This window comes from Chryseobacterium sp. AC417, from assembly GCF_979258215.1.
In genome coordinates this window covers 749,524-863,014 of record NZ_OZ409845.1, presented here as the reverse complement: position 1 = coordinate 863,014, position 113,491 = coordinate 749,524, and the positions used below count along the sequence as shown (strand labels likewise).

119 protein-coding genes, 4 tRNA genes and 1 pseudogene (2 of these 124 running past the window's edge) are annotated in these 113,491 nt (G+C 34.7%); 69 read left to right on the top strand and 55 right to left on the bottom strand.

The window, feature by feature from the left end:
- The 3 genes from mutS to ACZZ9T_RS04185 form a co-directional block, all read right to left on the bottom strand.
- A protein-coding gene (mutS, locus tag ACZZ9T_RS04195; protein WP_463442980.1) for a DNA mismatch repair protein MutS crosses the window boundary here: on the bottom strand, positions 1–2,521 show its 5' portion. Its footprint begins 68 nt before the window's first position; the window shows 2,521 of its 2,589 coding nt (coding positions 1–2,521); it begins with the start codon at positions 2,519–2,521; the stop codon falls past the left edge of the window.
- A 139-nt stretch (positions 2,522–2,660) separates the two neighbouring features.
- Complete coding sequence (locus tag ACZZ9T_RS04190) at positions 2,661–3,149, bottom strand: hypothetical protein (RefSeq protein WP_463441044.1); 489 nt, start codon at positions 3,147–3,149, stop codon at positions 2,661–2,663.
- A gap of 27 nt (positions 3,150–3,176) precedes the next feature.
- Positions 3,177–4,061 carry a cupin-like domain-containing protein gene (locus tag ACZZ9T_RS04185; RefSeq protein ID WP_463441043.1) on the bottom strand — a complete coding sequence of 295 codons (885 nt, stop codon included), beginning with the start codon at positions 4,059–4,061 and terminating at the stop codon, positions 3,177–3,179.
- 81 nt (positions 4,062–4,142) lie between these two features.
- On the opposite strand from ACZZ9T_RS04185, the gene ACZZ9T_RS04180 reads away from it, so the two are divergent.
- The 10 genes from ACZZ9T_RS04180 to ACZZ9T_RS04135 all read left to right on the top strand — a co-directional run bounded on the left by ACZZ9T_RS04180 (position 4,143) and on the right by ACZZ9T_RS04135 (position 12,447).
- Positions 4,143–5,024: a bestrophin family protein gene (locus ACZZ9T_RS04180; RefSeq protein ID WP_463441042.1), complete on the top strand. Its 882-nt coding sequence runs from the start codon at positions 4,143–4,145 to the stop codon at positions 5,022–5,024.
- 58 nt (positions 5,025–5,082) lie between these two features.
- Positions 5,083–5,613 carry an RNA methyltransferase gene (locus tag ACZZ9T_RS04175; protein WP_463441041.1) on the top strand — a complete coding sequence of 177 codons (531 nt, stop codon included), beginning with the start codon at positions 5,083–5,085 and terminating at the stop codon, positions 5,611–5,613.
- A gap of 186 nt (positions 5,614–5,799) precedes the next feature.
- Positions 5,800–6,450 (top strand): CBS domain-containing protein, encoded by a 651-nt coding sequence (locus tag ACZZ9T_RS04170; protein ID WP_463430127.1) that lies wholly within the window; start codon positions 5,800–5,802, stop codon positions 6,448–6,450.
- 1 nt (position 6,451) lies between these two features.
- Positions 6,452–7,318 (top strand): NAD kinase, encoded by an 867-nt coding sequence (locus tag ACZZ9T_RS04165; protein ID WP_463441040.1) that lies wholly within the window; start codon positions 6,452–6,454, stop codon positions 7,316–7,318.
- Positions 7,319–7,387: 69 nt separating this feature from the next.
- Positions 7,388–8,458 (top strand): class II fructose-bisphosphate aldolase, encoded by a 1,071-nt coding sequence (fbaA, locus tag ACZZ9T_RS04160; RefSeq protein WP_463430125.1) that lies wholly within the window; start codon positions 7,388–7,390, stop codon positions 8,456–8,458.
- A 77-nt stretch (positions 8,459–8,535) separates the two neighbouring features.
- Positions 8,536–9,390: an acetyl-CoA carboxylase, carboxyltransferase subunit beta gene (gene accD, locus ACZZ9T_RS04155; RefSeq protein WP_463441039.1), complete on the top strand. Its 855-nt coding sequence runs from the start codon at positions 8,536–8,538 to the stop codon at positions 9,388–9,390.
- A 93-nt stretch (positions 9,391–9,483) separates the two neighbouring features.
- Positions 9,484–9,957, top strand: a complete 474-nt coding sequence (locus ACZZ9T_RS04150) for a DUF6973 domain-containing protein (protein WP_463441038.1) — start codon at positions 9,484–9,486, stop codon at positions 9,955–9,957.
- Between the two features lie 87 nt (positions 9,958–10,044).
- Positions 10,045–11,448 carry a nucleoside recognition domain-containing protein gene (locus ACZZ9T_RS04145; RefSeq protein WP_463441037.1) on the top strand — a complete coding sequence of 468 codons (1,404 nt, stop codon included), beginning with the start codon at positions 10,045–10,047 and terminating at the stop codon, positions 11,446–11,448.
- Between the two features lie 138 nt (positions 11,449–11,586).
- Positions 11,587–12,003, top strand: coding sequence for a hypothetical protein (locus tag ACZZ9T_RS04140; RefSeq protein ID WP_463441036.1), 417 nt, complete (start codon positions 11,587–11,589; stop codon positions 12,001–12,003).
- 51 nt (positions 12,004–12,054) lie between these two features.
- Complete coding sequence (locus ACZZ9T_RS04135) at positions 12,055–12,447, top strand: hypothetical protein (protein ID WP_463441035.1); 393 nt, start codon at positions 12,055–12,057, stop codon at positions 12,445–12,447.
- Positions 12,448–12,460: 13 nt separating this feature from the next.
- On the opposite strand, the gene ACZZ9T_RS04130 is transcribed toward ACZZ9T_RS04135, so the two are convergent.
- From ACZZ9T_RS04130 to ACZZ9T_RS04115, 4 genes are all read right to left on the bottom strand, one after another.
- Positions 12,461–13,342 carry a ferric siderophore ABC transporter substrate-binding protein gene (locus ACZZ9T_RS04130; RefSeq protein ID WP_463441034.1) on the bottom strand — a complete coding sequence of 294 codons (882 nt, stop codon included), beginning with the start codon at positions 13,340–13,342 and terminating at the stop codon, positions 12,461–12,463.
- 6 nt (positions 13,343–13,348) lie between these two features.
- The gene (locus ACZZ9T_RS04125) at positions 13,349–13,744 is read right to left on the bottom strand and encodes an ExbD/TolR family protein (protein WP_463430118.1); all 396 of its coding nucleotides are present in this window, start codon (positions 13,742–13,744) and stop codon (positions 13,349–13,351) included.
- A 10-nt stretch (positions 13,745–13,754) separates the two neighbouring features.
- On the bottom strand, positions 13,755–14,459 hold the full coding sequence (locus ACZZ9T_RS04120; protein ID WP_463430117.1) for a MotA/TolQ/ExbB proton channel family protein: 705 nt from the start codon (positions 14,457–14,459) through the stop codon (positions 13,755–13,757).
- A 169-nt stretch (positions 14,460–14,628) separates the two neighbouring features.
- Positions 14,629–15,090, bottom strand: a complete 462-nt coding sequence (locus ACZZ9T_RS04115) for a hypothetical protein (protein WP_463430116.1) — start codon at positions 15,088–15,090, stop codon at positions 14,629–14,631.
- A gap of 167 nt (positions 15,091–15,257) precedes the next feature.
- Between ACZZ9T_RS04115 and ACZZ9T_RS04110 the strand changes: the two genes are divergently transcribed.
- From ACZZ9T_RS04110 to ACZZ9T_RS04100, 3 genes are all read left to right on the top strand, one after another.
- Positions 15,258–17,054 (top strand): DUF885 domain-containing protein, encoded by a 1,797-nt coding sequence (locus ACZZ9T_RS04110; RefSeq protein ID WP_463441033.1) that lies wholly within the window; start codon positions 15,258–15,260, stop codon positions 17,052–17,054.
- 77 nt (positions 17,055–17,131) lie between these two features.
- Entirely contained in the window at positions 17,132–18,034 is a 903-nt protein-coding gene (locus ACZZ9T_RS04105) for a DUF6438 domain-containing protein (RefSeq protein WP_463441032.1), read from the top strand.
- 2 nt (positions 18,035–18,036) lie between these two features.
- Positions 18,037–18,486 carry a DinB family protein gene (locus tag ACZZ9T_RS04100; RefSeq protein WP_463442979.1) on the top strand — a complete coding sequence of 150 codons (450 nt, stop codon included), beginning with the start codon at positions 18,037–18,039 and terminating at the stop codon, positions 18,484–18,486.
- Positions 18,487–18,559: 73 nt separating this feature from the next.
- Here the strand turns inward: ACZZ9T_RS04100 and ACZZ9T_RS04095 are convergent, their stop codons facing one another.
- On the bottom strand, positions 18,560–19,180 hold the full coding sequence (locus tag ACZZ9T_RS04095) for an endonuclease III domain-containing protein (protein ID WP_463441031.1): 621 nt from the start codon (positions 19,178–19,180) through the stop codon (positions 18,560–18,562).
- Between the two features lie 33 nt (positions 19,181–19,213).
- Here ACZZ9T_RS04095 and bcp point away from each other — a divergent pair, with 33 nt between their 5' ends.
- On the top strand, positions 19,214–19,663 hold the full coding sequence (gene bcp / locus ACZZ9T_RS04090; RefSeq protein ID WP_463441030.1) for a thioredoxin-dependent thiol peroxidase: 450 nt from the start codon (positions 19,214–19,216) through the stop codon (positions 19,661–19,663).
- A gap of 35 nt (positions 19,664–19,698) precedes the next feature.
- On the opposite strand, the gene ACZZ9T_RS04085 is transcribed toward bcp, so the two are convergent.
- From ACZZ9T_RS04085 to ACZZ9T_RS04060, 6 genes are read right to left on the bottom strand one after another with little or no spacing between them, the layout of a single operon-like run.
- The gene (locus ACZZ9T_RS04085) at positions 19,699–20,238 is read right to left on the bottom strand and encodes a GNAT family N-acetyltransferase (protein ID WP_463441029.1); all 540 of its coding nucleotides are present in this window, start codon (positions 20,236–20,238) and stop codon (positions 19,699–19,701) included.
- A complete protein-coding gene (locus tag ACZZ9T_RS04080; RefSeq protein WP_463441028.1) occupies positions 20,201–20,665 on the bottom strand; it encodes a hypothetical protein in 465 nt (154 codons plus the stop codon). Before ACZZ9T_RS04080 ends, ACZZ9T_RS04085 begins: the two co-directional genes overlap by 38 nt.
- Complete coding sequence (locus ACZZ9T_RS04075; RefSeq protein ID WP_463441027.1) at positions 20,640–20,870, bottom strand: hypothetical protein; 231 nt, start codon at positions 20,868–20,870, stop codon at positions 20,640–20,642. The genes ACZZ9T_RS04080 and ACZZ9T_RS04075 overlap by 26 nt, the downstream gene beginning before the upstream one ends.
- Before the next feature lie 34 nt (positions 20,871–20,904).
- A complete protein-coding gene (locus ACZZ9T_RS04070) occupies positions 20,905–21,987 on the bottom strand; it encodes a mannose-1-phosphate guanylyltransferase (RefSeq protein ID WP_463441026.1) in 1,083 nt (360 codons plus the stop codon).
- Positions 21,988–21,989: 2 nt separating this feature from the next.
- The gene (locus tag ACZZ9T_RS04065; RefSeq protein WP_463441025.1) at positions 21,990–22,580 is read right to left on the bottom strand and encodes a SprT-like domain-containing protein; all 591 of its coding nucleotides are present in this window, start codon (positions 22,578–22,580) and stop codon (positions 21,990–21,992) included.
- 1 nt (position 22,581) lies between these two features.
- Positions 22,582–23,922 (bottom strand): TolC family protein, encoded by a 1,341-nt coding sequence (locus ACZZ9T_RS04060; protein ID WP_463441024.1) that lies wholly within the window; start codon positions 23,920–23,922, stop codon positions 22,582–22,584.
- Positions 23,923–24,019: 97 nt separating this feature from the next.
- On the opposite strand from ACZZ9T_RS04060, the gene ACZZ9T_RS04055 reads away from it, so the two are divergent.
- The 3 genes from ACZZ9T_RS04055 to ACZZ9T_RS04045 all read left to right on the top strand — a co-directional run bounded on the left by ACZZ9T_RS04055 (position 24,020) and on the right by ACZZ9T_RS04045 (position 25,487).
- Positions 24,020–25,264, top strand: coding sequence for a bifunctional folylpolyglutamate synthase/dihydrofolate synthase (locus ACZZ9T_RS04055; RefSeq protein ID WP_463441023.1), 1,245 nt, complete (start codon positions 24,020–24,022; stop codon positions 25,262–25,264).
- 39 nt (positions 25,265–25,303) lie between these two features.
- Positions 25,304–25,378, top strand: a tRNA-Val gene (locus ACZZ9T_RS04050).
- A gap of 34 nt (positions 25,379–25,412) precedes the next feature.
- Positions 25,413–25,487, top strand: a tRNA-Val gene (locus tag ACZZ9T_RS04045).
- Between the two features lie 41 nt (positions 25,488–25,528).
- Here ACZZ9T_RS04045 and ACZZ9T_RS04040 read toward each other — a convergent pair.
- From ACZZ9T_RS04040 to ACZZ9T_RS04020, 5 genes are all read right to left on the bottom strand, one after another.
- The gene (locus ACZZ9T_RS04040) at positions 25,529–26,428 is read right to left on the bottom strand and encodes a glycosyltransferase family 2 protein (RefSeq protein WP_463441022.1); all 900 of its coding nucleotides are present in this window, start codon (positions 26,426–26,428) and stop codon (positions 25,529–25,531) included.
- Between the two features lie 5 nt (positions 26,429–26,433).
- Complete coding sequence (locus ACZZ9T_RS04035; RefSeq protein ID WP_463442978.1) at positions 26,434–27,396, bottom strand: glycosyltransferase family 9 protein; 963 nt, start codon at positions 27,394–27,396, stop codon at positions 26,434–26,436.
- A gap of 5 nt (positions 27,397–27,401) precedes the next feature.
- Positions 27,402–27,821, bottom strand: a complete 420-nt coding sequence (locus tag ACZZ9T_RS04030; RefSeq protein ID WP_463430103.1) for a SufE family protein — start codon at positions 27,819–27,821, stop codon at positions 27,402–27,404.
- 214 nt (positions 27,822–28,035) lie between these two features.
- Complete coding sequence (locus ACZZ9T_RS04025) at positions 28,036–29,178, bottom strand: glycosyltransferase family 4 protein (RefSeq protein WP_463441021.1); 1,143 nt, start codon at positions 29,176–29,178, stop codon at positions 28,036–28,038.
- On the bottom strand, positions 29,175–29,399 hold the full coding sequence (locus tag ACZZ9T_RS04020) for a uroporphyrinogen decarboxylase (RefSeq protein ID WP_463430101.1): 225 nt from the start codon (positions 29,397–29,399) through the stop codon (positions 29,175–29,177). Before ACZZ9T_RS04020 ends, ACZZ9T_RS04025 begins: the two co-directional genes overlap by 4 nt.
- Before the next feature lie 150 nt (positions 29,400–29,549).
- Between ACZZ9T_RS04020 and ACZZ9T_RS04015 the strand changes: the two genes are divergently transcribed.
- The gene (locus ACZZ9T_RS04015) at positions 29,550–32,078 is read left to right on the top strand and encodes an ATP-dependent Clp protease ATP-binding subunit (RefSeq protein WP_463433740.1); all 2,529 of its coding nucleotides are present in this window, start codon (positions 29,550–29,552) and stop codon (positions 32,076–32,078) included.
- A 333-nt stretch (positions 32,079–32,411) separates the two neighbouring features.
- Here ACZZ9T_RS04015 and ACZZ9T_RS04010 read toward each other — a convergent pair whose 3' ends face one another.
- Together ACZZ9T_RS04010 and ACZZ9T_RS04005 are read right to left on the bottom strand one after the other, a co-directional pair.
- Positions 32,412–32,819 carry a hypothetical protein gene (locus ACZZ9T_RS04010; protein WP_463441020.1) on the bottom strand — a complete coding sequence of 136 codons (408 nt, stop codon included), beginning with the start codon at positions 32,817–32,819 and terminating at the stop codon, positions 32,412–32,414.
- Between the two features lie 60 nt (positions 32,820–32,879).
- Positions 32,880–33,407 carry a hypothetical protein gene (locus ACZZ9T_RS04005; protein WP_463441019.1) on the bottom strand — a complete coding sequence of 176 codons (528 nt, stop codon included), beginning with the start codon at positions 33,405–33,407 and terminating at the stop codon, positions 32,880–32,882.
- Positions 33,408–33,512: 105 nt separating this feature from the next.
- On the opposite strand from ACZZ9T_RS04005, the gene mnmA reads away from it, so the two are divergent.
- Positions 33,513–34,700 (top strand): tRNA 2-thiouridine(34) synthase MnmA, encoded by a 1,188-nt coding sequence (mnmA, locus tag ACZZ9T_RS04000; protein WP_463441018.1) that lies wholly within the window; start codon positions 33,513–33,515, stop codon positions 34,698–34,700.
- Between the two features lie 76 nt (positions 34,701–34,776).
- Here the strand turns inward: mnmA and ACZZ9T_RS03995 are convergent, their stop codons facing one another.
- Positions 34,777–35,187 carry a winged helix-turn-helix transcriptional regulator gene (locus tag ACZZ9T_RS03995; RefSeq protein ID WP_463441017.1) on the bottom strand — a complete coding sequence of 137 codons (411 nt, stop codon included), beginning with the start codon at positions 35,185–35,187 and terminating at the stop codon, positions 34,777–34,779.
- 119 nt (positions 35,188–35,306) lie between these two features.
- Here ACZZ9T_RS03995 and ACZZ9T_RS03990 point away from each other — a divergent pair, with 119 nt between their 5' ends.
- The 4 genes from ACZZ9T_RS03990 to ACZZ9T_RS03975 all read left to right on the top strand — a co-directional run bounded on the left by ACZZ9T_RS03990 (position 35,307) and on the right by ACZZ9T_RS03975 (position 37,195).
- A complete protein-coding gene (locus ACZZ9T_RS03990) occupies positions 35,307–36,062 on the top strand; it encodes an SDR family NAD(P)-dependent oxidoreductase (protein WP_463441016.1) in 756 nt (251 codons plus the stop codon).
- 17 nt (positions 36,063–36,079) lie between these two features.
- The gene (locus tag ACZZ9T_RS03985; RefSeq protein WP_463441015.1) at positions 36,080–36,745 is read left to right on the top strand and encodes an SDR family NAD(P)-dependent oxidoreductase; all 666 of its coding nucleotides are present in this window, start codon (positions 36,080–36,082) and stop codon (positions 36,743–36,745) included.
- Positions 36,735–36,851: an SDR family oxidoreductase gene (locus tag ACZZ9T_RS03980; protein ID WP_463441014.1), complete on the top strand. Its 117-nt coding sequence runs from the start codon at positions 36,735–36,737 to the stop codon at positions 36,849–36,851. Before ACZZ9T_RS03985 ends, ACZZ9T_RS03980 begins: the two co-directional genes overlap by 11 nt.
- A 137-nt stretch (positions 36,852–36,988) precedes the next feature.
- Positions 36,989–37,195, top strand: a complete 207-nt coding sequence (locus ACZZ9T_RS03975) for a hypothetical protein (protein ID WP_463441013.1) — start codon at positions 36,989–36,991, stop codon at positions 37,193–37,195.
- 436 nt (positions 37,196–37,631) lie between these two features.
- On the opposite strand, the gene ACZZ9T_RS03970 is transcribed toward ACZZ9T_RS03975, so the two are convergent.
- Complete coding sequence (locus tag ACZZ9T_RS03970; protein WP_463441012.1) at positions 37,632–38,378, bottom strand: glycine-rich domain-containing protein; 747 nt, start codon at positions 38,376–38,378, stop codon at positions 37,632–37,634.
- A 110-nt stretch (positions 38,379–38,488) separates the two neighbouring features.
- Between ACZZ9T_RS03970 and ACZZ9T_RS03965 the strand changes: the two genes are divergently transcribed.
- Entirely contained in the window at positions 38,489–39,385 is an 897-nt protein-coding gene (locus ACZZ9T_RS03965; RefSeq protein WP_463441011.1) for a hypothetical protein, read from the top strand.
- Positions 39,386–39,470: 85 nt separating this feature from the next.
- Here the strand turns inward: ACZZ9T_RS03965 and ACZZ9T_RS03960 are convergent, their stop codons facing one another.
- The 7 genes from ACZZ9T_RS03960 to ACZZ9T_RS03930 all read right to left on the bottom strand — a co-directional run bounded on the left by ACZZ9T_RS03960 (position 39,471) and on the right by ACZZ9T_RS03930 (position 45,689).
- Entirely contained in the window at positions 39,471–40,214 is a 744-nt protein-coding gene (locus ACZZ9T_RS03960) for a LytR/AlgR family response regulator transcription factor (protein ID WP_463441010.1), read from the bottom strand.
- Between the two features lie 160 nt (positions 40,215–40,374).
- Positions 40,375–40,539, bottom strand: a complete 165-nt coding sequence (locus ACZZ9T_RS03955; protein WP_463441009.1) for a 2TM domain-containing protein — start codon at positions 40,537–40,539, stop codon at positions 40,375–40,377.
- Positions 40,540–40,563: 24 nt separating this feature from the next.
- Complete coding sequence (locus tag ACZZ9T_RS03950; protein WP_463441008.1) at positions 40,564–40,860, bottom strand: 2TM domain-containing protein; 297 nt, start codon at positions 40,858–40,860, stop codon at positions 40,564–40,566.
- Positions 40,861–41,024: 164 nt separating this feature from the next.
- Positions 41,025–41,324 (bottom strand): 2TM domain-containing protein, encoded by a 300-nt coding sequence (locus ACZZ9T_RS03945; RefSeq protein ID WP_463441007.1) that lies wholly within the window; start codon positions 41,322–41,324, stop codon positions 41,025–41,027.
- A complete protein-coding gene (locus tag ACZZ9T_RS03940) occupies positions 41,311–42,636 on the bottom strand; it encodes a 2TM domain-containing protein (protein ID WP_463441006.1) in 1,326 nt (441 codons plus the stop codon). The genes ACZZ9T_RS03945 and ACZZ9T_RS03940 overlap by 14 nt, the downstream gene beginning before the upstream one ends.
- A 131-nt stretch (positions 42,637–42,767) precedes the next feature.
- Positions 42,768–43,418, bottom strand: coding sequence for a hypothetical protein (locus ACZZ9T_RS03935; protein WP_463441005.1), 651 nt, complete (start codon positions 43,416–43,418; stop codon positions 42,768–42,770).
- Between the two features lie 39 nt (positions 43,419–43,457).
- Positions 43,458–45,689, bottom strand: coding sequence for a TonB-dependent receptor (locus ACZZ9T_RS03930; RefSeq protein ID WP_463441004.1), 2,232 nt, complete (start codon positions 45,687–45,689; stop codon positions 43,458–43,460).
- Positions 45,690–45,802: 113 nt separating this feature from the next.
- Here ACZZ9T_RS03930 and ACZZ9T_RS03925 point away from each other — a divergent pair, with 113 nt between their 5' ends.
- Positions 45,803–46,306, top strand: coding sequence for a superoxide dismutase family protein (locus ACZZ9T_RS03925; RefSeq protein ID WP_463441003.1), 504 nt, complete (start codon positions 45,803–45,805; stop codon positions 46,304–46,306).
- Positions 46,307–46,375: 69 nt separating this feature from the next.
- Here the strand turns inward: ACZZ9T_RS03925 and ACZZ9T_RS03920 are convergent, their stop codons facing one another.
- Together ACZZ9T_RS03920 and ACZZ9T_RS03915 are read right to left on the bottom strand one after the other, a co-directional pair.
- Complete coding sequence (locus tag ACZZ9T_RS03920) at positions 46,376–48,262, bottom strand: carboxy terminal-processing peptidase (protein WP_463441002.1); 1,887 nt, start codon at positions 48,260–48,262, stop codon at positions 46,376–46,378.
- A 1-nt stretch (position 48,263) separates the two neighbouring features.
- Positions 48,264–48,449, bottom strand: a complete 186-nt coding sequence (locus ACZZ9T_RS03915; RefSeq protein ID WP_463441001.1) for a hypothetical protein — start codon at positions 48,447–48,449, stop codon at positions 48,264–48,266.
- 203 nt (positions 48,450–48,652) lie between these two features.
- Here ACZZ9T_RS03915 and surE point away from each other — a divergent pair, with 203 nt between their 5' ends.
- A complete protein-coding gene (gene surE, locus ACZZ9T_RS03910) occupies positions 48,653–49,423 on the top strand; it encodes a 5'/3'-nucleotidase SurE (RefSeq protein ID WP_463441000.1) in 771 nt (256 codons plus the stop codon).
- A gap of 78 nt (positions 49,424–49,501) precedes the next feature.
- Here surE and ACZZ9T_RS03905 read toward each other — a convergent pair whose 3' ends face one another.
- The 4 genes from ACZZ9T_RS03905 to ACZZ9T_RS03890 are packed head-to-tail and all read right to left on the bottom strand — an operon-like array spanning position 49,502 to position 52,357.
- On the bottom strand, positions 49,502–49,936 hold the full coding sequence (locus tag ACZZ9T_RS03905) for a hypothetical protein (RefSeq protein ID WP_463440999.1): 435 nt from the start codon (positions 49,934–49,936) through the stop codon (positions 49,502–49,504).
- A gap of 12 nt (positions 49,937–49,948) precedes the next feature.
- Positions 49,949–51,352 (bottom strand): radical SAM protein, encoded by a 1,404-nt coding sequence (locus ACZZ9T_RS03900; RefSeq protein ID WP_463440998.1) that lies wholly within the window; start codon positions 51,350–51,352, stop codon positions 49,949–49,951.
- A gap of 10 nt (positions 51,353–51,362) precedes the next feature.
- Positions 51,363–51,596 (bottom strand): hypothetical protein, encoded by a 234-nt coding sequence (locus ACZZ9T_RS03895; RefSeq protein WP_463440997.1) that lies wholly within the window; start codon positions 51,594–51,596, stop codon positions 51,363–51,365.
- Positions 51,593–52,357, bottom strand: coding sequence for a prolipoprotein diacylglyceryl transferase (locus tag ACZZ9T_RS03890; RefSeq protein WP_463440996.1), 765 nt, complete (start codon positions 52,355–52,357; stop codon positions 51,593–51,595). The genes ACZZ9T_RS03895 and ACZZ9T_RS03890 overlap by 4 nt, the downstream gene beginning before the upstream one ends.
- A 71-nt stretch (positions 52,358–52,428) precedes the next feature.
- Between ACZZ9T_RS03890 and ACZZ9T_RS03885 the strand changes: the two genes are divergently transcribed.
- On the top strand, positions 52,429–53,469 hold the full coding sequence (locus tag ACZZ9T_RS03885) for a GMP reductase (protein WP_463440995.1): 1,041 nt from the start codon (positions 52,429–52,431) through the stop codon (positions 53,467–53,469).
- Between the two features lie 65 nt (positions 53,470–53,534).
- Here the strand turns inward: ACZZ9T_RS03885 and fabG are convergent, their stop codons facing one another.
- The 3 genes from fabG to ACZZ9T_RS03870 all read right to left on the bottom strand — a co-directional run bounded on the left by fabG (position 53,535) and on the right by ACZZ9T_RS03870 (position 56,558).
- The gene (fabG, locus tag ACZZ9T_RS03880) at positions 53,535–54,278 is read right to left on the bottom strand and encodes a 3-oxoacyl-[acyl-carrier-protein] reductase (RefSeq protein ID WP_463440994.1); all 744 of its coding nucleotides are present in this window, start codon (positions 54,276–54,278) and stop codon (positions 53,535–53,537) included.
- Between the two features lie 97 nt (positions 54,279–54,375).
- Positions 54,376–55,053: a 16S rRNA (cytidine(1402)-2'-O)-methyltransferase gene (rsmI, locus tag ACZZ9T_RS03875; RefSeq protein ID WP_463430076.1), complete on the bottom strand. Its 678-nt coding sequence runs from the start codon at positions 55,051–55,053 to the stop codon at positions 54,376–54,378.
- Between the two features lie 2 nt (positions 55,054–55,055).
- A complete protein-coding gene (locus ACZZ9T_RS03870) occupies positions 55,056–56,558 on the bottom strand; it encodes a hypothetical protein (protein ID WP_463440993.1) in 1,503 nt (500 codons plus the stop codon).
- Positions 56,559–56,619: 61 nt separating this feature from the next.
- On the opposite strand from ACZZ9T_RS03870, the gene ACZZ9T_RS03865 reads away from it, so the two are divergent.
- From ACZZ9T_RS03865 to ACZZ9T_RS03840, 6 genes are all read left to right on the top strand, one after another.
- A complete protein-coding gene (locus ACZZ9T_RS03865; protein WP_463430074.1) occupies positions 56,620–57,207 on the top strand; it encodes a thymidine kinase in 588 nt (195 codons plus the stop codon).
- Between the two features lie 81 nt (positions 57,208–57,288).
- A complete protein-coding gene (locus ACZZ9T_RS03860; RefSeq protein ID WP_463440992.1) occupies positions 57,289–59,748 on the top strand; it encodes a bifunctional UDP-N-acetylmuramoyl-tripeptide:D-alanyl-D-alanine ligase/alanine racemase in 2,460 nt (819 codons plus the stop codon).
- 2 nt (positions 59,749–59,750) lie between these two features.
- Complete coding sequence (locus ACZZ9T_RS03855; RefSeq protein WP_463440991.1) at positions 59,751–61,907, top strand: patatin-like phospholipase family protein; 2,157 nt, start codon at positions 59,751–59,753, stop codon at positions 61,905–61,907.
- Positions 61,908–61,911: 4 nt separating this feature from the next.
- On the top strand, positions 61,912–62,319 hold the full coding sequence (gene ybeY / locus ACZZ9T_RS03850; protein ID WP_463440990.1) for an rRNA maturation RNase YbeY: 408 nt from the start codon (positions 61,912–61,914) through the stop codon (positions 62,317–62,319).
- A 183-nt stretch (positions 62,320–62,502) separates the two neighbouring features.
- A complete protein-coding gene (gene mnmG / locus ACZZ9T_RS03845; RefSeq protein ID WP_463440989.1) occupies positions 62,503–64,365 on the top strand; it encodes a tRNA uridine-5-carboxymethylaminomethyl(34) synthesis enzyme MnmG in 1,863 nt (620 codons plus the stop codon).
- 94 nt (positions 64,366–64,459) lie between these two features.
- Positions 64,460–65,281, top strand: a complete 822-nt coding sequence (locus ACZZ9T_RS03840) for a class I SAM-dependent methyltransferase (RefSeq protein WP_463440988.1) — start codon at positions 64,460–64,462, stop codon at positions 65,279–65,281.
- A gap of 400 nt (positions 65,282–65,681) precedes the next feature.
- Here the strand turns inward: ACZZ9T_RS03840 and ACZZ9T_RS03835 are convergent, their stop codons facing one another.
- The gene (locus ACZZ9T_RS03835; protein ID WP_463440987.1) at positions 65,682–66,872 is read right to left on the bottom strand and encodes a phosphoglycerate kinase; all 1,191 of its coding nucleotides are present in this window, start codon (positions 66,870–66,872) and stop codon (positions 65,682–65,684) included.
- A gap of 547 nt (positions 66,873–67,419) precedes the next feature.
- On the opposite strand from ACZZ9T_RS03835, the gene rpiB reads away from it, so the two are divergent.
- From rpiB to tsaB, 9 genes are all read left to right on the top strand, one after another.
- Positions 67,420–67,854, top strand: coding sequence for a ribose 5-phosphate isomerase B (gene rpiB / locus ACZZ9T_RS03830; RefSeq protein WP_463430069.1), 435 nt, complete (start codon positions 67,420–67,422; stop codon positions 67,852–67,854).
- A 283-nt stretch (positions 67,855–68,137) separates the two neighbouring features.
- Positions 68,138–70,288: a ribonuclease R gene (gene rnr, locus ACZZ9T_RS03825; protein ID WP_463440986.1), complete on the top strand. Its 2,151-nt coding sequence runs from the start codon at positions 68,138–68,140 to the stop codon at positions 70,286–70,288.
- A 146-nt stretch (positions 70,289–70,434) separates the two neighbouring features.
- Positions 70,435–71,121: a LysE family translocator gene (locus ACZZ9T_RS03820; protein ID WP_463430066.1), complete on the top strand. Its 687-nt coding sequence runs from the start codon at positions 70,435–70,437 to the stop codon at positions 71,119–71,121.
- Between the two features lie 119 nt (positions 71,122–71,240).
- Positions 71,241–72,173: a S66 peptidase family protein gene (locus ACZZ9T_RS03815; RefSeq protein WP_463440985.1), complete on the top strand. Its 933-nt coding sequence runs from the start codon at positions 71,241–71,243 to the stop codon at positions 72,171–72,173.
- The gene (locus tag ACZZ9T_RS03810; RefSeq protein ID WP_463440984.1) at positions 72,173–72,526 is read left to right on the top strand and encodes a DoxX family protein; all 354 of its coding nucleotides are present in this window, start codon (positions 72,173–72,175) and stop codon (positions 72,524–72,526) included. Before ACZZ9T_RS03815 ends, ACZZ9T_RS03810 begins: the two co-directional genes overlap by 1 nt.
- Positions 72,526–72,897, top strand: a complete 372-nt coding sequence (locus ACZZ9T_RS03805; protein WP_463430063.1) for a YraN family protein — start codon at positions 72,526–72,528, stop codon at positions 72,895–72,897. The genes ACZZ9T_RS03810 and ACZZ9T_RS03805 overlap by 1 nt, the downstream gene beginning before the upstream one ends.
- 18 nt (positions 72,898–72,915) lie before the next feature.
- Positions 72,916–73,665 carry an SDR family NAD(P)-dependent oxidoreductase gene (locus tag ACZZ9T_RS03800; protein WP_463440983.1) on the top strand — a complete coding sequence of 250 codons (750 nt, stop codon included), beginning with the start codon at positions 72,916–72,918 and terminating at the stop codon, positions 73,663–73,665.
- A gap of 10 nt (positions 73,666–73,675) precedes the next feature.
- A complete protein-coding gene (locus ACZZ9T_RS03795) occupies positions 73,676–74,107 on the top strand; it encodes a hypothetical protein (RefSeq protein WP_463440982.1) in 432 nt (143 codons plus the stop codon).
- A gap of 119 nt (positions 74,108–74,226) precedes the next feature.
- The gene (gene tsaB / locus ACZZ9T_RS03790) at positions 74,227–74,907 is read left to right on the top strand and encodes a tRNA (adenosine(37)-N6)-threonylcarbamoyltransferase complex dimerization subunit type 1 TsaB (RefSeq protein WP_463440981.1); all 681 of its coding nucleotides are present in this window, start codon (positions 74,227–74,229) and stop codon (positions 74,905–74,907) included.
- 16 nt (positions 74,908–74,923) lie between these two features.
- Here tsaB and porW read toward each other — a convergent pair whose 3' ends face one another.
- The 4 genes from porW to ACZZ9T_RS03770 all read right to left on the bottom strand — a co-directional run bounded on the left by porW (position 74,924) and on the right by ACZZ9T_RS03770 (position 79,439).
- Positions 74,924–77,530, bottom strand: coding sequence for a type IX secretion system periplasmic lipoprotein PorW/SprE (gene porW, locus ACZZ9T_RS03785; protein WP_463440980.1), 2,607 nt, complete (start codon positions 77,528–77,530; stop codon positions 74,924–74,926).
- 87 nt (positions 77,531–77,617) lie between these two features.
- Positions 77,618–78,172: a Maf family protein gene (locus ACZZ9T_RS03780; protein WP_463440979.1), complete on the bottom strand. Its 555-nt coding sequence runs from the start codon at positions 78,170–78,172 to the stop codon at positions 77,618–77,620.
- Positions 78,173–78,181: 9 nt separating this feature from the next.
- A complete protein-coding gene (locus ACZZ9T_RS03775) occupies positions 78,182–78,700 on the bottom strand; it encodes a KdsC family phosphatase (protein ID WP_463440978.1) in 519 nt (172 codons plus the stop codon).
- The gene (locus ACZZ9T_RS03770) at positions 78,690–79,439 is read right to left on the bottom strand and encodes a Rossmann-like and DUF2520 domain-containing protein (protein ID WP_463440977.1); all 750 of its coding nucleotides are present in this window, start codon (positions 79,437–79,439) and stop codon (positions 78,690–78,692) included. The genes ACZZ9T_RS03775 and ACZZ9T_RS03770 overlap by 11 nt, the downstream gene beginning before the upstream one ends.
- Positions 79,440–79,714: 275 nt before the next feature.
- Here ACZZ9T_RS03770 and ACZZ9T_RS03765 point away from each other — a divergent pair, with 275 nt between their 5' ends.
- From ACZZ9T_RS03765 to lepA, 5 genes are all read left to right on the top strand, one after another.
- Positions 79,715–80,266, top strand: a complete 552-nt coding sequence (locus tag ACZZ9T_RS03765) for an RNA polymerase sigma factor (protein WP_463430052.1) — start codon at positions 79,715–79,717, stop codon at positions 80,264–80,266.
- 17 nt (positions 80,267–80,283) lie between these two features.
- Positions 80,284–80,913: a hypothetical protein gene (locus ACZZ9T_RS03760; protein ID WP_463440976.1), complete on the top strand. Its 630-nt coding sequence runs from the start codon at positions 80,284–80,286 to the stop codon at positions 80,911–80,913.
- Between the two features lie 6 nt (positions 80,914–80,919).
- The gene (locus ACZZ9T_RS03755) at positions 80,920–81,432 is read left to right on the top strand and encodes a hypothetical protein (protein WP_463440975.1); all 513 of its coding nucleotides are present in this window, start codon (positions 80,920–80,922) and stop codon (positions 81,430–81,432) included.
- Between the two features lie 116 nt (positions 81,433–81,548).
- A complete protein-coding gene (locus ACZZ9T_RS03750; protein WP_463440974.1) occupies positions 81,549–82,565 on the top strand; it encodes a hypothetical protein in 1,017 nt (338 codons plus the stop codon).
- 236 nt (positions 82,566–82,801) lie between these two features.
- Entirely contained in the window at positions 82,802–84,598 is a 1,797-nt protein-coding gene (lepA, locus tag ACZZ9T_RS03745; protein ID WP_463430048.1) for a translation elongation factor 4, read from the top strand.
- A 53-nt stretch (positions 84,599–84,651) separates the two neighbouring features.
- On the opposite strand, the gene ACZZ9T_RS03740 is transcribed toward lepA, so the two are convergent.
- Entirely contained in the window at positions 84,652–85,416 is a 765-nt protein-coding gene (locus tag ACZZ9T_RS03740; protein ID WP_463440973.1) for a hypothetical protein, read from the bottom strand.
- A 64-nt stretch (positions 85,417–85,480) separates the two neighbouring features.
- A complete protein-coding gene (locus ACZZ9T_RS03735; protein ID WP_463440972.1) occupies positions 85,481–86,119 on the bottom strand; it encodes a DUF1579 domain-containing protein in 639 nt (212 codons plus the stop codon).
- Positions 86,120–86,242: 123 nt separating this feature from the next.
- Here ACZZ9T_RS03735 and ACZZ9T_RS03730 point away from each other — a divergent pair, with 123 nt between their 5' ends.
- The 7 genes from ACZZ9T_RS03730 (at position 86,243) to ACZZ9T_RS03700 (ending at position 91,508) form a co-directional block, all read left to right on the top strand.
- The gene (locus ACZZ9T_RS03730) at positions 86,243–86,944 is read left to right on the top strand and encodes an NUDIX hydrolase (protein ID WP_463440971.1); all 702 of its coding nucleotides are present in this window, start codon (positions 86,243–86,245) and stop codon (positions 86,942–86,944) included.
- Between the two features lie 321 nt (positions 86,945–87,265).
- Positions 87,266–87,808, top strand: a complete 543-nt coding sequence (locus tag ACZZ9T_RS03725) for an NADAR family protein (protein WP_463440970.1) — start codon at positions 87,266–87,268, stop codon at positions 87,806–87,808.
- Positions 87,809–87,925: 117 nt separating this feature from the next.
- Entirely contained in the window at positions 87,926–88,897 is a 972-nt protein-coding gene (locus ACZZ9T_RS03720) for an SPFH domain-containing protein (protein WP_463440969.1), read from the top strand.
- Between the two features lie 81 nt (positions 88,898–88,978).
- Positions 88,979–89,887: an NAD(+)/NADH kinase gene (locus ACZZ9T_RS03715; RefSeq protein ID WP_463440968.1), complete on the top strand. Its 909-nt coding sequence runs from the start codon at positions 88,979–88,981 to the stop codon at positions 89,885–89,887.
- Positions 89,888–89,898: 11 nt separating this feature from the next.
- The gene (locus ACZZ9T_RS03710) at positions 89,899–90,309 is read left to right on the top strand and encodes an ADP-ribosylation/crystallin J1 (RefSeq protein WP_463440967.1); all 411 of its coding nucleotides are present in this window, start codon (positions 89,899–89,901) and stop codon (positions 90,307–90,309) included.
- Positions 90,309–90,815, top strand: coding sequence for an O-acetyl-ADP-ribose deacetylase (locus ACZZ9T_RS03705; RefSeq protein ID WP_463440966.1), 507 nt, complete (start codon positions 90,309–90,311; stop codon positions 90,813–90,815). Before ACZZ9T_RS03710 ends, ACZZ9T_RS03705 begins: the two co-directional genes overlap by 1 nt.
- Before the next feature lie 6 nt (positions 90,816–90,821).
- Positions 90,822–91,508: an SIR2 family NAD-dependent protein deacylase gene (locus tag ACZZ9T_RS03700; protein ID WP_463440965.1), complete on the top strand. Its 687-nt coding sequence runs from the start codon at positions 90,822–90,824 to the stop codon at positions 91,506–91,508.
- A 34-nt stretch (positions 91,509–91,542) separates the two neighbouring features.
- Here ACZZ9T_RS03700 and ACZZ9T_RS03695 read toward each other — a convergent pair whose 3' ends face one another.
- The 4 genes from ACZZ9T_RS03695 to ACZZ9T_RS03680 all read right to left on the bottom strand — a co-directional run bounded on the left by ACZZ9T_RS03695 (position 91,543) and on the right by ACZZ9T_RS03680 (position 96,969).
- Positions 91,543–92,427 (bottom strand): cupin-like domain-containing protein, encoded by an 885-nt coding sequence (locus ACZZ9T_RS03695; RefSeq protein ID WP_463430034.1) that lies wholly within the window; start codon positions 92,425–92,427, stop codon positions 91,543–91,545.
- Between the two features lie 217 nt (positions 92,428–92,644).
- Entirely contained in the window at positions 92,645–93,844 is a 1,200-nt protein-coding gene (gene lysA, locus ACZZ9T_RS03690; RefSeq protein ID WP_463430033.1) for a diaminopimelate decarboxylase, read from the bottom strand.
- A gap of 257 nt (positions 93,845–94,101) precedes the next feature.
- A complete protein-coding gene (locus ACZZ9T_RS03685; RefSeq protein WP_463440964.1) occupies positions 94,102–95,325 on the bottom strand; it encodes a 3'-5' exonuclease in 1,224 nt (407 codons plus the stop codon).
- 117 nt (positions 95,326–95,442) lie between these two features.
- Positions 95,443–96,969: a helicase HerA-like domain-containing protein gene (locus ACZZ9T_RS03680; RefSeq protein WP_463440963.1), complete on the bottom strand. Its 1,527-nt coding sequence runs from the start codon at positions 96,967–96,969 to the stop codon at positions 95,443–95,445.
- Positions 96,970–97,259: 290 nt separating this feature from the next.
- Between ACZZ9T_RS03680 and ACZZ9T_RS03675 the strand changes: the two genes are divergently transcribed.
- Positions 97,260–98,669, top strand: coding sequence for an MBL fold metallo-hydrolase (locus tag ACZZ9T_RS03675; RefSeq protein WP_463440962.1), 1,410 nt, complete (start codon positions 97,260–97,262; stop codon positions 98,667–98,669).
- Positions 98,670–98,699: 30 nt separating this feature from the next.
- Positions 98,700–98,999 (top strand): thioredoxin family protein, encoded by a 300-nt coding sequence (locus ACZZ9T_RS03670; RefSeq protein ID WP_463430029.1) that lies wholly within the window; start codon positions 98,700–98,702, stop codon positions 98,997–98,999.
- 125 nt (positions 99,000–99,124) lie between these two features.
- Here the strand turns inward: ACZZ9T_RS03670 and ACZZ9T_RS03665 are convergent, their stop codons facing one another.
- Positions 99,125–99,877 carry an amidohydrolase gene (locus tag ACZZ9T_RS03665; protein WP_463440961.1) on the bottom strand — a complete coding sequence of 251 codons (753 nt, stop codon included), beginning with the start codon at positions 99,875–99,877 and terminating at the stop codon, positions 99,125–99,127.
- A gap of 97 nt (positions 99,878–99,974) precedes the next feature.
- Here ACZZ9T_RS03665 and ACZZ9T_RS03660 point away from each other — a divergent pair, with 97 nt between their 5' ends.
- From ACZZ9T_RS03660 to ACZZ9T_RS03640, 5 genes are all read left to right on the top strand, one after another.
- Complete coding sequence (locus tag ACZZ9T_RS03660; protein WP_463440960.1) at positions 99,975–100,415, top strand: DUF6646 family protein; 441 nt, start codon at positions 99,975–99,977, stop codon at positions 100,413–100,415.
- Between the two features lie 105 nt (positions 100,416–100,520).
- Positions 100,521–101,867: an RIP metalloprotease RseP gene (gene rseP / locus ACZZ9T_RS03655; protein WP_463440959.1), complete on the top strand. Its 1,347-nt coding sequence runs from the start codon at positions 100,521–100,523 to the stop codon at positions 101,865–101,867.
- An 80-nt stretch (positions 101,868–101,947) separates the two neighbouring features.
- Positions 101,948–102,021: transfer RNA gene (locus ACZZ9T_RS03650), tRNA-Asn, on the top strand.
- 180 nt (positions 102,022–102,201) lie between these two features.
- A tRNA-Asn gene (locus tag ACZZ9T_RS03645) sits at positions 102,202–102,275 on the top strand.
- Positions 102,276–102,504: 229 nt separating this feature from the next.
- Positions 102,505–105,033 carry a DUF5686 family protein gene (locus ACZZ9T_RS03640; protein ID WP_463440958.1) on the top strand — a complete coding sequence of 843 codons (2,529 nt, stop codon included), beginning with the start codon at positions 102,505–102,507 and terminating at the stop codon, positions 105,031–105,033.
- 411 nt (positions 105,034–105,444) lie between these two features.
- Here ACZZ9T_RS03640 and rpmA read toward each other — a convergent pair whose 3' ends face one another.
- Positions 105,445–105,702: a 50S ribosomal protein L27 gene (gene rpmA / locus ACZZ9T_RS03635; RefSeq protein WP_162087950.1), complete on the bottom strand. Its 258-nt coding sequence runs from the start codon at positions 105,700–105,702 to the stop codon at positions 105,445–105,447.
- Between the two features lie 28 nt (positions 105,703–105,730).
- Positions 105,731–106,108 carry a 50S ribosomal protein L21 gene (gene rplU, locus ACZZ9T_RS03630; RefSeq protein ID WP_463430024.1) on the bottom strand — a complete coding sequence of 126 codons (378 nt, stop codon included), beginning with the start codon at positions 106,106–106,108 and terminating at the stop codon, positions 105,731–105,733.
- A 177-nt stretch (positions 106,109–106,285) separates the two neighbouring features.
- On the opposite strand from rplU, the gene ACZZ9T_RS03625 reads away from it, so the two are divergent.
- A complete protein-coding gene (locus ACZZ9T_RS03625) occupies positions 106,286–106,852 on the top strand; it encodes a hypothetical protein (RefSeq protein WP_463440957.1) in 567 nt (188 codons plus the stop codon).
- A pseudogene (locus ACZZ9T_RS03620) lies at positions 106,830–107,919 on the top strand (acyltransferase family protein). Before ACZZ9T_RS03625 ends, ACZZ9T_RS03620 begins: the two are co-directional and overlap by 23 nt.
- A 29-nt stretch (positions 107,920–107,948) precedes the next feature.
- Here the strand turns inward: ACZZ9T_RS03620 and ACZZ9T_RS03615 are convergent.
- Positions 107,949–108,188 (bottom strand): hypothetical protein, encoded by a 240-nt coding sequence (locus tag ACZZ9T_RS03615; protein ID WP_463430021.1) that lies wholly within the window; start codon positions 108,186–108,188, stop codon positions 107,949–107,951.
- A 134-nt stretch (positions 108,189–108,322) separates the two neighbouring features.
- Here ACZZ9T_RS03615 and ACZZ9T_RS03610 point away from each other — a divergent pair, with 134 nt between their 5' ends.
- The 6 genes from ACZZ9T_RS03610 (at position 108,323) to ACZZ9T_RS03585 (ending at position 112,847) form a co-directional block, all read left to right on the top strand.
- Complete coding sequence (locus tag ACZZ9T_RS03610) at positions 108,323–108,904, top strand: MiaE family protein (RefSeq protein WP_463440956.1); 582 nt, start codon at positions 108,323–108,325, stop codon at positions 108,902–108,904.
- Between the two features lie 9 nt (positions 108,905–108,913).
- Positions 108,914–109,531, top strand: a complete 618-nt coding sequence (locus tag ACZZ9T_RS03605; RefSeq protein WP_463430019.1) for a DUF502 domain-containing protein — start codon at positions 108,914–108,916, stop codon at positions 109,529–109,531.
- 139 nt (positions 109,532–109,670) lie between these two features.
- A complete protein-coding gene (locus ACZZ9T_RS03600; protein ID WP_463440955.1) occupies positions 109,671–110,600 on the top strand; it encodes a DsbA family protein in 930 nt (309 codons plus the stop codon).
- 1 nt (position 110,601) lies between these two features.
- Positions 110,602–111,081 carry an FAD-dependent monooxygenase gene (locus ACZZ9T_RS03595; protein ID WP_463440954.1) on the top strand — a complete coding sequence of 160 codons (480 nt, stop codon included), beginning with the start codon at positions 110,602–110,604 and terminating at the stop codon, positions 111,079–111,081.
- Complete coding sequence (locus ACZZ9T_RS03590; RefSeq protein WP_463440953.1) at positions 111,038–111,688, top strand: FAD-dependent oxidoreductase; 651 nt, start codon at positions 111,038–111,040, stop codon at positions 111,686–111,688. The genes ACZZ9T_RS03595 and ACZZ9T_RS03590 overlap by 44 nt, the downstream gene beginning before the upstream one ends.
- Before the next feature lies 1 nt (position 111,689).
- Positions 111,690–112,847, top strand: a complete 1,158-nt coding sequence (locus ACZZ9T_RS03585) for a pyridoxal phosphate-dependent aminotransferase (RefSeq protein ID WP_463440952.1) — start codon at positions 111,690–111,692, stop codon at positions 112,845–112,847.
- A 52-nt stretch (positions 112,848–112,899) separates the two neighbouring features.
- Here ACZZ9T_RS03585 and ACZZ9T_RS03580 read toward each other — a convergent pair whose 3' ends face one another.
- Positions 112,900–113,491, bottom strand: partial view of a PQQ-dependent sugar dehydrogenase gene (locus ACZZ9T_RS03580; RefSeq protein ID WP_463440951.1) — the 3' end only. 608 nt of this gene lie beyond the right edge of the window; only the last 592 of its 1,200 coding nucleotides appear in the window; the start codon falls outside the window, past its right edge; its stop codon occupies positions 112,900–112,902.

Sequence of the window (113,491 nt, the reverse complement as noted above, 5' to 3'; positions counted from 1 at the left end):
TGTCGATTTTCGTCAGCTCTTCCCTGATATTTTCCAAAACAGGATCGTCCAGCTGGAAGAAAGAAAGTTGCATATTTTCTTCAGTTACTCTCTTAATATTTTCAGACGAACCATTTTGAGAACGGCTCGCTTCTAATGTTTTCAAAATCTCATTGGCTCTGTTGACCACTTTCGATGGCATTCCGGCTAATTTTGCAACATGAATACCAAAGCTGTGCTCACTACCGCCAGAAATCAATTTTCTTAGAAAGATAATATTCCCTTTATTCTCCTGAATCGACACATGGAAATTCTTTATCCGTTCAAAATTTACCGTCATCTCATTCAATTCGTGATAATGCGTTGCAAATAGAGTTTTTGCCTGAGTAGAATGCTGATGAAGATATTCTGCAATCGCCCAGGCTATGGAAACACCATCATAAGTAGAAGTACCGCGACCAATTTCGTCTAACAAAATCAAACTTCGGTCAGAAATATTATTTAAAATATAAGCGGCCTCGTTCATCTCCACCATAAAAGTAGATTCTCCGGCAGAGATATTATCACTCGCTCCCACTCTCGTAAAAATTTTATCCAAAACACCGATCTCAGCATATTTTGCAGGAACAAAACTGCCAATTTGCGCCATTAAACAGACAATTGCTGTCTGACGAAGAATTGCAGATTTACCCGCCATGTTGGGACCCGTCACCATAATAATCTGTTGAGAATCTTTATCTAAAAAGATGTCATTCGGGATATATTTTTCGCCTAAAGGAAGAGCATTTTCGATGATCGGATGCCTCGCTTCTTTCAAATCTATAGAGAAACCGTCATTTAAAACCGGCTTTGTATAACTTTCAGAAACTGCCAGTTCAGATAAACCAACCGCAACATCGAGCTGTGCAATGATATTTGAATTCTCCTGAATCATGTCCATATAAATCATCGTGTCCGAACAAACTTTCCGGTACAGTTGATTTTCCAAAACGCTGATTTTTTCTTCAGCACCCAGAATCTGACTTTCATATTCTTTCAGTTCTTCTGTGATGTACCGTTCTGCGTTTACAAGCGTTTGCTTTCTGATCCAATCGCTCGGAACTTTATCTTTATGGGTGTTTCTTACTTCAATGAAATAACCGAAAACATTATTAAAATCAATTTTAAGGCTGGTAATTCCGGTGCGCTCTACTTCACGTTGACACATCTCATCCAGAAAACCACGACCTTTATTTTGCAGACCTCTCAGATGATCAAGCTCTTCTGAGATGTTTTGTTTGATTACGTTTCCTTTGGCGAGATTGACCGGAAGTTCTTCATTCAAATGATTTTCAAGCAACTGAATTAAATCATCTAAAGAATTTAATGGCTCCAGCCATGCTAAAACATCTGCATGAGAATGAAGCAATCCTTTAATTTTCTGAATATTAATCAAACTTTGACGCAGATAACCCATTTCTTTGGGTGAAATTTTTTCTGCTGCCAATTTTCCCATCAACCGGTCTAAATCTGAAATAGATCTCAGAAGTTGTGAAATTTCATATTTGAGTTGATCATTTTCGTTTAAAAAATCAATTAAAGAAAGTCTTCTGCCGATTTCTTCAACAGATTTTAATGGAAGTATAATTCTTCTTCTCAGCAATCTTCCGCCCATTGGTGTGGCCGTTTTATCGATAATATCTAAAAGGGATTTACCTTTCGGATTACTTGGATAAACGATTTCCAGATTTCTCAGTGTAAAATGATCCATCATCAGATACTCTTCCTGCGGAATAATCTGAATTTTGGTGATGTGCGCCAATAATTTGTGATGCGTATCTTCTACCAGATAAGCGAAAATAGCTCCCGCTGCGGTAATTGCTAAAGGTAAAGTCTCAACCCCAAAACCTTTTAACGAATTGGTTCTGAATTGATTCGTCAATTTTTCGTAAGCAAAATTATATTGGTAAGCCCAGTCTTCCAATTTGAAAACATTTCTGTTTTTCAATTGATCCGGAATCTGCACACTTCTCTGATAAATAATTTCACTCGGATCAAACGTATTGATGATATGTAAAATTTTATCTAAATTTCCTTCACTCACCAAAAATTCTCCGGTAGACACATCCACCATCGCAATTCCGTATTTTTCTTTTTCCTTGTGAAGCGAGAGCAGAAAATTGTTCTTTTTTGAAGTTAAAACCTGATCATTGAACGTAACTCCGGGAGTAACCAATTCTGTAACGCCACGTTTTACAATTCCTTTCACGGTTTTCGGGTCTTCCAGCTGATCACAAATCGCAACACGAATTCCGGCTCTCACCAGTTTTGGCAAATAAGAATCTACAGAATGATGCGGAAAACCAGCCAGTTCGATGTGGCCGTCTCCGTTGGCTCTTTTCGTCAGAACAATTCCTAATATCTGGGAAGTTCTCACAGCATCCTGACCAAAGGTTTCGTAGAAATCTCCCACTCTGAAAAGTAAAAGCGCATCAGGATATTTCGCCTTGATGGTGTTGTACTGAGTCATTAACGGGGTTTCTTTCTTCGTCGCCTTTGCCATTAAAAATTGTCTTAAAATTGGGTTGGTAAAAATAGGAAATAAAAAAGAAGGAGGGAAATGATACTTTTTCATTTTTCTCCACAGATTTCGCAGATTAACACAGATTTTTTGCTAATAAATCTTGTCTAAACATACGATTTTACAATGCAACGATTTGTAAATTACTTTCTACTACCTGAACTTTGGTTTTATATTCAGTTTCATTTACAATTTCATAAAGATCAATAATTAATTCGGCTTCCTCTTCTAAAGTAATTATTACTTTAGTTGCTAATTGACGGTTGGTTTCCAGATTATTAATCATCATTCGCATGATTTCTAAGCTAAATTTATCATCAACAAACTGAAATTCTTCAAAAACAAAAAGACAGTTGTTTTCGGCAATCCAATCAATATGAAAGTCAAAAATTTGGTTATTATTATATTTCCCTTTTGTTTCGTAGAATGGGGAAAAAAGTTTTTTAGCTTGAACAAAATTTAGATAATCAGAAAGTGTTTTTATTGATTTGAGGAATCTAAAAAGTTCAAGATTACTATTTTCAAGAATTTGGTTGAGACTTTTTTGTCTTTCCTTTTCCGTTTTTCCAACAATTAAAATGTATTTCTGAAAAGTAAATTTTTTATCCATTTTTTTGTAGTAGCTAAAACTAATACTTTAAATCTTCTCTTTTTTACTACAATGTCTCTCCAAAGCTTCCGTCGCTTTCTCATAAGCCCATTTCTGCTTGTAATCAACCCATTGAGCTTTAAATAGTTTTCGCAAAATCTTATCGGTGTATCTCATAATGAAAACATGATACAGCATATTGGCAAAAACTTTAGGTTTATTGGGCAAGGCTCTTAATGACATTGAAAAGCCTGGTTCTAAATATCTGTTGAAATGCCAAAAAGCTCCGGGAATAAAAAGTGCATCGCCGTGTTCCATGAAAATCTCAATGCCTTTTGCGTATTTCAGAGCCGGAAACTTCTCATAATCCGGATTTTCATAATCGATATCGTAAACCGTGTGAACCGACAGCGGAACTTTATATAAAAACTTCGACTGTTTCTGGTCAAACAGTAAAATTCTTTTTTTTCCTTCGAAATGAAAGTGCATGAAATCTCCCAAATCGACATCGTAATGCATTAAAACATGTGCCTCACTTCCTCCGAAAAATAAAGTCGGAAGTCTCTTGAAAAACTTAATTCCCAAATCAGGATAGGTGAAATTCTTCAGTAATTCAGGAAGACGGTCTGTGATGATGTAAAAGAAAATTCTGAGATCCGAAGGTTGAGATTTTATCGTGTCGATGTAATCTTTCATTTTCATCTTTGCAACTGGTGCATCAGAACTTTTTTTGGAGTCTGCAGGTTTGTTATCATAAAGTGGAACTTCCTGTTCGCCAGCTTTTTCTTTGATAAAATCAAAATTCCATTTGTCGAAAGCTTCCCAGCGGCTTGCATAATTTTTGATCAGAAGCGGTCTCTGTTTTTTGAAGTAATTTTCCTGAAAATCTTCTTTACTGATATTACTGACAACATCTACGTTTTCGAGAATCATGGGTTTATAATTTAATGCGAAATAAAAATAGTGTTTTTTTGAAGTTTATAAAAATTTATCTTTGCAATACAGACATTAACCATGAGGGTTTACAATACCAAACATTTTCTTACCATACTTGTCAGCTTACACAAAAGCGACACATTAAAAATCTTGTTCCCTACAATGGTTTTGATGGGGATGTATTCTTACGGAATTCAATATCTGGAAATTGAATATCTGCATTTGACGGCAAAATCTAAAGTCAGCAATGTTGGGATCATCCATTCTTTACTGGGTTTTGTTTTGTCTTTGCTGCTGGTTTTCAGAACAAATACTGCTTATGACAGATGGTGGGAAGGCAGAAAACTTTGGGGAAAACTGGTAAATGACACCCGAAATTTTGCGGTTAAAATCAATACGATATTGGCTGATGACAGACGTTCTGCAGATCAGATTGCCCGCTACTTAAAATATTATCCTCATTTTTTAGCCAAACATCTTTCTCAGGAATCTACCAGACTTGCCCTAGACGAAGATTATTCTGAAATTGAAAAATCACTGAAGCAGCACGGACCAACTGATTTGGTCATTCTTTTGACACATAAATTGTATCAATTAAAAAAGCTGGGGAAAATATCTGATACGGAAATGCTTTATTTAGACACACAGATATCAGGTTTTCTGGATGTATGCGGGGGTTGTGAAAGAATTAAAAACACGCCCATTCCCTACTCATATTCTTCATTTATAAAGAAGTTTATCATTTTGTATGTTTTGGCTTTGCCCATTGCTTATGTAATTAATCTCGGACTGTTTATGATTCCATTAACGGTTTTTGTATATTATGTGCTCATGAGTTTAGAATTGATTGCTGAGGAAATTGAAGATCCTTTTAATAATGATGAAAACGACATCCCGATGGAAGCGATTGCTCAGAATATTGAGAAAAATGTACATCAGATAATGAGCGATAAAAAATAAAGTTGAAATCCATTCGTAAAGAAGAATTCGTAAATTATAATTAGAAATAAAAATTATTTTGGTAAATAAATTAAAGCTGGAAGAACTCAACAGAATTGATGTAGAAACGTTTAAAAAAGTGGAGAAAATTCCGTTGGTGGTTGTTTTGGATAATATAAGAAGTATGCATAATGTAGGGGCAACTTTCAGAACGGCAGATGCATTTTTGGTGGAAAAAATTATTTTGTGCGGGATAACACCTCAGCCGCCACACCGTGAAATTCACAAAGCGGCTTTAGGTGCAACAGAAAGTGTTGATTGGTCACATGAATCTGATATTAATGTCACCATCAGTGATTTAAAAAGCCAGGGGTTTGAAGTTGTGGGAATCGAACAAACCAACAACAGTCAAATGATCACTGATTTTAAAATTAACAGCTCAAAAAAATATGCCGTGATTTTAGGCAATGAAGTAGAAGGAATAAGTGATGAAGCGTTGCAGAATATTGATTCATTTATCGAAATTCCGCAGCTCGGGACCAAGCATTCTCTGAATGTAAGTGTATGCGGGGGAATTGTGATGTGGGAGTTTGCAAAAGCCCTAAAATAAAAAAACTGCGGCTGTCTGAAAAGACAGTGCAGTTTGAAATAAATCTAATAAAAAGTAAAAATGAAAGGCGACAAAGATAATTGAATATCTTTTATCAACAAAATTTTTTTTCTACTTTTTATTTTTTTTGAAAAAAACCCAATATTTTACAGGAAGGTTTCGTTTAAAATTTTATAAATTAGCACAATGTTTATCAAGGACTATATCTCAAAAGATTTTCCGTGTTTTCATCTGACTGACTCTATCGAATCAGCTAGAGAAACCCTAGAAGCATTTGGATATACCCATATTTTCATTAAAAAATCACATCATTTTTACGGAGCCATTGCCAAAGACTTCCTTTATGAAGCGGAAGGAAGTTTGAAAAACCTTGAGCATCAAATCGAACGATTTGCAATTTTGGAAGATAATAATATCATGGACAGCATCCGTTTGTTTTATACATTCAATGCCAATGTGATTCCGGTGATTAATAAAAATGAAAAATATTTGGGATACATTTGTTGTGATGATGTTTTTCAGAACTTTTCAAAATATCCCCTGTTTTCAGAAACCGGTGCAATCCTTACTATAGAAACTCCGGCAAGAAAATATTCGATGACGGAAATTGCAAATATTGTCGAAAGCAATAATTCTAAGTTCTACGGAGGTTTCATCAGCTTTATGTCAGACGAAGTAATTCATATCACGATTAAAATCAGCAATGAAAATCTAGCTTCAATAGATGCTACTTTTGACCGTTATGATTACAGAATTGTAGAAAAATATTATTCTGACGAGAAAACAGATCTTTTCAAAGACCGTTTAGGTTTTTTACAAAAATTTATCGAAATATAATATGAAGGCAGCCATATATTCTCAGAAAAAAGATCTTGATACTTTTTTATATTTAAGCAAATTTATTTCTGAATTGGAAAGCAGAGGCGTAAAATCTGTTTTATTCAACGAAATGGCTGACGCTCTTCAGTTTTCTAAAATTTTCGAAACTTTTGGCAACAAACAGGATCTTATCGACAAAGAAATTGATCTTTTCTTCACTTTCGGTGGGGACGGAACGATTGTAAACTCATTAACTTTCATTGAAGACCTCGAGATTCCTGTTGTAGGTGTCAATACCGGAAGACTGGGATTTCTGGCAAGCTTTACCAAAGAAGAAGCTTTTAAAGAATTGGATTCTATTTTAAAAGGTGATGTAAAAACCAGTCGCCGTTCTGTAATAGAAGTCGTTTCTCCAAAATCTGACGAATTTTTTCCATACGCTTTAAATGATGTAACAATTTCAAGAAAAGAAACCACCTCAATGGTGACGGTAGATTCTTACATCAATAATGAATTTCTGAATGTTTTCTGGGGAGATGGTGTAATCGTTTCTACACCTACAGGTTCTACCGCATATTCACTAAGTTGTGGCGGACCGATCATTTCTCCAAATAACGAAAACTTTGTCATTACTCCCATCGCACCGCATAATTTGAATGTGAGACCTTTGGTTGTGAACGATAAAGTAGAAATTAAATTTAAAGTAGAAAGCAGAGTTCCACAATATTCTCTCTCTTTAGATTCGAGATTGATACACATTGAAACTGATAAAGAAATTGTGATCAGAAGGGCGAGTTTTCAGCTGTTACTCGTTCAGCCAAACAATTTAAGCTTCTACGAAACCATCCGCCAAAAGCTACTTTGGGGACGAGATAAAAGAAATTAGTAATTTCTCAAAATTGATTATCTTTACAAGAATTTTCAAAAAAAATCCTAATATAATAATAAAGTAAACATGAGCAGAATTTTCCCGGCAGGAGTTGCCACAGGTCAGTTAGTTACAGATATTTTTCAGTATGCTAAAGAAAACAAATTTGCATTGCCTGCAGTGAACGTTATCGGTTCTAGCAACGTAAACGCAGTAATGGAAACTGCCGCAAAATTAAATTCACCTGTAATCATTCAGTTTTCTAACGGTGGAGCATCTTTCAACGCAGGAAAAGGACTAAGCAATGACGCTCAGAAATCAGCTATTTTAGGTGGTATCGCAGGAGCAAAACACATTCATACCCTTGCTGAAGCTTACGGAGCAACAGTAATTTTACATACCGATCACGCTGCAAAAAAATTATTGCCCTGGATCGACGGTTTGATGGACGCTAACGAAGAATTCTTCAAGCAAACAGGAAAATCTCTTTACTCTTCTCACATGCTTGATCTTTCTGAAGAATCTTTGGAAGAAAACTTAGAAATTTCTTCTCAATATTTCGAAAGAATGGCAAAACTTCAGATGACTTTGGAAGTAGAAATAGGAGTAACCGGTGGTGAAGAGGATGGTGTTGACAACTCTGACGTCGATAATTCTAAATTATACACTCAGCCGGAAGACATTGCTTATACCTACGAAAAACTGAAAGCAATCTCTGACAACTTTACCATCGCAGCAGCTTTTGGAAATGTGCACGGAGTTTACAAACCAGGAAATGTGGTTCTTACCCCAAAAATCTTAGATAATTCTCAGAAATTTGTTCAGGAGAAATTCGGAACTGTTGACAAGCCTGTTAATTTCGTATTTCACGGTGGTTCTGGTTCTACTTTAGAAGAAATCAGAGAGGCAATTGATTACGGAGTGGTTAAAATGAATATTGATACCGACCTTCAATTTGCTTACACAGAAGGTATCAGGGATTATATGGTAGAGAATGTAGAATATCTGAGAACTCAAATCGGAAATCCTGAAGGTGAAGAAAAACCAAACAAAAAATTCTATGACCCAAGAGGTTGGATCAGAAAAGGAGAAGAGACTTTCTCTAAAAGATTGGTTAGAGCATTTGAGGATTTAAATAACGTAAATACGCTTAAATAAATTATAAATTTTGGATTATAGATTTTAAATTAATTTTTTAATCTATAATTCAAAATCTAAAATCTAAAATTTCATAAATGGCATTCGACTGGTTTAAAAGAAAAGCACAAAATATTACCACTTCTACAGACGACAAAAAAGATGTGCCGAAAGGACTTTGGCATCAGACACCGTCAGGAAAGGTTGTGGAACACGAAGAACTGAAGAAGAACAATTATGTTTCTCCTGAAGACGGATTTCATGTAAGAATCGGAAGTGCCGAGTTTTTCAGTATTCTTTTTGACGAAGCAACATTCACAGAATTAGATGCGAATGTAGAAAGCATAGATATGCTTCAGTTTAAAGATACAAAATCTTACACAGACCGTCTGAAAGAAGTAAAAGCCAAAACAAAGCTTACGGATTCTATCAGAAATGCAGTAGGTACGGTAAACGGAACCGAAATGGTAGTTTCTTGTATGGATTTTGCCTTTATCGGAGGATCTTTAGGTTCGGTGATGGGTGAGAAAATCAGAAGAGCGGTAGATTACTGTATCGAAAAAAGACTTCCTTACATGATTATCTGTCAGTCTGGCGGTGCAAGAATGCAGGAGGCAACCTATTCTCTGATGCAGTTGGCAAAAGTGCAATCAAAGTTAGCGCAACTTTCGGAAGCCGGACTTTTGTACATTGCTTACCTTTGTGACCCGACTTTTGGTGGAATTACCGCATCTTTTGCAATGACTGCAGACATCATTATGGCTGAGCCAAAAGCATTGATAGGCTTTGCAGGACCAAGAGTTATCCGTGAAACCATTGGAAGAGATTTGCCGGAAGGTTTCCAGACCTCAGAATTTCTTCAGGAAAAAGGTTTTGTAGATTTCATTGTAAAAAGAACTGAGATTAAAGAAATTGTTTCAAAAACAGTTAATTTACTGACAGTAAAGGCTTAAAACTTAAATAAAAATTATATAGTCTCTCTCTTTTTTGGGAGAGATTTTTATTTTATGAGGACTTTCAGAGTAATTTTCAACACCATCAAAAGCATGAGTTTTAAGAAAATTCTTAAACTCCTGTCCGCTGTTTTACCGCACCCGTTATTTTCATTATTAAGTTTTTATGCTACAATAAAAGCTTTTACGATTGCACAAAATTTATATCCAAAAACGGCATCTAATAATGGTGAAGGAAATGCCTTCAGACATTCACTTTGGTGTTGTCTTATCATGATGTACTGCAGTAAAATTTCTTCGCCTGAAAAGGCTTTAGTTTTCTGCAAAAAAATTACAGATTTGCATGAAGAATTATTTCCCAACGAACCTTTAGAAACTAAAATGGATCTCCATAATAACAAAATAGGTATGGATTATTTCATGGAACTTTTACCGGGAATTCACCGCCAGTTTTTTGAGAAAAACTTTTTTATTGAAGAACTTCAAAAGAAAACTTCCAACGCAAGAGTTTTGAAAAGTTTGGATGATGATTTTGAGGGAGAATTGGTTTATTTGGATGAGAAATAGTCAATTTTTTTTTCCAATTAATTATATTTCATCACTTTTTGTAATCTGAAGTTTTTTTAACTAAGTTTAAACAATTAATTTAAATAAATGGTTCTCAGCAGAATTTGGTCGGCTTTCATTATCATTGCCATTGCTATTGCAAGTATAAAATACATTTCGTCGAGTCATTACAAAACCATTTTCAACGATATGGTTGTGGGAAAAGGTGGCGATACGGTACAGGTTGCTACCCAAAATATCAGTGCGCTTTCTCCCATTGTAAGAGACAGCCTGATGAAGAAAAATGATTTTGCAGACAGCAGAATTCATTATAAAACCGATTCTCTGAAACAAAACGTTCAGGTTTATCGGGTACAGGAAGCAGACGGTGTTATCGGAACTTCTGAAACGGCAGTGAAAATATGTATTGGACTGATCGGAATCATGACGCTTTTCATGGGATTCATGAGTATTGCAGAAAAAGCCGGCGGAATTAATCTTTTGAGCCGACTGATACAACCCTTCTTTTCAAAATTATTCCCTGAAATTCCCAAAAACCATCCCGCTTTCGGTCACATGCTGATGAACTTTAGCGCCAATCTTTTAGGTTTAGATAATGCAGCCACTCCGTTTGGTCTAAAAGCGATGGAAAGTTTACAGACATTAAATCCCAATAAAGATACCGCAAGCAATTCGCAAATCATGTTTCTCTGTCTTCACGCAGGTGGAATGACTTTGATTCCGGTTTCTATTATTGCGATCAGAGCTTCGATGGGATCAAAAACACCAACTGATATTTTCCTTCCATGTATGATCGCAACATTTGCAGCGACTTTAGCGGCAATGATTTTCGTTTCATTATATCAAAAAATAAATCTATTGAAACCCGTTGTTCTTGCTTATGTTGGTGGGATTTCAGCATTAATTGCGCTTCTGGTCGTTTATTTAGTTCAATTGAGCAAAAATGAATTGGATGATTTCAGCAAGGTTTTAAGCAACGGTTTGATTTTATTTATTTTTATTGCGATTGTTCTTGGGGCAGTTTACAAAAAAATCAATGTTTTTGATGCTTTTATTGAAGGCGCCAAAGAAGGTTTCTGGACTTGTGTAAAGATTATCCCATATTTAGTAGGAATGCTGATTGCTATTTCACTTTTAAGAACTTCAGGAGTTTTTGATGTCATTATCGATGGGATGAAATGGGTTGCCTATGCTACCAATCTCGACGCAAGATTTGTTGACGGACTTCCGACTGCCTTAATCAAACCTTTATCCGGCTCCGGAGCGAGAGGAATGATGGTTGATACGATGGCAACTTTCGGAGCAGACAGTTTTCAGGGGAAATTAGCAGCTGTTCTTCAGGGAAGCTCAGATACGACGTTTTATGTGATTGCAGTTTACTTTGGAGCAGTAGCCGTAAAGAATACGAGATACACCGTTGTTGCAATGCTTTTGGCTGATTTGGTGGGTGTGATTACTGCAATTGGATTGGCGTATTTGTTTTTTGCTTAAATGAAAAGAATATTTATAATCTTAACCGTTTTTTTATTATTGATTGGTTGTAAAAAGTATCAATCAAACTCTGAAGTAACTTCTAATGTCATTAAGCATAAAAATCACAAAGATTATATTGATTTTAAATATGATAAAGTGATTGCTTTTGCAAGTGTAAACCCCATGGATTATTATGGAGATGATTTTAATAAAAAGATTGATGTAAAAAAATTCAAAGATACCATTAGCAAAACATTAAATTTAAGCCAATTAAGAAGGCTCGATTATATTCTTAGTGGAAGAAATAATGATAAAATAGATTCAGTAAAGGGTGTTGCAGATTGTTTTTACCCAAGACACAATATAATTTTTATTAAAAAAGAAAAAATAATCAATCATATTGCAGTTTGCTTTGAATGCGACCAGATTAAAAGCAGTAAAAGTACCTCTCCAAATATGGAAGATTTAGAATATTTCTTTAATTCTATTGATTTGAAAGTATTTTACAACCCTTTAGAACATAAACAGTATTATGATTCAATTGTACACATCAATAAAAACAAGCTTTATTAATTATTATCTGTTTTTTACCCTAATCAAAATCCATAAACTTTAAATCTAATTATGATTACCGATAAAGAATTCACATTAAGACTCATCCGTCAGCTAACTCAAGCATTAGAAAAACTGATATTAGACAAGCCCGAAGAAAGTCTGATGCAGAAGGAACTCGATTTTGATTCTTTAATGAAAGATATTTTTAAAATTGATTTTAAAGAGCTTTCAGCAAAACCTAAGGAAGAGATTATTGAAACTGTTAAAGAAAGGCAGGAAAGAGACCACAAAGATTATTATGAAATGCTCGGAAATCTTTTCTATTACAACGGGAAAGTATTAAACAACAGTGACTTTTTAGACAAAGCAAAAACCTTCTATGAGCTTTATTTACAAACAAGCGGAATTTTTGCCCTTCCCATTATCAACAGAATCAACGAAATAAAAAAAGCACTTGAATAAAGTGCTTTTGTATTTAGAATGTTATGCTATAGCTTCCGGTGGAAGAAACGCTGGCCTTTTCGGCCTTTACATATTTTTTTACCCAACTTATAGAAGTTGATACTACACAAGGATCTGAAACTCCGCCTGATCTTCTCGCAGATGAGACATTTCCAGCTTTATCAACGGTGTAAGAAATCGTGATTGAGCCACTTGCAGAACAACTGTGGCTTGGCTGTGCCCCTCCTCTACCCATCGTTCCGGGAATATAGCCAACTAATCTTCTGTCGATTCCTACTTTACTGTCACCGTTTCCGTCGCCGCCTAAAGGATCTCCGTTGTTACCTATTCCGTCGCCTGTTCCCTGGCTTCCTGCTTTTGTTCCACGACCTTTTATCAAATTTCCGATTGCTGCGGTTCCTTTTCCATCACCGTTTCCTGTTTTTGAATTGGCGGTTGTGGCAGAACTTTTAGCCTTCGTTTTTGTAGTAGAAGTTGCTGTTGATTTCTTATTTGTTTTTGAATCTTCCTTTTTAGGAGCGGTAACTTTAGAATTATTTCCGGTAATGATTTTATCTTTTAGCTCAGTTTTCTTTGTTTCAGCTTTAGGTTCCGGTGTAATGACCGTTTTTGATTCTGAAACCATATTTTCTACAGGTTCAGGAGCGTTTTCTTCGGCTTTTGCAGCCAAACTACCTTCCTGATTGGCTGGTTCATCAATTCCTGCTCCATTTCTGTTATCACCAAAGTTTACAAGCATCGTAGTCACCACTTCAGTTTCTTTGGGACGCTCGGTAGGTTTCATTTTATAGATGAAAACGAACAACAGAATCGCAGACCAAATTAGTGCAGAAAGTACAGCACTCTTTAGTTTGTCTCTTTTTTCTTCTTCTCTATTAATGGTATAACCTCTCATTTTCATTTATTCTTTTACCGTTGCAATGGCAATATTTAACTTATGCTTTTCTGCGATTTCCATCAAGAAAACGACGTCTTTATGCATTGTACTTTCGTCTGCTCTTATGGTAAATGATTTTGCAGACTTACTCTGAAGATCAGACACAATCGTTTGCTCTACCAATTCTCTCGCAATGGGTTTGTCATCTACGTAATAGGAGCCGTCAGGTTTTACACTGACCGTCATAGGATTCGGGATATTGTCTTCTATGCTTCCCGTCTGTGGAAGTTTGACGTCAATCGCACTTTGATTTGCTGCCGAAGATGTAATCATAAAAAAGATCAGCATCAGCAAAATAACGTCTGTCATTGCTGCTAAACTGAATTCCGGATGCGCTTTATTTCTTCTCTGAATTTTCATATTGTGAATATTACAAAGGTTTATTAATAAGATCTAAAAATTCTCCCGAAACATTTTGTGTTCTCAAAACGAACTTATCAATTCTCGTCAACAAAATATTGTAAAAAAAGTTTGCCGGAATTGCTACTGCCAAACCAACAGCAGTTTGTCCCAATGCGGTATAAATACCTTCTGACAATGTTTTCGGGGAAAATGCTCCTTCTGCATGAGATAGATCAAAGAATGCGATGATCATCCCTATTACTGTTCCCAAAAGTCCCAACATTGGTGCGATACTGGGTACAACAGCTAATAAATTCAGATTTTTTTCCATATTGGCAACCTCGATTTGAGCCTGAGATTCCATTGCACTTACGATATCCGAAACCGGTCTTCCCAATCTTGAAATTCCTTTTTCTAAAATCCTTGATTCCGGAGAGTTTTGTGTTTTACAATAATCAGCCGCCGCATCTATTTTTCCATCTCTAATGAAATCTTCAATATTATTCATAAAATTTGAATCTGTTTTTGTCGTCATTCTTCTGATGTAGAAAAATCTCTCAAAAAAAAGATAGACAGAGAAAACACCTAATGCCAAAACGGTTGCCATTACTATTTTAGCAAAAGCACCACCATGAAAGAGGATGTCCCAAAATGAAAATTCAAGTTTATCAGCGACTACATTGGGTGCAGCAACCTGTGCAAATAAAATCTGAGTAAGTTCCGTTAACAGCATGAATTTGATTATTTATAATGGTTTGAACGACAAAAATAAAGGAATATTATTAATTCGTATCTTAAAATAAGCTTAAATATGGACTTGAAATAAACATTATGCCCAAAAACAGCAAATTTCTTTCCAAAAATATATTGAAAAGAAATTTAAAAGTTTATTTTGAAGAAGATTAGTCTTCGTCTACGATAATTTCGTCGGGAGTAAACTCACATTTAAGCCTGAAGGGAAGCGGCTCGTCTGATCCTGTATAAAAATCATCAATATTTCCTTTCCAGACTACCTGAAGTTCGCCTTCCTCATTTTTATCAAACAAAAGCTCGTTATCATAAATGAACGCATCTTCATCATCAAAAAGATCAACTATGGTGTAAATCTCCTCTGCAGAATCGTTAATCTTTAAAGATTTGCCTTCAATTTCTGGAGAATCTATCGGAAAATCATTAACCTGAAGCAGGAGCTGAGGAAAATTATATTGAAGCGAATCGTCATCTACATGATCGAGACCATCATCCGTAATGATTTCAACTTCCAAAAAATGTTCCTGATTACTATAAACAGCCTTGCAGTAAGTGCTTTTTATATTGTACTTCAATGTTTCGTCCGGATGGTAAATTTTTAAAATCCCTTTCATTATTTCTTAAAAAAGAACTGTAATAGTATGATAGCTCAATGATTTAGGCAAAGATAAAAAATTGTATGAATGTTTAAAATATTTTCAAAATTATTTTTTATAAATAGCCATTCTTCAAATCTATCCTGTGCTAATAATCTCTATTTTTGTGTTTTAAATATTTCACAATGAAAAATATCATATCAAAAGCTGTATTAGGATTAGGTTTGGTCATAAGTCTGGCTTCCTGTAAAAAAACGGACTCACCTTTAACAAAGATTACACCTACCAGTCTCGATTCTATTGCCGCCAATTATTATGAACAATATCTGAAATTATATCCTTTAGAAGCCACTTCGCAAGGAGATTTGAGATACAATGATCAATTGCCGATTAATATTGACAAAGATTTTATTTCTGGTGAAATTGCTTTTTACAAATCTGTACAAAACCAGCTGGAAAATGTGAATTACAAAAACCTTTCAGATGATGACAAGGTTGTTTATGATGTTTTAGACTATAGTTTAAAAGATAAAATAGAGGCGTATGTTTATCATCCGGAGTATATTCCTTTCAGTCAGTTTTCAGGTTTACCCCTGAATTTTCCTTTGTACGGAAGCGGACAGGGAAGTCAGCCTTTCAATACCGAAAAAGATTACGAAGACTGGTTAAAAAGAATGGAGAAGTTCCCGGAATGGATGAATGCAGCTACAGATAATTTCCGTGAAGGAATGACCAATAAAATTGTTCTTCCGAGAAAATTGGTTCTGAAAATGATCCCTCAGATGAAAGCTGAAGAAATTATCACTTCAGACTTTGATAAAAATATTTTTTCCGGACCTGTAAAAAATTTCCCGAAAGATTTTACTTCTGAGCAGAAAGAGAAATTTACTAAACTTTATAAAGACGCTGTTGCTAAAAACATTATCCCCGCATACACAAAAATGGGAGAATTTTTAGAGAAAGAATATTTGCCAAAATCCAGAGAAACTGATGGTTACAATGGCATACCGAAAGGAAACAACATTTATACTTATTATGTAAAAAGCTGGACCACCACAAACAAAACACCTGAAGAAATCAACAAAATCGGACAACAGCAAGTTGCGATGCTTCGTGCTGAAATGGAAAAAGTAAAACAGCAAGTAGGTTTTACCGGAACACTGGAAGAGTTTATTACTTCTGTAAAAGCTGATCCGAAAGCAATGCCGTACAAAACCTCAAAAGAAGTATTAGCGGGTTTTAATGGAATTTTAGCGAAAATAACTCCGAAGTTAAAAACTATGTTCAGCGTGACACCAAAAACTAAATTTGAAATCAGGCAGACCGAAAAATTCAGAGAAGCAAGTGCAAGTGCGGAATACATTCAGGGAACTCCTGATGGAAAAAGACCCGGAATTTTCTACATGCCACTTCCCGACCCTTCAAAATTCAACGTTACTTCCGGAATGGAATCTCTTTTCTTACACGAGGCCATTCCTGGTCATCATTATCAGGTTTCTCTGCAGCAGGAAAACACGAAACTTCCGAAGTTCATGAGGTTTGGCTGGTTTGGAGCTTATGGTGAAGGTTGGGCACATTATTGTGAGACTTTAGGACCAGAATTCGGTTTGTATACAGACCCTTATCAAAAAATGGGGTATTTAAGCGACCAAATGTTGAGAGCCGTCCGTTTGGTTGTTGATACCGGAATTCACACCGGAAAAATGACCCGGGAAGAAGCCATTACTTATTTTCTGAGCAACATTGCCTATGACGAAGCCGGAGCAACTGCAGAAGTGGAAAGATACATGGCAATGCCCGGACAAGCTTTAGGATACAAAATCGGTTCGTTGAGAATTCGAGAACTGAGAGAACAATATCAGAAACAGCTCGGAAACAAGTTTAGTTTAGCAAAGTTTCATGATGAGCTTTTAAGTCAGGGTTGTCTTCCGCTGGATGTTTTGAACAGGAAGATGGAGCTTTGGGCGAAGAAGCAGAAATAAGTTTTAAAAAAATTTAAAAATCCAGAATTTTTACGAAGCAGTTTATTAATTGCTTCGTTTTTTTTATTTTTATAAACATGAAAAAAAAATTTTATTTACTCATTTTCTGCTTTTACTTGTCAATGTTTTACAGCCAAGATAGTAAGGTATTTAACAAAATCGATTCGCTAAACTCAGCAAAAGATGTTCAGGAATTTCTTAATAATGAGAAAAATAAAATAAATTATTATTTAGACGTTGAAGATAAAATTGATTATGATCGTTATTGCGCACTAATTGCTGATAGTCTTAATATAAAACAAAACTGGGGAAAAGCAGATTTTGACAATAATGGACTGACAGATCTTTTGGTAACCGGAAAGATTTCAGAAGGATCGAAAACAATATATATTTTAGATAAGGGAGATCATTTTGAATCTAAAAATCTGAGTAAAGGGAAGCTTTATGAGCAATGCTCATTTTCCCTATTGAAAGATAATAAAATAGAATACCATAGTGTCAAAATACTTAATCGTTACGGATTTATAAAAAGATTAACCGAAAACCTTGTTTACAAGTTTGGTGAGTTTATTGAAGAAAATAAAGTCCCTAAAAGACACAATATTTTACAAATACAATTTGAAAATTCAGGCTCACATTGGAATAAGTTCGTTTTAAAAATAGAAATTGTTTCCAACAGAGACGTAACATGGATTAGTAGAAATGATGGGTTTTTGACATCTGGGGTTTACACAGCAAAACTTTCGAAGGAAAAATATAAAGAAATTGTAGATTTACTAAATTATATTGATTTTAAAAATTTAGCATATGAATATGAAGTCGGTTATTCTGATGCTCCAACCACTTATCTTACAATCACTTATGATAATTTAAAAACCAAAAATATCAGAGATAATGGCGGCATGGGAACTCGAGGACTACAAAAGCTTTATGATATGTTAAATGATTTGAAAGGAAATCAAAAATGGACAAAACTATAAAAATGCTCACAGAATCTTTACAATCCCTTTACACAAGAGATTTAAACAAATTAAAAACAGAAATAGAATCTTACCAAAACGAAGAAGCACTGTGGAAAATTGATAAAGACATTTTGAATTCTGCAGGAAATTTATCGCTTCATCTAGTTGGAAATCTTAATCATTTTTTCGGAGCAATATTGGGAAATTCAGGATATGTAAGAAATCGTGAACAGGAATTTTCATTAAAAAACATCCCAAGAACTGAATTGATTCAACACATTGAAGAAACTTTAAATGTTGTTATTTCAACACTTCATCAACTTTCTGAAGAAGATTTGGCGAAAGATTATCCTCTTGAGCCTTTAGGATATAAAATGACTACAGAATATTTTTTGATTCATTTGTTTGGGCATTTAAGTTATCATTTGGGGCAGATTAACTATCATAGAAGGTTATTGGATATTCTTTAACCACCCCGTCAAAAATTCTTTGAATTTTCGCCACCCCTCCAAAGGAGGGGAATTCTGCAACTATCAATAGCCTTTACTTTTCAAACAACATTTTCGTAATAAAATCTCTCTCCTGGCTTCCTCTAGCAGGAGAATATTCTCTTCCATAGAAAATAATCTGAAGGTGAAGTTTATTCCAAACTTCTTCCTTCCAAATATTTTTGGCGTCTTTTTCAGTTTCTACAACGTTTTTTCCTGAAGTCAATTTCCATTGAATCATTAGACGGTGAATATGTGTATCGACAGGAAATGCAGGGAATCCAAACGCCTGACTCATCACTACTGAAGCGGTTTTGTGACCCACTCCGGGCAAAGCTTCCAATTCTTCGTAGGTTTGAGGAACAATTCCGTTGTGTTTCTCCAAAAGAAGCTCTGCCATTCTTTTCAGATTTTTAGCTTTGGTGTTGGATAGTCCTATTTCTTTGATGAGTTCCTTAATCTCATGAACTTCAAGCTGAGCCATTTTTTCAGGATTTCCTGCAACCTTAAAAAGCTTCGGGGTTACCTGGTTTACTTTTTTATCGGTCGTCTGTGCAGAAAGGGCGACAGCAACCATTAAAGTGAACGCATCTGTGTGTTCCAAAGGAATGGGAACGGTAGGATATAATTTCTCTAATTCTGTCTGAACAAGCTCGGCTCTTTGTTTTTTTGTCATGTAACCCTTAAATTTGAGCAAAAATAAATTATTATGTTGAAAGTAGGAGACAAATTGCCGAGTTTTGAAGGAACCAATCAAGATGGAGAACTTGTAAATTCGGGAAAATTAATAGGAAAGAAATTAGTTATTTTCTTTTATCCACAAGCAAATACTCCGACGTGCACCATTGAAGCTTGTAACCTCAGCGATAATTATTCTCAACTGGAAAAAGCAGGCTTTCAGCTATTGGGAATCAGCGGTGATTCGGTGAAAAAACAAAAGAATTTTCACGACAAATTTGCTTTTCCTTATGATCTTTTGGCTGATAAAAACCGTGATATTATAGAAACATTTGGGGTTTGGCAGGAAAAGAAAACATTTGGAAAAACCTATATGGGAATCGTACGAACTACTTTTATTTTCGACGAAAAAGGAATCTGCATTCGGGTAATTGAAAAAGTGACATCAAAAACTGCGGCCGAACAGATTCTGGAAGGATAGTTTTTGGTCTGTTATTCTGACGAAAAATTATAAATTTATTCGGTTTCGTAATACATCAATTCTTCATCTTCGTTGGGAAGCGTGATGTATTTTTGGAATTTTAAACCTAATTTTTCAATTAATTTTTGAGAAGAGAAATTATCTTTTGAGGTGATGGCTGAGATTTTATTTAATCCAAATTCATCCATTCCGATAGATTTTACTTTTTGTGCAGCTTCAAACATATATCCTTTTCCTTCAAATCTTTCCAAAACAGAAAAACCGATGTCTACAATATCTAAACCTTCCCTTTCAAAAATTCCTACTCCGCCTATTTTTAAATTTCCATCTTTTAGAGCAATCAGATAATTTCCGAAACCTGATTTTTCAAACTGCGGAAGAAATTTAGCTTTAATGTAATTTTCGGCATCAGAAATAGAATTGATGTTACGGTTGCCAATAAATTTAATAAAACTTGGCATATTGTAAAGCTCCAGAATAAGATCAGCATCATCCAAAGACATCGGACGAATGATCAATCTTTCTGTTTCGTAGATCTTATTTTCTTTTTTTGACAGGCTTTTTCTTTGGCTCATCTTTCGGTTCTTCTTTCTTTTCGATTTTTAAAAGTCGCGGATTGTTGGCGCACTTTTTTGTATACAGCTCAATATAAGTTCCGTTGTCTTTTATATTTGAAATAACACCGGTAGATTTGTTGACCGTCAATGTAAAATGAGTTTTCTGATAAGGACATTCTTGTGAGGTTACTTTCCCTAAATCAAGATAATAGTTGGTTTTATCTTCGTAATAATTAGCGGCAACATCTACAAACTGCTCATCAATCATATATCCATCCAAAACTGCTGATAAAGCAGCCTCTTCAGGATTGTTTATTCTTCCAATAAAATTTTTCAGATCCTTTGTTTCTGTGATATAGTTTATTTTTCCTGCGCTTGAATAGGCTATATAATAAAAACTGTCTTCAGACGGACTGATATTAAATCCAGAAAAACTGTGGAACATAATCTTTCTTGTTACCGGAATTTCTCACTTCTCTGTTTTTCCCATAGCTGTTTTGAACCAATACCCAGAAATCAATTTTGTCATCAGGAATTATTCTTGCTAAAACCCCTTCAACACTAGAGAATTTCTTTTTAGTCTGAGAAAATACTGTGATACTCAAAAGGAGAAAAACAGATAAAAAAATACGGTATTGAAATCGTTTCATAACTGGAACTGTGGCAGAAACCGTGCCATCAAATTTACATAAATTTATCTCCTTTCTTTAAACTTTTCAGGTCTAAAACATATTCTTTAATCAGCTGATCATGTTCTCTCGGACAAATCAGAAGAACTTTCTCTGTATCTACAACGATATAATCTTTCAGACCATCGATCACGATCGCCTTTGTATTGTTTTTCACGTGAATGATATTGCCTTGTGAATCATATGTCAAAACATTTTTAATGTTGACAGCGTTGTCATCATTATCTCTTTCACTGTTTTCAAAAACTGAAGTCCACGTTCCCAGATCGCTCCATCCCAAATCGGCAGGAATTACATACACATTCTTGGCTTTTTCTAAAATCCCGTTATCGATTGATATTTTTTGAACCTTTGGGTAAATGAGTTCTATACAGTTTTGTTCGCTATCAGCATTGTATTCGCAGGCAGTGAAGTGCTGCGTCATTTCAGGAAGGTACATTTCAAATGCCTGATGAATCGTTTTTGCATTCCATATAAAAATACCTGCATTCCATAAAAAATCTCCGCTTTCCAAAAAGATTTTTGCCAATTCAAGAATCGGTTTCTCTGTAAAAGTCTTTACTTTATAATAGTCTGAATCTTTATTATCTACATACTGAATGTAGCCGTAGCCGGTATCTGGCCTTGTGGGAGTGATACCTAATGTGATCAAATAATCATTCTCAGAAGCAATACTGAAGGCCAATCCTACTTTTTCTAAAAAAATTTCTTCTTTCAGGATTAAATGGTCTGCCGGCAAAACAATCATCGTAGCATCAGGATTATGCTCTGTTATCTTATTTGCCATATAAAGATTACAGGCTGCGGTGTTTTTCATTAATGGCTCACCCACAATATTTTCTTCGGGTATTTCCGGTAATTGCTGATGAGAGAGATCCACGTATTCTTTATTGGTAATGACAAATATATTTTCGTTGGGGATTATCTTGCTTATTCTGTCATAAGTCTGCTGAATCATCGTGCGACCCGTTCCTAAAATATCCTGAAATTGTTTTGGAAATTTCTGTGTGCTTAAAGGCCAGAACCTGCTACCGATTCCTCCCGCCATAATGACACAGTATTTATCTGATTTTGACATTTTTAACTACATTTTTTCACTCTCGCTAAAGGCTTAAAAGAATATTTTTTACCGGTAGCCTGATTTACACAAAGATAGTTTTTTTTAATCAGACCTTCCAATAAATACTTTTCACCCCGGTATATGAAGTACTCTCCTTTTGTCATTTTCTCAACATATATTTCACCATCTTCCTGATTTTCAATATGAAAATATTTTACCAAATCCGGGCTTGCCATGAAATTTGCTTTCGGCGACTTTGAAAATTTAATAATGATCGGTTTTAGATCATCTTCATAAACCTCCAGACTTTCCAATAGCATAAGTCTGAATGTATGCTTCCATTCGTTTCCATGGGGAGAAATTCTTCGTCCGAATTTTTCAAAAGCAATTAAATGCGCCAACTCATGAGTCAAAACAAAGAAAAAAAGTTGTGGCGCTAAGGTAGAATTGATCGTAATCTCATGAGAAAGATCTCTGAGTTTCCTGTAATCTCCAAGCTTAGAATTTCGGTTTCTGGTTACCTTTATATGAATAGAATGATCTGAAAACCATCTTCTTAAATAGGGAAGTGTATTTTGTGGTAAATATTTTTCTAAAGACTGAATAGACATTTTACAAACTTAACGGAATTCCTCCATAGAAATTCAATAATTTTAAGCTGAAAAGATAATTATATTTTGCCTGTTCTACAGAACCTTGTGCATTCGCATAGTTGTTTCTGGCAATATTCAAATCATAAATTGTTCCTCTGCCCGCCACATAGCTTTTATCTGCAAAATCCATTGCCAGTTTCGTGCTTTTTTCTGCCTCAACAGCAGCGAGATACACTTCGTAGTTAGAATCAACATCAAATTGTGCTTTCTGCACATTCTGTTTTACCACCTGTTTTTGCTGGTCTAAAGAATTCTTGGCAATACTTTCATTAATTTTTGACTGCTCGACCTGAAGTTTTGTAATTCCTTTATTAAAAATCGGAATGTTTACTGAAACTCCGCCCTGCTGACCAAAATTATCTTTGTATTGACTGAAGAATGTTTTTTCGTTTATGTAAAATAATTCGTTTCCTACATTATTGGTATTCAATAAATTATTATAAAAACTTCCGATTCCTACGCTTGCAGTAACGGTTGGCCAGAATGCCGTACGTGTGACTTCAGTTTGAGCCAAAGCAGATTTTATCCTGCTTTCTGCGGCCTTTATCTGCGGCTGGCTTTCGTAAGCAGTATTTAAAACATCATCTACAGAAATCAATTGCGGGCTTAATTGCTCGCCAATTTCCACATTTTCAACATCAAAATTTTTATAATCTTGTAATTGTAAAAGTTGAGCCAATGCAAACAAACTTCTACCAACATTGATCTCAGCGGTTTTTAGATTTTGCTTTTCTCTCGCCCATGCTGCTTCTGCTTCTGCAACAATTGTCTGAGCTGTTGTCCCAACTTCTGTGGTAATTTTTGCTCTGTCAAACTGTTTCTTAGCATTTTCAGTAGCACTTTGTGCAATTTTTACGATTTCTTTATTGAGTAAAGTGGTCAAATATTGCTGAGCGATCTGAAGAGAAATGTCATTTTTAATTGTTTCAATATCATACTGACTTGCTTCTACATCAAACTGTGTTTTTCTCACGGTTTTTTCAAGCCTTCCGTTGTTGTAAAGCAAAACATCCGCTGAAAGGTTCGCGTTATTACTGAATCTGTCATTCCTGATACTTCCCGTTCCTAAAGAAGCCTGCCCGAAACTCACACTATTTCCTATATTTCCTGAAACGGAAGGGAGATAATTATTTTGAGCAATTTTAAGATTAACATCCTGAATTTGTTTTGAATATTGATTTTGGATCACCTGAAGATTGTGCTCTACTGCATAATCAACACATTCTCTCAAAGACCATTTTTTCTGGGCGCTTAAACCCAGACCAGACAATCCTAAAATAATCATCAAAACTTTTTTCATATTAGCTTTTTCTCCATTAGACGAAGAGAATGTAAAAAAGTTACAGTTTTGAAAAATTATTGTTTCATTTTAATGAAAGTTTTGGGAATTTTGCATCATGACAAACGAAGAATACCAAAAAGCCGTTAATTGGCTTTTCGTTCAGGCTCCCAATTACCAGACAGATGGAGAGAAAGCATATAAACCGGGACTTGATAATATTATCAAACTCTGTAATTTTTTTGGTAATCCACAGGAGAAAATAAAGTGCATTCATATCGGTGGAACCAATGGAAAAGGTTCTACAAGCAATATGTTGGCTTCAGTACTTCAGGAATCCGGTTATACTGTTGGTTTGTACAACTCACCTCATTTGATTGATTTTACTGAAAGAATTAAAATAAATGGCGAAAATTGCGATAAAGAATTTGTATTTGAGTTTATACAAAAGTTAAAAACTCTCCCGAAAGATATTTTACCCTCGTTTTTTGAGTTTACAACCATCATGGCTTTTGAATATTTTTATCAGAAAAAAGTTGATTATGCCATCATTGAAGTTGGTCTTGGCGGAAGATTAGACTCTACCAATATTATTAAACCTTTAGTTTCTGCGATAACCAATGTTCAACTCGATCATCAGAACATTTTAGGAGAAACCATTGAAGAAATTGCATTTGAAAAAGCCGGAATTATTAAACCGAATGTTCCGATCATTTTCGGAGATGATAATACAGTGGTAAAGCATATTATTAAAGCTAAAGCCGAAAAAGAAAAAACCACTTTCATTGATGCAACTTTAATAAAATCTGATTTAAAATCTGATTTAAAAGGAATTTATCAAGAAAAAAACATCCGTGCTGTTTTGGCTTTAGTCGATGAGCTAAAAAAGTTAGATTTAAAAATCTCCGATGAAAATTTAGAAAAAGGATTGTTAAATGTTCATCAAAATACAGGATTCATCGGTCGTTGGTTTGAATTTTCACAAAATCCGCTGACTATTTGTGATACGGCGCACAATCAAGCGGGTTTAGAATCTGTTTTTTCTCAGCTCAATTCAATTCCAAAACACAAACATATTGTTTTAGGGTTCGTTAATGACAAAAAAATTGATGACGTTATGGCGTTACTTCCTAAAAATTCTGAGTTCTATTTTGCTAAACCATCCAACAACAGAGGTCGTCATCCTGATGAATATGAAGATTTACTGATCAGCGCAAATATTATTTATAAAATTTTCGACTCTGTACAGCAAGCCTATCTTTCTGCAAAACAACAAGCTACACAAGAAGAAATGATTTTTATTGGCGGAAGTAATTTTGTTGTAGGAGAATTTTTAGAAAAAAACTTGATTGATAAAGAATAAGTGTGTATATTTGCACCACTCAAAACGAGAAATCGTCTAGGGCTCTTAGCTCAGTTGGTTCAGAGCATCTGGTTTACACCCAGAGGGTCGGGGGTTCGAATCCCTCAGGGCCCACAAAAAGGATACTGAAGCCTTTACAAAAATTTCAGGGCTCTTAGCTCAGTTGGTTCAGAGCATCTGGTTTACACCCAGAGGGTCGGGGGTTCGAATCCCTCAGGGCCCACAAAAACTCTCAGATTTTTCTGAGAGTTTTTTATTTTATTTTTATTTCATTCGTTTTACCAGCAATCCTAATTTGTAGAAATCAAGATACTTTAAATTCGAGGGGTTAGAAAGAAGTTTGTTCTGTATTATTTTTTCAGAAAAAGAAAAGAAAAATAGAAATATATATTTTAAGTTTTTGTTTCTTAAAAAATTGTAAGCCTTTACCAGTTTAATCTCAGAAAGTTTTGGTTGTATAGAATCAACTTTAAGCATTTTCGCAAGACTTTCGACAGATTCCACAACTTTTTTTAAATAAATATCATTGGTTTCCAGATCATTATTGAAAATCGGATTCTGAAGATGCTGAATTTTAATGTGCTGTGACTTTAACTCCATTGCAAAAACCAAATCTTCATAGCCATAGTTTTGAAGTTCAGTATTGAACTGCACTTTACTGAAAATTTCTTTTTTGATAATAAAATTATTTGTCTGAAAAGAAAGATAAGGCTTTTGATTGCGCATGACAACAGGCAAATTTTCCCGCTCTACGGCAAATTTCCATCTCAGGAGATGATTTTGATCCGGAATGCTTCCTATTACAGTTCTTCCACCGTATAAAACGTCAGTTATAGGGTTTTGTATTAAAAAGTCTGTATAAATTTTAATAAAGTCTGGGTCGATAATTTTTCCGTCACAATCCAGAAAAAGCAGATAATCACCTTCCGTGTGTTGTAAAAAAAGATTTCGAATTTTGGATCTGCCAATGTTTTTTTCCAGGAACATAAAATGATTTACTTCGCCTAAAAGTTCTTTGTTGATTGTTTTAAATTCTTCGTTTGAAGCATCATCAATTAAGATAATTTCTGCACCAATTCCATTTCTTTCTATCTCTCTTTTCAGGTCAAAAACAAGTTCCCGAACGTCAAAATTATAAACCGGAATGCACACAGAAAGTTTCATTGTCATTAAATTTTATTAATGATTTTTTGCACGCTTATTTCTTCTAAGCAAGCCCAGTCTCCACGATAGCACTCTTTGTCGCCAAAAACAGAGCAAGGTCTGCATGTGAGATCATTAATCTGCACAACATCGTTTGAACTTTGTCCAAATCCTAAAAATCCGGCATATGGATGAGTTGATCCCCAAATGGAAACACAACGGGTTCCTACGATACTCGCTAAATGCATATTGGCTGAGTCCATAGAAATCATGACTTCGAGTTTAGAAATTCTGTCTAATTCTTCAGAGAGATTAAGTTTTCCTGCGAGACTTTGGGTATTGGGAATTTGTTTTTCCCAGTTTTCAAGTGTTTCAACTTCTTTTTTACCGCCGCCAAAAAAGTAAATGGTATACTTTTCTGCTAAAATTTTTACAAGTTCAAAAGATTTTTCTAAGGGCAGCATCTTTCCTTTATGCTGAGCAAACGGCGCAAAACCAATTCCTGATTTTTGGTCAGATTTTGGTTTTAAACGATGAGAAAGTTCAACCTTAAAACCCATATCCCGAAAAACATCGGCATATCTTTCTACAGTAAGCTTAAGTTGGGTTTTATTGAGATTCCAGACGTCAGTCAGCGCTTCTTTTTCTTCTTTGCCTTTGTCAATTTTAAATACCTTTAAACCTTTTCGGATATAAATTTTATCTAAAATTTTTGTGCGTATTACATCATGCAGATCTGTAATATAATCCGGATGAAATTCTTGCAAAAGTTCTTTAGATAATCTCCGAATTCCTAAAAAACCTTTGTAATCATCAAGATCAATACCTTTGAATATAACATTCGGAATGTCAGCGTATAAAGCTTCAAAATTCTTTCTGGAAACCATGACGATTTCCACTTGCGGATTTTGCTCAAGAAACTCACGAAAAACCGGCACCGTCATAGCGACATCACCAAAAGCGGAAAAACGATATGCTAAAATTCTGATCACTACTAAGATTTCAGCTGGTATGCGACTGCGTAGAATTTGATCTGCTTGGTCATTGCCATCAGTCCGTTAGCTCTGGAAGGTGATAAAAATTCCTGCAAGCCAATTTTAGAAATAAAATCAAAATCAGAATCAAGGATTTCCTGAGTAGAATGACCGCTGTAAATGCTCACCAGCAAAGAAACAATTCCTTTTGGAAGAATTCCGTCAGAATCTGCGTTGAAAAAAAGTTTTCCATCTTTGTATTCAGCATCAATCCACACTTTACTTTGACAACCTTTGATCAGATTATCATCAGATTTTTTGTCGTCCGGAAGTCCTTTCAGTTCTTTACCCAAATCAATGATGTACTCATATTTCTGTTCCCAGTCTTCAAGAAATGCAAATTCGTCGATAAGTTCCTGCTGATTTTCTTTTATGGTCATTTCTACTTTCTTTATGCAAAGATAACCAATTTTAAAAAGATAATTTATGACAGATTTAAGATGGAAAAAATATTCTTTGTTATTTAAATATTTTTTAACGCAGGGTTAGACAAGATTTTTTTGAAAGGTTTGATAATATTTTAAGACAAACAGAGCCGCTTCGCTTATTTTCGAAATACAAGTTATAGTCCTTTTTACTATTGGAAGAAGAGTTTTACGTATCCGTTTTAAATTTAGCACTATTAAACGATTTAAAATCATACGATGCTTTCTCAAAAACTTCCAGCAATTTTATTTCTTCATTTTCCCAGCAAAGAATTTCGGAAGCTTTTTCCAATTCAGATTGATAATTATGTCTTCCTTTTTTTAAAACTAAACAGATTGCTGCTGCAATATTTTCCGGCTGATGATTCTTAATAATTTCACCAATATTAAATTGATTTTTAATATTCAGCATTTCCGGAAGTGGAGACAGTATTAAAGGAACTCTTGCCTGAATACAATCTAAAACTTTATTAGGAAGCGAAAATTCATAACTTTCACCACCGTTTTCTTCAATACTCATTCCCAGATCAGTTGTTAATGTGATTTTTCTTAAATCATCCGGTAATAATTTACCCAAAAACTGAACTTTACTTTGAAGATTTTCTTTTAAAACTAAATCTTCATATTCTCTTTTCTTTGGACCATCACCGGCAATTTTAAAAATAACATTATCAAGATGATGCATTGCCAAAATGGCTTTATCAATACCACGAAAAGGATTGATTGCACCTTGATATAAAATTATTTTCGGATTGTTGTTTGGTATTTCTACTGAAAAATCAATTTTTCTGGGAGCATTTTGTACGACAACAGGCTCAATTCCATATTTATTCTGAAACCACTTTGCATAACTTCCGCTTGCCGTAATCATGAATTTCAAATTAGGAATGATCTTATTTTGCAGATAACGCCATAATTTTTGAGACATTTTGCCCTGAATCGCCGGCATTTCTGAAAAAATCTCATGACTGTCAAATATCAAAGGAATATTGAATTGCTTCGCTAAAAGATAATTGGGCAGCAATGCATCCAAGTCATTGGCGTGTAAAATCGTGTTTTGATCAGCTTTTTTCTTGAGTTCCTGGTATAATTTCCAATTGAATTCAAAATAAGCAGTTTTTAAAGTTTTAGAAATAATATTAATTCTGGAAAAAGGATACGGACGGGTCATTTTTTCCTCTCCACCCCAATTGTTGCCAATTAATTCAACTTCATATCCGTTTTCAAGCAATGTTCTGCAGACTTTTTCAATTCTTTGGTCAGTATAGAGATTACTGAATGCAGAAGTTAAAATTTTTTTTCGAGCCCTCATTTTTTCTTTGCAGTCAGTAAATGATAAATCTGCACAAAACAGATAATTGCATTTGGAATGATCACCGGCCAAAGCATTCCGCTGAAAATTCCGTAGATGACAAAACAGATACACCCTATCAGATTGATGATTCTGATTTTTTTTAAATCTTTAAGTATAAAACTTAAAATAATGAAAAGTGAGGCGGCATAGCCGATATAAGTAGCAATCTCGGAGCTCATGAGAATAATTTGAGAATAACAAACTTAGTCATTTTCAGCAAGATAAAAAACTTTTATCTGCCATAAAGTCATTAATTGTTTTTTGGTAAAATATTTGTAATTTAGATAATGAATAAAAGTAATGTTGCTTTTATTCTAACGAGATATATTATGGATTATAAGTTTTCACAAGGTTTGAGCCAAGTGTTCAAACAAAGCAAAAATGAAGCTAAGCGGCTGAAAAGTGAATTTCTTAATACAGAACATCTACTTTTAGGTATTATAAAAACAGAAAACTCTGCAAAAGAAATCCTTCAAGGGCTTAATGCCGATTTAACACAAATCAGAAGAAAAATTGAAACTTTAAATACAGCAAGTCTAAATCCTATTTCTGAGGAGGTTACCAATATTTCTTTCACCAAAATGGCAGATCATTCCATTAAACGTGCAGAACTAGAATGCAGACAATATAAAAGCAACGAGATCAATACCGTTCACTTGCTTTTGGGCATTTTATATAAATATGAGGATCCTACTTCAAGTATTTTAGGGGCTTACGACATTGATTATGAAGGAGTTTCAAGAGAATATCAGACGATGCTGAAAAATTCTGGTCAGACCCCTCAAAACTCGGCTTACGATGATGATGATGACAGAGAAGAATTTGAGCAGATGAGAAAGCCTACAGGAAATTTAGGTTCTGCGAAAAGTAAAACGCCTACATTGGATAACTTTGGTAGAGATTTGACTTCTTTGGCGAGAGACGGAAAATTAGATCCTGTAATCGGTCGTGAGAAAGAAATCGAAAGAGTTTCTCAGATTTTATCAAGAAGAAAGAAGAACAATCCGTTGTTGATTGGTGAACCGGGTGTTGGTAAATCTGCCATTGCTGAAGGTCTGGCTTTAAGAATTCAGCAAAAGAAAGTTTCGAGAGTTCTTTTCGGTAAAAGAGTCATCACGCTGGATTTGGCGAGTTTAGTTGCCGGAACAAAATACCGTGGACAGTTTGAAGAAAGAATGAAAGCGATCATGACGGAACTTGAAAAGAACCGTGACGTGATTTTATTCATCGACGAGCTGCATACAATTGTTGGCGCAGGAAGTTCTACTGGAAGTTTAGATGCTTCCAATATGTTTAAACCTGCTTTGGCAAGAGGAGAAATTCAATGTATTGGTGCCACAACGCTTGACGAATATCGTCAGTATATTGAGAAAGACGGTGCTTTAGAAAGAAGATTCCAGAAAGTAATGGTAGAGCCTACCAATATTGAGGAAACCATTCAGATTTTGAACCAGATCAAAGATAAGTACGAAGAGCATCACAACGTTGTGTATACAGAGGAAGCAATTCTTGCCTGTGTCAATTTGACATCAAGATACATTACAGACCGGTTTTTACCAGACAAAGCGATTGATGCAATGGATGAAGCAGGATCTCGTGTTTATATCAAAAACATGAAAGTACCTACCGAAATCATTGATTTTGAAAAGAAAATTGAAGACATCAAAGAACTGAAACAGAAAGCCGTAAAAGCCCAGGATTATCTGGAAGCAAGAAAGCTGAAAGATGAAGAGGAGCGTTTGCAGATGGAGTTGAATTCTGCCCAGGATAAATGGGATAAAGACGTGAAGGAGAAAAAAGAAACCGTATCTGAAGAGAGTGTGGCTGAAGTAGTTTCTATGATGAGCGGTGTGCCGGTAACTAAAGTTGGTAAAAACGAGCTTGATAAACTTGCCGGAATGGATAGTAACCTGAACGGAAAAGTGATTGGTCAGGAAGATGCTGTGAAAAAGGTGGTAAAAGCCATCCAAAGAAACAGAGCCGGATTGAAAGATCCGAACAGACCGATTGGAACATTCATTTTCTTAGGAACAACAGGTGTTGGTAAAACCGAGCTTGCAAAAGTAATGGCAAGGGAACTCTTCGATTCTGATGAAGCATTGATCAGAATTGACATGAGTGAATACATGGAGAAATTCGCTGTTTCTAGGCTAGTTGGTGCGCCTCCGGGATACGTTGGATACGAAGAAGGTGGGCAACTGACAGAAGCAGTAAGAAGAAAACCTTATGCAGTCGTTCTTTTGGATGAGATTGAAAAAGCGCATCCTGATGTGTTCAATATCTTGTTGCAAATTTTAGATGAAGGTCACGTTACAGACAGTCTAGGTAGAAAAATTGATTTTAGAAATACAATTATCATCCTTACTTCAAATATAGGAACCAGAGATATTAAAGATTTTGGAGATGGTGTAGGATTTGGTACTAATGCGAAGAAATCAAACTCAGATTCAAGAACAAGAAGTACGATTGAAAATGCTCTTAAGAAAGCATTTGCTCCTGAATTCCTGAACAGAATTGACGATATTGTGATTTTCAACTCGCTTGAAAGAAATGATATTTCTAAAATCATTGATATTGAATTGGGTAAATTGTATTCAAGACTTGAAAAATTAGGTTATAAAGTAGATTTAACTACTGAAGCTAAAGATTTCATCTCTGAAAAAGGCTGGGATAAAGATTTCGGTGCAAGACCGTTGAAGAGAGCAATTCAGAAATATATTGAAGATCTATTGGCTGAAATGCTGGTTAACAAACAATTATCTGAAGGCGAAACGGTAACTTTAGATTTAAATGAAGCTAAAGATGGGTTAGAAGGAAAATCTCAGAAGACGAAAAAGTCTGCTGTTGAGAAATCTTAATAATTAATTTAAAATAAATTATAAAAGCATCGGGAATTTCCCGATGCTTTTTTTATTAATGCCCACAGATAACTTAGATTTCACGGATGACATTGGTAAGAATGCGTAAGACTAGCAAAATCTGCGAGAGCCATTAGTTAGCAGATGCTTTTAGTAATTTTCAAATACAATCTCGTTTTTCTTAAATTACATATAATTTTCGTTTTTGGGATTTGAAAAGGTAGGTTGATAAATGCACAAATGTTTACTTTAGAAATAACTTTCTTAGATAGAACAAATACTTATTGTACTGTATTTACTTATTCAAATCTTTTGGGTCAATACTTGTTCCGATTAAGTTAAACTTTCTTTTAATTCTTCATAAGTTAAAAGTTCTATATTAAAACAACGAATCAGAAAATAATATGCTGAATCAACTAAGTCTTTTCTTGCGTCTACCAATTCAGTTTTATATTTGAACTTTGGCAATATTGGTTTCCCTTCACTAAACTCACATTTTCCACCACAAATAGGACAAAAACCATGTAAACTAGTACCATGTTCTTCTATCCACTCTTTTTGAGAATCATACATTTTGTCAAATCGTTTTTTATGATTGTCAATTGCGTTTAATGCCTCTTTTACTTCACCAATCCAAAAGTGAATGTTCGAATAATGTCCAACAACGTGATGAGTATACCCAGTTGTAAATTTTTTAAGTTGTTCGGAAATAAGATTTGCTCTATCAATTGTATATATCATTGTTTTTTAACTTTTTGCTTATAACACAAAAGGTAAATTTTAGCGATCTTTGGGAACTTTCTAAAGTCCTACGACAAAACCAACAGTCGGGATCAGTCCACCGGAAAACATACTGCTGTTTTCTTTATACAAAACATTGTACATCAAACCGATTTGCATAAAAGAATTATTCCCGATTTGCTGCATATATCCACCACCTAAATAAAGCGCTGTTTCCTGTTGATTATTTTTAAAATCATAAATCTTATCTTCATAGTTTGCGAAAAAATGCTGCAAATTTCCGCTTACAAAGAAAGATCTTGCAAAATAATAATTTACAAATGGTCCCAATCCAAACATCGTAGATTTATAAAAGTCTGAAGTCTGCCAGGAAACGCTTCCGATTAAGCCCGCTTCCAAATCATTGGTAATCCTGTAACCCACTCTGGGTGCAACCTGAAGATTAAAATAAGAATTGTTTCCGAAACCAAGACCAACTCCACCACCGAAAGTCCATTTATTAGACTCCGAAGTTGGTGTTCCTACAGAAACCTGAGAAAATGCAGATACAGAAAGCATCAGCATCAATACAAAAGATAATTTTTTCATACAAAATCGTTTTTATCAATTTCTAAATTATGATTTTTTTCGCAAAAAGGATTATTGTAATTTTGCACTCGTTAAGATAAAGATAAAAACTTTATCATAAATAGTATGAAAGTAGTAGTAGGATTATCGGGAGGTGTAGATTCCAGCGTAACAGCATATTTGCTACAACAGCAAGGTCATGAAGTAGTGGCTCTTTTTATGAGAAACTGGAACGATGCATCGGTGACTTTGGAAGATGAATGCCCTTGGATTGAGGATAGCAATGATGCCTTAATGGTTGCCCAGAAATTGGGAATTCCGTTTCAGGTGATTGATATGAGCGAGCTTTACAAGGAAAGAATTGTAGATTATATGTTTGAAGAATATCAGAAAGGAAGAACTCCCAATCCTGATGTTTTGTGCAACAGAGAAGTGAAATTTGATGTTTTTATGAAGACGGCAATGTCGTTGGGTGCTGATAAAGTGGCAACGGGACATTATGCAAGAGTAGATTCTACTATTGACGAAAATGGAAAAGAGATTTTCCATTTGTTAGCCGGAAAAGACAATAATAAGGATCAGTCGTATTTCCTTTGTCAGTTAAACCAAGATCAATTGTCGAAAGCCTTATTTCCTATTGGTGAGCTGACAAAACCACAGGTAAGAGAAATCGCCAAGGAAATTGGCTTGGTAACTGCTGATAAAAAAGATTCTCAAGGTTTATGTTTTATTGGGAAAGTAAGTTTGCCACAGTTTTTACAGCAGCAGTTGGTTCCGAAAGAAGGTGAGATTGTAGAAATTTTCAAAGATTCACCTTTATTTTCTCAGGAAATACCCAATTTCACCTCTAAAGAAGAAGAATTAGAATTTTTAAGCAGAAAAATAAATTATAAAAAATCTGACGGAAAAGTAATCGGAAAACATCAGGGAGCACAGTTTTTCACAATCGGTCAAAGCAAAGGTTTGGGAATTGGTGGTCACAAAGAAAGCTGTTTTATTGTTTCCAGAGATATGGAAAACAATATTATTTTCGTTGGCGAAAGCCACAGTTTCCCGGGATTGCACAAAAAAGCTTTGAAGATCGACAATTCTGAGTTGCATTGGGTACGGGAAGATCTACGACTACAAAACGGAGAATCAATGGAAATTTTGGGAAGATTCCGTTACAGACAGGAACTTCAGAAAGCTGTAATTTATCAGTTTGAAAATGCTTTTTACATGGAGTTTGAAAATCCTCAATCAGCGATTGCAGAAGGACAATTTGCATCATGGTATATCGATGATGAATTAATCGGAAGCGGAGTGATTTCGTAATATGAAATTGAAAAAGACCTTTTTACAGGTCTTTTTCTTTTATCTTTTTTATAATTAAATTTTAAAATAGCAAAGCTTAAACATTATTGGGAATCAAAGTATTGTCGGCTTCTGTATGATTCAATATTTCTGAATCATTTCCAATAATTTCTTGTCTGTGTTTTATTCCCCAATCTCTTAAATTATTGATGATGGTCTGCAGAGACTTACCATGTGCAGTAAGTTCGTATTGCACCGTAATCGGTTGGGTATCCAAGACTGTTCTTTTAATCAGTTTATTAATTTCCAATTCTTTCAGCTCTTTGCTCAGCATCTTGTTTGAAATCCCGACTACATCGTTCAGAATATCAGAAAACCTTCTTTTATTGTAATAACAAATTGAAGATATAATGGAGATTTTCCATTTCCCGTGCAATGCATCCATAGAATCCTGCACAGCCATTATTTCTTTTTTATGCTGTTCTTCCTTACGTGGTTGACAACTCATAGGTAGTTACTTTTATGTTACAACGTTACTCCGTTGTTACTGTTACTTTTCGTTACAAAGTTACCAAAATAAATTAAAAGGTAATAATTTTGTATCAGAATTTTATAATATATAAAACAATGGACAGATTAAAAAACAAAGTAGCCGTAGTTACAGGCGCTTCAAAAGGAATAGGTGCCTCTATCGCAAAATATTTTGCCGCAGAAGGAGCAAAAGTAATTGTGAACTACGCATCAAGTAAGGAAGATGCCGACAAAGTAATCAACGAGATTACGAAAAATGGAGGAACTGCAATTGCCTTGCAAGGAGATGTTTCAAAACAAGAAGATGTCATCAGACTTTTTGACGAAACGAAAAAAGCTTTTGGCACACTGGATATTTTGGTAAATAACGCCGGGATTTATAATTATGAGCCTATCGAACAGGTATCAGCAGAAACATTTCACCAACAATTTAATATCAATGTTTTAGGATCTATTTTCGCGATTCAGTCAGCTTTGAAAATGTTTGGCGAGAATGGTGGAAACATCATCAATATCAGTTCAGGAGCTAGCAGATCACCTTTGCCAACAGGTTCGGTATATTCTGCTACGAAGACTGCATTAGATGCATTTACGGTTGCGCTTTCAAAAGAATTTGCGGGCAGAAATATCCGCATCAATTCTATTTTACCAGGTATTGTAGAAACAGAAGGTTCTCACAGTGCCGGATTTATCGGTAGCGAAGCCGAAGCTCAATTTGTATCCAACACGCCACTTGGACGTACCGGACAGCCAGAAGATATCGCAAAGGTCGCCGTATTTATTGCTTCTGAAGATGCAGGGTGGATCACGGGCGAACAAATTGCCGTTTCTGGTGGAGTTTATGGCTTTTAATTATTAAAATTTAAAAAATGAACAGACTAAAGAATAAAGTAGCCGTCATTACAGGTGGAAACAGCGGTATCGGATTTGGAATCGCTGAAGCTTTTAAAAATGAAGGCACTGTAGGTGCAATTATCGGAAGAAATAAGAATACTCTAAATAGTTCGGTAGAAGCTTTAGGCAAAGAATTTATAGGCATTGCAGGGGATGTGACCAATCTTGAAGATTTAGAAAATACTTTTAAGCAGACGTTCGAAAAATTTGGCAAAATTGATGTATTGGTTGTGAATGCAGGAGGCGTTGTTGATGGCGTTGCGATGGGAACTATTGACGAAGTGACGGAAGAAAGCTATGATAAATACATGGAATTAAATTTAAAAAGCTCCTATTTTACTGTACAAAAAGCACTTCCCTACCTCAACGATGGAGCTTCAGTGATCCTGATCGGCTCAAGTGCAGCGCATCGTGCTGCACCTGGAATGGCAATTTATGCGGCGGCAAAAGCAGCGGTCATTTCATTGGCAAAAGGTCTCTCACTAGATTTATTACCCCGAAAAATTAGAGTAAATGCACTTTCACCCGGTTCTATTGACACACCGGTTTTCGGTAAAATGGTGCCGGAAGAACATTTGGAAAAAGTGAAACAAATTCTGGAGAGACATCACACCGATCGGAAGACAAGGTTTGCCTTCTGAAATCGGAAATGCTGCGGTATTTTTAGCCTCAGATGAGTCATCATTTATCGTCGGAACAGAAATTCTGGCTGACGGAGGTCTTACGAATATCAGTTTGATGAAATAGTTTTTCGATACCAAAAATGTAAGCATTCATTTATTATAAGAAAGTCTGGAAATAAATTTTTCCGGACTTTTATTTTTTGTGTAACATATTTGGAATTGTGATACATACCCAGTAAATAACAATTAAAAAATATCATTATGAAAACTTCTTTAAAAAACCAGTACGCTTATACCAACAACATTTTAATTTCGATTGTTTCTGCACTGTTCGGATATAACCTTTATCAGGCGATTGTTCATCCTGAAAAATCTCATCTAATTTTGAGCTTTATTCTTTTGGCAATTACTTATTTCGTATGTAAAAAATATGGATACACAACCAGCAATGAAAAAGAAGAAAAGTAAAAATGTATTGATAAATAGATAAGCCCGAAGCGTTCTGTTTCGGGTTTATTTTTAAAACAATATTTACTCTATTATTTCAATTTAAACTTTAGGTTATTCGGATTAATAAACAATATAACAATGAATTCTAAAATTAAAATCAGTATTAAAAACCCGACAGGTTTTCCTAAGAATATTCCCCGAAATAGTTTTATAATTCCTAAAATGAAAATTGAAATCATAAAATAATACGTTGTTTTAGAAACGTCTTCCTTGAATACTTTTAAAATCAGAATTGAAGCGTAGAATCCGAAAATTAGGATTAAGTAAAATGTTAAAAAATGAGGTCCTCTCAAGGAAATCGGATTGAAACTTTCATGATTTATCATAAGCCATACAAAACTTACCAAAACCGGAATTGTGTGCGTGATTATTTTTTTCATATTATTTAACTAAGTTAATCTCCGCCACCACAGCCACCACAGCCGCCGCCACAACTGCTTCCGCAAGAGCTGCTGTCACCTGATGAATGGTCACTGCCGCAACCTCCAACATAACCACTGTCTCCGCCGTCATGCTGATTTTGATTTTTTGGATCATTCTTTTTGCTAAAAATTTTTGAAAGGAAAAATATTGCCAGAAATAGTAAAGGAATTATTATAAGTAGGTTGGTCAGAAAGTCACTCACCTGATCTGAACAGGAAATTAAAATAAGGATTCCCGAAAGAACAAATGAAACTTTGAAGGCGTTTAACCATAATTTCCTTTTTAGCTTTCCTTTTTTATCTAACCAAATATCATCCGGAGCTTTTACTCTGAAAACTTCATAATAACTGGTCAACGTATCTTCAAACCAGTTTGTGTGTTTTATTTTCTCTTCATAACCTCCATTTGAAGGATGATGATGTAATTTTTGTTGTAAAATATTCGGGCAGAATTCTTCCCAGTAATTTTGAGTGTACATCAGGTGCATATGCCATACTTTATCTACGATATCACTCGGCGAAGCTCCATTGGGCAAAGTGCAACACAGATAAACAAACTTTTTATACTCTTCAATAGCTTTTTGAGTAAAATTTGAACTCCAGTTTTCTTCTTTTGCGAGTTTTTTTGAGAAAGGAAAATCAACATTTGGAGTGTCCAAAGAAAAATTCTGAAGTCTGTTCCAAAGCGGATCATTTTGTAATAAGATTTTTGTTTCCATTGTTTTAACTTTTATTTCTATTCAAATATGGCATTGATTGAAAATATAAAAGTCTTACAACGGTATTTTTAAGTATTAAAAAAAACTTATATTAGTCTTAAAATATAGTAATGAAAAAAGAAGACATTTTGCATCTGGAGAAATTAATGAATTTCCTAAGTCTGCATTTTTTAAAGAAAAACCATTGGGAAGATGTCTCAAAAACCGAATGGTCATACATTGTTGAAGAAATTAACGAACTCATTACCAATGAAAGTGCAGAAAAAAACATCAGGAAAAAACCCGTTTTGTTAGGTTCAAATTATCTATATGAACATCTCATTATCAATAAATTAAAGAAATATTATCAAAACGAAAATTCAATTTCAAGCAAACCAAACCTGGCAAAATTAAGCCTGATTGTCAAAGTATTAGGTTATTCAAATTATATCGATTTCATCAATTCAAATACGGAAGCCTTTAATTTTAATGATCTGAAAATTGATATGTACAATGTGAAACAGAATACGGAATTGCTTGACAAACTGGTCGGTTGCTGGTACTCTTACAACAGAAATCTTCCGGAGAACCCTTTACAAACAAAAGAAGACAGAATTTGGCGTTCTGCAACAGAAATTTATAAATCTGAAACCACCGGTGAATATTTCGTTGAAAGAAGCGGTGGTGACCGTCACAAGTATTTTGGTAAAGTGACGGCGTACTCAGATTATATTTTTATCATTATGAACAGCAATACGTTTATACGGCAACGTCATTTTATTTCAAGAATAAAAGACATCAAAGAAAAGCTGAAAAATCCGGAGTATAAGCTTCACGAATTGCATTTTATAAGTACTTGTATCAGTTTTAATCAGGAACCGATTGCTTTGTTCGAGATCTTTCAAAAAGCAGACAGAAAAAACTATATTCCAGATTCTATCAGTTTTCCGATTGACAGCGATGAGATACCCAAATCAATTATAAAACAGCTTGAAGACACAGAAGCCAACCGAATAGATTACAGATAGTTGATGGTTTCCTCGTTTCGGAATTTGAAATTTATTTTTTGAAGCCAAGAAGTATTCCTTTTTTTCTATTTTTCTTTTCTCTAAGCTAGCTTACTAGCCAATCTTTGAAATCTTTCACGCGGTCACGGCTTATCGTAATTGCTTCCTGCGGCTGAAATTCCATTTCAATTTTGTAGTTTGGGGAAGTATGAATGTTTTTGATATAATCTGAATTGATGATAAATTGCCGGTTTACTCTGAAAAATTTCTTGTCATCCAGAACATCCTCAAGCTCATCCAAAGTGAAATCTGAAGGATAAGATCGTTCCTGTGTCTGGAGATAAACAATTTTATTTTCACTGAAAAAACAGCTTACCTCATGCGTCTGAACAATTTTTAAGTTGTATCCTATTTTTACCAAAACTCTTGATAAAATGCTTTTTTCCTTTTTAATAAGCTGCTTGATTTCCTGCGAGTTGACAGATTGATCAGAAGGCAGAAATGATTTAAATTTTTCAATTGCTCCGGCTAAGTCTTCATCCATGATTGGTTTCAGAAGGTAATCAATACTGTTTAGTTTGAAGGCTTTTAAAGTATATTGGTCAAAAGCAGTTGTATAAATAATGAAAGCTTTTGTAGAAATTTTCTCAAAAATATCAAAAGAAAGCCCGTCACCTAAAACAATATCTGAGAAAATAAGTTGCGGATGGTCATTTTCAGAGAACCACTGCACAGCATCTTCCACAGATTCGAGGTTCGCAACCAATTGTAATTCAGGGAAAAGAGCCAACATTCTTTCCAATTTTCTTGCTGCTGGTTTTTCGTCTTCTATGATGACCGTTCTAATCATTGAGTTTGGTTTTTAGCTGAAAATAAAAGTAAATAAAATCTTTTTAGTTCTGAAAATTAATTGGCTTTTTCTCTTTACCAAGTTCTTTTTCCAAAACCCTGTTTTCCCATTCGGTGTTGAGAACAAATAATTTCACTGCTTTTACCGTCAAAATGATTGCTCAAACCATTAAAATAACTGATCCGCTAAAAAGAGATTGAGACCAATCTCCACTCTTAACCAATCTTCTAATGAATATGATTGTCGCTACAATCGCAAACCATAAGCAGTTTTTATAAAATGATTTCAGGTCTTTTACTCTTTGTTGTGCATTGTTGTAATTCATATGGGTAAGTTTTTAAAATTATCATTAAAATGTTTTTGAATTTTTCTTTTCCTGTTCCATCAATTCTTTTATTTTTTTCTCTTCCCAGTCCTTACCAATTCCGAAAGTTCCGATTGCGTGTATTGCAATCCCCAATCCCCAACCTAACATTGGCCAGTAAAACCACAAACGTTCCGGTGAAGTCAACAGATTCAGAATCAATAAAAACGGAATGACCAAGCAATACGAAGTCAGATTTCCGTAAAATCCTTTCAGATCTTTTACTCTTTTAGCTGCTTTTTCGTACGCTGAATTTTCTTTGTTGAATGATTGATTTTCCATGATAATGATTTTTTTAAAATTGATATTTATTTGTTTTTCTTGAGTCAAATTTAGGTCAGGAAACAGATTCACTTCAACTTTATATGACCGAACGGTAGGTTTTGTGTACTGAACAGCAAAAATCCCGACTCTGGCGAAATGGGGATTTAATTTAAGCTGAATTCTTATTTATTTTTATCCATTAGTTCTTTTATTTTCTTTTCTTCCCAGTCGCTGCCGAATATCATTGCTGGTAAGAAAACACTCAATCCGTGTGCAGCCAGACCAATCCCCCACAAAAGAGGAAGCTTCAACAAATCCCATTCCCAGTACTTTTCTCCCGGATCCAAATCAAGAGCTTTTGCACCAGCAATAAAAATATTGACGAAAAAATACACCATAGCATGTGTATAAAATCCTTTAATTTTTTTCACTTTTCTTTCCGCCTCACGATAACGGATGTGGCGTTTGTTATAATCTTCCATTTTTATCTTGTTTTTCTAAAATTTCTCTTATTTTTCTCTCTTCCCAATTTTTCCCCACTGCAAAAGTTCCCATTCCGTGCGCTGCAATACCAATTCCCCAACCCAACATTGGCCAATAAAACCAGAGGTTTTTGGGAGATGTAATTAAATTTAAAACAATCAGAAAAGGAATAATTATACAATAAGAAATAAGATTTCCGTAAAAACTTTTTATTTCTTTCATCCTTTTCTTTGCTCTGTCGTACGCATGATTATCTTCCTCCATTAAATGGGCAACAACATTGGGTTTATCATTAAGCACAGGAAGCTTTACTTTAAAATAATCTTCAGATTTTTCTATAAAAACATTTCTCTCCGTAAGCAGAGAATACCGCTGTACGATATTTGCCAAGCCAATTCCTGCACTTTCTTTGATCTGCTCACGAATTTGCAGATTGTTTTCAATACACAACACGTCTCCTTCGGTGAAAATTTTTATCAATAAAGGTCTTGATGATGTTGCCAAATTATGTTTGATGCAGTTTTCTAACAGCAATTGCAGTGAAAGAGGAACCACAAATTTCTGCAAATCATCTTTATTGATGTCAAAAATAAAATTGACACTGTTTTCAAACCTTGTTTTGAGTAAATCGCAATACGTTTTTGCAAATTCTATTTCGTCTTCTATGGTAACCAATTCTTTATCTTTCTGTTCAAGAACATAACGGTAAATCTTTGACATAGAAGCAGTAAATTTCTGCGCCTGATGGGGGTTTTCCTCAATTAATGAGCTCAAAACATTTAACGAGTTAAAAAGAAAATGAGGATCGAGCTGATTTTTTAAACTTTCAAACTGTGCATTCGCAGATTTGGCAATGAGTTTCTGCTCTACCACTTCTTTTTTGGAAGTTTTCTTCAGTTCTTCCATAAATCCTTTTGCGTGCAGAAAAGCGGAGATCAACAACGCAATATTGATCGTAAACCAGTTGATAAAATTATATTTACCCGAAAAATATTCCTGTGGAGAAACTGCTTTCTGAAAAACCACAAAATTCATGTAATTACAGAAATACACCAAAATGGTATTGGCAATAAGTATAGAAATAATACTGATGACCGCTCTTTTTGTAGTTGCTTCAGACCAGGGAAATTTTTTGTTTAAAAAATCATTGATTAAGCCATTTCCCGCCCCTAAAAGAAATGAATACATTGCGGAAATGAGTATCGTAATTAAGAAGTTCTCAATCGTTTTATCATTGGTGAGAGCAAAAAAAAAGAAAATCGAAGTTCCCAGCGAGATCCACATTAATATGATAAAATCTTTACGTTTCATTGTTCAGTTTTTCTGATTCAAAAGTAATTCAAATATTTTCAGCAAAAATTATTTATTGCCGAGTGGTGCGTTTTAATTCCTGAGCCGGAAAAGCCTTCCATAATAATTTAGGAAGGCTCAAATATTTCTAATTATTTTCCTTGGTCTGAATTGATAAAATATTCCGCTTCAGACTTACCCCAATTAGGATCTAGCGTAGTTTTTGGCTGAAAAGAATTGTATTTGTCTAATGCGAGTTTAAACAGCTCAATACCTTTTGTTTTACTTCCTCCGTATTGTTCTGGTGTGAAGTAGATATCTTCTGCTTTGATCAGAATGACTCTTGGGTTGTTTGGATTTAATTTTTCAGCAGTATTCAATTCTTCCTGGGCTTTCATCCCGAAAGTCATGTACCTTTCCTGAGGATTGACCATCATTTTTAACGAATAAATCATTTTTTGCAAAAGATGTATTTCAGAATTGTTTTTATCGGCATTTTCTGCGCCATCTACAAATTTCTGCGCCTGATCTGCTATTTCGTCCAAATCCTGTGTTTTGCCTTCCCTCATCAGCAATCTTCCTTTTTGGATGTACGAAAATGCAGTATAATAATTCGGCTGCCACTTCCCTTTTTCTTTGTCGGCAATTCTCTGAAAATCGTTAGCAAGAGTCTGGAATTCTTCAGCGGTTTTACAGTTCTCTATTTTAGAAATTTTTTCAGTCATTATTTTTTCATAACTAGACTGAGCAAATGATACTAAACTCACCATAACTAAAGCAAAGCTTAAAAGATGTTTTTTCATGATTTTAAATTTTTGATGTTATTATTTATTGTTAAATTATTAAAGATTGTTATTAATTGCATCCTGAGTTTTGTCTACTCCGAAGCTGATAAACATTCCGACAAAAACAAAAGTATTAACCGGCGGAACAACAGATGAACTTCTTGATCCGTCTTGCGAGAAATTATATCCGTAAACATTTTTTGTTCCTAAAACATTCGATACGCTTAAAACAAAGATAGTAAACGCTTTTGCCTCTTTTTTACCAAGATTTGGAAGATAATTGATGCTTACATTTAATGCATTGTAGTCTTTCAGCCTTCCTTCATTCCGGATCATGTTTTTATTATCTTGGGTGATAATATCATAATAAGGCCGACCTTTTGCATACGTGTAGGAAAGATTGATTCCGGTTTTCCAATCTGGGAAAAATCTTTTTGCGACTGCAGAAAAGGTGTGTTCTGCTGCGAAATTAGGTTTTAAACTCACAGGATAATTCAGAAAATCTCTTTTGGAATCTAAGAAAGAATAACTGATCCAGTAATCAATATTTTCAAAAGTCTTTTTATCTCTCCAGAACAATTCTATACCTTTCGCAAAACCGTTTCCGTTATTATTGAAAGCATCCTGAACCTGCTGATTCTGATCAGCATCCGGTATGATATTCTGGGTTTTTATCAAATCATCATATTTTTTATAAAATGCTTCCAATCTCAGACTTCTTCCTTCTGTTGATCTCTGAACCTGAAAAATAAAATGTTGTGACTGTTGGAAGCCCAATCTTGCAGATGAGTTTATATATTTACTTTCAGGATTTTGATAGAACAATCCGTAAGCGAAAGAGGTGGTCCAGTCTTTAGCAAAGCGATAGGCTAAAGCAAAACGGGGTGCTATATTATTCTTATTCAGATACGATGAGTTTTCTGCTCTTACTCCAATTTTTGCCGACAGATGATTGCTGAATCCCAAATCTGTTTCTATAAATGCTGCAGAGATAAGATCGTTATAATTCTTATTAACTTCTCCAAAATTCAGTTTTTCGCTTGTGTTGTTGAATTCAAAACCGCCTCTCAAAGCACTTATTCTGTTGATTTTCCTATCGACAACTGCTTTAAAGTTTATATAATTTCCGTTATTCAGTAGCTGTGTTTTTCCAGATTCAACTTCATTATTTTCTGTTGAGAAATTCAAATCTGACTGATTATAGGAATAAGACGTTCCTGCATTCAGGAGATATTTTCCGAATTTTTGCTTGAAAGATATATTATGATACGTATTTTTTCCTTTTAATCTTATTAAAGCGAAATCATATTCAGGTTCCAAACTTTCGGTTTTCACACCCATTTTATTGCTGTCGTACATTCCGTAATATTTGAAAAATCCGCCTGATTTTGTTTTCAATCTAAAATTGGCATCTCCGTTGAAACCTTTTGGAGCATCGATGAAATTGGTGTTGAAATTAAAAACATCCTGCATCAGACCAAGCATAGAATATCCGGCAGTTGCGCCATACGAATAGTTTTTGTCATCACTTAATTTCTGGAAACTTCCGCTCAAAAATATCGGTGACACCCCAAAATCATAAGAACTCTGATCTGGAAGGTCTACACTTTCTAATAGTAAAGCTCCGGAAAGAGCCTGCCCGTACAAAGCTGAATATCCGCCGCTAGAAAAGACATTTCCTTTAAAGAGAGAGGTATTGAAGCGGTCTCTTCCTGCAATTCCGGGTACTGAATTGGAGAAATAATTATTGATCAAACTTCCGTCCATAAAAATCTTAGTTTCGGAACCTGTTCCGCCACGAACGAAAAGTCCTTCTGTTTCTCCTACTTTCTGTACACCGGGAAGAAAGTTTAAAGCTGAAGATATTTGCCCATCTGCTCCGGCGGTTGTATAAATATCTATCGGACTCAGCAGAGCGGTTGCTCTTTTTTTGTCGCTGGCTTCAATTGATCCTGCAGAAACCACTACGGCATCAATCTCATTAATCTGCTCTTTCAATTCTGCATTAATCGATAGATCTTTATCTTCTATCAGAATCGGTTTTTCAATCTCGCTGTACTTCGGGTGAACAAAAGACAATATATGATTTCCTTTTTCTGAAGTTTCAAAAGAAAAATATCCCTCTGAATTTGTTGTTGCACCATCATAAGTGTCTTTTAAGGTCACGTTGATTTCACTAACGCCTTTATTCTTAAAAGTGACTTTTCCTGTAATTTTTGTCTGAGAAAAGCTTAGAATAAATGAAAAAAAAGAAACGAGAAATATGATTCTCCAAATACTGTTATTCATGTCTTGTAGTTTGACCTCAAAATTAAACCACCTTGTTTAAACCTCATCATTTTTTATACTGAATGGTCATATTTTTGTACTGAACAGTTTTTAAACTCCCTAAAATATTATCTATGAAACTAAAGACATTAACATTTTTGACGGGCTGTACTCTATTGGCAGCATCTTGCAGTTCAAGTAAAACCTACAATATTTCATCAAAAAGCGGGACCAAAACAGAAGGAACCGCAGAATTTACTCAAAAAGGCAATGATGTCGTTTTGAATCTGAATGTGACCCATCTTACTCCCGGAATTCACGCTGTACACATTCATGAAAAGGGAGATTGCTCATCACCAACCGCAGAATCTGCTGGCGGACACTGGAATCCGTCAAAATCTGACCATGGAAAATGGGGAAATGCACACTTTCACATGGGTGATATTGGAAATCTCGTTGCTGATCATGAAGGGAAGGCAAAATTGACTTTTAAAACTGATAAATGGTGTTTGGATTGTCCGGAAGAAGCCAAAAATATTATGAGTAAAGGTCTGATCATCCATGCCGGAAAAGACGATTATCAAACACAGCCTACAGGAAATGCAGGCGGAAGAGTTGGGTGTGTAGAGATTAAATAAATTTTATTTGCAAAAAAAAGAGCGGCACTAATCGAAGATTAGCGCCGCTCTTTTTTAATATTTGTTAGCTTAAACTTTAGCTTTCATTTCGGCAATGATGTTCATCGCTTCCTGAAGATAAGTGTCTTTCTTCAGATTTTTGATCCACATTTCAGACTTTTTCCTGAATGCTTCGTCTTTTTTCTCTCTTTCAATTTCTGAAGGATACATGGAGAATTTAAGACCGTTTTCAAATTTGGTTAATGCCTTGAATTTCTCGATCTGTGCTTTTCTCTGCTTCATCAATTCGTTGAATTTATTGATATTCAAAGTGATGGTTTCCTCTTTATCTAATTGCTCTCTCCATTTTGCTGATTCTAGCAATAACTGATAGTTTGAATTTTTTGCCATTCTGTCGTTGCTGGATTTTTCTAATGCTTTCACATCAAAGTAGCTCAATTTCTGATAGTTTGAACTAGGAATTTTGTCCCAAGCCAAAGCAAACTCATCGTATCTCTCACCCACTTCTGCATAGGTAAAGAAATCTTCCATTCTGACATCTGAAACGATTCCTTTTCTTTGGTTAGACTCTCCGCTGATTCTGTAAAATTTCTGAATCGTAAGTTTTAACGATCCGAAATCATCTTCAGTATTTAGAAATCTATTCAAATCAACAAATGTCTGTACTGTTCCTTTCCCGAAAGACTGTGGTGAACCAACGATGATTGCTCTTCCGTAATCCTGCATTGCACCCGCTAAAATTTCAGATGCTGAAGCCGAAAGTTCGTTTTGCATAATTACCAAAGGCCCGGTCCAGATCGGAGTTTCCTGTTTGTTTTTTAAAGTCTGAATTTTTCCGTTTCCGTCTTTTACCTGAACGTAAGGTCCTGCATTCATGAAAAGTCCCATGATGTCACCAACTTCAGTTAATGAACCTCCACCGTTATTTCTTAGATCCAAAACAATCCCTTCAATTCCCTGAGCTTTCAGTTTTACGATTTCGTTTTTGATGTCGTCAGAAGCATTTCTTCCTTTTTCATCTTCAAAATCTGCGTTGAAGCTTGGCAGATTAATGATCCCATATTTTTTACCATTCGGAGAATTTACAATAATACTTCTTGCAAAGGTATCTTCAATCGCTACTTCCTCACGAATCATCGTAACCTCAACAATTGTTTTATCTTTTTTCTGAACGGTCATGGTAACAGGAGTTCCTTTTTCACCTCTGATTAACCTTACGGCTTCATCAGAAAGCATTCCTACTACATTTACGTGATCTTCATTCGGTTTTGATCTTACTTTCAGAATTTTATCTCCCTCAGAAAGTTTCTTTGATTTCCATGCAGGTGCACCAATCGTCAAAGCTCCCAGGTAAAGATTTCCTTTTTTCTCCTGAATAATTGCACCGATCCCTATTACTTTCCCTTTAAACTGAGTATCAAAATCTTCTTTGTCTTTTGGAGAATAATAGTTAGTATGCGGATCGAAAACTTCTGTGTAAGAATTCATATACACTGTAAACCAATCCATTTTTTTTCTTTTCTTGAATCTTGTGAAAGTTTCTTTTACCAGGTCTTTTACTTCATCAGTAGCTTTTGTAAGCTTTTGCTGAGGAGATAGAATCTCGAGTTTAATAGTATCCTGAAGCTTAAATTTCTGAACAGAATCTTTCTTTTCTTTCTGAGCTTCTTCTTTGCTGTTCATCGATTCAATTTCCTGAAGAATATTGTATTTGATGAATTTTTTCCACTCGTTATATTGCTCCTTTTTATCGGCAGGAACGTTTTTAATCTTTGATTCTAAAGTCAGCGTTTCATCTTCTTCCAAGTTGATCGGCTTGCTGAAAATCTCCTGAGTAATCTTATCAATCTCATCAACTCTCTGGTATAATCTGTCGACTGTCAATTTATAAAAAACAAGATCACCCACATTCAGATAATCGTCAAGCTTGGTTTCATGCTTGCCAAATTCTGTCATATCAGACTGCAGGAAGTATCGTTTTCCTGGAATCGATCATTTCAAAATAATGCTTGTAAACATCTTTTGAGTAAGCATCATTGATAGGTTTTGGGCTGTAATGTAAATATGAAAGTGTGTTTTTAACGCTCACCATTATCGTCTGCATTTTCTCATCGTCATTTTTCGGCGAGTTGAAACAAAACATAAGACTTGTTAACGGAATAAGGAGTAAAAATTTATTTAGTTTAAAATTTTTCCACATAAATCTGCAATGTATTTTATTAAATTTTTAAAAAAGTATTTTGATTAGTAGTAATCATTAAATTTCTGTTACAAACTATCAAATTTAATACCTTATTTATTAATATCGAATAGTTTTGAGTAATTTTGTTAAAATTTAAAACTTTTATGGAAAGACCACTTATTCTGGTAACCAATGATGATGGGATTACTGCACCAGGAATCAGAAACCTTGTAGAGTTTATGAACGAGATCGGAGAAGTGATCGTTGTTGCTCCCAATTCACCACAAAGCGGAAAAGGACACGCAATTACCATCAATTCAACCTTAAGTTTTGAGGAAGTAAAATTGGAAGGACCGCAAACAGATTTTTCTTGCAGCGGAACGCCTGTAGACTGTGTGAAAATGGCTCTTGATAAAATACTGACAAGAAGACCGGATATTGTGGTTTCGGGAATTAATCACGGAGCAAACTCATCGATTAATGTTATTTATTCAGGAACTATGTCTGCTGCTGTAGAAGCCGGTGTGGAAGGTCTCCCTGCCATTGGTTTTTCGCTTCAGGATTTCAGTTGGGAGGCAGATTTTACTCAGGCTAAAAAATATATTCAGGAAATTGTAAAAAGAACATTAGAAAACCCGATGCCTAAAGGTGTTGTTCTGAATGTAAACATACCTAAACTGACAACTGAAGAAATAAAAGGCGTAAAAGTTTGTAAGCAGGCTAATGCAAAATGGGAAGAAAGTTTTGACGAAAGAATCAATCCGCATGGTAAAAAATATTATTGGCTGACCGGATATTTCAACAATATGGATGAATCTGAAGACGCTGACGAAACGGCTTTGGCAAACGGATATATTTCCATCGTTCCTGTAAAATTTGACATGACGGCGTATGAATATATGAATACGCTGAATGAGGTGATGAAGTTTGATTAAATATATTTTCCACAGATTTCGCAGATTTGCACAGATTTTTATGCTCAATCTTCTGTGAATATCTGCGGGAAATTTCTTTTATTCAAAAGTTCTATTTCTAAATTCATCTGCATAAATTTCCAATTCGTTTTCTCTTTTGATAAAATCGTAAAAATAATACTTGTTATTAACTGTAAAACAATAATTCCTATGTCCAATTGTAACTTTCACAAAATCAGGTTTGTTTGATTTAAATTTGAAATATTTGATATTATGATCCATATTCAATTCATTATTAATATAATATTTTACAATTTGGTTTTCGTATTTAACCTGAACCGTATCTTTTATACCTGAACGAAAAACAAACGAAAATTCATTGTAGGTAACATCGCTTTTCGTTTTATTATAAAGAATTTTAATTGAATCCTCTCCACAAATATTTGGAATATTGGTTAATTTAAGATTTTCGAAACGTGATTTACATGAAATCAACAAAATGAAAATTATAACAGAATAATAAAAACATTTCATGAGATCAGTTTTTTAAAACAAAACCCTATCCTCTTTCCTCAATTCCTCCAGATATTTAATTTTATCATCTCTGTAAAATAAATTCATCGTCTCAAACGGGATCATTTTTAAATCTTTATTTACGATATGAACGCAAGATTTTTTGACGGCGCGAACATCAAAGTCATGCGCATCCATAAAATTCATGATAATTATTCTAAAAAGATTGTCATAATCTAAATTGGGAGCCGAAACTTCTGGGATACAACACAATAACTGATTTACCTTTGGCTGTACCTGATCAACAGAAATTCCGGTGCTGAAAATATCCAGAAGCTGCATCTGCAAACCGGCATCCTGTTCGTAAACAATCGTGTTTTTGGTTTCATTATTCAATAAATCAGCAGGGTTAATATATCTCGTTAAAGGAATTGTTTCACCTTCCAGCTTCAGAATATAACCCATCGCCAAAGAATCCGGATTGCAAGGAACAGGAATAATATCATCACCATTCAGAAGCGGAAACTGGTTTAAAATTTCCTGTCGCACTTCCGTTAACGTAATTTTTTCATGTGCAGAATCTTCCCGGTTTCTTCCCGCTACCTCAACAGGCTGAAAGGTAATACCGCGTACGCATTTTTGTTTTAAAGCAAAATCAATTAATTTTCCAATTTCGTCTATATTTTTTCCTTTTTGAAGAACGATTACAAGCGTTGTAGAAAGATTTAATTCATTTAATTTTTCTAAAGCTTTCATACGCACATTTGTGAGGTCTTTTCCTCTGAAATCTTCTAAAACTTCAGGTTTAAATGAATCAAACTGAAGATAAATCTCAAATTCCGGAGCATACGTTGCAAGTTTTTCTGCAAAACCGGGATCATTGGCAATTCTGATTCCGTTGGTGTTGAGCATCAAATGTTTGATCGGCTTTGACTTAGCAATATCCATGATTTTAAAAAACTCAGGATGAATCGTTGGTTCGCCGCCACTGATCTGCACAACATCTGGTTGCCCTTCATTTTTAACAATGGTATCAAACATCGCTTCAATCTGTTCCAGGCTTCTGTGACTTCCGTAATGTGGTGACGACATCGCATAACAGGTAGGACAGGTCAGATTACATCGATCGGTAACTTCAACAATCGAAAGACAGCTGTGCTGCTCATGATCTACACACAAACCGCAATCGTACGGACAGCCGTACTCCACATCAGTTCCAAAATGAACAGGCATTTCAGAAGCTTTATTATAGTTTCTTATATTTTTATAATATTGAACATCTGATGCAATCATCGTCTTAAAAAAACCATGATCCGGACATCTTTTGGTCATAAAAACCGCTTCATCTTCAATGATGATCTTCGCTCCTACTCTTTTCAGGCATTCCGGACAAAGGCTGATTGTATAATCGTAATAGGTATAATTTCTTACTGGCATAATTTATAATTTACATTCCTCCGCAGACAACTCCGCTTATCAACCCACAAACTAACATCGAAATCAACACTGTGAGCCAAAATTGCTTTCTGGAAAATTTTCTGCCATTTTTACTCTCGTAAATCAGCTTTACAAAAACTGTGAATACTAGGGAAACAACGAAAGCAACAGCGAGAATCATCAAAATAATCACAGCAACTAAACCTTCTAATCCACCAACTTCCAAAAGGGTCAGATTTTTCATATTATATTTATTTTTGGTGTGTTTTTTAAACTTTTAGTGATTTTAATTTTATAAATGTAATAAATAATTACCACCAAACATACTATCTGAATGGTTCCAAAATTTCCTATAATTTCAATTTTAGGTTTAATAAAATCTAAAAGGAGTCTAAAGCTGAAATAACTGAGCATAAACAACTGAAACAGAAAACCTGGTGCATACTTGTCTTTTTTTGCAATCATCTTCAATTCAATCCAAAGAAAAAGCAGAAAAGCAATCTCATACAACGCAACAGGATGCCTTAGATATTGATCGCCAAGATCCATTCCGAAAATTGAAGTCGTCGGCAACCCATACGTTTCTTCATGAACTCCGGTGAGAAAACATCCAATTCTGCCGATTATGATGGCTAAAATTAAAGGAAAAACAATTAAATCTCCTGTGCTTTCCTTATGACCGACAATTTTCTTGGCTAATTCTACACCTATTAATCCAAAAGCCAATCCGCCAACGATGGTATTATTTGTCCAGAATCTTTTAAAGCTAAAATCATCAAATAAAACATGAGGGTTTTCAAGATTTCCGATAAGTTTTGAGCCAATCAAAGCTCCTGCCGTTGCACCTATCAGAACTGCAGCTGAGGTATTGAATGACATTTTTTCCTGCGACTTTCTTTTTAGAAAGAAATAATAGCGCATAGCAATAAATATTCCCAGGGTTTCAAACACAGGGTGCGCCAAAACTGTTTTGCCAAAAATCTGAAAAGTAAGAGGAAAATCCATGATTTCAAAAGTAGTATATTTAAAGTAAATTATTAATTTTAATTTATCAATAACAAAATAAAATAGTCAAAATGAGAATAGAAAATGATATAAAACTAGGTTTTAAAGATGTGATGTTCAGACCAAAACGTTCTACTTTAAAATCCCGCTCAGAAGTTGATCTGGAAAGAGAGTTTACTTTTCTCCACACTCAGAAAAAATGGAAAGGTACTCCCATTATCGCTGCCAATATGGATACGGTGGGAACTTTTGAAATGGCTGTAGAATTGGCTAAAGATAAAATAATCACCGCTGTACACAAACATTACACTGTAGAAGAATGGTCTGAATTCATTGAAAATCAAGACATAAGCATTCTTAAGTACATCGCTCTGAGTACAGGAACCGGAAAAACTGATGAAGAAAAAATTAAACTAATTCTCGACAGACATCCACAAATCGAATTTTTATGTATTGATGTAGCGAATGGTTATTCTGAGCATTTTGTGCAATTTGTAAAGAAGGCCAGAGAAAATTTTCCAGACAAAATTATCATTGCCGGAAATGTGGTAACAGGAGAAATGGTAGAAGAACTTCTTTTGGTTGGCGCAGACATCATCAAAGTAGGAATCGGTCCGGGATCGGTTTGTACAACCAGAGTAAAAACCGGAGTTGGCTACCCGCAGCTTTCAGCAATTATTGAATGTTCCGACGCTGCACATGGCTTGAAAGGTCACATCATTGCAGACGGTGGCTGCAAAGTTCCGGGAGATGTTGCCAAAGCGTTTGGCGGCGGTGCAGATTTTGTCATGCTTGGCGGAATGTTTGCCGGGCACGATGAAAGTGGAGGTGAAATGATTGAAGAAAATGGCAAGAAATTTAAACTTTTCTACGGAATGAGCTCTAAAACCGCAATGGATAAACATTCCGGAGGAGTGGCTGAGTACAGAGCTTCCGAGGGCAAAACTGTAAAAATAAAATACAAAGGAAGCGTCTCTGAAACCGTAAAGGATATTTTGGGCGGTGTACGCTCAACCTGCACTTATGTTGGTGCTTCGACATTGAAAGAGCTATCAAAAAGGACGACTTTTATAAGAGTTCAGGAGCAGGAAAACCAGATTTTTAATGACTAATGATAAAAAATCCCTTTCATCAATTGGATGAAAGGGATTTTATTTTTAAGATTAAATCTTTCTCATTAAGTAAGCATTCCGCCGTCCACATTCAGAACCTGCCCGGAAATATAAGAAGACATTTCGCTTCCGAAGAAAACGCACGCATTGGCAACATCTTCCGGTTGTCCGCCTCTTTTTAAAGGAATTCCGTCTCTCCAGTTTTGAACTGTTTTTTCGTCTAAAGCAGCCGTCATTTCAGTTTCAATGAATCCTGGCGCAATTGCGTTGCAACGGATATTTCTTGAACCCAGTTCTAGTGCAACAGATTTTGTGAAACCAATAACTCCTGCTTTTGAAGCTGCATAATTTGCCTGTCCTGCATTACCTTTCACCCCAACTACAGAAGTCATATTAATGATAGAGCCAGATTTAGCCTTCATCATTGGCTTAATAACCGCTTTTGTAAGGTTGAATACAGAATCTAAATTGACCTTGATAATCGTGTCCCAATCGTCTTTTGACATTCTCATCAACAGATTATCTTTTGTAATTCCGGCATTGTTCACCAAAATATCAATTTTACCAAATTCAGTCATTACTTCTTCTACCAATTTCTGCGCAGCGTCGTAATCTGATGCATCAGACTGATATCCTTTAATCTGAGTTACAGAACTCAAAGCAGTTTCTAATTCTTTCGCTTTTTCTACAGAACCTGCATAAGTAAATGCCACTTTCGCTCCCTGTTGAGCAAAAATTTCCGCAATACCCTTCCCAATTCCTCTTGTAGCTCCGGTAATTAGTGCTACTTTTCCTTCTAATAGTTTCATATATATGATAGTTGTTATTTAAATTTGATCAGTTTTTTCTTGTGGCAAAGATATTATTAATCTCAAAATAATATCATTGTACTCATTCCAAAACCACTTATTTTACCGAATTATTTACAATCAACACAATCTCACCTTTTAAAGTTTTGCTTTTCGAAAACTCAATTAATTCATCAATGGTACCTCGTTTTGTTTCTTCGAATTTTTTTGAAATTTCCCGGCTTAAACTTGCTCTCGTTTCTTCTCCGAAGAATTCTTTGATCTGCTCCAAAGTCGTATTGATCTTATGCGGGCTTTCATACAAAACAATCGTTTTTTTCTCTTCAGCCAACTGTTTCAGTTTCGTCTGTCTTCCTTTTTTTGGAGGGAGAAAACCGGCAAATAAAAATTCGTTATTCGGCAATCCTGAAACCACTAAAGCAGGAATGAGAGCTGTCGCACCAGGAAGGCAGATCATTTCAATATTATTATCCGAACCCGCTTTTGCCAATAAATAGCCGGGATCTGAAATCCCAGGAGTTCCTGCGTCTGTAATAATAGCGATATTCTGACCGCTTTGAAGGTCTGCAATCACTTTCTCTGTCGCAGTATGTTCGTTGTGTAAATGATATGATTTTAAAGGTTTTGAAATTTCGTAATGCTTCAAAAGCACCCCGGAAGTTCGCGTATCTTCACACAAAATATAATCGACCTCTTTCAGCATTTTAATCGCTCTGAAAGTCATGTCTTCTAAATTCCCGACGGGTGTGGGAACAAAATATAGGATTCCGCTCAAAATTATAAGAATTTATTTTCTACCAATATCCAAAGTCTTTGGGCATATTCATCTACTTTATTCCATTTTCTGTCATAGTACAGTTCGCTCAGATATTCTTTTGCTTCTTCCAAAGTTCTGCATCTGTTCAATTCAGAAACGGCCTGGTTAAGATCAGTCTGGCTTCCTCCGAAAAGCAGTTTGGTAAAAGCCATTCTGTCATTCAGATCCAATCTGAACTCAGGTTTTTGCTTTTCCGCTTCCATGAAATGGGTAGGAATATTTGTCTTTAAAAGACTTCCGGAATCTTCTTTCCCAACAGATGTGGGTTTTTCCTGAAGGATTTCTCTTGCCAAAGGATCATCATCAAACAAAGTCTGAATTGTCTTCAGACCTTTTATATTTGCCAGTCTTATTTTTTTCTCCTGCTGATAAGCTTCCAGATTTTCAAAACTTTCATCTGAGGCATGTTTTTCAGATTGTGAGGTAGGTTTGTCGATTTCTACAATTTTTCTCCGGTCAGAAGTTTCTTTTTCGACCAGAATTTCATCGTCACTTGCTTCAGAATCTTTTTTTATTTCCGTTAAAATATTTTCTACATTTGAATTTTCGGTGATGATTTCGTCTTCATTATATTCAAAATCATTCGCAGGTGATTCATTTTCAGATTCTTCAATCAAAATATCATCAGTTGGTACTTCCGATTCAAACATATTCGGAATTTCATCCGACGGATTTATATTGGATGAAACTTCTTCATGATTTTTCTGAATTTGCTCTTCCTCTTCAAACAGATCTGAAACACTTTCATCAGAAATTTCGTTTTCAAACTCTTCAATTTCGTTTAACTGATAATTAAAAATAGCTTCTTCTTCGGTAACTTTTTGATCAAATATTTCTTCATCAATATCTTCCTCATCTTCAGGAACAGAATTTTCAAGAATCCTCTCTTCATCCACAAAACTTAAAACTTTAGAAACATCTTCACTCGATTCTTCTTCAATTTCATCAAGCTGACTGTCAAAATCAGAATTTTCGCTGTTCAAATCTTGTTGACCTTCAGTTTCTTCTACGTTTTCCGAATTTTCAACAATCTTCTCTTCTTCTGCAAGATTCACCATATTCTCATGAAACTCATTTTCAACAATCTCATTCAATTGATTATTAAAAATAGCCTCCTCTTCCATTATCTCATGTCGAAGGTTATTTTCACTTCCTCCAATTTCATTCAGCTCATTGTTAAAAATGGCTTCTTCTTCCGTCACCTCATGTGAAAAATCCTGAGATTCAGTTGTGGTTTCAGTTAATAAAAAACTAGATGAAGCTTGTGAAAACTGTAAATTGTCATTTTGGTAATATTCAACTTTCGATTTCAACAGTTTTAAAAAAGAAATTCTGTCTGTAAGCTCATCCATAAGATTTTGCTTAGAAAGTAGTTCGTCAACATCGTTTATTTTGCCTAAAATACCGATGATATTCTTAGATTCAAAAAAAATCTTTTCCTGTAAATCTTGGATGTTCTGCATAGAAGAATCTTATTAAAAATTGCTTACTTTTGATCTTAAAATATTACGGCTAAAATAACAAATGTTTTTAGAAAATACAATTAATCATTCCAAACAAAGCGGTTGGATGGAAGTTATTTGTGGCTCTATGTTTTCCGGAAAAACCGAAGAGTTGATCCGAAGACTCAGAAGAGCTGAAATGGCGGGGCAGAATGTAGAAATTTTCAAACCCAAAACCGATACAAGATATTCTGACGAAGATGTTGTTTCGCACAATAAAAATAAAATCCGAAGCACTGCAGTAGAAAATCCCAACGAAATTATTCTTTTGGGATCAAACTGTGATGTGGTAGGAATTGATGAGGCACAGTTTTTTGACGACAGCATTGTAGAAATAGCTAATCAATTGGCAAACAGCGGAATCCGTGTTGTTATTGCAGGCTTGGATATGGATTTCCTGGGGCGACCTTTCGGGCCGATTCCTAACCTGATGGCGACTGCAGAATACGTGACAAAAGTGCACGCAATCTGTAAAAGAACGGGAAATCTTGCCAATTACTCGATGAGAACTTCTCAAGGCAATAATCTCGTAGAATTGGGAGAAACAGAGAGTTATGAGGCAGTAAGCCGCCGTGTTTTTATTGAGGAAGTGCTTTCCAAAAAGAAATAATGATTAATACGTTAAGATTGTAATTATCTCTACGATTAAACCCATAGAAATCAGACAAAAAATATAGCAGAAAGGGCACCAATGAATTATACAGTACAACAAATTGCAAACCTCACCAATGCTGAAGTTATTGGCGATAAAAATCTATTAATCAAAAACATAGCTTTTGACAGCAGAATTATTTATTCAACAAAAAATTCGGCTTTTATTGCAATCAATACTAAAAAGAATTCTGGTGAAAAGTTTATAGAATCGGCTGTAGACCGAGGAATTAATGTCATCATATCTGAAAATCAATATCCACAATTTGAAAATGTAACCTGGATAATTGTGAAAAACGCCGTTGAGTTTCTGCAGAAATTAGCCAAATATCATTTTGAAAATTCAAATTTAAAATCTATCGGAATTACCGGAAGCAATGGGAAAACAATTCTGAAAGAATGGCTATATCAATGTCTGTGGAATGAATTCTCAACAGTAAAGAGTCCTAAAAGTTTCAATTCTCAGATTGGTTTGCCGCTTTCTCTGCTTCAGATTAATCCTCAACATCAATTGGGAATTTTTGAAGTCGGGATCTCAAAACCGCACGAAATGCAGAGGCTGGAAGAGATTTTTCATCCACAAATTGGTTTGTTAACGCACATCGGTACTGCTCACGCAGCAAATTTTGAGTCGGAAGAAGAATTGATTTTAGAAAAATTAAAACTTTTCAAAGACTGTGATACTATATTTTTTAACGGAACCGAACAGGTTTATAATTTGGTTTATAAAACATATTCACCAAAGTATTCAAAAGCAGATTTAGTTTCTTACGGACTTGATAATATCAATAAGATTTCTATTATTTCAGACGTTAAAGACAGAAATAAAGATGTTATAATCAAATATTTCCACGAAGAATTTTCACTGAAAATTAAGCAAAGGGATGAGGTAACTTTAACGAATATTTTGGCGTTGATCGGTATTTTAAAGAAATTTAATTTCTCTAATGAAAAAATTCAGGAGAAAATTGATCAGCTTCGTTCGGTAGAAATGCGTCTTGAAAGTATAGAGGGCATTAAAAATAATATCATCATCAATGATTCTTTTAATTTGGATTTAGATTCTCTCAAAACTGCGCTTCAATTTTTAAAAGAATATAAGAAACCAAAAAAATCTTTAGTTTTAACAGATATCATTGGGGTAAATTTAAATTCTGAAGAATTATATGAAGAAGTCTCAGACCTGGTCAATGAGCAAAATTTTGATCATGTATTTCTGATCGGTGAAGAAATTTCTCAATTCCGAGGCTTTTTCACAGGTAAAACGTACACTTTTAATAATACTCAGGAACTTATTGACAGTAAATATCTTACAGAGATTGAAAATCAGATTATTTTATTAAAAGGAGCACGTAAATTTGAGATTGAAAAACTGAAAGATTTACTTGAACTTAGAAAACATGATACCGTATTAGAGATTAATCTTAATGCTATTCTCCATAATATCAATTATCATAAATCTTTACTAAAGCCAAAAACAAAAATGATGGCCATGGTAAAAGCGAATGCCTATGGACTCGGAAGTTATGAAGTTTCAGAATTTCTGCAGCATCATCATATTGATTATCTTGGAGTTGCCTATGCCGATGAAGGAGTTGAGCTTCGGAAAAAAGGAATTACCACTCCTATTGTTGTTATGAATCCTGAACAGCATAGTTATGATGCCATTATTCAGTACAATCTGGAACCTGAAATTTACAGTGTAAGAGTTTTAGAATTATTCTATGAAGCTGTTCAAAAATCTGGAATTGATACAAAATATCCCATTCATATTAAACTTGAAACAGGGATGCATCGTCTTGGTTTTAAAGAAGATGAGTTGGATCATTTATACCAATGCTTAAAAGATAAAAACCTGAAAGTTCAAAGTATATTCAGCCATTTGTCATCATCTGACATGCCCGATGAGAGAGAATTCACTTTAAAACAATTAGAAATATTTGAAAAGAACTCCAGCTATTTAATTGAAAATCTGGGTTATCAACCACTTCGCCACATTCTTAATTCATCAGGTATTACAAATTATACTGATCATCAGTACGATATGGTAAGAATCGGAATTGGAATGCTGGGAGAATCATCAAATTCTGAAATTCAACAGCAGCTACAATCAAGCGTAAGTTTTAAGACCGTAATTTCCCAAATTTCTCTAGTTGAAAACGGAGAATCAGTAGGTTACAGCCGTAGATACAAAACGGATCATTTAACAAAAATTGCCACAATACCGGTGGGTTATGCAGACGGAATCCCAAGATTAATTGGAAATCAGATTGGAAACGTGGGAATTAATAAAACTCTTGCTCCGATTGTCGGAAGCATTTGTATGGATATGATGATGATTAATATTGACGAAATTCCAAATGTAAAAGAAGGTGATACGGTTACCATTTTCAATTCAAAACCAAGTCTTAAAGAATTTGCAGCTTACTGCAAAACAATTACTTATGAAGTTTTAACATCAATTTCACCTCGTGTGAAGCGGATTTATATAAAAGATTAATTATGCAGAAACTCCTTATTTTTCTATTTGCTCTTCAAATGCTTTTCTTCCATTCGCAGGTTAAAAAAGGTTTGGTGATTCCAAAAAATCCGAAAATTGGGCTTTCTCTTGCAGGAGGAGGAGCAAAAGGTTTTGCCCATGTTGGAGTTTTAAAAGTATTAGATTCTTTAGGAATTAAGGTGGATTATATAGCCGGAACCAGTATGGGATCTATCGTGGGTGGATTATACGCTTCAGGATATACCGGAAAAGATATAGAAAAAATAGTGATGGACACTGATTTCTATTCTTTAATAAGAGATCCTAAATCACGTACTGAAAGCACTTTTTTTAATAAATCTGTCGATAAATATCTCCTATCCATTCCTTTAAAAAATGGAAAAATCAATCTTCCCTCCTCTATCAGTTCCGGGCAGAAAAATGTTTATTTACTAAAAGAATTATTTAAAAATGTTTCAACCATTGAAGATTTTTCAAAATTACCCATACCCTTTTTATGTGTCGCTACCAATTTGGAAAGCGGAAATATGCAGATTTTCGAAAAAGGCGATTTGGTACAGTCGATTATGGCGAGTTCTGCCTTTCCTTCGTTAATGGATCCTGTGAAAATTGGTGACAGCATCTATATTGATGGAGCTATGACCGTTAATTATCCTTCAAAACCTCTGAAAGACAAGGGAATTGACATTGTTATCGGTGTAGATTTGAATCAGGATCTTTCTAAAAGAGAAGATTTAAACAATATTATTGCAATTCTAAATCAGGTTATCGATTTTGGGATCCAGAAAGATACTAAACGTCAGTATAAATTTACAGATATTAACATCAAACCCGATCTGAAAGGAATGACCGCAACAAGCTATGATGACAAAAAGAAAATTCTAGACAGCGGTTATGTTGAAGGTTTGAAATACACCGATATCTTAGATCAGCTTCCTAAAAGGGAATTTGACCGCCTCAGACAGTCCGTAAATCCAATTTATTCCAATGTGTATAAGATAGACAGCATTGAATTGGTTGGAAGCAGAATTTACGGTAAAAACTATGTTCTGGGGAAAATGGGACTGAGACTTCCATCTCTACAGACCTACGGTAGTGTCAACAGAGGAATTGACAAATTGGTTGCAACCAATAATTACCGATTTATCAACTATGACATCATCACAGAAAATAATATCAATTATCTTAAGTTATACGTCACTGAAGATGACGCAAGACATTTTTTAAAATTCGGATTGCATTATGATGAAATTTTCAAAACAGGATTGCTTCTCAATTATTCAGCGAAAAGATTACTATTTAAAAATTCAAACTTATCTCTTGATGTTGTTGTAGGAGATAAACCAAGATATTATCTGAATTATTTTGTTGATAACGGATACATTCCGGGCTTCGGTATATACTCTTCCGGAATGAGTTTTGATCTGAAAGGTGATAACAACATCAACGTTGATAAATGGGAATGGCTGAGAAACGAAGTCTATATACAATCAATCTGGAAAGATAAATATGCAGTAGGAGCCGGATTAAGCCACGATTATTTCGAAGCGGAAATGAATGGTCTTAATAAAAGATACAGCCGATTTCTTAATCCTTATGTGTTTCTGAAAAGCGATACACAAGACGATAAAGACTTTCCGCGCAGAGGTTTTTACATGAATGCTGAGGGGAAAGTAATTGACTTAATGAAAGCCGAAGTTGATAAAAGAGTAGTTCAGGTTAAAGCCGACATCAGAATCAATATTCCTTTGTCTAAACAATTCAGCTACCATCTGAATTTGTATGGAGGTGTTACCATAGGCGACAATCTTCCACAATTTTACCGATACAGATTAGGAGGAATTTTTGAGCAGAATATTATTAATTTCAAAACCTTCAACGGCTTTTATTTTGCTCAGCTGAACAGTAATAACGTGGCTTTAATTTCTAACGATATTCAATTTAAGTTTTATAAAAACTTTTTCCTGAGTGGGAATTTCTCTTTTGCAAACATTTCAGATGATATAACGTTCGAAGATGCAGCAAAGGTAAATTACAGCTCCTTAGGAATTATGGCGGGTTATAAATCTCCTTTTGGTCAGATTAAATTCAACTTTAGCCATTCACTTAAAAATAATCAAAAAGGTATATTCAGTGTTATTTTAGGACACTGGTTTTAAAACAATGATACAATTCTTTTACGAAAACCTACCCGAATCTGTTACTACAGATTACAAAAAATGGCTGGAAGAAATCATTCTTTCAGAAGAAAAAAAATTAGGTGATATTAATTATATTTTCTGCGATGACGAATATTTGCTCAAAATAAATCAGGATTATCTACAGCATGATTATTACACCGACATCATCACTTTCGATTCTGTGAAAGGCAAAACGATAAACGGAGAGATTTTCGTATCTTTGCAGCGCATTTCAGACAACGCTTCTACCCTATCAAAAAACTACGAAGAAGAATTACGAAGAGTCTTGGCTCACGGTATACTTCATTTGTGTGGTTATAAAGATAAAACAGAAGAAGAAGAAAAGGAAATGCGTAAAAAAGAAGATATTTATATTACAAAATATAATTAGAAGCTATTCCCGCTGTCCGCACTCGCTTTTTTTCTTTTTCAAAGAAAAAAGAGCTCAAACAAATGCTACCATCGGGGCTACAAACCACGGAATACAGGCGACTTTAAGCCCTTTTCCGGTACAATGTTTCACGTGAAACATTTATAAAGAATTTAAAATTTAAGGCTTAAATAAGCAATTAAAATGATTTCAGAAATATATGATGTAATTGTAGTAGGTGCAGGTCACGCAGGTTGTGAAGCTGCTGCTGCTGCTGCCAATTTGGGTTCAAAAACTTTATTGGTTACAATGAATATGCAGACCATCGGACAGATGAGCTGCAACCCGGCAATGGGAGGAATTGCCAAAGGACAAATCGTAAGAGAGATAGATGCAATGGGAGGTTACTCCGGAATTATAGCTGACAAATCTGCGATACAATTTAAAATGTTGAACCTTTCAAAAGGTCCCGCAATGTGGTCTCCAAGAACACAAAATGACAGAATGTTATTCGCAGAAGAATGGCGTTATGCATTAGAAAACACCCCAAATCTTGACTTTTTTCAGGATATGGTGAAGAGTTTAATTATAGAAAATAATCAAGCGGTAGGAGTTGTAACCTCTTTAGGAATCGAAATCAGATCAAAATCTGTAGTTCTTACTAACGGAACTTTCCTAAACGGTTTGATCCACGTTGGAGACAAACAGTTAGGCGGAGGAAGAATGGGAGAACCAAGAGCTTTCGGAATTACAGAGCAACTCGTTTCTTTTGGTTTCGAATCAGGAAGAATGAAGACCGGTACTCCACCAAGAGTAGACGGAAGAAGCCTTGATTACTCTAAAATGGAGGAACAAAAAGGAGATGAAAATCCTCAAAAATTCAGCTATTTAGAGACTCCGAAATTAACCAAACAATTAAGTTGTCACATTGTTTATACCAACGAAGCAGTACATGATATTTTACGTGAAGGTTTTGACAGAAGCCCAATGTTTAATGGTACCATTCAAAGCTTAGGTCCAAGATATTGTCCAAGTATTGAAGATAAAATCAATCGTTTTGCTGAACGTACAAGGCATCAGCTTTTCGTAGAACCAGAAGGTTGGAGAACAGTCGAAATCTATGTTAACGGATTCAGTTCTTCTTTACCGGAAGATGTACAGATCAAGGCAATGAAACATATCCCGGGATTTGAAAACGTAAAAGTATTCAGACCAGGTTATGCTATTGAATATGACTACTTCCCTCCTACTCAGCTAAAGCATACTTTAGAAACGAAGTTGGTTGATAATTTATATTTTGCGGGTCAGATCAACGGTACTACAGGATATGAGGAAGCTGCCGGACAAGGTTTAATGGCAGGCATTAATGCCCACAATAAGGTTCATGAGAAGGATGAGTTTATTCTTAACAGAGATGAGGCTTATATAGGTGTTCTAATCGATGATTTGATTACAAAAGGTACAGAAGAACCTTACAGAATGTTCACTTCAAGAGCAGAATACAGATTGCTTTTAAGACAGGATAATGCAGACATTAGATTAACTGAAAAAGCGTATCATTTAGGTTTAGCAAAAGAAGAAAGATTGAAAAAAGTTGAAGAGAAAATAACTAAAAGTCAGGAACTTGAAGCATACCTTAGAGAAACTTCTTTAAAGCCAGGAATTATTAATCCTATTCTGGAAAGTATTGATAGCAATCCTGTTGATCAGGCTTACAGAGCTTCTCAGTTTCTTACCAGACCTAATATTACTTTAGATAAATTAGATCAAATTGATTCTATTAAAGAATTTACATCTCAATTTAGCGATGAAGTAAGAGAACAGGCAGAAGTTAATATAAAGTATAAAGGCTATATTGAAAAGGAAAAAGAAAATGTTGCCAAATTAAACAGACTAGAAAATGTGAAGATTCCTGAAGATTTTGATTACATTAAAATCACTAGTCTTTCTTCAGAAGCCAAGCAAAAAATGAATAAAGTAAGACCTAAAACTTTGGCTCAAGCAGGAAGAATAAGCGGTGTTTCTCCAGCTGATATCAATGTTTTAATGGTCTATTTGGGAAGATAAATAAGATATGTTTCACGTGAAACATTCAAAGTAAACTAAGGTATTTAGAATCTTAAAACAATTTTCTGAATACCTTTATTTTTAAAATATAATAATGAAAATAAAAGATCATTTTCTTTCGCAGGAAATATTTGAAATAAAAGAAACAGAAATAAAAGGAGTTTTTAAAACCTCTTCTATTCCATCAAACATTTCCAAATATTATGAAAGTGAAGACTACATTTCTCATCATCAGGATTCAGGAAGTTTAAAAGAAAAGCTTTACAAATTCTTGCAATCTTTCAATCTGCAATACAAAAAAAATATCTTAATAGACAGAATAAAAAAGAATTCTAAAGTATTAGATTATGGTTGCGGAGCCGGAGAATTTTTAAAATATATAGAGAATGATTTCGAAACTTTTGGGTTCGAGCCAAATCAAGATGCCAAATCTGCTGCCTCAAAAAAGGTATCAAAAGCAAAAATAATTAGTGATATTAATTTGATTGAAAATGAAAGTCTGGATGCTATTACTCTTTGGCATGTTTTCGAGCATGTAGAAAATCAGAGTGAAATGCTTTCTATTTTTCATTCAAAACTAAAGGAAAAAGGATTATTGATTATTGCCGTTCCCAACCCTACTTCTTACGATGCAAAACATTATAAAGAATTTTGGGCAGCTTATGATGTACCTCGACATATCTATCACTTTTCTAAAAATGGAATGGAAAATCTCATTTCTAAAAATCATAACTGGAAAATGAGAAAAATAAAACCTTTGGTATTAGATTCATATTACATCTCGATGTTGAGCGAAAAATATAAAAAATCACCCTTATTTTGGCTAAAAGCTGTGGTTTACGGAACGATTTCTAATGTAAAAGCACTTTTTTCTAACGAATTTTCGAGTTTGATATACATTATAGAAAAAAAGTAGAAAATCGATTTTTGAGGTATTTCTGAAAGCCAATTTTTATCAAAATTCAGTTAAAAACTAAAAACTCAGGATTTTTTCTTGAGTTTTTATTTTTTTTTAATTTTACTATCTTGAAATTTTAAATATCTGACGTAAAGATTTTAATGAATTCAAATTTGTTTTTTGAATTTTTAAATTCTAAATCATTTTAAATTTAGTTCAATTAAATTGTTACCTCTTAAATAAGTACACTTTATCATTCCGTAGGAATTTCAACATCTCAAATAAAAGCTCTGTCTAGATTCCTACGGAATGACAAGCTTTGCAAAAACTAAGAAAAATTAGAATTTATAAAGTCTGCATTTAAAATAAAAAAGTCTGCCGAAAATTCAGCAGACTTAAAATTTATATTTTAAAATAATTATTTATTAATCGCAGCAATACCCGGAAGTTCTAATCCTTCCAAACTTTCCAACATTGCTCCGCCTCCTGTTGAAACATAACTCACTTTATCATCGTAACCGAATTGCTTAACGAAAGCCACACTGTCTCCTCCTCCAACTAGAGAAAAAGCTCCTAGTTTTGTAGCTTCTGCAATACTATCACCTAAAGCAACTGTACCTGCGGAGAAATTTGACATTTCAAAAACTCCGATTGGACCATTCCAAAGAATTGTTTTTGAATTTAATAAAACATCATTGAATTGCTCACGAGATTTTGGTCCTGCATCCAATCCCATCCATCCTTCAGGAATTTCATAAATATCTACTTCTTTTCTATCTGCATCATTACTAAAGCTCTCTGCAATCACTGTGTCTGAAGGAAGGTAAACTTTTACATTATGTTCTTTGGCTTTACCGAGAATTTCTAAAGCTAAAGGTAATTTATCCTCTTCAACCAAAGAATTTCCAATTTTTCCACCCAATGCTTTAATGAAAGTAAATGCCATACCTCCGCCAATAATTAAATGATCAACTGCTGGTAAAATATTTTCTATAATGGTAATTTTAGTTGAAACTTTTGAGCCTCCTAAGATAGCTGTAATAGGTCTTTCACCACTTTTTAAAACTTTATCAATAGCTTTTAATTCATCAGCAATCAATAAACCGAAAAATTTAGTTGAATTGAAATAATTGGCAATTACTGCTGTAGAAGCATGATCTCTGTGTGCGGTACCAAAAGCATCATTCACATAAGCATCTCCCAGTTTTGAAAGCTGTTCTGCAAAGCTTTCATCTCCTTTTTCTTCTTCATTATGAAAACGAAGATTCTCTAATAATAAAATTTCTCCGGGTTGAAGTTCAGAAGCCGCTTTTTCTGCTTTCTCTCCAATCGATTCTTCCACAAATTTAACGTCATGACCTAATACACTTGAAACTTCATTGAGAATATGTTTTAAAGAAAACTCATCTTTTACTTCTCCTTTCGGTCTACCCAGGTGAGTCATCAGAATTACAGAACCTCCGTCATTTAAAATCTTTTCTACAGTTGGTTTTACAGCTGAGATTCTTGTGTTGTCTGTAACTTTCAGCTGGTCGTCTTGAGGTACATTAAAGTCAACGCGTACTAAAGCCTTTTTATCTTTAAAATTGAAATCATTGATTGTTTTCATAAATTCCCTTTGATTTTTTGTTTCACAAATGTAAGATTTTAAACTTTTGGAAAAGATTCAAAAGATAAAAGTTTTCAAAAAATTTCCCACAAACCATTCATTCAATAATCAACATAAACTTCTTTATATATAAAAAAAAGAATGATAGTTGTTGTTGAGTGTTGTGAGTTTCGGGGATAACTTTTACGATAAAACTTCATAACATACAGTTCGAATTCAATTCATATTTAATTCACAATGTAAATCGTTGAGCGTCTGATAAATTTAAGACTTACTCACAAATATTAGTAACTTTTGCGTGGTGTTAAATATTAGTTTCTCTGGTATGGAAAAAACAAAGATTAATGAAGGTAAAGATTTTGAAAGTTTTGTATTGACTTTGCCATGGTTTAGTTCATTAACAAATTTTCGTATTCAAAAATATTTTAGTTCAGAAAAGTTTTCCACAGTTATTCACAGTGCTTTTCACATTTTATGAGTAGGCAAATCACAATTTGCATTTTAATACTTAAATTTGTAGAATAATCTAAAGTATAATAAGTTTATAATGAAAAGAAAGATCGCTATTGCCGGAGACCACGCTGGTTTCGAGTATAAAGAAATTCTGAAAAAGCATCTTGAAGAGCAATTTGAAATACAGGATTTTGGAACATTTTCTACCGACAGTGTAGATTACCCGGATTTTGTACATCCTGCAGCAACTTCTGTTGAAAACGGAGAAAATGAATTGGGAATCCTTATATGCGGAAGTGGTAATGGAGTGCAAATCACTGCTAACAAACATCAGAAAATTCGTTGTGCTTTGTGTTGGATGCCAGAAATTGCAGAGTTAGCAAGACAACACAATGATGCAAATATGATTTCTATTCCTGCAAGATTCATATCTAAAGAAGTTGCGATAGAAATTGCAAACAGATTTCTCTCTACTGATTTTGAAGGTGGAAGGCATCAGACAAGAGTTGATAAAATTGCATTTTGTTAAAACATAAAGACCTGTAAATTGATTTGCAGGTCTTATTTATTTTTAAAACCTTATATTTGTACCATCAAATAGAAATTACCAATCTGTTATTCCATCATTCAGACCTTGAAAAATATTAAATATATTTATTAAAAGGTTTCCCCCACTTCTTCTTTTTTATTAAATTTATACGAATGAATCATGTGCAAATCGAAATCAGTAGATTTGAAATGAGATGAAGTGAATCCAAAATAAGAAAAAATAAGCAATCAATGGAAATTGGTTGAATAATAAAATAATAAAAATGCCAAAAAAAAATAAATACATAAGTCAGAAAAATGATTCAAAGCTCATGGAAATAGGGAAATTGATTCTCCGTTTCATGAATCAGAATCAAACTAAAATATACAATTATAAGCAGATTTCAGATGGGATTGATCACAAAAATCCGAGACAGCGTGAGCTGGTCATTCAGTCTTTACACAAGCTTTTAGCAAGTCAAAGAATCAAGGAAACTGAAAAAGGAAAATTCAGCATCAATCTTAATATTGAAGGTACATTGACAGGGATTATCGACTTTAACCAAAGCGGAAATGCCTATGTAACTGTAGAGAATTTAAAAGATGATGTTTTCGTTCATTCTAAAAACGTTAAGGATGCATTGCAAGGCGATAGAGTTCTCATTGTAACCTATAATTTCAAAGGAAAAAAGATGGAAGGCTCTGTGCTGGAAGTTTTGGAAAGAAACCGTACAGAGTTTGTAGGAACTTTTCAGCTGGTTCCGCACAAAGAATTCGGATTTGTAGTTTGCGATAAAAAAACCATCAACACAGATATTTTTATCCCGAAAGGTAAAATAAACGGTGCAGAAAACGGTGATAAAGTCGTTGTAAAAATGCTGGAATGGAAAGCAGGAGACAAAAATCCTGATGGAGAAATTATTAAGGTTTTGGGTGCTCCCGGAGAACATGAAACAGAAATTCACTCTATTTTAGCAGAATACGGTTTGCCTTACAGCTTTCCTGAAGAAGTGGAAATAGATGCCGACAAAATCGACAGAAGAGTAACTGATGAAGAGGTTGCAAAGCGCAGAGATATGCGTAAAATTTGTACGTTCACCATAGATCCGAAAGACGCAAAAGATTTCGATGATGCTCTGTCGATTCAAAAATTGGATAACGGAAACTGGGAAATCGGGGTACACATCGCAGACGTTTCTCATTATGTGATTCCAGGAACAATGTTGGATGATGAAGCTTACGAAAGAGCAACTTCTGTATATTTGGTTGACCGTGTAGTACCGATGTTACCGGAAGTTTTAAGTAACGACGTGTGTTCGTTACGTCCGAATGAAGATAAATTTACATTCTCAGCCGTTTTTGAGATGAATGAGAATGCGGAAGTTGTGAATGAATGGTTTGGAAGAACCGTAATTCACTCAGACAGAAGATTCACGTATGAAGAAGCGCAGGAAAGAATTGAAACTCAGGAAGGTGATTTAACGGAAGAAATTTTAACGCTCGACAGACTTGCAAAAATCATGCGTGATCAGAGAATTAAAAATGGTGCGATTACTTTTGACAGAAGTGAAGTTCGTTTTAATTTAAATGAAAAAAGCGAGCCGATTGGAGTGTACTTTAAAGTCAGCAAAGATTCTAATCATTTGATTGAAGAATTCATGCTTTTGGCGAACAGAAAAGTTTCTGAATTTGTTTCGCTTAAAAAAGGAAGACCCAACGGAAATACCTTTATTTACAGAGTTCACGACGATCCGGATCCTGCGAAGTTAGAAGCTTTAAGAGATTTCGTTTCGACTTTCGGATATAAAATGGATTTGGCAAACACCAAAAAAGTTGCTGAATCTTTGAATAATTTACTTCAAAATGTAAAAGGAAAAGGCGAAGAAAATATGATTGAAACTCTGGCAATGCGAAGCATGAGTAAAGCGGTCTACTCTACAGAAGCAATTGGCCATTATGGTCTTGGGTTTGATTATTATTCGCACTTTACCTCTCCTATCCGTCGTTATCCCGATTTGCTTGCCCACCGTTTGCTACAACATTATCTGGATGGCGGAAAGTCTCCGGATAAAAACGAGTTAGAAGAAAAATCCAAGCATTGCAGTGCAAGAGAACGTTTGGCAGCAGATGCAGAAAGAGATTCTATCAAATTTATGCAGGTAAAATTCATGGAAAAACATTTGGGAGAAACATTTACGGGTGTTATTTCCGGAGTGGCAGAATTTGGTTTCTGGGTTCAGATTCCTGAAAACGGTGCAGAAGGTTTAATCAAATTACGAGATTTGATGGATGATTCTTATTCTTATGACAAGTCTACTCATGCCGTTTATGGTTCCAGAACAGGAAACAGGTATCAATTGGGTCAGGAAGTTAAAATAAAAGTAATAAAGGCTAATTTAATTCAGAAGCAATTAGACTTTAAGATTGTTGATTAAATTTAAAATATAAATCATTAAGACTGTCCGATTGTGGCAGTCTTTTTTGTTTCTAAAAACTTTTATGATGAATTAGGATTTTAAAAATCACTTTTTACAGACAAATAGAAATATAATTTTTAAATTTGGGATAGAAACAATTTTTAATGTTTGAACTCATATTTTCGGCCATTGGTCTAGGTTTTATGCTGAGCTTAGTTTTTATTGGTCCTATCTTTTTTTTGCTTATAGAAACCAGTTTTACAAGAGGCCCGAAACACGCTTTAGCACTCGATTTGGGTGTTATTACAGCAGATCTGTTGTGCATTGTCGCAGCATATTATGCCAGTGCAGATCTGGTAGATCTTATTGATAAACATCCCGGTTTTTACAGAATTACCTCACTACTGATTTTAGCCTACGGAATCATCATGATCGTCACCCGTACAAAAATGAAACTTCCGGGCGAAGAAAAAATAATCGGACAGAATTATATTAAAACATTTTTAAACGGTTTTCTCCTCAACCTTCTCAATGTTGGCGTGATCCTCTTTTGGCTCGTCACAGTGATTGGTGTCAGAAATCAATATCCCGATACCTGCAACGTGATTTTGTACCTGAGTATCGTAATCGCAACCTACCTTGGTATTGATTTGGCAAAAATTTTCCTTGCAAAACAATTTCACTATAAACTCACTCAGAAACTGGCGAATAAGATCAGAAGAGTGGTTGGCTGCATTCTTATACTATTTAGTTTCTTTATATTTCTTCAGAGTTTCAAAAAGTTTAATCAGTTTGATAAAAAATTAGAAGAGGCCGAAAAGAAAGAATTAAAATTAAAGAAAACTCAATAAAAATACATTCGATTAAAAAGAAAAAACATCAATGACATATGAAATCGCCATGATTTAGAAACACAAATACAAATCAAGTTCATCGATTGCATATGACCTTTAAAAACATTAAAATACATATGAAAAAAATATTTCCAAAATCTCTTAAAAAAGGCGATAAAATTGCCATCATTTCCCCTGCAGGAGCTGTAGAACCCGCTCAGCTTGAGAAGGGAATTAAAATGATTAAATCTAAAGGTTTCCAACCCGTCTTAGGCGAAAATCTTTATACGAAATTCTCTAACGGATACAATTACGCAGGAACTGAGGAGCAAAGAAGTCAAGACATCAACTGGGCATTAAATGACCCGGAAATTTCTGCCATCTGGGCATCTCGCGGAGGTTACGGATGTCAACACTTAATTGAAAACTTAAGTTTGAAATGTTTTGTTAAAAATCCGAAGTGGTACATTGGTTATTCTGACAATACCGTGATACAAAGTTTTTTGTTGAAAAAAGGTTTCGCTTCAATTCACGGACAAACGATTAAAACCTCAAGCTTCGGGGTGACAGATGAAAGTTATGATCTTACTTTTAATATTCTCAAAGGAAAACCATTAAAATATACTTTAAAATCAAATCAGTTTAACAAAGAAGGAAATATTGATGGTGAATTGGTTGGAGGTAATTTAGCCTTAATTTATGCGCTTTTAGGAACCAGGTATTCTTTTGATTTTAAAGATAAAATTTTATTCATCGAAGATATTGGCGAAAACTTTTATGCACTCGACAGGATGATCATGAGCTTAGAATTAGGAGGAGTTTTTAATAAAATTAAAGGACTTATAATTGGTGGGATGACCAATATGGGCGATGAAAAAGAGAACAAACAATATGAAGAGAGTTTTGATGAATTTGCTTATCAATTAATTTCAGACAGGATTTCAAAATATACATTTCCGGCTGTTTATGGCTTTCCGAACGGTCATATTCATAACAATATACCATTGATTATAGGTGCAGAAGTTTCTTTGAAAGTTGGACGAAATGTGTTATTAAATTTTAAACAATAATGCTATTTTACTCAAAATTTTTACTCTCATTTCTATTAATATCTGCAGGTATTTTTCATTTTGTGAAACCTCACTTTTTCATGAAAATTATGCCTGATTATATTCCGTTGCATTTGAAAATGGTTTACATCAGCGGTATTGTAGAAATTGTTTGCGGAATTCTCCTACTCTTTCCGGGTACTCAAAAGTTTGGTGCGTATCTTTGTATCGCTTTATTCATTGCAGTTTTTCCTGCCAATATTGAGATGGCAAAAAAGTTTTATCAGATTCATCACAAATATTTTTGGCTGACTGTTTTGAGACTTCCTTTGCAGCTTGTTTTGATTTGGTGGGCTTATCAATTTAGAAAATAATGGCAGATCACAACGATTTAGGAAAAAAAGCAGAAGATTTAGCAGCCGAATATTTACTTAAAAACGGGCACAGAATTTTGGTACGAAATTTCCGGTATCAGAAAACTGAGATTGATATTATTTCGGAAAAAGAGAATTTAATTATTGTCACAGAAGTGAAAGCCAGATCAACAGATTTTTTCATTCTTCCACAGGAAGCCGTTACAAAAGGTAAAATTAAATCGATTGTTACCGCAGCCAATCATTTTATGGAAGAATTTAATAAAAATCAGGAAGTAAGATTTGATATTATTTCAGTCTTACCAGACGAAAAAGGAAAATTATCAATAGAACATATTGTAGATGCTTTTCAGGCATTCGATGCAAATTAGTAGATGACAACAAAAATTATGAAAACAATACTCATTACAGGAGCAACATCCGGAATAGGAAAAGCCACGGCAGAACTTTTTGCTCAACAAGGAAACAGAATCATCATTTGTGGAAGGCGGTCAGATGTTTTAGAGTCCGTAAGACAAGAACTATCAAAATTTACCGAAGTTTTTAGTTTACAATTTGATGTCAGAAATCTTGAAGAAGTTGAAAACGCCATTGCATCACTACCGGAAGAATGGAAAAACATTGATGTCCTTATCAATAATGCAGGAAATGCACATGGTTTAGAGCCCTTATCAGCAGGAAGTACTAACGATTGGGATTCTATGATCGACGGAAACGTAAAAGGTCTTTTATATGTCTCAAAAACGCTGATTCCTATGATGAAAGAAAGAAACTCTGGTCATATTATCAATATCAGTTCAGTTGCAGCAAGACAGACCTATGCAAATGGTGTAGTTTATTGTGCTACAAAAAAGGCAGTTGATGTCATTTCTGAAGGAATGAGGATTGAGCTCACAGAATTCGGAGTAAGAGTGACCAATATTCAGCCGGGAGCGGTAGAAACAGATTTTTCTTTGGTGAGATTTAAAGGAGATCAGGAAAGAGCTGCAACAGTTTATGCAGGCTATGAAGCGTTGAAAGCAGAAGATATTGCTGATGCGATTGCTTATTGTGTAAATGTTCCGCAACACGTAACTGTTTCGGATATGACGATTTATCCGAGCGCACAGAGCGAACCAAGAACGATTCACAGAAAGTAATAATTTGAGAATGAAATTTCTGAGGTTAATTTTTTTTTTAGGTTTTGCCATTGGTTATTCTCAGAAATATTCAAAGGATGAGGAAGCAGTTTTAATTCAGGCTAAAAAGCTTGATTCTTTGATGGAAAATAACAATTCTGAAATTGTTCATTTATTCTGTTCAGATGTTTCATTTGGTCATTCAAATGGCTGGATTCAGAATCTGGATGACTTCAAAAAAGATTTTTCTTCAAAAAAAGTTATTTACAAAGATATCTCAGAGCTTGAAATTTCAGAATCGAAACAGAATAAAAATACAATAAGTCTTAGAAGAATCATTAAGGTTGCCGGTCTTTATAAAAAGCAAGATTTTGAAATGAAACTGGCTTTATTAGAAATCTGGATCAAAAAGAAATCTATGTGGAAATTGTGGAGCCGGCAAAGTGTGGAAATAAAGCAATAAATTTGTAATAAATGAAAAATAGTGAAACAAGAATTTCCAGACTTTTTAATTGATCAAACTCTATTTGATATGAACTTAAATATTTCAGGATCAATTTATTCATCATTAAATTTAATCAAATGAAAATCCTATACCTGGAAACATCTTCCAAAAACTGCTCAGTTGCCATTTCAGACGGCGAAAAATTGTTGTGCGTTTGTGAAGAAGTTTCTGAAAATTATAAACAATCTGAAAGTCTTCACTCATTTGTAGAATGGGCGTTAGAAGGAGCAGAAATTTCTCTGAGAGATATTGAAGCGGTTGCTTTAGGAAGAGGTCCTGGTTCTTATACCGGACTGAGAATTGGTGCTGCATCAGCAAAAGGGTTCTGTTACGGATTAAACATTCCTTTAATCGCAGTCAATTCTATGGAAAGCATGATAGAGCCTTTTTTAACGCAAAACTATGATTTATTTATCCCTTTGGTCGATGCAAGAAGAATGGAGGTTTATACCGCTGTTTATGATGGAATAACGGGAAAAGAACTTGTTCCGACAGAAGCTAAAGTTTTAGACGAAACTTCTTTTCAGGAATTTAAGGACAAGAAGATCATATTTGTAGGCGACGGGGCGAAAAAAGCAAAAGAGATTTTAAATCTTCCAAATGCTGATTTCAATGAAGACATCTACCCTTCCGCTCAATATTTAGTCAAGAGGACTTTAGAGAAAATAAATAATAAAGATTTTGAAGACACTGCTTATTTTGAACCTTTTTATTTAAAAGAATTTCATGGTGTTAAAAAGAAAAAGAGCGAAGATTAACCTTCGCTCTTTTTTATTATTTCTTCTGTGCCGGAACAGGCGTCGTCATTTCCAATGGTTGACTATTCATTCCCGGTTTTTTAGGAACACCACTTTGTATCGCGTTGTTCATCGGTTGTGAACTATTTGGCAACGGATTGTTTTGATTTCCGGGAGCAGTCATATTTTGTGATTGCGAGTTATTCTGTACTGGCTGGCCAAAACCTGCAGGGTTTTGAGACACATTATTATTCCCGGGATTTTGCGGTACTGTATTTCCTTTATTGTCTGTAGACTGAAATGCAATGTCACTTTTCAGATAATTCAGCATTTCTTTTGCCTTCTCACCTTCAGGAGTTTTTCCATAGTTTAGAACGATCTGCTCCAGTTGTAAAATCATGACTTCTTTACCGCTCGATTTTCCTGCATTGAAAGCATTCAAAAGATAAAGTTTAGGAACAAGCGCATCTTTAGGATTTTTTTGGATGGCTTGATCGAGTATATTTTGGCTTTCAGCAAATTTTTCAGATTCAAATAAAGCATAGGCCGTTTTGTAATTATTTTCCATTTCAGGAGAAGTTTTTACAAACGTATTATTTTTAGGATTTCTGGCAAATTCTGCATATGAGCTGTATGGATAATCTGTAGTCAAAATTTGCTTTGCTCTTGCAGACGCTTGCGGATTTTTTTCATAATTCATTGCAAATATCTCGTACAAAGCCTGCAACATGACTTTCTCTTCGGGTTTTACATCTACAAGATCATACAATGTTTTTGTTGCCAAAGGAGTATTGGTAAAATAATTTTGGTACATGATTCCCAGACCCAAAGAAGCAGTATCTCTGTCTTTTTTTAATTGTGATAACTTTCCGGCATCACTTGGAATCTGCTCGATATAATAAGCGGGTTCAAAACGTCTTGGGTTGGGTGCTGCGCTCACTCCCAAAGCTTCATTTTTCAGGTCTTCGATCGATGCCATTTTCTTGGAATAACGCCAGTTGTCTACCAAAGCTCTTTCGCCCCACACCTGCTTAAATGTTGAGGTTCCTTTACTTACGGTTCCTGTATTTCCATAATAAAATCCTTTGGCTGATGTACCGAATTCTTCAAAAGAGGTTGCACTGTTGGCAAATAGTGAATTGGCATTGTAATCGCCTGTATCAAAGCCTTTGTTTCTTTCTTCACGCAGTCTTTCAAGTTCTTCTTTGGCTTCTTTAGCCTTCAGTTTTTCGATATATTGAGCAAAATAATCAGTTTTCTGAGGTTCAGACATTTTAGCAATAGCCAGAATACTGTCGTTTTTTCTGATTAAATAATAGTTTCTTGATATCTTCTTAATATTTTCTGCCTGATCTTTCAATAGAATTTTTGAAGGTTCATACGTCATGGTAACCAATGCAGAATCATAGTATGCACCGGCTCCGATGTAATCATTTTTATCTAAATAGCTTCTTCCGATTTCATAATAAGTCAAGCCTCTTACCTGCGGATCTGAAACTTTTTCTAAAAGAGATTTTCTAAAGAATTCTTGTCCTTCGTCCTGCTTTCCGGCTTTTGTAGCCATTAAACCAAGCGCATAGTAGAATTCGTTTTTTCTTGAAGCATAAGTTCCTTTCTTGCTGATATCTTCTAAGTATTTTCTTGCACCGGCATAATCACCTTTTCCGTTGAATGTTTTGGCAATTTCAATTTGAGACTTCACTTCAAATTCAAAATCGTTGGCATATTTGTAAGCTGCTGCAAAACTTTCACGTGCAGGTTCGTTTCTTCCTAATTCTGCCAAAACCTGACCGCGCAAAAATGCAATTCTGCTTTTTAGTTTTCTGTTTCCATTCAATTCAAAAGCCCGATCCAGTTCTTTTACCGCTTCCTCTTTTTTCCCGGCATCCAAAAGAGATTCTGAATAATAGATACTTAAAAGTTTTTCATGATCTTTACTGATTCCTTCACTTTTTAATTTAGCAAAAACCTGATCAGATTTATAATAATCTTTAAGCTGAGCATATGCTAAACCTTCATAAACCCTTGCCAAAGGAAGTCTTTTATCTTCCTTCATATGGGTAAAAACATAGTTCAGTGCATCTAATGCCTGTCTGGATTTTCCCTGGTAAATACGGGACTGTGCGAGAATAATATAAGCATCAAAAATAGTTTTGTTTTGCTCTTCTCCCTTTCTGATTACCGAATATTTTCCGATTGCTTTCAAAGCTTTTGCTTCTGCAATTTCCAGCGTGGTAGCCCCTTTATTTTCTTGTGGATTGTTTGGGTCTTTTGGCGTTCCCGGCATTCCTCCTGGGTTGCTTGGCGGCATACCGGGAGCACTTCTTCCGTTAGGTGAAGAAGGTCTGTTAACTTCCGCCATTTTCATGGAGTTTTCTGCAAACGCTGAAGACTGCCCGAGATCACTTCCTATTGGCTGTTCTTCGTAGGTAAGAATAGGAATATGAGGTGCATAAAAATTATCTTTATGAGCTTTATCTCTGCCTTCAAATTCACTGTTCAATGCGTCTTTTGCATTAAAAAGTGTATTGTAATAGGTGGTAAATCCTTTTAGAAACTTCGATCTGGCTTCCGGTTTTTTTACTTTCGTACCACAGGAAACAACAATAATCGCTGTCAAAAGGAATAGAATATTCTTTTTCATTATTTAATATAACTCGCTAATCTGCTTTTTATTATCAAAAAAGTTTGATGATTCTGTAAAAATAATAAAATTTTATCGGGAAATTATTTATATTTCTTTTAAAATTTTGTAAACCAAATGGGTAGGCAATCCCATAATGGTGTAAAAACTACCCTTCATGTTTTTTATTTTTGCCATTCCGAGCCATTCCTGGATGCCGTAACTTCCCGCTTTGTCGAAAGGTTTGCAATTTTTTATATAAAAATCAATTTCTTCTTCAGAAATTATTTCCAGCTCTACATGGGCAACATCGGTTTCTGTGATGGTTTTATTTAAAGTTTTAACAGAAATTCCGGTGTAAACCTGATGTATTTTACCTGAAAGTTTCTGCAGCATACTTTTGGCGTCGGCTTCGTCTTTTGGTTTACCTAAAATCTGATTGTCTATAGCAACAATCGTATCTGCGGTAAGTAAAACTTCATCTTTTTCCAGTTTTCTAAATGCGTCTGCTTTTAATTCAGATAAATATGCAGCAGCATCTTCTATTTCTATATGTTCGGGTAAAATTTCTTCACAGTCAATTTTTACGACTTCAAAATCAAAACCTAAGCTTGAAAGCAATTCTTTTCGTCTTGGAGATTGGGATGCTAAAAGTATTTTCATCATTTCAATTTAAACAGATTGTGTATTGTCATCATGCCATTTTCTCTGTACTTTCATCACCTGCTCGATAACATCACGAACAGCTCCGCTCCCACCCTGCTTTTGTGAAATATAATCTGCAATATTTTTAATTTCCGGAACAGCATTTTCCGGACAAGTCGAAATTGCGGAATTTTGCATCATATGAAGATCCGGAAGATCATCTCCCATCGTGAGAATTTCTTCGTTTTTAAGATTATATTTTGTTTTAAAATCTTCATAATCTACCATTTTGTCATGCGATTTTGCGTAATAATCTTCAATTCCGAGATAATTGATACGATGTCTTACCATTTCGTCATTTCCACCGGTGATTACTCCAATCAGATAATTGTTTTTCAGGGCTTTAACGACAGCATAACCATCCAGAACATTCATTACTCTGCTCATATTTCCTCCGGGCATCAGATAAACGCTTCCGTCGGTGAAAACTCCGTCTACATCAAATACAAATGCTTTTATATTTTTTAATTTTTCTTTATAACTCATACATTTTTTTAATAGAATGATTCATTGTTTTATAAATCTCAAGACTTTCATCTTTTAACAATTGTTCATGTAACTCCAAAACTCTTGTGTCGTTTCTTAAGGCTGGTCCGGTTTGTGCAGATTTGGGTTCAATTTCATGAATTTTCTTTACCGTTTCATCAATCAACGGTAAAAAGTAATCAAACGGAATTTCCTGAGCATCTGAAATTTCTTTGGCTCTGGAGAAAAGATGATTAACAAAATTACAGGCAAAAACTGCGGTCAAATGAATGTATTTTCTTTTTTCATGACTGCTTTCCATCACATTTTCAGAAATTTTCGAGGCTAATTCAAAAAGCAAATCTTTATCTGCATCATTTTCAGTTTCAATAAAAAAAGGAATTTTAGAATAATCCAATTCTTTAGATTTAGAAAAGGTCTGTAAGGGATAAAAGCTTGATTTTCTGTACTCTCCTGCCAGAACTTCTTTAGGAAGAGAACCCGATGTATGAGTAACCAGACAATCTTTTTTGGTAATGATTTTAGAAACATTCTCAACCGAACCATCACTCACACAGATGATATAAAGATCTGCATCTTCCAAAACATCTGTCGAAAACGGGATATTTAATTCATTAGATATTTTGTGTAAATCATCCTCATTTCTGCCAAAAATCTGAGCCAGAGGAATCTTTTTCTGCGTAAAAGCTTTAGCCAAATGATAAGCGACATTTCCGGAACCGATGATTACAATTTGCATAAAACAAAGATAACATTTTGTTATGATTAGTGGAAAGGTGATTTCATGACTGTAGCATTTAAAGTCTAAGTTTTTAGAATTTTAATTGATATTTTCGATGTCGCTTAAGAAATATCTAAATTCTCAATCTCGCTGTGTTGAGATTCTTTAGAATGACCAACCTGCTGTAGAATTTTGTTGATAAAGATTTATAAATAATAAACATTTGGACTCAAAATTGAATAAGTAATTTAACTTTCAACTATTTTTGTTATCCAAAACAATGAAAGCATCCTATGAAGATTAAAGACGCGGAAATTATATCGCTGATGCAAAACCCACGAACCCAGGAAAAAGGAGTTCGGGTATTGATGGATGCTTATCAGAGTAGATTGTATTGGCACATTAGAAGAATTATTGTTGACGGAGACCTTGCTCAGGACACGTTGCAAGAGACTTTTATTAAAGCTTATCAGAATTTTCATCAGTTCAAAAATGATAGTCAGCTCTACACTTGGCTGTACAGAATTGCGACCAATGAAGCTCTGCAGCAAATCAATAAGCTCAAAAGAATGCAGAAAACAGATGAAGATCCTGAATATTATATGCAAAATCTGGTAGCCGACAATACACACAGCGATGCTGAAGAGATACAGATCTTTTTGCAAAAAGCCATACAAAGCCTGCCCGAAAAGCAGAAACTGGTATTTATGATGAGGTATTATGATGATTTGCCCTACGAGGAAATATCTAAAATTGTAGATATGTCTGTCGGAACTTTGAAAACAAATTATCATTACGCCAAGCAGAAAATAGAAGAATATATTAAAGAAAATTACGAAAGATAATTTTTAGAAACAACGACATGAAAGATTTTGATCTAGATAAATTAGAACGCAAAAACATTTACAAAATTCCTGAGAATATCTTTGAAAGTATTCAGGATAAAGTGTTGAGCGAGGTAAGTGATTTTGATCTGGAAACATTAGAACGTAAAAATATTTTCAAAGTTTCTGAGAATATGTTCGAAAATATTCAGAATAAAGTGTTGATTGATATAAAGTCTGATAAAAAGGCTCCTATTTTCAAATTAAACTGGGGATATGCAGCAGCAGCTTCATTAGCATTGATTTTTGGCTCAACTTTTTTATATAACTCGGTTTCAGATTCAAACAATGATAAAGGATCATCGGAAGTTTATGCTAATAATCCTGTACCAAAAACTGAAAGTGAAATTGCTTACGAAACTTTAAAATCTGATTTAACTTCAGTTGAAAATAGTAATCAAACAATTAACAACCAGCAGACTAATAATCAAATAAAAACGGTAGCTTATGTTCCTAAAGATAAAGAAACTAAGCCAAAAGCCGATAAGCCGGTTTCTAAAAAAACTGAGGCTCAAATGACAGAATATTTGGATTCATTTTCTAGTTCTGAAATTGCAGAACTAGCCAACAATTCAACACAGGATGTTTATTTGGATTTATATAATTAAAAAGAGATGAAAAAGATATTATTTGCACTTCTTATTGTTTACGGTTTTGGCTTAAATGCCCAAAAAACAGATTACGACTGGAAAAAAATGGATCCTAAACAAAGAAAAGAAGTTATAAATAATCTTTCTCCTGAAGAAAGAAAAACACTTCTTACTCAGTTTAGAAATAATATGGTGCTGGAGAATCTGGACGTAGATCCGAAAGATAAAACGGAGTTTACCGAAGTTTACAATGAATATCTGGATAGCCAAAAAAGAATAAAAAATCAATTTGACTCAAACTTCAATCCGGAGACATTATCCGAGGATGAGGCTAAAGTGAAATTGCAGCAAAGCTTTGATGTAGGACAAAAATTATTAGATAATAGAAAAAAATATGCGGAAAAGATGCAAACCGTCATTCCGTGTCAGAAAGTTTTGAAGTTGTTTCAATCAGAAGGTATGATGAGAGATAAGATGAATGAAAGAAAGCCTAAAAGCGGGAACAATAAGGGTTCAAAACCCAGACAAAACCCATAATAGTTTATTTTTTTAATGTTGGACGACCCTTGCAATTTATTGTGAGGGTCGTTTAATTTTTAGAAAAAATTTTAAAATTATAGAAATCGAATATATACTTTTGTAAAAATTTCTTCATGAAAAAAATCCTGTTTTTTCTTCTAGCCTCAATATCAATATTTGCTCAGAAAACAGAAACAATAGATCTGTCAAAGTCAATAAAAGATACTAAAAAAACCTATAAAAATTTCACAGTTATAGACCAGAGAGTGTCTGAAGATATTGGAGCTGTTCAATTTCATAAAGAAATGGTTAATGTGGTTTTTGAAAACAACCCAGAAACAGATTTGAAGAATTGGTTTTACAAATATAATCCTGTAAGAGGTAATGATGAATTGGTTCTCCTTCTTGAAAATATCGTAATAAGTGAAGATAAAAGAGAAAAATTCTCGATAGGAAAACTTGAATTTCGCGCCAGTACATTTATTAAGAAAGAAGACGGCTATCATTTTCTACATCGGAAAGATACAGCAACTACAATTTCTTCTCACACGACACCTTATATGGCACAAAGTCTTTCAAAAAAACTGATGCTTACATTCTCAGATCTTCTGAAAAAATCTTATGAAGCTAGGCAATGGGATTTTCCCCTCTCAGAAAGCGAGCTTTCAAATTATGCAACGACACTGAAAGATAAACTAGAAATTTTGAAAACAGATGAGCTCAAAGAAGGTGTTTATAAAGATCATTACAGTTTTTTCACCCACAGTCCTGAACCAGGATATGTGATTGAAACCAACAGCAAAGGAGTTGCGACAAAAGCAGTAAAGGGCGAAGAGAAAAAGCCAATCAGAAACTTTTACGCATTTGTTCACAACGGAGTTCCGTTCAAAGTAATTCCTGTGGGCTATGTTGAAATCTTCAGAGAAGACAACAAACTTTTTATCGAAGCCAAAAGAGAAGAACTTTTTCCTGAAGATGCTTCCAGCAGAGCGATCATCGGAGCTTCTTTTGGACTGGTAGGTGCATTGGTAAGTGTTGCTATAGATTCGGCTGTTGCGAAAAAGAGGAGAGGGATCCCAGGATCAGAAGTAGTTCTTGACCCATTAACGGGTTACTATATTTTACCGGAAGGTTTTGATAAAAACAAATAATATTGGAATAAGAGACTGTTTTGGTATTTCTTTATTTTTTATGAATTAACGTTGAGCCAGACTAATATCTGGACAGCAAGAAAGGATTTATAAAAAATCTAAGCAGCTATTTGGCATAGTCAAAAGCTGCCGGAAAACTACGTGCTTCATCAGGTTAATTTATTTTTTCGTGTACTTCATTAAGAATGAGGAATTATCCTGCATTTTCTTATCTTTGCAAATTACATAGTTCTTAAATGAAAAACATACGAAATTTTTGCATAATTGCTCATATCGACCACGGTAAATCTACTTTGGCAGACCGTCTTTTGGAGTACACCAATACCGTGACTCAGAGAGAATTACAATCTCAGACGCTTGATGATATGGATCTGGAAAAAGAACGTGGGATCACGATAAAATCTCACGCCATCCAGATGGATTATGAGCTTAATGGCGAAAAATATATCTTAAACCTTATTGATACACCGGGACACGTAGATTTTTCTTACGAAGTTTCCCGTTCTATTGCCGCATGCGAAGGTGCGCTTCTGATTGTAGATGCTGCACAGAGTATTCAGGCACAGACGATTAGTAATTTGTATCTGGCGTTAGAGAATGATCTGGAAATTATTCCTATTCTTAATAAAATTGATCTTCCTTCTGCAAATCCTGAAGAAGTTACCGATGAAATTATGGGACTGATCGGGTGTAAATATGAAGATGTTCTTAGAGTGTCCGGGAAAACGGGAGAAGGTGTTCACGATTTGCTGGAGCAGATTGTAAAAAGAGTTCCGCCACCAGTGGGAGATCCTGATGCACCGCTTCAGGCTTTGATTTTTGACTCTGTTTATAATCCCTTCCGAGGAATTGAAGCATACTTCAAAGTAGTGAATGGCAGTATTTCTAAAAACGAGAAAATCATGTTTTTTGCAACGGGAAAAGAATATGGTGCAGATGAGGTCGGAACTTTAAAACTAAAACAGCTTCCCAAGAAAACAATTGAGTGTGGTGATGTAGGTTACATTATTTCAGGGATTAAAGATGCCCGTGAAGTAAAAGTGGGGGACACCATTACTTCTTTCGTAAATCCCGCAGCTGCAGCGATTGACGGTTTTGAGGAAGTAAAACCAATGGTCTTTGCCGGTATTTATCCTATTGAATCAGAAGATTTTGAAGAATTGAGATTTTCACTTGAAAAATTAAGACTGAATGATGCTTCTTTGGTTTTCGAGCCTGAAAGTTCCGCAGCCTTAGGTTTCGGTTTCCGTTGTGGATTCTTAGGAATGCTTCATATGGAAATCGTGCAGGAACGTTTGGATAGAGAATTCAATATGGATGTGATCACGACGGTTCCCAACGTATCGTATTTAGGATATTCTAAAAGAGAACCTGAACTTCCGATTTTGATCAACAACCCTTCAGAAATGATTGATCCTAATCTTTTAGACCGGGTTGAAGAACCCTATATAAAAGCTTCTATCATTACAAAATCTGATTTCGTAGGTGCTGTAATGACGCTTTGTATTGAGAAAAGAGGAGAAATTGTTAATCAAAGTTATTTGACAGCAGACAGAGTAGAGCTAACCTTCAATATGCCTTTGGCTGAAGTTGTTTTCGACTTTTATGATCGTCTGAAATCTATTTCAAAAGGTTACGCTTCGTTTGATTATTCGCCCATCGGAATGCGTTCTTCTAAACTGGTAAAAATGGATATTTTAATCAACGGAGATATGGTAGATGCTTTATCATCTTTGATTCACGATTCTAACGCTTATTATATCGGGAAAAAAATGTGTGAAAAGCTTCGTGAACTGATTCCGAGACAGCAGTTTGATATTGCTGTTCAGGCAGCTTTAGGAGCGAAAGTTATTGCAAGAGAAACCATTAAAGCCTTAAGAAAAGATGTTACTGCAAAATGTTATGGTGGAGATATTTCCAGAAAAAGAAAACTACTAGAAAAGCAGAAAGAAGGGAAGAAGAAAATGAAGCAGATTGGTAGAGTAGAAGTGCCACAGTCGGCGTTTATGGCTGTTTTGAAGCTTAATGATTAACCATCATTGATGGTTTTAAAATATAAATCCGCAGAAATTTTCTGCGGATTTTTTTATTTAACTTCAAAATAATTTCTTTGATCTTTTACAATTTTCTTATCATAATTCATTGTAAATTCATCTAACAAAGAATTTCCTGTCCATATTTTGAATTTTCCTTGATCTTTTCCAGTAAGATAATTAACTGATAAAACCATAATTTCATTAGGATTAAGTTCCCAGTAGTGATATTGCCATCTGGAATCACCACATACAAAAGCATTGTCATTCCATATCATTTGCCATTTATTTTTGTCATTGAGAACAGTCAAAGGAAAATTTTTAAATTCTGTGAGAATTAATTTTCGCCTTGAAATATTTTTAACAAAAACCGGGAAAGCTTTATATTTTTTGATAGTTTGATTATCGTAATTATAGGCATATTTAGGTATCGTATCTTTTATTTTTACTACTATTTTAACATTGTTTTCAGAAAGAGAATCAAACCCTACAGGTTTTTCACTGTCTTTCATTCGGCTAAATGCATCATGAAAATATGATGACATTATCTTTTGTTTTCCAATGTCAAAAGAATCTAATTCATATCCTGGCGGAGGAGGAGGTGCAGGAATCATACTCTGAAAATATTTGACTTCAATATTATTAGTGTCTTTTCCGATGTAAATAATGCCTGTTCCACTTTCTCCAATTCCTTCATTAAACTCTTGAAAAGTCAACTTATCATCCTTCGGAAAGCTCAAAACAATATCATCCGCAAAAGTTTTTTTCTCTTTGCAGCTCGTTAATATTAAAATCAAAATCAAAAGAAATTGTTTCATTTCAAATGTTTTATAAGAATTTTGAATGTACAAAAAAACCGTTTCAACTGAAACGGTTTGATATTTATTTTTTGGTATATTTTATTTCCATAGTCTTAAACTCTTTTCCTGTTTTAGAATCTGGTCCGTACATTTCCATTTTTTGATTGTTGTCATCAATAAATGTGAAAACTTCTCTCACCTCACAGTCTTTTCCGGGTCTTGATGGATCGGTCATTTTTCCTTTAAATTCAATTGCTTTTTTGGAAGCATTCCAATCGCCTTCCAGAGTCATTAATCCGGTTCCCATATTGTCAATCCATGTGCTTACAAATTTCTTTTTAGAATTATCGTAACCGGTTATGCTCATTCCTTCGAAGGGCATTCCCATAAAATCTCCTTTGTGTTCGCTGGTCTGATAACGGCCGTCAAAGATCATTTTATTAGTTGTTGTTGATGTACTTGTCATCGGTTTTCCCCCGTCTTCCATCCACATCGTATTTTCTCCAGACCAAACCCCGTCAGATTTTGCCAGCATTTTCTGCATATCTCCGGGAGTTGCGTAGTCCATCCATGCTTTAGTGGCTGTTGCAGAATCTACAGGTTTCCACTCTTCTTTTTCAGTAGTTTCAGCTTTGTCTGAACCGGTTTTAACATCCATTTTTACTTTATCGCAAGCGACAAACAATAACACAGTACAGGCTGCGAAGAATAATTTTTTCATAATGGTTTAGTTTTAAGTTGATTATAAATTTAATGAAAAATTAGATTCAAAAATAAATTATTTTAATCTTGACAATTAGGTTTCTAATGACTAATTTTGTGTATTCGTAACGCAAATTAAATTATGAATTCTACTAAAAAATTACAGGATATAAAAGTGGCTGTCGATGCTGTTATTTTCGGATATTTTGACAAGCAGGATCTTCAGATTCTTTTAATTAAAAGAAAAATTGACCCATTCAAAGGAAGTTGGGCTTTGCCTGGAGGTTTAGTTTTGGATGACGAAAATCTGGATGATGCAGTAAAAAGAGAATTGCAGGAAGAAGCCGGCATAAAGCCTGATTTTTTAGAACAGCTCTACACTTTTGGAAATGTAGGTCGCGATCCTAGAAACAGGGTGGTCTCTGTGGCTTATTTAGGCCTGGTTAATCCTTCCTACCATGAGTTATTTGCAGATTCTGATGCAGAAGATGCACAGTGGTTCAGTGTCAATCAGCTCCCGAAATTAGCTTTTGACCATCAAACTATTATTGATATTGCATTAAAGAGACTGCGTACTAAAATTCAATACCAACCGATTGGCTTTAATCTTCTGAATGATGAGTTTGTATTTTCTGAGCTGGAAAATCTCTACAAAACAATTATCGGACAAGAAATTGACCGCCGGAATTTCCGAAAAAAAATTATGAGTTACGGACTTCTCAATGAGACTTCTCGGTTTAAAAAAGAAGGAAGTGGAAGACCCGGTAAATTGTTTTCTTTCAATCAGGAAAAATATAATGCGCTTGAAGAGGAAGGATTTTATTTTGAAATTAATAGCTTTTAAATACAAGCTGCCCGAATGTTTTTAACAAATAGTACAAATAATTGAATCTACTTTTCAAAAATGATTTAATAATTATAGTTTTTTCATCAATAGGAACGGGCTTTAGCCCGTTTTTCAAGATATTAGTCTACTTATGGCTTTAGCCAAAATTGATTTCAAATAATCTCATCGTCCAATTGTTAAAATGATTTTTTAAAAATGAATTTATGCATTTTTTTACACTGTTAATCAATCTGTTAAAAAAGTTAGTGTGAAATAAACGCAAATATATTTGTATGTTAAAATTAAAACTTCTTATATTTGCGTAATAATAACGCAATTATGAGATACACATTACAAAATACAATCATAAAGTTTCAACAAAAAGAAACCATAGATTTTCTGTTTTTCTGGGGACACACAGTGAAAGAGGAAATTACAAAAGCTTGTTTCAGTCAATGGTTTCCTGTTCAATTTGAAGAAAATGGGATTGAATATAAAACAGCCGAGCATTATATGATGGCCGAAAAGGCGAGGCTTTTTAATGATGATGAAATTTTAAAAAATATTTTAAACGCAGAAACGCCCAATCAGGCAAAAAATTTAGGACGAAAAGTGGAAAACTTTGATCCGCAAGTTTGGGACGACCGAAAGTTTGAAATCGTTACTAAAGCTAACTTTTTAAAATTTTCACAAAATCAAAAATGTAAAGAATTTTTACTTTCAACAAACGACAAAATAATAGTAGAAGCAAGTCCATACGACACAATCTGGGGAATAGGAATGTTGGAATCTGATGAAAATGTTACTAACCCACTATTATGGAGAGGCGAAAATCTTTTGGGATTTGCTTTAATGGAAGTGAGAGATCTACTCAATAGTTAAAATAAGGCGCTTAGAATAAGGCATAACCATGCACTTTTCAATTAGCGTAAATGTAACACAAATATTAATTTAAAACCTAAAGCTATGTTTGGATTTAAACACATCAAATTTGAGTCAATGACTTACGTACTACATTTTAAAAATGGGAAAATCGTAAAGGAAGGAAGAGGGTTGTCATTCTTCTATTTTGCTCCAAACTCTTCTATTGCTGCCATTCCGATGGGAAGTAATGATCTGCCGTTTATTTTTAACGAAAATACTTTTGATTATCAGACGGTGAAAATTCAGGGACAAATCAGCTACAAAATTACTGACCCAAAAGCCCTTTCAAACACGTTAGATTTCACCGTGAATGATGAAGGAGTTTACAAGAAAAATGATATCGAAAAGCTGAACCAGAGAATCATCAATATTGCTCAGACTTCTACATCCTCTTTTATTCATGAGTTGAGTTTAAAAGATGCCATCCGTTCTGCAAAGAAAATTGAAGGCAATATTTTAGAAGGATTAAAGTCTTCAGAAGCCATTCAAAGCATGGGGATTGAAATTTTGGGAGCTAATATTCTGGCGGTTCAGACCACGCCCGAAATGGCAAGGGCTTTAGAAACTGAGACAAGAGAAAAGCTTCAGCAACAGGCAGATGAAGCAATCTATGAGAGAAGAAATTTTGCAGTGGAGCAGGAAAGAAAGATCAAAGAGTCTGAACTGAATACTGAAATTGCAGTTGAAGAAAAGCAAAAACAAATCGAAGAAAAAAGAATGGAAACAGAAGTTCAGCAGGAAGAAAACAATAAAATTTTGAGAGAAATGAAAATTGCCGCCGATATTTCTGTAGAAAATCAAAGAAAGCAACTGATTGAACAGAAAACAGAAAACGACAGAAAAGAGGCAGAAACTCAAGGCTATGTTTTGGAAACGTCTTTAAAACCCTACAAAGATATAGACTGGAGAGTGTTGACTGCGCTCAATGGAAATCAGGATGCAAAATCAAACATTGCTTTAGCCTTCAGAGAATTGGCAGAAAATGCAGGAAAGATCGGAAATCTTAATATTAGTCCAGATTTATTGGAAGCAATTTTGAAAAAGTAAAAAAAGTATTTTTAACACTAACTTCTAACTTCTAACTTCTAACCTCTAACCTCTAACCTCTAACCTCAAACTTCTCATACAATGAAAATCGAATACGCCATCATCATCAAAAATAAAACCAGGTTAGAATCTTTGATTGAAAGATTTAATACCAAAGCTCAGGCTCAGTTTTATATTGAAAGTTCAGGAGGAAATTTTCAGGAATATGTAGATGAGCATGAAAAATTTTATCAGTCATTTCTGGAAGTTCAGACTCAGTTATCCAAGGTCATTAAAAATAAAATCATTGAGAAAGAGTTTCTTCCGTCTTATATTTTCTCTGAAAAAAATTTGATTATCGTTATCGGACAAGACGGATTGGTTGCCAATGTTGCCAAGTATTCCAAGAATATTCCGATCATTGCTATTAATCCGGATGAGGAAAGATATGATGGTGTTCTGCTTCCTTTCAATGTTAAAAACTTTTTGAATGGTGTGCAGTCAGTCATTAACGAAAAATTTAGTTCAAAGAAGATGAGATTTGCAGAAGCGGTGTTGAATGACGGTCAAAAACTATTGGCAGTGAATGATCTATTCATCGGAATTTCTTCTCACAGTTCAGCAAGATATAAAATTCTCCTGAACGGAAAAGAAGAAACCCATTCATCCAGCGGAATCATTGTTTCTACAAAAACAGGAAGTACGGGCTGGCTGAGCTCGATTTTCAATATGGCTTATGGAATTTTAGGTTCCACGAAACTTAAATATCCAAAATTGAATGATGACGATTTGTATTTTGCAGTGAGAGAGCCTTTTAAAAGCATAAGAACTCAAACCGAAATCTGTGGTGGAGCAATCAAAAGAGGAAATAAGCTTGTTATAGAATCTTTAATGCCAAATAATGGTTTTATATTTAGTGACGGAATCGAGCAGGATTTTCTGCAGTTTAACAGTGGTGCTACAGCGGAGATTAGGTTGTCTGATGAGGTGGCGGTGTTGGTGGTCAATTAAAAAAATAAATTATGAAAACAAAGATACTTTACAGACCAGTGGGAGAAAAGGAATTGATTTTAATTATAGAAAGCAATTTCAAAAAATTTCCTCCGAGGTTAGAATGGCAACCGATTTTCTATCTTGTTTTAGATGAATCTTATGCCTCTGAAATCGCAGAAAAATGGAATACTAGAGATGAAGCAGGAAATTATCTTGGTTTTGTGACCAAATTTGAAGTGTTGGAAGAAGAAATTAATAAATATCCTGTTCAAAATGTAGGTGCAAGAAATCATAATGAATTGTGGATTCCTTCTGAAAAATTAGAAACATTCAATCAAGCTATTTTTGGAAATATTAAAGTAATAAAAATATTTATAGGAGACGATTTTAAAGAATCAGAAAATCCTGAAATTGAAAGTTTGATTTTAAAATTTAAATAATGAAAATTGAATTAATAAAAGGTGACATCACGAACATAAAAGCAGACGCCATCGTCAACGCAGCCAATTCATCTTTGTTAGGTGGCGGTGGAGTAGACGGAGCTATTCATCGTGCAGGAGGAAACCAAATTTTGGAGGAATGTAAAGAAATCAGAAACCGACAGGGAAAATGCAAAACAGGAGAAGCAGTTGTAACAACAGCGGGAAATCTTCCTGCAAAGTATGTCATTCACACAGTTGGTCCCATTTGGAATAATGATGAAGAAAAATGTTCAAAACTATTAGCGAATTGTTACAGAAATTCTTTAAAATTAGCCGAAAGTTTAGAAGTGAAGACAATTTCTTTTCCAAATATAAGCACAGGAGTATATAGATTTCCTAAAGAATTGGCGGCAAAAATTGCTATTCAGGAAGTCAAGAATTTTAACTCTGAGATCATTGAGAAAGTCATTTTTGTGTGCTTTGATGATGAGAATGAAAATATTTATAAAGAATTATTAGAATAAGAACAAATGAAAAAACTAACCATACTCTCCGGTGCCGGAATCAGTGCCGAAAGCGGAATAAAAACATTCAGAGACGGAGATGGTCTTTGGGAAAATCATAATGTAACCGATGTAGCGAGTCCGGAAGGATGGAGAAAAGACAGAGAATTAGTTCTCGAATTTTACAACCAAAGACGTCGACAACTCCATGAGGTTGAACCAAACGATGCGCACAAATTAATCGCAGAACTAGAAAAATATTTCGAAGTTCAGATCATCACTCAAAACATAGATGATCTGCACGAAAGAGCAGGCTCGACAAATATTATTCATATTCACGGCGAATTGTTTAAATCTTGTTCGAGCAACAATAAAGCTTTAATGTATGATCAAAAAGACGACATTAAGATCGGAGATGAAGCCGAAGACGGAGCCCAATTGCGACCCTTTATCGTGTGGTTCGGGGAAGAAGTTCCTTTGATGAAGGAAGCTACCGAAAAAGCAAAAGAAGCCGACATTTTCCTCGTTATCGGAACTTCACTGCAGGTTTATCCGGCTGCAGGATTAATTCATGAGATTAAAGATGATTGCTTATTGATTGTCATCAATCCAAACGAAACAGGGTTTGGCTACGGACAAAGAGCTGTTGTGATGAAAGAAACCGCAACCAAAGGAATGAAATTGTTGTTTGATAAGCTTAAAGATTTAGCATAGAAAAAAAATACGCTCCAGTTTGAAGCGTATTTTTTTATTTTTTGGGTAAACCTTTTTTCAAAGCATAGTTAGCTCTTTCGATAGCTTTTTTTTCTTTCCAATCCATGTATCTCTTTTTATATCTGCCTTTCATGAAATTATCAAAATTTCTCTGAACAGTCAGATTCCAGAGAGAATGGGCTTTTACTCCCCAAGATTTGTCCCATGCTCTAAGAGATATTGAGAAACTTCCGTCGAGATATTTCATCCAGTGCCACCATCCCGTCGGCATGAATAGAGTATCGCCATGTTCAAGAAAACATTCGATACCTTCTACACCATCCAGCGCAGGGAATTTTTCAAAATCAGGATTTTCAATGTCAAAATCTTCCAGGGCATAAGTTGCATAAGGTAATTTGTACAATCTTTCTTTCCATTTGTTTTCAAAAAGCAAAACATGTTTTCTGCCATTAAAATGGGTATGGAAAATATGCGCCAAATCGATATCATAATGCAGAAAAGTTACAGAACCTTTTCCTCCGAAAAACATACCGGGATATTTATCTAGAAAACCACCCATTAATTCTTTTGGCGGAATGTATTCTTCAAGCAACTTTGAGGCATGTTTTATAGGGTCAAAAAAGAAAATTCTCAGATCGGTCGGCTCTCTTTGGATGAGATCGATATAATCTGCAAATTTCATTTCTGTTGTAGGAGCATTAATCGGAGCTGCAGGATCTGCTTTTGAGCTGTCATATAAAGGGACTGTAATATCACCTACTACTTCTTTCACATAATCCATTGTCCATTTTTGGTAGGCAGGCCATTTTTTAGCCATATTTTTGATGACTACCGGTCTTCTGGGCTTCAGATATTTTTCACGAAATTCTTCCTGAGTAATATCATCAACAATATCTATAGGTCTTAAAATAACCCCCATTTTTCTATAAATTTTATGTTACAAAATTATTAAATAAATATATACGAAAATTGAAATACTTTTCTTTTTAATCTATAATGTTCATCAGATTTATTTGACTGTATTATTAACTGCTATTTGCTCAAAATGGTTAAAGTATTTTGCTTTAAAATAAGATTTAAATAAAAAGCTCCGCAGAAATATTGCAGAGCTTAATATATTGAGAAATTTAATTAAATTATAAAACTTCAATCTGATTTCTGAGTAAATCTTCAAATTCATCTCTTTTTCTGATTAAATGAGCTTTACCATCTAAGAAAAGAACTTCAGCAGGTTTTAATCTTGAGTTAAAGTTTGTACTCATTTCAAAACCATAAGCTCCGGCTGTGTGGAACGCTAAAACATCACCTTCTCTTACCTCATTCAGTTTTCTGTCCCATGCGAAAGTATCTGTTTCACAGATGTTTCCAACTACGGTGTAAATTCTTTCTGCTCCTTTTGGATTGGATAAGTTTTCAATCGTATGGTAAGAATCGTAGAACATCGGACGGATCAAATGATTAAATCCTGAGTTCACTCCAACAAAAACGGTTGCGGTTGTTTGCTTGATAACATTGGCTTTTACCAATAGATAACCGCATTTCCCTACAAGGAATTTCCCTGGTTCAAACCAAAGTTCAAATTTCTTACCGGTTTCTTTAGAGAAATCTGCGATTGCTTTTTCAACTTTTTTACCTAAAGCTTTCACATCAGTTTCCATATCACTTTCCTGATAAGGAATTTTGAAACCGCTTCCCATATCCAGATATTTCAGATTAGGGAAATGTTCAGACAATTCAAGCATAATTTCCAAAGCCTGCAAAAATACTTCAGGATCTTTAATCTCGCTTCCGGTGTGCATGTGAAGACCTTCCACATTCAGGTTGGTGCTTTTCATCACACGTTCGATGTGACGCATCTGATGGATAGAAATACCAAATTTTGAATCGATATGTCCGGTCGAGATTTTATGATTTCCACCTGCATAAATATGCGGATTAATTCTTACAAAAATAGGATAGGTATTTCCGTATTTATTCCCGAACTGCTCAAGAATCGAAATATTGTCGATATTGATGTGAACACCTTGCTGCATAGCTTCTTCAATCTCAGCCAGGTCAACACAATTGGGTGTGAAAAGTATTTTCTCTTTAGGAAAACCTGCTTTTAAGCCTAATTTTACCTCACTGATCGATACGCAATCCAAAGAAGCACCTAAGTTCTTTATGTATTTTAAAATATTGATGTTCGTTAAAGCCTTTGCGGCATAAAAAAACTTGGTGTGTTTTAAAAAAGAAGATGTAAGTTTTTCGTATTGAGTTTTGATCGATTCTGCATCGTAAACGTACACCGGTGTGCCAAATTCTTGGGCAATCTTTAATAATTCTTTTGAATTCATAAATTTAATTTTACATAAAAAAAGGCAGATTCTTCGAAAAGAGTCTGCCACAATAATTATTTTTTATGCAAGGCAACTCTTTTAGGTATTCCAAACCTTTGAAAACTTTACAGCTCCCTTTTTTCCGGTTTGATTTTGTTTAAAATTTTGCATTGCTTTTTTTTATTCTTTTGCAAAAATACTATTTATTTTGAGAAAATGATTTGAAAAGCAGATTCTTGTGGATAAAATTACAGCTAATTGTACAAAAAGTCTCTTTATTTCGGCAAAGGCACTGTTTCGAAATCACCTTTAAGTAAGGCCAGTTGCAAATCATTGGTAAGATCTGTTGTCGGTAATGGCAAATCGATTTTTAGTTTCAAAATTTTGCTTAAGGTTTGAATTTGGGTAAACAATTCATAAAAACCATAAGCAACCGCTTTTCCGTTTTCTATGATTAAAAACAATTTCTCACCTAATTTTCTGCCGCTTCCCAGCCAAAGTTCGTTGCGTTTTCTGAAGTCAATCTTCTTTTTGAAAGTTTCAACATCTTGGTATTCGTCAATTTTGCTGATAAACTGTACCGCTTTAGAACCCTGTGTGAAGGCTTTGAATTTAAGAATCGGTTTTTCTGTTTTATTTAAAGTGTTTTTTTCAACCAGATATTTATGGTTTCTGAAGTACAGTCCGAAAGGAAAAACTTCCCTTTTTTTGATGCCTTTTGAATTTAAAATCAATTTGGCAATGATATCAGTTCCGGTCAGTTCAAAATGAATTTGTTCAGCTTCGCGCTGAATTTCCTCGAATTTCTTCAATTTAGAATTAAAAAGTTTTTTAGAAAACTTATTAATATCCTGTACATATTCTGAAAGAATAATTTTCCCCGATTCATTCTGGAAATAAACAAAACCTTTTTCGCTGGGTAAATCCTGAGTTAACAGCTTGATTTTGTTGATGTAAGTCTTTGCATTGGTTTCATCATGCTGTTCCTGTATGATTTCGTTGTCGGTATCTTTTGAAATCAAAAGCTTAAACAATTCTAAGGTAGCCCTTGCATCACCTTCTGCACGATGTGCATTAACCAATGGAATCCCAAGCGATCTTACCAATTTTCCCAAAGAATAACTTACTTCATCAGGAACCAGTTTTTTTGCCAGCGGAATTGTATCTAAAGTATTGATTTTGAAATCATAACCAAGCCTTTGAAACGATTGGCGGAGCATCCTGTAATCAAATTCGATATTGTGACCTACCAAAGTTGTTCCTTCCGTAATTTCAATGACTCTTTTAGCTAATTCATGAAATTTCGGGGCGGTTTTGACCATTTTCGGACTGATATTGGTCAATTTTTGAACAAAAGGAGTGATATCACTTTCAGGGTTGACAAGCGAAATAAATTGGTCGACAATCTTATGACCATCATATTTAAAAATGGCGATATCAATAATGCATTCTTTTCTGAAACCTGCACCATTGCTTTCTATATCTATAATTGAATACATTTATTTTCTTATCTAACTTACAACATTTATCAAAAACTGAACCTCAAAAATCTCAGCACAAAAATGGAACACCGCTAAAATAATCAAAATACGTCAAAAAGTACAAAAGATAATCGCTTATCTTTTTCTTCCGCCCAAACCGAACATTCCCAAGATTGCTTTTGCTCCCTCTCTCATCAATGTGTTGGCAAATGTTCTTCCCGCACGGCTTTTTAAAACCTGCTCAAACATTCCCGGTTCTTCTTTTACGGGTTTTGTTTTTTGTGTAGGAGCTGAATTTTCAACCGCCTGCTCCATTCTTTGTACGAGCATTTCGTAAGCAGATTCACGGTCAACAGGTTTTTCATATTTTGAAACCAAAGCAGACCTTGAGGTCAAATCTGAAACTTCGGCATCATTCAAAACATCCATTCTTGATTCTGGTGAGATGAGATAGGTATGAACCAAAGGTGTAGGAATCCCTTTTTCATCCAAAGCAGTAATAAAAGCTTCACCAATTCCCAGGTTCTGAATAAGCTCAGAAGCGTTATAAAACTCAGTTGTAGGGTAATTTTCAACAGCTTTAGAAATTTCTTTTTTATCTTTTGCAGTAAAACCTCTTAATGCATGCTGAATTTTTAAGCCTAATTGGGAAAGTACATTTTCTGGTACATCACCAGGAATTTGCGTAATAAAATAAATTCCGACACCTTTCGAACGGATTAATTTTACCATCGTTTCTATTTGAGAGACCAATGCTTTGGAAGATTCGTCAAAAATCAAATGTGCTTCATCGATAAACAGAACCAGTTTTGGTTTTCCGCTGTCGCCTTCTTCGGGAAACGTCATGTAAATTTCTGCAAAAAGCGAAAGCATAAATGTTGAAAATAGCTGAGGTTTACTCTGAATATCGGCAACTCTCAAAATATTGACGACGCCTTTTCCATCACGTGTTTCAAGCAAATCGTGAACGTCAAAACTCAATTCACCGAAAAAATCTGCAGCGCCCTGTTGTTCCAATGCTACAATAGATCTTAAAATTGTACCCAGAGAAGCTGAAGCGATTGATCCGTAATTGGCTGACAATTCTGCTTTACCTTGTGGATTATCTGTAACATATTGAAGAACTTTCTTCAGATCATTTAAATCAATTAAAGGCAGACCCTTATCGTCACAATATTTGAAAACAATAGACATGATACTTTGTTGTGTATCATTCAGTTCTAAAATTTTACTTAACAAAACGGGTCCGAATTCTGTAACTGTCGCACGCAACTTTACCCCTTTGCCACCGGAAATACTCATCAACTCAGCCGGAAAAGCCTGCGGATTGTAAGGAAGCTGCGTTTTTGTATATCGTTCTTCAATAATAGAATTCATTTCTCCGGATTCGGCAATTCCCGAAAAGTCTCCTTTAATATCTAAAACCAGAGACGGAATTCCGGCGTGAGAAAGCTGCTCTGCGAAAACCTGAAGTGTTTTTGTTTTTCCGGTTCCTGTAGCTCCGGCAATCAGACCATGACGGTTGATTGTTTTTAAAGGAATCGTAACGTTGACCTCTGTGACAACATCGCCTTCAAGCATTCCTTTTCCCAGAATTATATGTTCTCCTTTGGGAATGTATCTTTTGTTGAGTTCGTCAATAAATTTTGTTTTGTCTGCCATTTGATATTTTTAACTCTTAAAGGTAAATTATTTTTGTAAAATATGATGTTTTGCTTTTGTCAATTTTCTTAATAAACTAAATTTAAAATGAATATAATTAAATATGATATAAAACAGTCTACCAATCTAATCTACTTTAAAAATGCTCTTCTCATCTGATATTTAGTGAGTTCTGTTTAAATTTAAAATTTAAGAATTTTGATATTGAAAGAAACTATCAATCAGAATTATCATTTCTTTACAATTAATCCATTACTTTGTATCTTTATAATTATTTTAAATAAGAATCAATGAAAATTGAACAAATATATACTGGCTGTTTAGCACAAGGTGCATATTATATCGTATCAGAAAATGAAGCAGCAATCATAGACCCGCTAAGAGAAGTAAAACCTTATCTCGACCGCCTGGAAAAAGACAATGTTACTTTAAAATATATATTTGAAACTCATTTTCATGCAGATTTTGTATCCGGACATTTAGATTTAAGCAAAAAAACAAACGCTCCGATTGTGTATGGGCCGACTGCACAACCTGAATTTGAGGCAATCATTGCTGAAGACAACCAGATATTCGAAATCGGAAACATCAAAATAAAAGCACTTCACACTCCGGGTCATACCATGGAAAGTACAACTTACCTTCTGATTGACGAAAACGGTGTTGAAACTGCTATTTTCACAGGTGACACTCTGTTTTTAGGTGATGTTGGAAGACCCGATCTTGCCCAAAAAGCAGGAACGATGACCCAGGAAGATCTTGCCGGAATTTTATACGAAAGTCTGCACAGCAAAATTTTGCCTTTGGATGACAGCATTACTGTTTATCCTGCTCACGGAGCAGGTTCTGCTTGTGGAAAAAATATGCAGAAAGAAACAGTAGATATTCTTGGTAATCAAAGAAAAACCAATTATGCTCTCAATCAGCCGGATAAAGAATCTTTCATTAAAGAAGTTTTAGACGGATTGACGGCTCCTCCCAAATATTTCGGGATGAATGTTGCGATGAATAAAAATGGTTACGACAGTCTGGATGATGTGATGGATAAAGGTTTAAACCCAATCCCTGTAGAAGATTTTGAAAGTTTTGCGGAAGAAACCGGAGCTTTGATTTTAGATACACGCAGTGCTGCCGATTTCCACAAAGGATTTATTCCAAATTCTGTTAATATTGGTTTGAAAGGCGATTTTGCACCGTGGGTAGGAAGTCTCGTGGTAGATGTAAAATACCCTTTGCTGTTGATTGCTGATGAAGGAACCGAGGAAGAAGTCATTACGAGATTAAGCAGGGTTGGTTTTGATAATGTTTTAGGATATTTAAAAGGAGGATTCAATTCCTGGAAAAATTCTACAAAAGAAATTGATGAGGTAAAAAGAATTTCCCCGACTGAATTTGCAGAACAATTTAATGAGAATTCAAAAATCATCGATGTTAGAAAACTTACTGAATATTCTGCAGAACATCTTGATAATGCTCACAATAAACCATTAGATACAATCAGCGATTGGGTTACAACGATTGATGATTCGGAACATTTCTTTTTACATTGTGCAGGAGGTTACAGAAGCATGATTGCTGCAAGTATTCTTAACTCACACGGAATCAGAAATTTCACTGAAATCGAAGGAGGTTTCAATGGAATTAAAAAGATAGATAAGCTTCCGACTTCAGATTTTGTCTGTCAGTCTAAAACACTTTAGAATCATTGATTTTAATTAAAATAAAACAAAATGTCACAAAAATTTCAGGAGCTCATAGAATCCGAAAGACCCGTATTGATTGATTTTTTTGCAACGTGGTGTCAACCATGCAAAGTGCAGTCATCGGTTTTGACAACCGTAAAAGAAAACATCGGGGACGGAGCTAGAATTGTAAAAATAGATGTAGATCAATATCCGGCAATTGCTTCGCAGTACGGCGTACGCGGAGTTCCTACTTTGGCAGTTTTCAAAAAAGGAGAATTACTGTATAAAGAAAGCGGTGTGCATGATGTGAATCGTTTGACACAGCTTTTGGAGCAATATATTTAGGTTGAGACTAAAGTTTAAGGATATTCACAATGCATAAAAATCATTCGCACAGATCACAAAGATTTTCACAGATACTTAGTTACACTCTTCCGTGAAAATCTGTGCGATCTGGATTTAATTCAACTTTAAATCTTAATTTCAAAATCATCTCTATCACTCAGAAACTGAAAGTGATTTCTAAAATCTTTCAATTCATCTAAATTCAATTCTGCTGAAACTAAATTTCCTTTTTTCTCGGTAATTTCTTTTCCGTCAGCAAAAAAGCAGTGCGAACTTTCCTGATAAAACAGATTATTTCCATCGGTACCGATTCTGTTTAAACCAAAAACATAGGATAAATTTTCGATTGCTCTGGCTTTCAACAAATGTTCCCACGCTCCGACTCTTTTCTCCGGCCAGTTGGCAACGTACAAAATCGCATCATAATCATTATTGTTTCTCGCAAAAACAGGAAACCTTAAATCATAGCAAACCTGTAACAGAAAACGAATTCCGAGATATTCCACAATTACTCTTTTATTTCCTGAAGTGTAGATTTTATCTTCGCCGGAAAAAGAAAATAAATGTCGTTTATCATAGTAAGTAATTTCTGAATTGGGCTTCACAAAATACATTCTGTTAAAAAACTTTCCTTCAACTTCCACAGAGGCACTTCCTGAGAATGCAGCATTTTTCTCTTTTGAAATTTTCTTCAGGAATTCCAGAGATTCTTCATTTTTATCCGAAACTTCAGCAGCCTCCATGCAAAAACCAGTAGAAAACATTTCGGGAAGAAGAAATAAATCTGCATTTTGATTTTGAAGATGCTGTTCAATCAACTTAAAATTTTCAGTTTTATTTTTCCAGATAATATCTTGATTTAATGCCGTAATTTTCATATTTCCAATTCAAAAGTTGGATAAAATTACAGCTTTTAATTGATTTCGGTTTTATATTTGCTGCAAATTGTCATAGTAATAATTTAAAATAAAATCTATGAAGAAATTGGTTTTTATGATGATGCTTATTTTTGCAGGTGCTACAGTTCAAGCACAGGCCTGGACGGGGAAAGGAGATCAGAAAGTAAATTTAGGGGTGAATGCATGGGGTTACGGAACAGGGATTACCGCTACTTACGATTATGGTTTAAATGAATTTTTGTCTGTCGGAGCCGGAGCCAATGCTTACTTTGACGGTTATAAAGACAATGCTAAAGACAACAGAGTTTTTATTTTCGGAAGAGTAAATTTCCATTTGAAAGATGCGTTAGATTTACCAGAAAAGCTTGATATTTATCCCGGAGTTGATTTAGGAGTTCTCGGGAGAGACTTCGGAATCGGTGCTCATATCGGTGCGAGATATTTCTTTACAGAAAAAGTGGGCGTTTTTGCCGAAGTAGGAAACAACGGAAGCCTCGGAGTTTCGTTCAATTTTTAAAAATCAGTCACGATATATGACAAAGCTTCTCATTTCGAGGAGCTTTTTTGTTTGGCATCGTTTTGATAATTGTTACCTTTGCAAATTAAAACCTAAAAACAATTAATGGAATTAGCAATCAAGATCTTTCAATTCATATTAAGCATATCTATCTTAGTAATTCTTCACGAGCTTGGGCATTTCTTACCCGCCAAATATTTCAAAACCAAAGTAGAAAAATTTTATCTGTTTTTCGATCCTTATTTTTCTTTAGTTAAGAAAAAAATAGGTGAAACTGAATATGGTATCGGATGGCTGCCTTTCGGGGGTTATGTAAAAATCGCCGGAATGGTGGACGAAAGTATGGACACCGAGCAGCTGAAGCAGCCTGCTCAACCTTGGGAATTCAGAGCAAAACCGGCTTGGCAAAGACTGATCATCATGATGGGTGGAGTTACTGTAAATTTCTTCTTAGCATGGATCATCTACGGATGTCTTTCCTATTTCAATGGCGAAACTACTTTTGATACTGCGAAAGTGGATGCTCCGATGAATTATACAAGCGTTGCCAAAGGAATGGGTTTTCAGGATGGTGATAAAATCTTAAAAGTAGATGGAAAAACGCAGAATAATCTTGACAAACTGGCTTTAGACGTTTTATTAAGTGACGAAATCACAGTTTTAAGAAACGGAAAAGAAGTGACCTTTCCTACGAATGACGATGGTAAAGCAATGGCATTTAAGGATGAAAATCCTAAAGCATTTCTTACCCCAAGATTTCCTGCGGTAATTGATACGATTGTGAATCCTAAAACAGCAGCTGCAGGTTTAAAAGTAGGTGACCAAATCGTCTCTGTCAATCAGCAAAAAATTAACTATTATGACGAACTGACTGGTGCTATTACTAAGAACGCAGGAAAAAATATCAATATAGAAGTTGTGAGAGCAGGCGATGTTCAGCCATTGGTTTTAGCGGTTTCAAAAGAAGGAACAATTGGAGTTTCTTCTTATAAGCAGATAACCAAATATTACGAAACAAAAAACTTTACTTTCGGAGAGTCAATCGGAAGAGGATTTACAAGAAGTATAGAGAGTTTAACGTATCAGGTAAAACAGTTTAAATTAATCTTCAACAAAAAAGTTCAGGGTTATAAAAAAGTAGGCGGGCCGTTGGCAATCATCAAAAATATGCCTGTTGACAAAGCGAAAGACGGAAGTGTTTCTATTGATTGGACAGCTTTCTGGAGTTTCACGGCTATGTTTTCTGTGTGGTTGGCATTTCTGAACCTTATTCCTATCCCGGGATTGGATGGAGGACACGTAATTTTCACTCTATACGAAATGATTGTAGGAAAACCGGTTCCGCAAAAAATATTAGAAAATGCACAGATGGTAGGAGTTATCTTCTTGTTAGGCTTAATGTTACTGATTTTTGGAAGCGATATTTTTAAATGGATTACAGGAAGTCTGTAATTTTATTAAAAAAATTAAATAAAAAACTTGTGTGGTTTAAATATCAGTCCTATATTTGCACCACCTAAAAATAGGGACATTCCTCCTTAGCTCAGTTGGTTAGAGCATCTGACTGTTAATCAGAGGGTCCTTGGTTCGAGCCCAAGAGGAGGAGCAAAAAAGACTTACAGAAATGTAGGTCTTTTTTGGTTTTTGTATGTTTTACATCTATTTATTTTAAAATTTAAATTCCTGAAAAATAATCTGATAGCACGTTATGGATGATTTTCATTAAAAATTATTTGCTTGATATTATTTTTCATATTATATTTGCACCACCTTAAAAGAGGGAAATTCCTCCTTAGCTCAGTTGGTTAGAGCATCTGACTGTTAATCAGAGGGTCCTTGGTTCGAGCCCAAGAGGAGGAGCAAAAAGACTTACAGAAATGTAGGTCTTTTTTGTTTATATCACTTAAAGGTATACGTTCTGAGATTTTGTGAAATATCTACCGCAAGCATTCTCTGGGCGCAATATTGATAGCTTTATTTTTGTTACATTTGCATTTTTATAAATAAAGGCAAAAGTCTTTAGAAAACTTTTAAATTTTAACAATAAAACAGCACAGTTTTTGTTTAAACAAAATGCTCGAAGATACGAATGATGTTAAACAATCAATTTAAACATAGCCTCCTATATATTTCCATATTTGTAACCAGCCTTTTTCATGCTCAAAACACGGCTAGCGGAAAGATTGTAGACGAAAAAACCAATAAAGAGATCAGCGCTGTTGAAGTCTTTATCAACGATAATAATACACCAATACTTACCACTACTTCAGGAAGTTTCAGCGTGCAGTCAGACAGTATTATTTACAAGCTTAAATTTCAGAAAAAAAATTATGCTCTGGAAAGTGTAGAAATTACTGCTGATAAAAGCACCAATCTTATCGTTAAACTATCTTCCGAAAAAGTAAGCAGCATTGAAGAAGTAGTGATTCACAACGAGAAAACAAAATACAAAAACAAAAAAGAAAATCCGGCATACCGAATCATGCAGGAGGTTTGGAAGCGTAAAAGAAATAATGGTCTTGATAAATTTGACACCTACACGTATAAAGAATACGAGAAAATTCAGTTTGATGCCAACAATCTAGACAGTGCGTTCATGAATAGGAAAATCTTTAATAAATTAGATTTTATCTTTGATTATGCCGACTCTACCGCAAGAGGAAAAATGGCTCTTCCCGTATTTTTGAATGAGTCTGTATATACCAATTTTGGTGAAAATAAGCCTGGGAAAAAAACCAAAAAACTTTTGATTGCCCAAAAAACTTCAGGATTTCAGGATAATAAAATATTGGCAGTTACAGCAAAAAATCTTTACCGTGATATCAATATTTATGATAACACATTGAATTATTTCGACATCGGATTTCCCAGTCCGGTAGGAACAGACGGCTTTAGCACCTATGATTATAATTTGGTGGATACCATATCAATTCGAGGAGAAAGTGCTTACAAAATACGTTACCAGCCAAGAAGAACTGAAGTATTGGCTTTTCAGGGAGATCTCTATATAGATACAGACTCATATGCAGTTTTGGGAGCCACTTTAAAATCGACTAATAAAATCAACGTCAACTTCATCAATGCTATTTCAACAGAACTGGAATACGACAATCCTGATGAAGAAACTTTTTTACCTAAAAAAATTGTCACAGAAATTGAATTAACCCCATTCTCGAAGAAAAAAACGTCAAAAGGTATTGTAGCAAAGAGATCTGTAGACTACTCAGAATATGAGTTTAATAAGCCTTTGGATAATTCTGTTTTCACAAGAAAAGAGGAAGAATATGATGATAGGTTTATCGACAAAGATGATGCATACTGGATTGCGGCAAGACCCGATTCTTTATCGAAAAGTGAGAAAGGAGTTTATGAAATGCTGGATAAACTTCAGCAAACCCCAAAATTTAACCGAATAGTAAAGATTTACGAAACACTTGATTCCCAATATTATAATATTACAAAAGGAATCGATATAGGACCGATATTCTCTATTTATGGAAAAAATGATGTAGAAGGCGACAGAATACGACTGGGCGCAAGAACTTATTTCGGACAGAATGATCCTTGGAGAATTCAGTTTTATAATGCTTATGGTTTTAAAGACCAGCAATTCAAATACGGTGTTGAAGGTCGTTATATGTTCAATAGAGTTAACCGTTTTATGATTGGAGCAGGAACAAAAAGAGATATTACCCAACTTGGCGTACAATTGACCACAGAAGACGGTATTATGTCGCGCTCATTTGCTTCTTCTACCGTTTTTGCAAGAGGAGAGAATGCATCTTTAAGTTCGGTTAATCAGACAAGTGTTTTCACTTCGATAGAGCCCTGGAAAAACTTTCAGGTAAGAGTTGACGGAACTCTGCAAAGTATTAAATCTGCCAATCCTTCAGGCTTTAGCCTGATGTATTACAGAAATGGTGATCTGAGAAAAACAACGAATGATTCTCACGTTACGATCAGCTTAATTGCAAGACCGGGAGCGAAGTTTTCTCAAACCGGAGTTGACCGTTATGAGCACGGAACTTTAGCATCAACGATTGTGCTGAAATATACGAGAGGCATTGAAGGTTTATTTAATGCAGATTTTAATTATAATAAATTGCAGTTTATGTTTTATAAACCGATTCTTTTAGGAAGCTGGGGAAAAACGTTGCTGAATTTTGAAGCCGGAAAAAACTTTGATACCGTTCCTTTGGCTTTGCAAAATGTTATTCCGGGAAACCAATCGTACGGAATTGTTGCTAATACGTTTGCACAGTTGAATTATTATGAATTTGTTGCCGACACGTATTCTACACTTCACGTAGAACACCATTTCAACGGGAAAATTCTTTCTTTTATTCCTCTCATTAAGAAATTGAAGTTGAGAGAGGTTGCGTTCATTAGAGGCGCTTACGGATCTTTGAGTGACGCTTCTAAAAATATCAACGTAGAAAATTTAAAATATTCTGCACCAAACGAGCAGATATATTACGAATACGGATTTGGTATTGAAAATATAGGTTTCGGGAACATCAGAATTTTCCGTGTAGATTTCAACTGGAGAGGAAATTATCTTGACCGTCCGGATGCTTCTAAGTTTGGAATTAAGGCAGGGTTTCAGTTTGGGTTTTAATACTCAGTATGTATTTCTTTAATGAGCTGGCGGAGCCTTTCACATGTTTTACTTATTATGACATCTTATTTTTATCTCTAATAATATTATTCAATTATTTTATTTCAACTAAAAGGGTTAAAATAAGACAGGATGCAATTTTCAAAGTCTTTATTTTTATATTGTTTTTCATTCTTATATATTTCGAATGAGATAGAACTACATAATATACATTATAAATTTAAAGTCATCGATGGGTTTAATCTTTTATATTTAATCCTAAAATTTCCCGTTTGGTGGACATTAGGAATTTTCGAAATTCTGTTTTTAATTAACTTGAAGAAAAATAGTAGTCATTTGACTAAATAATTAAGCACAAAAAATCCTCAACAAATATGCTGAGGATTTTATTTTATAAAACGCTAAAATTAATTATGCGTTCGGCTCAATAGATACGTAAGATCTGTTGTTTGCTTTCTTTCTGAAAACTACTTTACCGTCAACAAGTGCGTGCAAAGTGTGATCTTTACCCATACCCACATTGTTACCTGGGTGATGTTGAGTGCCTCTTTGTCTGATAATGATATTACCAGCAATAGCTTCTTGTCCACCGAAAATCTTCACACCTAATCTTTTAGAATGAGATTCTCTACCGTTTTTGGAACTACCAACTCCTTTCTTGTGTGCCATTTTATTTTAAGGTTTTTTGGTTTAACAATTATTCTGCGCTTTCAGCGTCAGCTTTTTTAGTTGTTTTTTTAGCAGGCTTCTCTGCTTTTTTACTGTCAAATCCTGTAATACCAGTGATTTGAATTTGAGTTAAAGATTGTCTGTGACCGTTCTTTACTTCATAACCTTTTCTTCTTTTCTTTTTGAAGATGATTACTTTATCAGCTTTTACGTGGTCAAGGATCTCTGCCTCTACAGTGATACCGCTTACAGCTGGGGCGCCTACAGTGATTGCTCCGTTTACAGTAAGAAGAATTTTATCGAAAGATACTTTTCCTCCTTTATCTCCTTTCAAACGGTTCACAAACAACTTCTGGTCTTGCTCAACTTTATATTGAAGCCCTGCTATTTCTACAATTGCAAACATTGTCTATAAATTTTTAGTTAATTCGAGGTGCAAATATACTGATTATATTCAAATTAACTAATGCAAATATCAATTTTTTTCGTATTTTTTGTTTAACCAAAATCAGATCACAAATTTAGCAACGATTGATGAAAAAAATTCTTAGGAATTAATCGTATTTTTGAAAAAAAACTTCCAATGAAAATAATTTTAAGCATTCTGTTTTGTATATCACTTACATCATGTACGGTCTACGGATTGACAAACGATTACAAGAAACTTTCAGATGAGGAAAAGCAGACCATTGTTCCTCTGAAGAATTTTGATGAAACAAATTCACAGCAGGTTTATAAAATAAATGGAAGCCAGCTCAGAGAAGAGTTGAAAAAATATCCAAAATCTATAGTTTATATTTTTACAAATGGCTGCACATCACAATACTGTCTTCCAATGTCAAATTATGAACGGTTTGCAAAAGAAAACAATTACAAACTTTTTCTTGTGATGGAAGGTTACTCCCATCTTCAGAAAACAACAGAACAGCGGTCTGAAGTTTTTACCGAACCTTTATTTTCAATTGATAACGATTCTTACAATTCATGGTACTCTGTAAGATATCATCGGTTATTCGAAAATGAATTACGGGGGATTGATAGAAAAGAGAAACCAAAATGGGAAGGAAGTTTATATTTTTTTGAATATGATCAGCTTAAAAAAATCACACAGGAATTACCAATTAAAAATGAACAGAGATCTCTACATTGATTTTGCGAAAGGCCTGGCAACGCTTTCCATTATATTTATTCATACGGCATTTTGGTCGGGGCAGTTTTACATCATTCCGGAATTACGTGTGTTTTCCCTGGTTTTTGATGTTGCACTTTTTTATGCTTTAAGCGGAATAACATCAGGAGCTAACATCGAAAAAACACTTTACCGCCTTTTAAAACTGCAGATAACGTACATGATTTTTGTGACGCTTCTGTTCTTTTTAGATTATTTATTTAAAATTTTCGGACTCACCTTTTTCTCACTCGAATGGTTGCAGAGTTTTTATTCAACTTTCGGGTCAAAATATTCAGCAACAAGTATTTCCACAGCTCCGCAATGGCAAAACCTTGGAAATTGGTATCTTCATGAATATAGTAATGCAGATACTTTTCCGGTTGTGATGGGAAGTTTCTGGTATCTTAAGGTCTATTTTATTCTCACTGTTTTTGGGGTTTTAATTTTAAGATTTTTCCCGAAGCACGTAAATTGGTTTATAGGAATCTGTATTGCTTTAACTTTACTGTTTAATATTTTCCCGGAATATTATCCAACCGGACAGGTAGGTTACGTAGCTTTTTATATGGCTGTTTTTCTTATCGGAAACAGAATGCGTGGAAAAAAAATCCCAGACCAGGGTAATTCCTGTGCTTTACGGATTGGTGGCTGTAGCTCTGGCTTGGATGTTCTGGCATTTTGGAAATGAAATATTTTTCAAAATCAATAAACAAAAATTCCCACCGCAAACACCATATATAATCTGGACTTTATTTTCATTAACCACTTTATTTGTGCTCTACAACAGATTGAAAATCACAAAAGAAAATTTCGTTACACATATTGGTAAAAATGCTATCTTCTTTTATTTCGGACAGGGAATCAGCTCGTCTTTGGTTTATTTTCTTGTTGTTCCGATGAAAGAATTAATGCCTTGGTGGGTTTTGATGGTTTTTATTTACATCATCAACGTCATTTTAGCCTTTATCATCGCAACAGGTTTGAAGAAAACCGATGCTTTTGGATGGGATATTTTGGAAATTTTGCGTAAAAAAACCGCCCAGTAATTCTGAGCGGTTTTTCTTAATGTTTTAATCTAGTCTCTTCTGGTACGTCCTCCTCTTACCAGTACTGCTACCAGAACAATAAATAAAATTGCCCCGATAATGATGTAAGTAGGGTTGGTGTACCATTCTTCGGTAGTGGTAGTTGTTGTAGATGTGCTTACTTTAGAATCTGTTACGGCTTCTTGTGCAGATGCAACAATGCTAAATAATAAAGTCATCATGGCTAATGCAAAGTTTTGCATTTTTTTTGCGATTGATTTAATTTCCATAGTATATATTTTAATGTTAAAATATCTTAAACCAACTCTGTGCCATAAATTTTGAAAGTGAAAAAAACGTTTAAAAAATATAGCTTGATATGAATGTAAATTTTATTAATTAAATTTACCAAAATTTTTACATCATGTTTAAGTTGAAACTTCCTACCGACCCAAGGTGGGCAAATATTGCAGAAGATAACATTCAGGAAATTTTGACCGACCACGCCTGGTGCGAGCAAAAAGCTGCTACCAATGCCATCGGGTTGATTACGATGCTTCCAGAACGTCCTGATATCGTGACAGAACTTTTGGCAATTGCTCAGGAAGAATTACAACATTTTGGGCAGGTTCTGGAGATCATCAAAAAAAGGGGTTACACATTTGGACGTACCAGAAAAGATGATTATGTCAATGAGCTGGTCAATTTTATTCAAAAAGGAGGTCACAGAGATACTTTAATTGTCGACAAAATGCTTTTTGCAGCAATGATTGAGGCAAGAAGCTGTGAGAGATTTAAAGTTTTAACAGAGAATATAAAAGACGAAGAATTAAAAATATTTTATAAAGAGCTGATGATTTCTGAAGCCAACCATTATACAACATTTATCGGTTTTGCAAGAGAACTTGGCGATCCTGATCAAGTGAATAAACGTTGGGAAGAATGGCTGGAATATGAAGCTAAAATCATACAATCTTACGGAAACAAAGAAACCATACACGGCTAAAAAGATCAATTGAAAAAACTTACTTTTGAAAATATCACCAATTTTTTTCTGAAAAATTTCTTTCAGGGATTATTGATCATCGGTCCTATCGGATTGACGATTTTTGTGATATGGTATGTGATTTCATCCGTCGACAATATCATTCCTTCTGTGGCCAGACAAATTCCGGGGCTTGTTTTCGTTTCTACAATTCTGGTGACGGCATTATTGGGATATTTGGGAAATAAATTCGTTGTAGGAAGATTTTTTGTAGATGCAATAGACAGAATTTTAGAAAGAACTCCCGGTATCAAACATATTTATTCGCCTACAAAAGACGTGATGTCTTCGTTTGTGGGTGATAAGAAAAAATTCAGCGATCCCGTTTGGGTAAAAACCAACGAAAATCCGGAGATCTGGAGAATAGGATTTCTTACTCAAAAAGAAATGGCAGATGTGCATAAGCACAATTTTGTAGCCGTTTATCTTCCGCATTCATATGCAATTTCCGGCTGGGTCATCGTAACCGAAGAAAAAAACATCAAACCAGTAGTGGGAATGACGGCTGCAACGGCAATGAAATTTGCGGTAAGCGGCGGTGTGGCAGGATTCCATTCTGACGACAACGTATTTAAGGCACCGGAATAATATTCTTTCATAATAACGTTCTTGTTATTATTACTTTTATACTTGCTTAAATTATTACAAAAACCAAAAATCTTGTGCTTTGGATATCACACTCGTTACATTTCTAACTCTATTTTTTAATCTAATAAATTCTAATAAAATGAATAATAATCCTCTTCTAAACTGTGACTACGAAAAAGGTGTATGCGAAATTTTAGAAACACCAGCTGCTGAGACATCTTCTGCTCAGCTAAACGACCTTAAGACAGACAAAATAACAATCATTTATTATACAGATCCAATCTGCTCATCATGTTGGGGAATTGAACCTCAATTGAGAAAATTAAAATTAGAATACGGACAGGCAATTGATATTGATTATCGTATGGGCGGTCTTCTACCGTCTTGGGATATCTACAATTCCGGCGGAATCAGTAAACCAAGCGATGTTGCGGGACATTGGGAAGAGGTTAGTCCGCATTACAAAATGCCTATCGATGGTGATGTTTGGGTTGAAGATCCTCTGAATTCATCTTATCCTCCGTCAATTGCTTTTAAAGCTGCACAGATGCAGGATAAAAAGAAGGCAGTTGTGTTTTTAAGAATCATCCGTGAAATGGTTTTTTTAGATAAATTAAATATCACTAAAACCGAACATTTAGAAAAAGCAGCTGGTTTGGCTCAACTGGATGTTGCAAAATGGAAAGAAGATTACGAATCTACTGCACAAATAGAATTCAAAAAAGATCTTGATTTGGGAAGGCAACTGGGTGTAAGAGGTTTTCCTACTTTGATTTTTGTAAAAGATGACGAGATGCTTGATATTCTCTATGGTTTTAAACCTTATGAAGATTTTGAGAAGAGAGTAAAAAAGATTGATCCGGAAGCCAAGAGAAACGAATATTCTAAAGAATGGCAAAATTTATTTGCAGTTTATCCTACGCTTACCACTCAGGAATTTGCTGTGCTTTCTAATATTTCTTTTGAAAAATCACAGGAGTTTTTATTAAACCTGAGCAACGAAAATAAACTGGAGCGCAAGAAAATCAAGAATGGTGATCTTTGGCTATTAAACTCAAATCCTAATTAAAATGAGCACAGTTGCAATTATAGGAGCCGGCGTTTCGGGATTGAGTTTGGCCAATTATTTAGAAAAAAATAATATTGATTACCATCTCTACGAGCGAAGAACAAAAGATGATCTCAAAGGTCATGGTTTTATTTTACCAAAAGAAGGTATTGAATATCTATCTCAGATTCTTGATATCGAAGAGCTTTATACAAAAGGAAGTTTCTTAAAAAAATACATTCATTATTGTCACAACGGCAACATTATTTCTGAAAAAGATTTGGATAATGTTTTTGTGATTTCGAGAAGCACATTGATCGATGTCCTAAGTAAACATCTTCCGGCAGATAAAATTTCTTACAACAAAACATTAAATTTAATTGGATTTAATGAAGGAAATGCAGAAATGCAGTTTGAAGACGGAACTTCTTTACAATCGGATATTGTGATTGCATCAGATGGATCCCGAAAGCAGAATAAGAAGAGCCATTTTCGAGAATGAAGAAATGAAAGCGGTAAGAGAAAATGAGGTTGTAAATATCATTGAAAACGAAGAGATTGCCGCTCAGATAGAGAGCGATTTTCTGAAATTTCATCATGAGGATGGCGGTTTGACTTTTGGAGTTTTGAAATTGTCTCCCACCAAAATCTTATGGTATTGCCAGTTTGATACCTTTAAATATGTCATCAAGGAAAGCGACAGTCCGGAAGAAATCAAGCAGTTTATGCTCGATCATTTTGGAAACTGGAATCCGCTGGTTACTTCAATTATCAAAGGTTCCAGTTACGAAAACGCGCATATTTGGAGAGTATATGAATTGGAAAAACTCAATCCTTTTTATCATAACAACATTGCATTTCTGGGAGACGCAGCACATCCTTTGATTCCTTTTACCAGTCAGGGCGTTACGTCTGCACTGAAAGACTCTTATATTCTTACACAGCTTTTGTTGGAGAAAAAAAACCTTCAGGAAACTTTTGAAAGCTACGAGCAGGAAAGAAAACCGGAAATTGAAACGCACATCAGAAACGGCAGAACATTGCTGGATCAATTCCTGTTACCATTAGATCAACAACCAAAAGACACATTACCAATATCTTACAAATAATATGTTTAATAATACTGATATAAATTTTGAGGCTCTCAAAAAAAAGGCCTACAACGGAAGATGGGCAACGTTAGAAGACGGAATTATTCCTTTAACGGCAGCTGATCCGGATTTCAGAATGTCTACAGAAATCGAACAGGGGATTATTGAGTATATCAAAGACGGATATTTGAGTTACGGGCCATTTTCCGGTCTGCCTGAATTTAAGAAAAGCGTTGCCGAACATTTTAATATTGGGAAAAACGGAAATTTTTTACCGGAAAATGTACTTGCTGTTAACAGTGCTGCAATGGGAATGTACATGGTTGCCAAATATGTTTTGAACCCCGGAGATGAAGCCATCATTTTTGATCCGGTTGATTTTTTATTTAAGAAAACAGTTGATGCAGTTAGTGGGGTTCTGAAATTATGTCCGGTAGATTCTCAAACAGGAGATATTGATTTTGAAACATTGGTTTCTTTAATCGGTCCCAAAACTAAATTAATTAGCATTTGTAATCCTCACAATCCTGTGGGACGTATTTACTCAAAAGAAATTTTAAAGAAAATCTCCGAAATTGCTGCGGCACATGATCTTTGGGTGATGAGCGATGAGATCTGGAGTGATATTGTGTACGATAAGAGGGAATTTAATACCTATTCTTCTGTTTCTGAAGAAGCCAAAAAGAAGAGCTTTACCGTATTTGGTTTTTCAAAATCATTTGGAATTGCAGGGTTAAGAATTGGTGCGGTTTTATGCAATGATCAGCAAATATTGGATGATTTTACAGAAAAATCTCAATTCAATTCAACAATTGAAGGTGTTTCTACTTTGTCACAAATTGCCGCCAGTGTAGCGATTGACAGAGCAAAACCGTGGTTTGATGAATTCTTGGTACATCTTCAGAATAACAGAGATTTAGCTTATAAGACACTAAGTAATTCTGGGATTTTAACTCCTAATCTTCCGCAGGCAACCTTTGTAATCTTCCCTAAAATTGAAAACGGAATGTCAAGTGACGCATTTGCCCAACACGTTTTGCAGAAAGGAAAAGTTGCGATTGTTCCCGGATCTGAACGATGGTTCGGAAAGGGTGCGGAAGGTCATGTGAGAATCTGCTTTTCTACTTCACAGGAAATCTTGTCAGAAGGTCTAGATCGAATAATCAAAAGTTTTTAAAACAGAAATGCCTGAAAATCTTTCAGGCATTTTTTATTTGTTTTAGAGTCTGTTATTTTTTAGAAACTTTATATAGCTTACCGCTATCGGTAATTCCGTACAGATTTCCATCAGATCCGTTCAGAACATCTCTGAATCTTTCTTTTTGGTCTAAAAGCAAACGTTCTTCACCCACCACTTTGTTATCTTTCATCACAATTCTGTTAATGTGTTGTCCGCTCAGGCAGGCTATGAATAAATTATTTTTCCATTCAGCAATATTTCCGGTATAGAAAGTAACGCCACTTGGTGAAACTACAGGATCCCAATAATAAACGGGCTGTTCGGTTCCTTCTTTTTGCGTCGTTCCATTATTGATTTTTTCTCCGGAATATTCAATTCCGTATGTTACGTCTCCCCAACCGTAATTTTTTCCAGATTGAATCAGGTTGATTTCGTCTCCGCCTCTTGGTCCCATTTCAATATCCCAAAGCTGACCTTTTTCGTCTAAAGCCAAACCTTGCGGACTTCTGATTCCAAATGCATAGATTTCAGGTTTATACCCGTCTTTTCCCATAAACGGATTTCCGGGAGCGGGTTTTCCGTCTTTGGTTATTTTTAAAATTTTACCTAAATAATTATCCGTTTTCTGAGCGTAGACCCGG

What these genes read in the sequence shown, in the direction of transcription:
- ACZZ9T_RS04190 (WP_463441044.1), bottom strand. Translation starts at nt 3,149, where the DNA reads ATGGATAAAAAATTTACTTTTCAGAAATACATTTTAATTGTTGGAAAA.
- ACZZ9T_RS04185 (WP_463441043.1), bottom strand. Translation starts at nt 4,061, where the DNA reads ATGATTCTCGAAAACGTAGATGTTGTCAGTAATATCAGTAAAGAAGAT.
- ACZZ9T_RS04180 (WP_463441042.1), top strand. Translation starts at nt 4,143, where the DNA reads ATGAGGGTTTACAATACCAAACATTTTCTTACCATACTTGTCAGCTTA.
- ACZZ9T_RS04170 (WP_463430127.1), top strand. Translation starts at nt 5,800, where the DNA reads ATGTTTATCAAGGACTATATCTCAAAAGATTTTCCGTGTTTTCATCTG.
- ACZZ9T_RS04165 (WP_463441040.1), top strand. Translation starts at nt 6,452, where the DNA reads ATGAAGGCAGCCATATATTCTCAGAAAAAAGATCTTGATACTTTTTTA.
- fbaA (WP_463430125.1), top strand. Translation starts at nt 7,388, where the DNA reads ATGAGCAGAATTTTCCCGGCAGGAGTTGCCACAGGTCAGTTAGTTACA.
- accD (WP_463441039.1), top strand. Translation starts at nt 8,536, where the DNA reads ATGGCATTCGACTGGTTTAAAAGAAAAGCACAAAATATTACCACTTCT.
- ACZZ9T_RS04150 (WP_463441038.1), top strand. Translation starts at nt 9,484, where the DNA reads ATGAGTTTTAAGAAAATTCTTAAACTCCTGTCCGCTGTTTTACCGCAC.
- ACZZ9T_RS04145 (WP_463441037.1), top strand. Translation starts at nt 10,045, where the DNA reads ATGGTTCTCAGCAGAATTTGGTCGGCTTTCATTATCATTGCCATTGCT.
- ACZZ9T_RS04135 (WP_463441035.1), top strand. Translation starts at nt 12,055, where the DNA reads ATGATTACCGATAAAGAATTCACATTAAGACTCATCCGTCAGCTAACT.
- ACZZ9T_RS04130 (WP_463441034.1), bottom strand. Translation starts at nt 13,342, where the DNA reads ATGAGAGGTTATACCATTAATAGAGAAGAAGAAAAAAGAGACAAACTA.
- ACZZ9T_RS04125 (WP_463430118.1), bottom strand. Translation starts at nt 13,744, where the DNA reads ATGAAAATTCAGAGAAGAAATAAAGCGCATCCGGAATTCAGTTTAGCA.
- ACZZ9T_RS04120 (WP_463430117.1), bottom strand. Translation starts at nt 14,459, where the DNA reads ATGCTGTTAACGGAACTTACTCAGATTTTATTTGCACAGGTTGCTGCA.
- ACZZ9T_RS04115 (WP_463430116.1), bottom strand. Translation starts at nt 15,090, where the DNA reads ATGAAAGGGATTTTAAAAATTTACCATCCGGACGAAACATTGAAGTAC.
- ACZZ9T_RS04110 (WP_463441033.1), top strand. Translation starts at nt 15,258, where the DNA reads ATGAAAAATATCATATCAAAAGCTGTATTAGGATTAGGTTTGGTCATA.
- ACZZ9T_RS04105 (WP_463441032.1), top strand. Translation starts at nt 17,132, where the DNA reads ATGAAAAAAAAATTTTATTTACTCATTTTCTGCTTTTACTTGTCAATG.
- ACZZ9T_RS04100 (WP_463442979.1), top strand. Translation starts at nt 18,037, where the DNA reads ATGCTCACAGAATCTTTACAATCCCTTTACACAAGAGATTTAAACAAA.
- ACZZ9T_RS04095 (WP_463441031.1), bottom strand. Translation starts at nt 19,180, where the DNA reads ATGACAAAAAAACAAAGAGCCGAGCTTGTTCAGACAGAATTAGAGAAA.
- bcp (WP_463441030.1), top strand. Translation starts at nt 19,214, where the DNA reads ATGTTGAAAGTAGGAGACAAATTGCCGAGTTTTGAAGGAACCAATCAA.
- ACZZ9T_RS04085 (WP_463441029.1), bottom strand. Translation starts at nt 20,238, where the DNA reads ATGAGCCAAAGAAAAAGCCTGTCAAAAAAAGAAAATAAGATCTACGAA.
- ACZZ9T_RS04080 (WP_463441028.1), bottom strand. Translation starts at nt 20,665, where the DNA reads ATGTTCCACAGTTTTTCTGGATTTAATATCAGTCCGTCTGAAGACAGT.
- ACZZ9T_RS04075 (WP_463441027.1), bottom strand. Translation starts at nt 20,870, where the DNA reads ATGAAACGATTTCAATACCGTATTTTTTTATCTGTTTTTCTCCTTTTG.
- ACZZ9T_RS04070 (WP_463441026.1), bottom strand. Translation starts at nt 21,987, where the DNA reads ATGTCAAAATCAGATAAATACTGTGTCATTATGGCGGGAGGAATCGGT.
- ACZZ9T_RS04065 (WP_463441025.1), bottom strand. Translation starts at nt 22,580, where the DNA reads ATGTCTATTCAGTCTTTAGAAAAATATTTACCACAAAATACACTTCCC.
- ACZZ9T_RS04060 (WP_463441024.1), bottom strand. Translation starts at nt 23,922, where the DNA reads ATGAAAAAAGTTTTGATGATTATTTTAGGATTGTCTGGTCTGGGTTTA.
- ACZZ9T_RS04055 (WP_463441023.1), top strand. Translation starts at nt 24,020, where the DNA reads ATGACAAACGAAGAATACCAAAAAGCCGTTAATTGGCTTTTCGTTCAG.
- ACZZ9T_RS04040 (WP_463441022.1), bottom strand. Translation starts at nt 26,428, where the DNA reads ATGAAACTTTCTGTGTGCATTCCGGTTTATAATTTTGACGTTCGGGAA.
- ACZZ9T_RS04030 (WP_463430103.1), bottom strand. Translation starts at nt 27,821, where the DNA reads ATGACCATAAAAGAAAATCAGCAGGAACTTATCGACGAATTTGCATTT.
- ACZZ9T_RS04025 (WP_463441021.1), bottom strand. Translation starts at nt 29,178, where the DNA reads ATGAGGGCTCGAAAAAAAATTTTAACTTCTGCATTCAGTAATCTCTAT.
- ACZZ9T_RS04020 (WP_463430101.1), bottom strand. Translation starts at nt 29,399, where the DNA reads ATGAGCTCCGAGATTGCTACTTATATCGGCTATGCCGCCTCACTTTTC.
- ACZZ9T_RS04015 (WP_463433740.1), top strand. Translation starts at nt 29,550, where the DNA reads ATGGATTATAAGTTTTCACAAGGTTTGAGCCAAGTGTTCAAACAAAGC.
- ACZZ9T_RS04010 (WP_463441020.1), bottom strand. Translation starts at nt 32,819, where the DNA reads ATGATATATACAATTGATAGAGCAAATCTTATTTCCGAACAACTTAAA.
- ACZZ9T_RS04005 (WP_463441019.1), bottom strand. Translation starts at nt 33,407, where the DNA reads ATGAAAAAATTATCTTTTGTATTGATGCTGATGCTTTCTGTATCTGCA.
- mnmA (WP_463441018.1), top strand. Translation starts at nt 33,513, where the DNA reads ATGAAAGTAGTAGTAGGATTATCGGGAGGTGTAGATTCCAGCGTAACA.
- ACZZ9T_RS03995 (WP_463441017.1), bottom strand. Translation starts at nt 35,187, where the DNA reads ATGAGTTGTCAACCACGTAAGGAAGAACAGCATAAAAAAGAAATAATG.
- ACZZ9T_RS03990 (WP_463441016.1), top strand. Translation starts at nt 35,307, where the DNA reads ATGGACAGATTAAAAAACAAAGTAGCCGTAGTTACAGGCGCTTCAAAA.
- ACZZ9T_RS03985 (WP_463441015.1), top strand. Translation starts at nt 36,080, where the DNA reads ATGAACAGACTAAAGAATAAAGTAGCCGTCATTACAGGTGGAAACAGC.
- ACZZ9T_RS03975 (WP_463441013.1), top strand. Translation starts at nt 36,989, where the DNA reads ATGAAAACTTCTTTAAAAAACCAGTACGCTTATACCAACAACATTTTA.
- ACZZ9T_RS03970 (WP_463441012.1), bottom strand. Translation starts at nt 38,378, where the DNA reads ATGGAAACAAAAATCTTATTACAAAATGATCCGCTTTGGAACAGACTT.
- ACZZ9T_RS03965 (WP_463441011.1), top strand. Translation starts at nt 38,489, where the DNA reads ATGAAAAAAGAAGACATTTTGCATCTGGAGAAATTAATGAATTTCCTA.
- ACZZ9T_RS03960 (WP_463441010.1), bottom strand. Translation starts at nt 40,214, where the DNA reads ATGATTAGAACGGTCATCATAGAAGACGAAAAACCAGCAGCAAGAAAA.
- ACZZ9T_RS03955 (WP_463441009.1), bottom strand. Translation starts at nt 40,539, where the DNA reads ATGAATTACAACAATGCACAACAAAGAGTAAAAGACCTGAAATCATTT.
- ACZZ9T_RS03950 (WP_463441008.1), bottom strand. Translation starts at nt 40,860, where the DNA reads ATGGAAAATCAATCATTCAACAAAGAAAATTCAGCGTACGAAAAAGCA.
- ACZZ9T_RS03945 (WP_463441007.1), bottom strand. Translation starts at nt 41,324, where the DNA reads ATGGAAGATTATAACAAACGCCACATCCGTTATCGTGAGGCGGAAAGA.
- ACZZ9T_RS03940 (WP_463441006.1), bottom strand. Translation starts at nt 42,636, where the DNA reads ATGAAACGTAAAGATTTTATCATATTAATGTGGATCTCGCTGGGAACT.
- ACZZ9T_RS03935 (WP_463441005.1), bottom strand. Translation starts at nt 43,418, where the DNA reads ATGAAAAAACATCTTTTAAGCTTTGCTTTAGTTATGGTGAGTTTAGTA.
- ACZZ9T_RS03930 (WP_463441004.1), bottom strand. Translation starts at nt 45,689, where the DNA reads ATGAATAACAGTATTTGGAGAATCATATTTCTCGTTTCTTTTTTTTCA.
- ACZZ9T_RS03925 (WP_463441003.1), top strand. Translation starts at nt 45,803, where the DNA reads ATGAAACTAAAGACATTAACATTTTTGACGGGCTGTACTCTATTGGCA.
- ACZZ9T_RS03920 (WP_463441002.1), bottom strand. Translation starts at nt 48,262, where the DNA reads ATGACAGAATTTGGCAAGCATGAAACCAAGCTTGACGATTATCTGAAT.
- ACZZ9T_RS03915 (WP_463441001.1), bottom strand. Translation starts at nt 48,449, where the DNA reads ATGTTTTGTTTCAACTCGCCGAAAAATGACGATGAGAAAATGCAGACG.
- surE (WP_463441000.1), top strand. Translation starts at nt 48,653, where the DNA reads ATGGAAAGACCACTTATTCTGGTAACCAATGATGATGGGATTACTGCA.
- ACZZ9T_RS03905 (WP_463440999.1), bottom strand. Translation starts at nt 49,936, where the DNA reads ATGAAATGTTTTTATTATTCTGTTATAATTTTCATTTTGTTGATTTCA.
- ACZZ9T_RS03900 (WP_463440998.1), bottom strand. Translation starts at nt 51,352, where the DNA reads ATGCCAGTAAGAAATTATACCTATTACGATTATACAATCAGCCTTTGT.
- ACZZ9T_RS03895 (WP_463440997.1), bottom strand. Translation starts at nt 51,596, where the DNA reads ATGAAAAATCTGACCCTTTTGGAAGTTGGTGGATTAGAAGGTTTAGTT.
- ACZZ9T_RS03890 (WP_463440996.1), bottom strand. Translation starts at nt 52,357, where the DNA reads ATGGATTTTCCTCTTACTTTTCAGATTTTTGGCAAAACAGTTTTGGCG.
- ACZZ9T_RS03885 (WP_463440995.1), top strand. Translation starts at nt 52,429, where the DNA reads ATGAGAATAGAAAATGATATAAAACTAGGTTTTAAAGATGTGATGTTC.
- fabG (WP_463440994.1), bottom strand. Translation starts at nt 54,278, where the DNA reads ATGAAACTATTAGAAGGAAAAGTAGCACTAATTACCGGAGCTACAAGA.
- ACZZ9T_RS03870 (WP_463440993.1), bottom strand. Translation starts at nt 56,558, where the DNA reads ATGCAGAACATCCAAGATTTACAGGAAAAGATTTTTTTTGAATCTAAG.
- ACZZ9T_RS03865 (WP_463430074.1), top strand. Translation starts at nt 56,620, where the DNA reads ATGTTTTTAGAAAATACAATTAATCATTCCAAACAAAGCGGTTGGATG.
- ACZZ9T_RS03860 (WP_463440992.1), top strand. Translation starts at nt 57,289, where the DNA reads ATGAATTATACAGTACAACAAATTGCAAACCTCACCAATGCTGAAGTT.
- ACZZ9T_RS03855 (WP_463440991.1), top strand. Translation starts at nt 59,751, where the DNA reads ATGCAGAAACTCCTTATTTTTCTATTTGCTCTTCAAATGCTTTTCTTC.
- ybeY (WP_463440990.1), top strand. Translation starts at nt 61,912, where the DNA reads ATGATACAATTCTTTTACGAAAACCTACCCGAATCTGTTACTACAGAT.
- mnmG (WP_463440989.1), top strand. Translation starts at nt 62,503, where the DNA reads ATGATTTCAGAAATATATGATGTAATTGTAGTAGGTGCAGGTCACGCA.
- ACZZ9T_RS03840 (WP_463440988.1), top strand. Translation starts at nt 64,460, where the DNA reads ATGAAAATAAAAGATCATTTTCTTTCGCAGGAAATATTTGAAATAAAA.
- ACZZ9T_RS03835 (WP_463440987.1), bottom strand. Translation starts at nt 66,872, where the DNA reads ATGAAAACAATCAATGATTTCAATTTTAAAGATAAAAAGGCTTTAGTA.
- rpiB (WP_463430069.1), top strand. Translation starts at nt 67,420, where the DNA reads ATGAAAAGAAAGATCGCTATTGCCGGAGACCACGCTGGTTTCGAGTAT.
- rnr (WP_463440986.1), top strand. Translation starts at nt 68,138, where the DNA reads ATGCCAAAAAAAAATAAATACATAAGTCAGAAAAATGATTCAAAGCTC.
- ACZZ9T_RS03820 (WP_463430066.1), top strand. Translation starts at nt 70,435, where the DNA reads ATGTTTGAACTCATATTTTCGGCCATTGGTCTAGGTTTTATGCTGAGC.
- ACZZ9T_RS03815 (WP_463440985.1), top strand. Translation starts at nt 71,241, where the DNA reads ATGAAAAAAATATTTCCAAAATCTCTTAAAAAAGGCGATAAAATTGCC.
- ACZZ9T_RS03810 (WP_463440984.1), top strand. Translation starts at nt 72,173, where the DNA reads ATGCTATTTTACTCAAAATTTTTACTCTCATTTCTATTAATATCTGCA.
- ACZZ9T_RS03805 (WP_463430063.1), top strand. Translation starts at nt 72,526, where the DNA reads ATGGCAGATCACAACGATTTAGGAAAAAAAGCAGAAGATTTAGCAGCC.
- ACZZ9T_RS03800 (WP_463440983.1), top strand. Translation starts at nt 72,916, where the DNA reads ATGAAAACAATACTCATTACAGGAGCAACATCCGGAATAGGAAAAGCC.
- ACZZ9T_RS03795 (WP_463440982.1), top strand. Translation starts at nt 73,676, where the DNA reads ATGAAATTTCTGAGGTTAATTTTTTTTTTAGGTTTTGCCATTGGTTAT.
- tsaB (WP_463440981.1), top strand. Translation starts at nt 74,227, where the DNA reads ATGAAAATCCTATACCTGGAAACATCTTCCAAAAACTGCTCAGTTGCC.
- porW (WP_463440980.1), bottom strand. Translation starts at nt 77,530, where the DNA reads ATGAAAAAGAATATTCTATTCCTTTTGACAGCGATTATTGTTGTTTCC.
- ACZZ9T_RS03780 (WP_463440979.1), bottom strand. Translation starts at nt 78,172, where the DNA reads ATGAAAATACTTTTAGCATCCCAATCTCCAAGACGAAAAGAATTGCTT.
- ACZZ9T_RS03775 (WP_463440978.1), bottom strand. Translation starts at nt 78,700, where the DNA reads ATGAGTTATAAAGAAAAATTAAAAAATATAAAAGCATTTGTATTTGAT.
- ACZZ9T_RS03770 (WP_463440977.1), bottom strand. Translation starts at nt 79,439, where the DNA reads ATGCAAATTGTAATCATCGGTTCCGGAAATGTCGCTTATCATTTGGCT.
- ACZZ9T_RS03765 (WP_463430052.1), top strand. Translation starts at nt 79,715, where the DNA reads ATGAAGATTAAAGACGCGGAAATTATATCGCTGATGCAAAACCCACGA.
- ACZZ9T_RS03760 (WP_463440976.1), top strand. Translation starts at nt 80,284, where the DNA reads ATGAAAGATTTTGATCTAGATAAATTAGAACGCAAAAACATTTACAAA.
- ACZZ9T_RS03755 (WP_463440975.1), top strand. Translation starts at nt 80,920, where the DNA reads ATGAAAAAGATATTATTTGCACTTCTTATTGTTTACGGTTTTGGCTTA.
- ACZZ9T_RS03750 (WP_463440974.1), top strand. Translation starts at nt 81,549, where the DNA reads ATGAAAAAAATCCTGTTTTTTCTTCTAGCCTCAATATCAATATTTGCT.
- lepA (WP_463430048.1), top strand. Translation starts at nt 82,802, where the DNA reads ATGAAAAACATACGAAATTTTTGCATAATTGCTCATATCGACCACGGT.
- ACZZ9T_RS03740 (WP_463440973.1), bottom strand. Translation starts at nt 85,416, where the DNA reads ATGAAACAATTTCTTTTGATTTTGATTTTAATATTAACGAGCTGCAAA.
- ACZZ9T_RS03735 (WP_463440972.1), bottom strand. Translation starts at nt 86,119, where the DNA reads ATGAAAAAATTATTCTTCGCAGCCTGTACTGTGTTATTGTTTGTCGCT.
- ACZZ9T_RS03730 (WP_463440971.1), top strand. Translation starts at nt 86,243, where the DNA reads ATGAATTCTACTAAAAAATTACAGGATATAAAAGTGGCTGTCGATGCT.
- ACZZ9T_RS03725 (WP_463440970.1), top strand. Translation starts at nt 87,266, where the DNA reads ATGAGATACACATTACAAAATACAATCATAAAGTTTCAACAAAAAGAA.
- ACZZ9T_RS03720 (WP_463440969.1), top strand. Translation starts at nt 87,926, where the DNA reads ATGACTTACGTACTACATTTTAAAAATGGGAAAATCGTAAAGGAAGGA.
- ACZZ9T_RS03715 (WP_463440968.1), top strand. Translation starts at nt 88,979, where the DNA reads ATGAAAATCGAATACGCCATCATCATCAAAAATAAAACCAGGTTAGAA.
- ACZZ9T_RS03710 (WP_463440967.1), top strand. Translation starts at nt 89,899, where the DNA reads ATGAAAACAAAGATACTTTACAGACCAGTGGGAGAAAAGGAATTGATT.
- ACZZ9T_RS03705 (WP_463440966.1), top strand. Translation starts at nt 90,309, where the DNA reads ATGAAAATTGAATTAATAAAAGGTGACATCACGAACATAAAAGCAGAC.
- ACZZ9T_RS03700 (WP_463440965.1), top strand. Translation starts at nt 90,822, where the DNA reads ATGAAAAAACTAACCATACTCTCCGGTGCCGGAATCAGTGCCGAAAGC.
- ACZZ9T_RS03695 (WP_463430034.1), bottom strand. Translation starts at nt 92,427, where the DNA reads ATGGGGGTTATTTTAAGACCTATAGATATTGTTGATGATATTACTCAG.
- lysA (WP_463430033.1), bottom strand. Translation starts at nt 93,844, where the DNA reads ATGAATTCAAAAGAATTATTAAAGATTGCCCAAGAATTTGGCACACCG.
- ACZZ9T_RS03685 (WP_463440964.1), bottom strand. Translation starts at nt 95,325, where the DNA reads ATGTATTCAATTATAGATATAGAAAGCAATGGTGCAGGTTTCAGAAAA.
- ACZZ9T_RS03680 (WP_463440963.1), bottom strand. Translation starts at nt 96,969, where the DNA reads ATGGCAGACAAAACAAAATTTATTGACGAACTCAACAAAAGATACATT.
- ACZZ9T_RS03675 (WP_463440962.1), top strand. Translation starts at nt 97,260, where the DNA reads ATGAAAATTGAACAAATATATACTGGCTGTTTAGCACAAGGTGCATAT.
- ACZZ9T_RS03670 (WP_463430029.1), top strand. Translation starts at nt 98,700, where the DNA reads ATGTCACAAAAATTTCAGGAGCTCATAGAATCCGAAAGACCCGTATTG.
- ACZZ9T_RS03665 (WP_463440961.1), bottom strand. Translation starts at nt 99,877, where the DNA reads ATGAAAATTACGGCATTAAATCAAGATATTATCTGGAAAAATAAAACT.
- ACZZ9T_RS03660 (WP_463440960.1), top strand. Translation starts at nt 99,975, where the DNA reads ATGAAGAAATTGGTTTTTATGATGATGCTTATTTTTGCAGGTGCTACA.
- rseP (WP_463440959.1), top strand. Translation starts at nt 100,521, where the DNA reads ATGGAATTAGCAATCAAGATCTTTCAATTCATATTAAGCATATCTATC.
- ACZZ9T_RS03640 (WP_463440958.1), top strand. Translation starts at nt 102,505, where the DNA reads ATGATGTTAAACAATCAATTTAAACATAGCCTCCTATATATTTCCATA.
- rpmA (WP_162087950.1), bottom strand. Translation starts at nt 105,702, where the DNA reads ATGGCACACAAGAAAGGAGTTGGTAGTTCCAAAAACGGTAGAGAATCT.
- rplU (WP_463430024.1), bottom strand. Translation starts at nt 106,108, where the DNA reads ATGTTTGCAATTGTAGAAATAGCAGGGCTTCAATATAAAGTTGAGCAA.
- ACZZ9T_RS03625 (WP_463440957.1), top strand. Translation starts at nt 106,286, where the DNA reads ATGAAAATAATTTTAAGCATTCTGTTTTGTATATCACTTACATCATGT.
- ACZZ9T_RS03615 (WP_463430021.1), bottom strand. Translation starts at nt 108,188, where the DNA reads ATGGAAATTAAATCAATCGCAAAAAAAATGCAAAACTTTGCATTAGCC.
- ACZZ9T_RS03610 (WP_463440956.1), top strand. Translation starts at nt 108,323, where the DNA reads ATGTTTAAGTTGAAACTTCCTACCGACCCAAGGTGGGCAAATATTGCA.
- ACZZ9T_RS03600 (WP_463440955.1), top strand. Translation starts at nt 109,671, where the DNA reads ATGAATAATAATCCTCTTCTAAACTGTGACTACGAAAAAGGTGTATGC.
- ACZZ9T_RS03595 (WP_463440954.1), top strand. Translation starts at nt 110,602, where the DNA reads ATGAGCACAGTTGCAATTATAGGAGCCGGCGTTTCGGGATTGAGTTTG.
- ACZZ9T_RS03590 (WP_463440953.1), top strand. Translation starts at nt 111,038, where the DNA reads ATGGATCCCGAAAGCAGAATAAGAAGAGCCATTTTCGAGAATGAAGAA.
- ACZZ9T_RS03585 (WP_463440952.1), top strand. Translation starts at nt 111,690, where the DNA reads ATGTTTAATAATACTGATATAAATTTTGAGGCTCTCAAAAAAAAGGCC.